This window comes from uncultured Tenacibaculum sp., from assembly GCF_947494125.1.
GTDB lineage: Bacteria > Bacteroidota > Bacteroidia > Flavobacteriales > Flavobacteriaceae > Polaribacter.
Genome location: NZ_CANLTU010000002.1, coordinates 1 through 115,343, shown reverse-complemented (window position 1 = coordinate 115,343; position 115,343 = coordinate 1). Strand labels below are relative to the sequence as shown.

Genomic DNA, 115,343 nt, shown 5'->3' with positions numbered 1-115,343 from the left:
ATGGTCTCAAAGTTTCGGAGATTCAAAACTATCAATAAATTTAAATGGAAACATCAATAGAATGTCCATCAGTCAAATTAAAAATAGAAACTTAGATAAAGAAACCTTTTTTGGAATTAGAGAACAACACTTCCTTTTAGCATCAGCTCCAAAAAATAAATTTAGCTTGGCGATTAATTATCGTAAAAATAAATTTAGCACGAATTTAAACCTTACAAGATATAGTGGCTTACAGTTAATTGATTGGCAAATTCAACAGCCTCTTTCATTTTTTAATAATTCAGAAAGCGAAAGAATTATAGCAGCCACAGACACCTATAACCCAAAATATACTTTAGATATTCATTTTAAATATCAATTATTTAATTTTTTAAATTATCAATTAGGTATAAATAATTTATTCAATACTTATCCTACGATTCAAGGAAATCATGTGGATAGTGGTGGTTTATGGGATGCAACTCAAATGGGTACAAATGGTACTTTTTTCTATACTAAAATCCACTTTCAATTATAAAATAACCTTTTTAATAAAAAATAATTTAAAAAAAGGGTATAAAAAAACAAATACACCTTACTAATAATATAGCACTTGATTTATTTTGACTAGAAAGTCTCAATAAATTAATATGTTTTTTATTAATTAATTATTTATTTATGAAAAAATTCAAACTATTAATTTTTACAATATTATTTACTGGTTTTGCCTGGTCTCAGACAAAAATAACAGGGACAGTAAAAGACACAGACAATGCTCCCCTACCCGGAGCAAACATACTTGAAAAAGGAACTTCCAATGGAACTAGTTCTGATTTTAATGGGAATTTTAGCCTTACAGTTAAAGAGGATGCTATTTTGATAATTAGTTTTTCTGGTTTTGAAACCAAAGAAGTCCCTGTAAACGGAAAAACAATTTTTAATATTACATTAAGTGAAGGTTTAGAATTAGATGAAGTAGTTATAACAGGAAATAGAACAAAACCAAGAACAATTCTAGATTCTCCAGTACCAATAGACAATATTAATGTTAAAGAACTACAACAAAGTGGAAAACCAACTTTAGATAGAATGTTAACATTTAAAGTTCCATCATTTAATTCTCAAAATCAAGCTATTTCTGATGCAACAGCTCATTATGACCCAGCAGATTTACGTGGATTAGGACCAAGTAGAACCTTAGTTTTAGTAAATGGAAAGCGTAAAAATCAAAGTGCGCAAGTATATTTAAATCGTACACCAGGTAAAGGTGAAGTAGGTGTAGATTTAAAAAGTATACCTACGGCAGCTATTGAAAGAGTTGAAGTACTAAGAGATGGGGCTTCAGCAATTTACGGTTCTGATGCAATTGCAGGCGTAATGAACATTATCCTAAAAAAAAATGTAGAATATTCTACTTTTACAACAAAAGCAGGAATTACTTCAGAAAAAGATGGTTTCAATTTTTCTTCTGATTATAACACCGCTTTTGATTTTGGCGAAGGCGGTTTCATAAATCTTACCTTAGGGTATTACAAACAAGAAATAACAAATAGAGCTGGTATAGTATCAGATGTTGGATCTACCCCAAGAGATATTGCTTGGTTAGCGGCTAACCCTAGAGCTGGCATGACTGTAGGACAGCCAGAAATGGAAAAAAAGGATTTATTTATAAATGCTGAACATCCTTTAGGTGAAAAATCTACTTTATATACTTTTCATGGTTTTACAACAAGAGATGGTAAAAGTTTTGCATACTATAGAGCTCCTTATTGGAGAAATGATGTAGCAAATGCTAATTTTTTAACAGGTAACCCTAATGATTTTGTTGGATATCAACCAACTTTTGAAACTGAAATTAACGACTATATTAATGCAGTAGGAGTAAAATTTCCTATAACTGAAGGTTGGAATGCAGATGCTAGTATTACTTATGGAGCAAACGAAGTAGATGTTACTGTAAATAATTCAGTAAACAGACAATATTTAGCTGACCACGGAACTTCTCCTAGAAGTTTTTATACAGGAGGTTATAGATTTACCAATGTTGTAGGTAATTTTGATGTTAATGGTCAAATATCAGAACAAATTAGTTTAGCAGCTGGTATAGAATATAAAGAAGAAGGTTATAGGGCTTTTGAAGGAGACCCTTTATCATATTATTTATCTAGTGATCCTGTCGTTATCGCTTCAGGAATTCCTGGGAATTCAGATTCATTTGCTGGTATAAAACCAGAAGAAGCAGGAAAATGGTCTAGAAATAATTTTGCTGCTTACACACAAGTAGATTATGACATTACTGAAGATTTACTTTTAGGAATTGCAGGTAGATATGAAGATTTTTCTGATGCAGGTAGCAATTTCTCTTGGAAAGCTAATGGACGTTATAAATTAGGTAAGAAAGGAGCTATTAGAGCTTCATATAGTACCGGATTTAGAGCACCAACATTACACCAAACACATATTACATTAAGTCAATACATTATTGTAGCAGGGTCATCTGAACCTTTATTACAAGGAACTTTGGCCAATAATAGCCCTGCAGTACAAGCTTTAGGAATTCCTAAGCTAACACACGAGATTTCAAAAAATTTATCAGCAGGTTTAACGTATAAATTTGATCGAAATTTTTCTGCATCTGTAGACTTTTACCAAATTAAAGTTGACGACAGAGTTTTATTTTCTTCACAAATTGGCGCAGATGGAGATGCTTCAACTACAAACCCTGTAGAACAAATTTTACAAGATAATAACGTAACAGCAGTTCAAGTATTCATTAACGCTGGAGATACTAAGACAACAGGAGCCGATTTTGTTTTAAATTATAGAAATATAAATTTGACTGAAAACGGAAAATTACATGCAAGTTTAGCTGCAAACTTTAATGAAACAACTATTGATGCTGTTAATACCCCTACTATAATTCAACAAGCTGGTTATAACATTTTTGACAGACAAGAAAGAGGTTTGATTACGAATTCAAGACCAAAATCTAAAATTATTTTAGGATTAAATTATGTAACCGATAAGTGGGATGTTTCTTTTAACAATACTCGTTTTGGACAAGTTACAGTTACGGCTCCTGAATCTGGAGGAACAGATCAAGATTTAGCAGCAAAAATAGCAACAGACTTAGGTTTTGGCTATAAGTTGACAAATAAAGTCACATTAAACGCTAACATTAACAATATTTTTGATGTATATCCAGATGTTACTTTAGCATCTACAAATACAGCGCAAGCTGGTTCTAGATTTACATACTCATCAGAAGTACAACAATTAGGTCAATTAGGTACTAATTTTAGTATTGGCTTAAATGTTCAATTTTAGTTCTCATAATTATTTAAATTAAATTTATTTAAAATGCCTTGATAAAATTTATCAAGGCATTTTTATTTATTTTTTTAGAGTATAAAATTATTGGTTTAACCTTTTAATAATATAAAACAAACTTTAAATCATGAAAAAAACTATTCTTTTATTCTGTGCTTTTTTCTCTTTTAGCATCATGTTTGCTCAACAAAAAATTTCTGGTACGGTTAAAGATTCAAATAATGAACCTTTACCCGGAGCTAACATTCTAGAAAAGGGAACTTCAAATGGAGCCTCTTCCGATTTTAATGGAAATTTTAGTTTAACTGTTCAAGAAGGTGCTACTTTAGTTATTAGTTTCGCTGGATTTGAAACAAAAGAAGTTAATGTTACAAACAAAAGTGTTTTTAATATTACTCTTTCAGACGGGTTACAATTAGACGAAGTAGTAATCGTAGGATCAAGAAATGCTAAAAGAACAGCTGTTGATACTCCTGTTCCTGTAGACATTATAGATGTGCAAGATTTAGCAACCAAAAATGGAAAAGTAGAAGTAAATGATATTTTACAATATGCAGCTCCTTCATTTAATGCAACAAAACAATCTGGTTCAGATGGAGCCGACCATGTAGTTCCTGCTTCATTACGTGGACTAGGTCCAGATCAAACATTGGTTTTAATTAATGGGAAAAGACGTCATCAATCATCATTAGTAAACATTTTTGGTACAAGAGGACGTGGAAATTCAGGAACGGATTTAAACGCCATACCTGCAGCAGCAATCAAACGAATCGAAGTATTACGTGATGGTGCTTCTGCTCAATATGGTTCAGACGCTATTGCCGGAGTTATTAATATTGTTTTAAAAAATGATACAGATGGTGTTTCTGGTAGTATTGGATATGGAGCTTATAGCACAAATGTAGGTAGCGGATGGGAAGCTGCAACGGGTGAAACTTTATATAATGTAAATGGTAAAAATAGGCTTGATGGAAAAGACAAAAGCTTTGATGGAGGTACATTTAAATTAGACTTAAACTATGGAGCTAAATTAAATGACAAAGGTGGTTTTGTTAATTTCACTACTGAATTACTATCAAAAGACAGAACATTAAGACCTGGTTTTTCTTGGAGAAAAGGATATGGTAGTGCTGGTATTGATGGATTTAATTTTATGATTAATTCAAGCTTACCAATCAATGATAATACAGAAGTATATGCATTTGGAGGTAGAAACTTTAGAGATACGGATGCTTATGCATTCTCTAGAAGTAGTTTTGCTGATGGAGACAATAGAAGTGTGCCTAGTTTATATCCTAACGGGTTTACACCACAAATAACTTCAAATATTACCGATATTTCTATTTCTACAGGAGTTAAACACAAATTAAATAATGGATGGGAAGTAGATTTTAACAATACCTATGGAGAAAATAAATTTCACTACTATATAAAAAATTCAAACAATGCTTCATTAAAAGATGCATCACCTACAGATTTCAACGCAGGTGGACATAGTCTTTCTCAAAATACTACTGGTATTGATTTCAGTAAATATTTAGAAGATACTATGAGTGGTATAAACCTAGCTTTTGGATTAGAGTACAGAACTGAAAATTTTATTATTTTCTCAGGTGAAGAAGCTTCATACGGGTTGTATGACAGCAATGGTATTTTAATAACAAATCCAGCCACTCAAACCGTAGCCACTGATAGTAATGGAAATGATTTACCTGGTGGTTCTCAAGGTTTTCCTGGATACAGTCCAGACAATGAAGTAGACCGAACAAGAAGTAATGTAGGTGTCTATTTTGATTCGGAATTTAACTTCTCAGAAAAATTTTTAGTGGGAGCTGCATTACGATACGAAGATTATAGTGATTTTGGAAGTACATTCAATTTCAAATTAGCTTCAAGATTAAAAGCTAGTGATAACTTAACTTTCCGTGGTTCAATATCATCAGGTTTTAGAGCCCCATCTTTAGCCCAGTTATATTATAATTTAAAATTTACAAATATTGTAAACGGACAATCATTACCTTCTTTATTATCCGCTAATAATAGTACGGTTACTAGAGCATTTGGTATTCAACAATTAAAAGAAGAAAAAGCTTTTAATACCAGTTTAGGATTTACTTATAAAATTGGTGGTTTTACTGCAACTATTGATGCTTATTCTATTACTGTAGATGATAGAATAATTTTAACTGACAATTTTGATGCCTCAAGTTTAAACTTAGGTGTTGATGCTGCACAGTTCTTTGCAAATGGAGTAGATACTAAGACACAAGGATTAGATATTGTTTTAAATTATAAGAAAAGTTTCAATGATCATAAAATAAATATTGGTTTAGTAGGAAACTTTAACGATACAAAAATTGAAAACATCAATACACCTACAACTTTACAAACAAAATTAGGTTTAAGTGCGGAAGAAGCTGAATTAACATTCTTTAGTCCATTTTCTCAAGCATATTTAAGAGCATCTGCACCAGATCATAAATTTAATTTAAACTTGGGTTATTCATATAAAAAATTTGATACAAACTTAACTTTTACAAAATTTAGTGAAGTCCAAATATATGATTTTCAATGGGTAGATACTCCTCCAAAATCTCAAGCAGATGTAAATGCTTTATTAGATCCAACGAAAGGATCTGTAGATACTTACGAGTCTGCTATCACAACCGATTTAAGTTTTAGTTACGCTTTTACTGAAAAATTAAAATTTACAATTGGAGGTAATAACATTTTCAATATATACCCTACTCCACAATTTGACGGATGGACCGATCAAGGTGGGTTAGCCGACTCTGTTCAAATGGGATCAGACGGAGCTTACTTTTTTGCTCGATTAGGTTTTAAATTATAACACCTCCCTTTTATTAAACTTGTGTTATTATGTATGTAAAAACACCCAAACTATAGTAGTTTGGGTGTTTTAATATATTTAAAAATAAATTATTAAATACTTATTCGTTATGCATAAAACTTTGTTTCGCTAACAACTCTTTTTCAGTTTCAACATTATCATCATCAGGAACACAACAATCTACAGGGCAGACCGCAGCACACTGAGGCTCTTCATGAAAACCTTTACATTCAGTACATTTATCAGCTACGATGTAATAAATCTCATCAGAAATAGGTTCTTGATCCTCATCAGCATTTGCTTTTTTACCATTAGGTAAAACAACATTTCCTTCTAAATCAGTACCATCAGCATATTTCCAATCATCTGCTCCTTCATAAATAGCTGTATTCGGACATTCTGGCTCACATGCACCACAATTTATACATTCATCAGTTATTATAATTGCCATAATTAATCTGTTTCAGTTTTTGTAACTTTGCAAGCGCAAAAATAGTTCCAAATTAATTTAGAAACAAAATAAATGGATACAATCCAAAATAGAATCTCTGCTTTTGTAAAATTAGGAGAATTTTTAGGTCAATTTACCCAAAAAGATATAGTTCAAAATGATGCTATTCAATTTAATGACCTTTTTTTTGATGGCTTTAAACATCAATTAAAAATAGCGGGAGAAAACAACACTTGGTTTACTAAAGAAAGTTTATTGTTTGCTACAGAAAGTTGGTCTAAAGCATTAACTAAAGAAGCTATTCAGCAATGGATTTCTAATGAAAACTTAGGCAATAACAAATCAAAACAAGTAGCCATAATTATGGCTGGGAATATTCCTTTAGTTGGATTTCACGATTTTTTATCAGTTTTAGTATCTGGACACTCAGTTTTAGTAAAGCAATCGTCTAACGACAAGCATTTATTGCCTTTTTTAGCCAAGTATTTAGAATATATAGAACCTGAATTAAAAGGTAAAATAACTTTTACAGAGCAAAAATTAGCTGGTTTTGATGCAGTTATTGCAACTGGAAGTAATAATACAGCTCGTTATTTCGAATACTATTTTAAAGATAAACCAAGTATTATTAGGAAAAACAGAAATTCTGTTGCTGTTTTAACTAACAATGAAACTAAGAATGACATGGAAAATTTAAGCGAAGATGTTTTTCGTTATTTTGGTCTTGGTTGTCGTTCAGTTTCTAAATTATACGTACCTAAAAACTATGATTTTGATGCATTTTTTAAAGGAATGTATAATCGACATGAAATTATTAACAACGCTAAATATGCCAATAATTACGATTATAATAAAGCTGTATATTTAATGAGCGAATTTGACATTTTAGAAAATGGTTTTCTAATGATTAAAGAAGATCAAAGTTACGCCTCTCCTATCGCTTCTATTTTTTATGAATATTATGACAATGCTGATGATTTAAAAATAAAACTTTGGGAAGATAGAGAGCAAATACAATGTATAGTTGCTAACAATTTTATTGATAATGAAATTGCTTTTGGGCAAACACAATACCCTCAATTATGGGATTATGCAGATGGCGTAAATACCCTTGAATTTTTATCTAATATTTAAAGATTAACTCTCTATAAATTTGCACCTTTGTTATAACAAAACACAACCAAATAATGAAAAAACATAACTTTAGCGCTGGCCCTTGTATTTTACCTGATGAAGTCTTAAAAAAAGCTTCTGAAGCTGTTATTAATTTCAATAATGATAATTTATCTTTAATTGAAATATCACATAGAAGCAAGGCTTTTGTAGATGTTATTGAGAAAGCAAGAAGTTTAGCTTTAGAATTGTTAGGGTTAAAAAACAAAGGTTATAAAGCTTTATTTTTACAAGGTGGTGCTAGCAATCAATTTTTAATGACTGCTTATAATTTACTAAACAAAAAAGCAGCATATTTGAATACAGGAACATGGAGTTCAAAAGCAATAAAAGAAGCTAAATTATTTGGTGAACTAATTGAAGTAGCTTCATCAAAAGATCAAAATTTCAACTATATACCTAAAGGTTATAAAGTTCCTACTGATGTAGATTATTTTCATTGTACAAGTAATAATACAATCTACGGAACACAAATGAAAGATTTTCCTGAAACAAATGTTCCTTTTATTTGTGATATGAGTTCTGATATTTTTTCACGTCAGTTAGATTTCTCTAAGTTTGATTTGATTTATGCTGGAGCTCAAAAAAATATGGGGCCAGCTGGAACAACTTTAGTAATCGTAAAAGAAGAAATCTTAGGGAAAGTAGAACGTATAATTCCTTCAATGTTAAACTATCAAGTTTTTATCGATAAAGATAGTATGTTTAACACTCCTCCTGTTTTTGCAGTTTATACCTCTATGCTAACATTAGAATGGCTAAAAGATTTAGGAGGAATAGAGTTTATTGAAAAAGTGAACGAGCAAAAATCAGCGCTTTTATACAGTGAAATTGATAGAAACCCGTTGTTTAATGGTGTCGTAGTCAAAGAAGATCGTAGTCATATGAACGCCACTTTTACTTTAACAAATAATAATTTAAAAGAAAAATTCGATGCTATGTGGAAAGAAACCAATATTAATGGCTTAGATGGTCATAGAAGTATTGGAGGATATAGAGCAAGTATGTACAATGCATTACCTTTATATAGTGTACAGGCTTTAGTAGATGTAATGCAAGAACTAGAAAGAATAGCATAAAAAGTCATTAAGAATAAAATGAAAATATTAGCAAACGACGGAATTTCTATAAATGGAATAGAAATTTTAGAAAGTAAAGGATTTGAAGTAATAACTACAAAAGTTGCTCAAAATCAGTTAGAAAATTATATCAACGAAAATAATATTGATGCTATTGTTGTTAAAAATACAACTCAAGTGCGTCAAGAATTAATAGAAGAATGCCCTAGTATCAAATTAATTGGTTGTGCAAATCTTAATATGGATAATATTGATGCTGATTATGCAAGAGATAATGGAGTCCATGTTGTTAATACACCAACCGCAGTTTCAAATGCTATTGGAGAATTAGTTTTCGCACATCTTTTTGGTATAGCTCGTTTTTTACATCAAGCTAATAGAGACATGCCTTTAGAAGGAGATTCGCGTTTTAATACCTTAAAAAAACATTATGCCAAAGGTACAGAGTTAAGAGGTAAAACAATTGGTATTATAGGTTTTGGAAATATTGGGCAAGAAGTTGCTAAAATAGCTTTAGGTATTGGAATGAAAGTAATAGCTACAGACACAACTGTAGAAAAAGCTATAATTAACATTCCTTTTTTCAATGGACAATCAACAAATATTGAAATAGAAACTAGCTCTTTTGATGAAGTTTTAAAACAATCTGACTTTATTACATTACATCTTTCAAATCAAGAAGATTATATTCTTGAAGAAACGCAATTTAATAAAATGAAAGATGGTGTAGGAATAATAAATACAGCGCAAGGTAATCTTATAAATGAAGTTGCTTTAGTAAATGCAATTGAAAGTGGGAAAGTTAAATACGCAGGATTGGATGTTTTTGAAAATGAACCAACTCCAGCTGTTCAATTATTAATGAATCCTGAAATTTCATTAACACCACATATAGCTGCTTCAACTATTGAAACCGAAGAAAAAGCAGGAACTGAATTAGCAAACCAAATTATTAAATTACTTTCTGAATAATTTATGGCAATTGTAAAACCTTTTAAAGCAGTTAGGGCTACTCGTGATAAAGTAGCTATGGTTTCATCTAAATCATATGAAATTTATACTCCAGAAATGCTAAACGCAAAATTAGCTTTCAATCCTTATTCATTTTTACATGTAATTAACCCTGGATATAAATATCATAAAGAAGATATTAGTGGAGAGCAACGTTTTAAATTGGTACACAACCGTTATTTAGAATTTAAAGAAGATAAAATTTTTACTCAAGATGAAAATCCAGCGTTTTACATCTATCAAAAAACAACTCCAACAAATTCTTTTTGTGGTATAATTGCTGCTACTTCGGTAGAAGATTATCATAATGATGTGATTAAAAAACATGAAGGTACACTTAAAAAGCGGGAATTACTTTTTGAAAATTATTTAAAAAATACAGGCTTCAACTCAGAACCTGTACTTCTTACATACCCAGATGATGATGCTATTAATTCTATTATAAAAAAATACCAAGCAAAAAGAGCTGAATATGAATTTTCAACAACTGATAAAGATTCTCATTTATTATGGATTGTAAATAATGAAGATGATATAAATCAAATCATCAAGGCATTTGATAATGTAGATACACTATATATTGCAGATGGTCATCATCGATCAACTTCATCTTGTTTATTAGCTAAAAACTTGGCTAAAGAAAATCCGAATCACACTGGTAATGAAAAATACAACTCATTTATGAGCTACTTATTACCTGAAAGTCAATTAAGTATTTATGAATTTAATCGATTTATAAAAGATTTAAATGGATTAACGCCTGATGAATTTTTAATTGAACTAGATACTTTTTTTAGAATAGAAAACAGAGGTCAAGAGTTATATAAGCCTAAAGAAAAACATCACTTTAGTATGTATTTAAAAGGTGAGTTTTATGCCCTGTATCTAAGAAAATCTGCCTATGAATTTACAGACGCTTTAAGTAAACTAGATGCTCAAATTCTTTATACTACAGTTCTAAAACCTATTTTAGGAATTGAAGACATTCGAAACGCTTCTAAAATAATGTATTCACAAGATAAATCGGATAGTTTAGAATTAAAAACAAAAGTTGATAGTGGTGATTTTAAAATATCTTTTGGAATGCTACCAACCTCTGTTAATGAATTAAAAAACATTGTAGATTCGGGAAAATTAATGCCTCCAAAAACTACATACATAGAACCAAAACTAAGAAGTGCTTTAACTATTTATGAATTCTGATATGATTACAGGAATTAAAGAAAACCTTCAAGAAATAAAAAAAGAAATTCCAGAAAATGTAACTCTAGTTGCAGTTTCTAAAACAAAACCTATAGCTGATATCCAAGAAGCTTATGATGCTGGTCAACGTGTATTTGGTGAAAATAAGATACAGGAAATGGTTCATAAATACGATAATTTACCTAAAAACATCCAATGGCATATGATTGGACATTTACAACGTAATAAGGTAAAATACATGGCTCATTTTGTTGATTTAATTCACGGCGTAGATAGTTTTAAAACTTTAAAAGAAATAAATAAACAAGCTAAAAAACACGATAGAGTTATTAACTGCTTATTACAAGCTCGCATTGCAAAAGAAGATACTAAATTCGGATTATTATTTTCTGACATTAAAGAAATCTTATTTTCAGAAGAACTTTCAGAATTAAAAAACATAAATATTGTGGGCTTAATGGGAATGGCAACATTTACCGATAATCAATCACAATTAGAAGAAGAATTTTCTTCATTAGCTATATTTTTTAAAAATAATCAGGAAAAATACCCTAAACTAAAAACACTCTCAATGGGAATGAGCGGTGATTACCAATTAGCTATAAAAAATGGAAGTAATATGGTTAGAATTGGTAGTTCTATTTTTGGAGTTAGAAATTATATTGTTTAAATTTACATTAATCAGCTAAAAAAGAAAAAGAATTGTACGCAATTTTAGACATTGAAACAACAGGGGGGAAATTTAATGAAGAGGGCATTACTGAAATTGCTATTCATAAATTTGATGGTCATCAAATTGTAGACCAATTTATAAGCCTAGTAAACCCTGAGAGAGAAATTCAAGAGTTTGTTGTTAAACTAACAGGTATTAACAATAAAATGCTTCGTAACGCTCCTAAATTTTATGAAGTAGCAAAACGAATTATAGAGATTACCAAAGATTGTATTATCATTGCTCATAATGCTAGTTTCGATTACCGAATTTTACGTACTGAGTTTGATCGTTTAGGTTTCGATTATCAACGCAACACGCTATGTACTGTTGCCCTTAGTAAAAATTTAATTTCTGAAGCACCTTCACATAGCTTAGGTAAATTATGTAGGTTTGTTGGTATACCTATGTCTGATAGACACAGAGCTAATGGAGATGCTTTAGCAACTGTACAACTTTTTAAATTGTTATTAGAAAAAGATATCGATAAAAAAATAATTCAACAATCGATAAAGTATACGGACAATAGGCATGAAAAACAACGTTTCATAAAAATATTAGATAAACTTCCTGAAAAGCAAGGCGTTTTTTATGCGCATAGTGAAGAAGGAAAAATTATTTTTATTGGTCGAGGGAAGAATATAAAACAAGAAGCTAACAAACTGTTTTTAAAGAAAACACCTAAAGCACAAAAAGTTCAAAAAAGAGTTGTAGAAATCAGCTATGAAGAAACAGGAAATTTACTATTAACTCGCTTAAAATACCATCTAGAGCTTCTTAGGTTAAAACCTAAATTTAATATTATCCGTAGAAGAAAAGTTAATGATAGAAACTTTAATCATGATAATTTTCTACTAGTTGATAAAGGAAGAACACCTGAAGAACATGGTGTTATTTTAGTAGAAAACAATCAAGTTGTTGGATATGCTTTTACTAATTTAGCTTTTCAAAAGAATCAATTAGCTATTTTAAAATCTATGATAACTCCTATTGAAGATAAAGAACTAGCTAAAACAATAATTAAAAATTATTTAATTAAAAATAAAGTGTCTAAAATAGTAAGATTACAAGTTGAAAATAATTTGTAATGTTGTCTTAAAACAACTTCTTTAATTTGAAAAGCAATACTAAAAACTGGAAAGAAAAACTTCATGAAATAATTTATGAAGCAGATACTCCTGCTGGCAAATTATTTGATGTTGTTTTACTAATTGCTATTATAGCTAGTATTGTATTGGTAATGCTAGAAAGCGTTAATAGTATTAATTCTAAGTATGGAGAGCTTTTAAATATATCTGAATGGTTTATTACTATACTTTTCTCTGTAGAATATATTGTTCGTATTATTTCAATTAACAAACCTCGCAAGTATATTTTTAGTTTTTACGGTATTATTGATTTACTTTCTACCTTACCTAAATATTTAGCTATTTTCTTTACTGGAACACATAGCCTTGTTGCTTTAAGAGCACTTAGATTATTACGTGTTTTTAGGATTTTAAAACTAGCACGTTTTATTGGTGAATCTAATAACTTTATGAAAGCGCTAAGAGCTAGTAAAGCTAAAATAGCAGTTTTTTTATTTTTTGTCTTAATTTTATGTGTCATTTTAGGTACCATAATGTATTTAATTGAGGGAGGAGAAAATGGATTTACAAGTATTCCAAGAAGTGTATATTGGGCTATTGTAACACTTACTACTGTTGGCTATGGAGATATTGCACCTCATACACCTTTTGGTCAATTTATAGCTAGTATAATTATGATTTTAGGTTATGGTATTATTGCAGTACCTACTGGAATTGTTAGCTCAGAAATGGTTAAAGTAAACGATATAAATTTAAATACACAATCTTGCCCTAATTGTTCTTATGAAGGACATGATGACGATGCTATTTATTGTAATCATTGCGGAAGTAAACTACACGACTAAATGAAAAATACCTTAATTACTATTGTTGGTGCAACAGCTATAGGTAAAACTGCCCTAAGCATAAAACTCGCTCAACATTTTGGTTGTGATATAATTTCATGTGATTCTCGTCAATTTTATAAAGAAATGACAATAGGAACTGCTGTTCCTGATTCTGAAGAATTAGCTTCTGCAACACATCATTTTATTCAAAACAGAAGTATTTTTGAAGATTATTCTGTTGGGCAATTTGAAAAAGACACACTTACTAAATTAGATGAATTATTTCTTAAAAACCCAATCCAAATTATGGTTGGAGGAAGTGGTTTATATGTTGACGCTGCTTTAAAAGGTTTAGATTATTTTCCAGATGTAGATCCAACCATAAGAGTTAATCTTACAAAAGAGTTAGAAAAGAACGGAATTGAATACCTTCAAAATCAATTAAAGGAATTAGATATTGAAACATATAACTCTATAGCAATTGACAATCCACATCGTTTAATTCGTGCTCTTGAAATTTGTATTGGCACTGACAACACTTATTCTTCTTTTAAAAACAAACCCAAAACACCACGAAATTTTCAATCGATAAAAATTGGATTGACAGCTAATAGAGAAATTATGTACAACCGTATTAACCAACGAGTTGATATAATGATGCAGAATGGATTATTAGAAGAAGCAGAAAAACTATATCCTCATAAAAAATTAAATGCCTTACAAACTGTTGGATACAGAGAACTCTTTGAATATTTTGATGGAAATTTCACCAAAGAATTAGCTATCGCAGAAATTAAAAAAAATACACGTCGTTTTGCTAAAAGACAAGGCACCTGGTTTAGAAAAGATAAAAATATTGCTTGGTTTGATTTCCAAGATGATATACAGAATATTATACAATTATTAGAGGCTAAAATTTAACTACTTTTAACCAATTCAATTTATTCACTTTTATATATTTGTGAAAAACAATCTAGAATACAATGAAATTTAAAATTATACTTTTTACAATAACATTATTTACAACGCTATCATATGCACAAACTAAAGTAGGTACTGTTAACAGTGACTTCATAATTGGTAAAATGCCACAAATGAAAAATGTTATTCGTAGGGTTGAAAATTATGGTAAAAGATTAGATTCTTCTTTTCAGTTAAAAGCAAAAGATTACCAAGCAAAAATCGAAGCTTTTAAAACCGCCCAAAAAACATTATCAGAAGACGATAAAAAAATTAAAGTTCAAGAAATTACTACTTTGGAGCAAGAAATTGGTAATTTTAGAAAAAATGGTCCTAAACTATTACAACTTCAAAGAGACGACAATATGCGTCCTTTATATAAAAAACTAAGTGAAGTTATAGCTGAAGTTGCTAAAGCTAATGGTTATACTCAAATTTTAACTACAAATAGAAATGAATTTGCTTATCTTGATGAGCGCTTTGATATTACTAAATTAGTTCTAGAAAAATTGGGTATAAAAGAATAAACTCTTTTAATGGATAAAAAATCAAAAGATTTACAATTACAATACAAAGGATTTTTAAAAACACCTTTTCTATGGCATGGAAAAGGTGTTTTTGATTTACTCCAATTCAATGACTCAAATATTAAAGAACTCTCTTTTGATTATTTAATTACTCAAAAACTTCGTTTAGGGAAACTTGTTGAACGATTTGTTTCTTTTAATTTATTACAAAATTCAACTATAAAAATACTTGTAGAAAACTTACAAATCCAAGAAGAAAAAAGAACAGTTGGCGAATTAGATTGTATCTTATTAAAAAATGAGAAACCAATTCATTTAGAAATTATTTATAAGTTCTATTTATATGATTCTTCTGCTGGTAATTCTGAAATTGAACATTGGATTGGTCCTAATAGAAGAGATAGTTTAATTCAAAAATTAACTAAATTAAAAGAAAAACAACTTCCTCTACTCTATTCTGAACAATGTTCTACTTATTTACAAAAATTAGAGCTAGACTCTAAAACAATTGAGCAACAAATATATTTTAAAGCTCAATTATTTGTTCATTTAAATGATTACAAAAATGAATTCTCTATAATAAATAATAAATGTATTATAGGTTTTTATATTTATGCGAATGAATTAGAGCAATTCAACAACTCTAAATTTTACATTCCTAATAAGCATAATTGGTTAGTACAACCTCTTCCAAATTCAAATTGGTTAAACTTTCAAGATTTCATATTAAAACTCCAAATTTATTTAGATGAAAAAAATGCACCTCTTTGTTGGTTAAAGAAGTCCAATGGTGAGCTTTTTAAATTTTTTGTGGTTTGGTGGTAACTTTATTTTTAGTTAATCTTTTTCTTGAAGTTATAAAATAAACCCCCGTCAATAAGACAATAGATGCAAGTATTGATTGACTTGTTAGTTCTTCATCTAACAAACTCCACCCTAATACTAAAGCGATTACAGGGTTTACATAAGCTGACGTTGCTACTTTTTCTGGAGAAACCATTTTTAATAAATAATTAAAGGCAGTAAAAGCTACAATTCCTCCAAATACTATTAAAAACAACATAGACATTTGAGTTTTATATGACCAATTTAGCGGAGAAACCCATACTTCTTTAAAAATTAAACTTGAGATTCCTAACATAGTCGCCGCAAACAACATTTGATACCCAGTACTTACCAAATAGTTTTTTGGTAAATCTGCTTTAGATACAAAAACACTTCCATAACTCCAACTTAAAACACAGGTTAAAATCATAAAAATCCCTAATATACTTCCTTCCGATGCTGAAACTTCTTTCTGACTCACTAATAAATACATTCCTAACATCCCTAATAAAACACCAATGATAGATTTTTTCTGCATTTTATTTCCATCAATTAAACGCAACAAGAATAACACAAATAAGGGTTGAGTTGAAGCTAATAATGCAGCAAAACCACTATCGACATATTTTAAAGCCCATACAAAAACTCCATTTCCATACACTAAAAATAAAAATCCGGCTATAATTGAATTTACTAACTGATTTCTGGAAATTTTTATTGATATCCTCATCAATTTAGCTATTAACATAATTAATAAACCAGCCATTAAAAAACGAATTGCTGCTAAAAACAATGGTGGAATTTCAGTAACTGCTATTTTATTAAATAAATAAGTAGATCCCCATATAATGTAAATAGAAAAAAATGCACCTATTATTAATAATTTTGAATTTTTCATGTTGTTTCTCTTGTATATATAAATGTACAATTATAGTTTCAATTTATTCATTCAAAATATAAGTTCATTTTTATTTAACTAACATTTATTTTTAAATACAAAAACTCGCATGCATCTATTATACATACGAGTTTTCTTAATTAACAATTATTCTTCTTCATTTTTATTATCTTTTATATATGCAATATCTCTTGTATTTTTCTGTACAGATATTGCTGCAAAAAGACTCAAGGTAAAAGACATTCCATAAAACCCTTTTTCACTCAATAATAAATCTGCATTCCAAAGTCCGATAACCAATAAAACAATAGACGTTATTGTTGTAAACCAGCTCATTCCGTAATAAATTTCTGTTACTTGCACTCCTTCTAATTTATCTCTAATTGTTTTTTGTACAGAAATAACTGAGAATAAAGCAAAAAGCAATACTGTAAAATAATATCCTTTTTCATTCAATTCCATAACTGCATTCCAGAGCCCTATACAATATGCAGAAACACCTATTAACAACACAGCCCATGAGGCACCTATAAAAGCCGAAGTAGGTTTTTGATCGAAACTCTTAACTCGTTTATTCTTTTTCTTTTTTAACTCAGTATTATCTTCAAAAGTTTTTGTTTGATTATTCATAATTTTCATTTTTAATTACATGCCAAAAATGCAATATGATATGGTTTCAAAAAAAACAGAATACACAAAAAACCTATGATATTATTATGACAAAAAATCAACAAAACCTTATATTTACTAAATTATAAAGATAAATAACCAACGATATAATGTTAGATTTAGAAATAATAATTTCTTCTTTATCTGTAGATGAACAACAGAAGTTTATACTTTTTTTAGAGAAAAAAAACAAAAGAAAAGATGCTAAAAACATTCATTTATTTAAACTCATATTAAAAGGAGAAACTTCAGTTTCTATTATATGTAACACATTATATAAAAGCCAAAAAAAAGATGCTTATTACGCCCTTAAACAACGTTTAATTGATTCTTTAATTTATTTTATAGCGAACAATAAATTACAAGGAGAAAACTCTATTGATATACAAATAGTAAAGTATATTCTTGCTGCTAGAGATTTTTTAATAAACAAAAACTATAAAACTGCATATAAGATACTTGACAAAGCAGAAAATATAGCTAAAGAATATCAGCTCTATACAATACTTAGTGAAATTTATCACACTAAAATTCAATACGCATATACGCTTCCTAACATTGATATAGATACTATTATAAATGATTTTAAAGAAAATCAAAAAAACCACTTTCTTGAAGAGGAATTAAATATAGTATATGCTAAAATTAGACAAACGCTTAAAGCAATTAATTATGAAGGTGGTAGTTATTTAGATTTTCAAGAAATAACAAATGCTATTTTTAAAAAGCACAACATCAGCATTAACAATGCTATGTCTTTTAAGTCCTTATACCAATTAATAACTATTGTAAGCATTTCCGCTTTTGTTAGCAAAGACTTTATTACTGTTGAAGCATTCCTTATTAATACTTACGAAAACTTAAAAAAGAAGAAAGAAAATGGTAAACAACTTTATTATCATATTAGAATACTATACTTAATTGCTAATATTTTATTTAGAAATAAAAATTTTGAAAAATCTATACATTATCTAAACTTGATGCATGATTATATGCTGCAAGACAAAAAAAAATACTACAATCATTTTAAGTTTAATTACCTATTACTCCTAGCCTTAAGTAAAAACTATACCAATAACCAACTAGAAGCTATAAAAACGCTAGAAAGTATTATTGATAAAAAAAATGTTGATATAAAAACTACGTTAGATATCCGTTTAAGTTTAATTATGTTTTATTTTCAAAATAACCAATTAAAAAAAGCGCAACAGTTATTCTCAAAATTTTATCATTCTGACAATTGGTATATTGAAAAAAACAGCTTGGAATGGGCTATTAAAAAGAATCTTATTGAAATTTTATTACACTTAGAGTTAAATAATATTGATTTATTTGAATCTAGGCTTTTAAGTTTTAAAAGAAAATATTACAGCTACTTAAAAGACATTCAACAACTCCGTGTAATTAATTATCTAAATTTAGTTGAAAATTATTATAAGAATCCTAAAATAGTAACTTCAACAGATTTCTTTAATAAAGTTGAAAGCTCTTTTAATTTTGTAGGAGCTAAACAAGAAGATATTTTTGTAATGAGTTTTTATGCTTGGTTAAAAAGCAAAATGTATCAAAAACCACTATTTGAAATCACGTTAGGTTTAATTAATGAAATTAAAAATAATTAAAGCATATCAGTAATAAATAACTGATATGCTTTCATATTTCTATAACTGTTCTAAAAGTTTTTCTGCAACCAATTCAGATGATGCTGGATTTTGTCCAGTTATTAAATTACCATCTTCTATTACATAAGGATGCCAATCTGTACTTTTTGAATAAACAGCTCCGTTAGCTTTCAACATATCTTCTACCAAAAATGGAACTATTTCTGTTAATTGTACAGCTTCTTCTTCCGTATTAGAAAAACCTGTTACTCTTTTTTCATTAACCAATGGTTTTCCATTTGTTCCTTTTGTGTGCTTAAATATCGCTGGTGCATGACATACAGCTGCTACTGGCTTATTATTCTTATAAAATGATTCTATTAAAGATATAGAATCTTTATCTTCCGCTAAATCCCACAATGGTCCATGACCTCCTGGATAAAAAACTGCATCATAATCATTTTCTTTAATTTCAGATAACTTTATTGTATTGGCTATTATTTGCTGTATTTGTTCATCTTCATTAAACCTAACTGTAGCTGGCGTTTGAAAATCTGGCTCGTTACTTTTAGGATCTATTGGTGGTTGCCCTCCTTTTGGAGATGCTAAAGTTATAGCAACACCTTTATCTTTCAATAAATAATAAGGTGCTGCGAATTCTTCTATCCAAAAACCCGTTTTATATCCTGTATTACCTAGATCTTCGTGACTTGTTAATACAAATAATACTTTTTTCATTTTATCTATTTTTATTTTAAACAAAATTACTTTTATAAAGTGTCTTAAAAATTGATCTATGGTAAGAAACTATTTTTGCATAATTTCTTTCCGTATTCTACTTAAACTTTCGGTTGTAATTCCTAAGAAAGAAGCTATATGATAATTTTTTACGTGTTGCTCTATATTAGGATACGTTTTTATAAAGTTTTGATATCGTTCTTTTGCTGATTGCGATAAATTTGCTAAAATTCTCTTTTGAAAACTTACGAAAGAACGTTCCATTTTCTTTCTAAAAAAACGTTCTACTTTAGGCAATTGATTGTAAGCTTCTTCTATATTTTTTTTAGAGACTCGTAATAAAACCGATTCTTCAATACTCTCAATTGTTAACACCGATTTTGTTTCAGAAAAGTACCCTATATAATCACTAATCCACCAATCATTAACAGCAAACTGCACGGTATGTTCTTTTCCTTTTTCATCAATAAAAAATGCACGTAAACAACCACTTAAAACATAATATTGATATTTTACATCTTCATTATTTCTTAAAACAATAGCTCCTTTTTTTAAAATTACTTTCGTAAAACTATCTTCTATGCTTTTTATTTCTTGACTAGAAATTTCTAACCCTTTAAAAACTACTGACAATTCATTTTCCATTACTTGTAAAATTAAACTAAAAAAATCACCAACAATGGTGATTTTTATTTTTTCTAATAAAGGTATTACAATCCTATAAAAGGGTTTCTAAATAATGGTTTTCAATTAAATAAGTGTCTTTTAAGCTTGATATTCTATCATCAATTTTAGAAACATCATTCTTTTTTGAAGATTTACTTCCTACTAACATTACGTTTTTACGCGTATGCTCGTTACTTATAAATTCAAACACTTTAGTATTGTAATTGTTCTTTTCTAAAATCAAAGCACGTATGGTATCTGTTACCATTTCAAACTGACGTTCTTTAAAAATTCCGTATTTTAAAAGTGGACTTTCTTGCTCTTTTCCTTTTACTTGCTGACGGATTTGTTTATGACAACATGGTGCACAAATAATTAATTCAGATTTTGCTGATAATCCTTTATAAATTGCATCATCCGTTGCTGTATCACAAGCGTGTAATGCTATTAAAATGTCAATTTTATTGTTATCGTATTCTTGAATGGGCTGTGCTACAAACGATAAGTTTTTAAAATCAGATTTTTCTGCGATATCGTTACAATAGTTTACCAATTCTTTTCGTAATTCAATACCTGTAACCGTTGCATTATATTTTTTATTATTTACCAAATAATCATACAAAGCAAATGTTAAATAACCTTTACCAGATCCCATATCAACAATATTAATATGTTTTGGTAATTTTGTTGATTTTAATAAACCTTCAATAATCTCTAAATACTTATTAATCTGACGGTATTTATCAGCCATTTTATGAATGACTTTACCTTCTTTATCTGTAATACCTAAATACTGTAAATAGCTTCCTGCTTCTGCTAAACGTTCTTTTGGTTTATCGTGTGTTTCAGGTAATTTATTTTTAAAACTTGCCGCATTTTCTCGATAAGAAACTTTTTTCTTTTTTGAAATAAAAACCAACAAATCCTTAGATAAAGTAAACAATGTAGCTGCTCTAAAATTATCCATCAACAAGATTTCTAATTCAGAAAAAGCATCTGTTATCGTATAATTTTTAACCTTATCATTTGTTGTATAGTGGTATGTAAACTGAAACATTTCTGCTCCTTTAATATTTACCAAACGAACATATACATTTGGCAATCCATCACTTTTTTTGATAGGTTTACTTAAAGTTAGTTTTACAAAATTAGATTCTAAAACACTTTGGTTTAAGGTATCTCTTAATTCTTGAAATTCATTCATTCTGCAAAAATAGTCAATTAACTCAGTTAAGTATAATATGTTTAGAAATTTGAGTCTACAAACAAAAAAACATAAAAAACTCATTTAAAATATTTTAACTAACTTTCATTTCATTTAAATTTAGTGTCATGAAAAAATTATTGTTAATTATAGTTTTATTAGGCTTTAGTGTTTCTTCTTTTCCTCAAAAAGAAAATTTAAAATTAAAAAAAGCTAAAAATAAGTATCAGAATATATTCTTTAAATCACCCAATAAGTATGATAATAAAGAGCAAGTTTTTGTAGTTTCTAAAATTATTTACTCAACAAGTTTTAAAAAATTTGATTCTAAAAATAAATATCAAATCTCTATTTATGGCAAAGTGAATAATAACAAAGAACAAATTCTTTATAATGCTAAAAATATTGAAGAACTAGTATATTACAAAAAAGTTTTCAAGGGAAAATATAAAAAAATCCTGTTGTTTAATTACGGTTATTATAAAGGGCAAAAAAAATATTACGACACTTCTATTTCCGTAGAGTATTAATAAAAAAAGGCGAGTATTTTTTCATACTCGCCTTTATATTTTTAAGAGTTCCTTGAGCTTAATACTTTTTCTATATCTAATAATGAAATATTTTTTGCTTTCAATAATATTAAATAATGATATAATAAATCTGCAGCTTCGTTTTTAAATAAATTAGCATCGTTATCTTTTGCTTCAATAACTAACTCTACAGCTTCCTCTCCTACTTTTTGTGCTACTTTATTTACCCCTCTTTTATATAACTTGTTTGTATATGATTTTTCATCATTAGTATCTATACGATCGCTAACAATTCGTTCTAATTCATACAAAAAACCTTTTGGAGTTTCATCTGCAAAACAAGAAGTAGTTCCTTTATGGCAAGTTGGTCCTGCTGGCATTGCCTTTATTAGAATAGTATCGTTATCACAATCAATCTGAATATCTTTTACTTCTAAAAAATTACCAGACTCTTCACCTTTTGTCCATAACCTGTTTTTACTTCTACTAAAAAAAGTAACTTTTTTATCCTCTTTTGTTTTCAAAAAAGCTGCTTCATTCATATAGCCTAACATTAACACTTGTAATGTGGTATTATTCTGAATTATTACAGGTACTAAACCGTTTCCTTTTGTAAAATCTATGTTCATCGTACTGGTATGTTTTGTTCTTTTAAGTATTGTTTTAATTTTGGGACAGATATTTCTGCAAAGTGAAAAATACTTGCTGCCAAACCTGCACTTGCCTCTGTTTTTGTAAACACCTCTTTAAAATGCTCCTCCTTACCTGCTCCTCCTGAAGCGATAACAGGAATATTAACTTCTTTACTTACTAAATTTATTATTTCTATTGAAAAACCTTCTTTAGTTCCATCACTATTCATTGATGTTAATAAAATTTCACCTGCTCCAAGTTTTTCAACTTCTTTTGCCCAAGCTACCGTTTCTAAAGTAGTTTCATTTGTTCCTCCTTTTGTAAACACTTTCCATTCATTATTTACATTTTTAGTATCAATGGCAACTACCACAAACTGACTTCCGAAACGATTTTTTAAATCGGTTATTAATTGCGGATTTTTAACTGCCGACGAATTAATACTAACCTTATCTGCCCCTGCTTTAATTAAAGCCAACGCATCATCAACAGAACTTATACCTCCACCAACTGTAAAAGGGATATTTATCTCTTGGGCAATTTTTTCAACCAAGTCAACCAATGTTTTTCTGTTTTCTAATGTTGCAGTAATGTCTAAAAAAACCAACTCATCGGCTCCGTCTTTTACATACTGCTTTGCTAATTCAATAGGGTCTCCGGCGTCTTTGATATCAATAAAATTGACACCTTTTACGGTTCTTCCATTTTTAATATCTAAACAAGGGATTATTCTTTTTTTTAACATGTTTAATAGTTGTCGTCATTGCGAATAAAATAAAGCAATCTTTAATTGTAGAAAGATTACTTCGTTATTCTTCCTCGTAATGACGTATTAGTTTATTATAAAATTTTCTAGTTGTTTTAATGAAATTCTATTTTCATAAATAGCTTTTCCTAAAATAGCGCCTTCGCAACCTATTTCTTTCAACCGAAATAAGTCTTCTATTTTAGAAACACCTCCACTTGCTATTAAGTTTATAGCGCTTTTATTTAAAATTTCTTGGTATAAATCAACTGAAGCACCTTGTAACATTCCATCTTTAGCAACATCAGTACAAATGGTATTTTTTAATCCTATTTTTTCATATTGTTTAATGAAATCAATAACATCTATTTCTGATGTTTCTAACCATCCGTGAGTCGCTATTTTTCGATTAATACAATCTGCTCCTAAAATAATTTTATCTGCTCCATACTTAGCAAACCATCCTGTAAATATCTCTGGATCTTTTACAGCAATACTACCTCCTGTTATTTGACTTGCTCCATTATCAAAAGCGATACGCAAATCATCATCAGATTTTAATCCACCTCCAAAATCAATTTTCAAATTGGTTTTAGCAGCAATCAGTTCTAATATTTTATAGTTTACAATATGCTGCGATTTTGCTCCATCTAAATCTACTAAATGCAAATATTTAATTCCGTTATCTTCAAATTCTTTAGCTACTTCAACAGGGTTTTCATTATATATTTTTTTGGTTGCATAATCACCTTTTGTTAAGCGTACACATTTTCCTTCAATAATATCTATAGCGGGTATAATTCTCATTTTTTCTAGTTTTATAACTCTAAAAAGTTTTTTAATAATTTTTCTCCTACACTTGCCGATTTTTCTGGGTGAAACTGCATTGCATAAAAATTATTTTTTTGCATAATTGAACTAAATGGCTGAATGTAATTGCAACTTGCAATGGTATTTTCACAGATATCAGCATAATAACCATGTATATAATATACATCATCAGAAATGGTTAGCTTTTCTGTTATTTTTGATGCTTTTATTTCCTCAAAATTATTCCACCCCATGTGTGGCACTTTTTTTAACGGAGGAAACTGTTTTGTTTGCGTATTAAAAATCCCTAGACATGTTGTATTTCCTTCTTCTGAAGAAGTACACATAAGCTGTAACCCTAAACAAATTCCTAACACTGGTTGTTTTAAAGATACTAAAAGCTCATCTAGTTTTCGTTCTTTTAAATATGCCATTGCCGAACTAGCTTCACCAACACCAGGAAAAATTACTTTTTCTGCTTGCTGTATTTCAATAGAATTATCTGTAATTATACTCTCATATCCTAAACGAGTAATTGCGTTTTTTACCGATCGTATATTACCTGCATTGTATTTTATAATTGCAATCATCTTATTATAAAGTTCCTTTAGTTGATGGTAAAATCATTTTACTACTATCTCTTTTTACCGCTACTTTTATTGCTTTTGCAAATGCTTTAAAAATAGCTTCTATTTTATGGTGCTCATTTGCGCCTTCTGCTTTTATATTTAGATTACATCTAGCCCCATCAGCAAACGATTTAAAAAAGTGGAAAAACATTTCCGTTGGCATCTTACCAACCATTTCTCTTTTAAAATCAGCTTCCCAAACTAGCCAATTTCTACCTCCGAAATCAATTGCTACTTGTGCCAAGCAATCATCCATTGGCAAACAAAACCCATATCTCTCAATACCTAATTTATTACCTAATGCTTTATTAAAAACCTCCCCTATAGCAATGGCTGTATCTTCAATAGTATGGTGTTCATCAACTTCTAAATCTCCTTTAACCCGAATATCTAAATCCATTTGTCCGTGACGCGCAATTTGATCTAACATGTGATCAAAAAAAGCAATTCCTGTATTAATAGTGCTTTTACCAGTACCATCAAGATTTAATTGAATATCAATTTTAGTTTCATTCGTATTTCTAACAATTCCTGATGTTCTTTCTTCTAATTTTAAAAACTCGTAAATAACATTCCAATCACTACTTTCTAAAGCGATAAATTCATCTAACTCACTTCTTTTTACAGTAATTTCATCTGCTCCTAAAAAAGTTTCGTCATTAATATAAATTCCTTTAGCTCCTAGGTTTTTAGCTAGTTCAACATCTGTTAAACGATCTCCGATTACAAATGAGTTTACCAAATCATATTCCTCTGAAAAAAACTTCGTTAGCAAACCTGTATTTGGTTTTCTTGTTGGTTGATTGTCTTTTGCAAATGTTCTATCAATAATTTCTTCTGAAAAAATAATTCCTTCTTCTTTTAAAGTTTTCATTACAAAATTATGCACTGGCCAGAAAGTAGTTTCAGGATATACTGCGGTACCTAAGCCATCTTGATTTGTTACCAATACCAATTCAAAATCTAACTCTTTTGCTATTTTACTTAACCCTTGAAATACCTTCGGATAAAATTCTAATTTTTCAAATGAATCTGTTTGCTCATCTGCTGGTTCTTTAATTAAAGTTCCGTCTCTATCTATAAATAATACTTTTTTCATGTTTCTTGTTTTAAATCAAATACTTATTAAAATCTCTCTTCTCTTCTAGAGATAATTATTAATTTGATATTGATTTTAATGCTTTAATTAGTTGTCTGTTTTCTTTTTCGCTTCCTACTGTAATTCGTAAACAATTATTTACCAGTGTATTTCTATTACGGGTTATAATTTTTTCAGCTACTAATTGATTATATATTGAATCTGCTTCTGTTACTTCTATTAAAATAAAATTAGCTTCTGATGGATATATTTTTTTTATGAATTCAATATTTTTCAACTCACTTATCAACTTTTCTTTTTCGTTGATAATAATATCTCTATTAGCGCTAAACTCTTCTAAACTATTTAAGGATGTTATTACTGCTTCTTGATTTAAAGTACTTACATTATATGGCGGTTTTACTTTGTTATACAAATCAATTATAGTTGAATTCGCATAAGCAGCTCCGACTCTTACACCTGCTAATCCCCATGCCTTACTAAAGGTTTGGCTCACTATTAAATTAGGATATTTAGCTATCTTTTTTACAAAAGATTCTCTGGAGCTAAAATCAATATATGCTTCATCTATAATTACAATTCCATTATAATTACCTAGAATATATTCGATGCTTTCATCTTCAAAACAATTACCTGTAGGGTTATTAGGAGAGCAAATGAAGATAATTTTCACATCCTCCATATCTAAATATGGTTCTAATTGGTTTAAATTTATTTGAAAATCGTTTACCAAAGGCTGTTTGATTAATTTAACATCATTAATATTTGCCGATACATCATACATACCATAGGTTGGTGAAAAAGTTAAGGCTTTATCTTTTCCTGGTTCACAAAAAATTCTGAATGCTAAATCAATTATCTCATCACTTCCGTTTCCAACAAAAATTTGATTTTTAGCAACACCTTTTATTTCGGTTAGTCGTTCTTTAATTTTTGTTTGCTTAGGATCGGGATACCTATTTAAAATTCCGAAAGGATTTTCATTTGCATCTAAATATACTTCAGCAGTTCCTTTAAACTCATCTCTTGCTGATGAGTATGCTTGCAATTTTTGAATATTTGGACGAACTATTTTATTTAAATCAAACATTATTAATTTCTTTTAATCTTAGTGTAACTGCATTTTTGTGAGCTTCTAAACCTTCTGCCGCTGCCATTAACTCAATTGTTTTTCCAATATTTTGAATACCTATTTTTGATATTTTTTGAAACGTAATACTCTTCGTAAAACTATCTAAGTTTACACCTGAATATGCTTTTGCAAATCCGTTTGTTGGTAATGTGTGATTGGTTCCTGAAGCATAATCTCCTGCACTTTCAGGAGTGTAATTTCCTATAAATACCGAACCGGCGTTTATTATTTTATCAATAAAAAAATCATCATTTTCTGTTGCTATTATTAAATGTTCTGGAGCGTAATCATTTACAAAATTGATAGCTTCATACTCATCTTTAATTAAAATAGCTTTGGTATTCTTTAATGCCTTTTCAATAATTTCTTTTCTTGGCAGGTCTAAGACCTGTTTTTGTATCTCACTAGAAACGTTATCAATTAATTCTTTAGAATCAGATACTAAAACAACTTGACTATCCGCTCCATGTTCTGCTTGACTCAATAAATCTGAAGCTACAAATGTTGGATTTGCTGAATTATCTGCAATTACCAGTAATTCACTTGGTCCCGCTGGCATATCAATTGCAACCCCATATTTGGTTGATAATTGTTTTGCTACAGTTACATATTGATTTCCTGGTCCAAATATTTTAGACACTTTAGGTATTGTTTTTGTTCCAAATGTTAAACTTGCTATTGCTTGTATTCCGCCAACTTTATATATTTTAGTTACTCCACAAATACTTGCTGTGTATAAAATAGCTGGATTTATTTCTCCGTTTTTATCTGGTGGTGAACATAAAACAATTTCTTTACAACCTGCTGTTTTTGCTGGAACTGCCAACATTAAAACAGTAGAAAATAAAGGAGCTGTCCCTCCTGGAATATATAATCCAACTTTTTCTATGCCTCTTTTTTCTTGCCAACACAATACTCCATTTGTTGTTTCTACTGCTACTTTTTCAGTTTTTTGAGCTGCGTGAAATACTTCAATATTATTTTTTGCTTGTTGTATTGCCGCTTTTAGTTCTTCTGAAACTAACTTACCTGCATTTACAACTTCTTTTGAAGTAACTTCTATTGTATTTAAATTAACACTATCAAAAAGTAATGTATATTTATTTACAGCAATATCTCCATCAACTTTAATTTCTTTAAATATTTTAGTAACGGTTTTTTCTATATCTTCTACCGTCTTTGTCGGTCGTTGTAATAGTGATTCCCAATTATTTTTATTTAATTCTATTGCTTTCATCTCTCTTATTTTTAAACAACCATTTTTTCTATCGGGCACACTAAAATACCTTCTGCCCCATTATTTTTTAACTCATCAATAATTTCCCAAAATTCATTTTTATCTAATACTGAGTGTACCGAACTCCATCCTTCTTCTGCCAATGGCAATACAGTAGGACTTCTCATTCCTGGTAAAATATCTAAAATTCTGTCTAGCTTATTATTTGGTGCGTTTAAAAGAATATATTTTGATTTTCTTCCTTTTAAAACTGATTGAATTCTAAACTGCAGTGTGTTTAAAATCTCTTTTTGTACAGTATCTAATTTAGGTGAAACTGCTAAAACTGCTTCCGATTTTAAAATAACTTCAACTTCTTTTAAATTATTTTTAAATAGTGTAGAACCACTAGATACGATGTCACAAATACCATCTGCTAACCCAATATTTGGTGCAATTTCTACAGAACCGTTTATAATATGTAATTGTGTTTTAATATTTTTATCTGCTAAGAAATTTTTAACGGTATTCGGGTATGAAGTTGCAATTCTCTTTCCTTGAAAGTAAGATAACCCGCTATATTCTTCTCCTTTTGGTATTGCTAAAGATACTTTACATTTAGAAAAACCTAACTTTTCTATAAATTGAATATCTTCTCCTTTTTCTATCAAGAGATTCTCTCCAACAATGGCAGCATCTATAACGCCATCTTTTAAATATTGAGGAATATCTCCATTACGTAGATAAAAAACTTCTAACGGAAAATTACTTGCTGAGGCCTTCAATTGGTCTTTACCGTTATCAATTGAAATACCACAGTCTTTTAACATTTGCAGAGAATCTTTATTTAGTCTCCCTGATTTTTGTATGGCTATTTTTAATTTACTCATTTTCTTAAGTTTGATTTGAGTAAATCTTTTGAGAAGATAATTTCCTAATACCTTAGAAAACAAAAAACCCGTTTGATTTACTCAAACGGGTTTTAAAATATATTTTGTTTTTAATCAATACATCTTCAGTTCGCTTGAGTGCAAATATGATGATGATGATGTAATTGATTAAAATTCATGTTCTTATTTTTGTTGATACAAATATTTAAAATAATTTTTCACTTTTCCTAATTAAATTAAAATAAATTATATTTTATTTAATAAATCGTATAAGTTATCATCCTTTTCTAAGCCCATTTTTTTCTTAATCCTATATCTAACAGTTTCTACACTCCTAGGAGAAACATTAACTAATTGAGCTACTTCTTTACTCTTTAAATTTGAAACTATGTATGTACAATGTTTTAAATCGTTTACAGATAAACTAGGGGCTACATTTTTTAATTTAAAGAAAAAATCTGGTCTTGTTTTTTCAAATTGTATTCTAAAATCTTCCCACAATTCTTCTTCTGAAATTAAATTTAACAGCTTTTTATTTATTGTTATAAAATAACTAGATGCATTTAAATTATTCTCTAAATGAACTTCTAAATCTTTACAGATTTTTCTAATCGAATCATTATATGTTGATATTTTTAATACTCTAGAAAACAATGCTTGTTCATTCAGTTTTAATAAGTTTTCGTTTTCTTTTTTATTTTTAAAAAGCTCGCTGTTTTTTTCTTTTAAATCTACAATCAACCCTTCTAACTCACTATTTAGCTTTCTAATTTCCTTATTTTTTTCTTTATTTCTTTTCCAGTAAAAAACTTGCATTAGTACTAGAATTACTAACAAAACTATAGTCAAAATACTCCAAAATAATTGTTTTTTTTGATCTTTAATTATCTCATTATTTTTTTCTTTAAGAGTATTTTCTAACTCCAATTCACGAGTATAAAAATCTTCAATTCTTTTTTCGGATTCTTTATTTGCTTCTCGTAAACTATTACTTACGTTTTTAAAACGTTTTAAAGCTAAGTAATACTCTTTCTTTTCTTCATGAAGTTTTCCGTAAGTTTCATTAATTAAACTTGTAGTAAAATTATAACTATCATCTATAAAACTAATATTTTCTGCAATTTTTAAATTACGAAATGCATCTTCATAATTTTTTAATTTTAAATAGTTATCTCCAATAAAATAATGCATTCTTCTTAACCCTGTAATTTTCTCTTTGTATTTATTTAATAAATTTAAAAATTCAAAAGCATATTTATTTGATTCTTCCCATTCTTTTCTCCTTCTTGAATTAACCGTTAAATTATAATAAGCATCAATTAATTGAGGTATTTCATTTATTTTTTTATAATTAACAACTGCTTTCTCAAATAAAAATTTGGCATTTTTATAATCTTTACTACTCTTTGTAATTGCAACACCCCTAGAATTAAAAATTGTTCCTTGTAAAAGAACATCTTCAGTTTTCACTGCTAATTCATAAGATTTCAAAAAAAACTCTTCTGCTTTATTATACTTTGTTAAGAATAAATTTTTTACTCCTTTTAAATAATATACTTTACTTTTTATTGAATCTTCCTTTACTTCAAGTTTATTTAGCTTTATAAAACCTAAAATACTATCTAATAACTGTCCATCTTCAGTTTTCTGGAACTTGTAATAATCTTTTACTACTTTTTCTTTATAATCTTTTACTCGTAATCCCTCTACTTGACTAGATATAGCTTGGGGAGCTATTAAAAATATTATTAAAAAAAACAAAAGTGATTTGTTACTTTTCATCCTATATTAATGGTTTTTCAGATACTTCATTTATACTACAGGTAGCTATTTTTAGCTTTACATCCCTGTTTTTTGTCTAATTTCAGTACAAAAACACATCAAATCTACTACACTCATTTTAATTCTAGTTTGAATAAATATCTTTGCCTTGAAATTATTAGTTATTTCCCCTTACTATAATTTTATTTTTGTTCAAAGTTACCAAAGTATAATGATGTATTTTTCCCCTTATTAATTTCCTCGTTAATCATTTTGGTAACTTTTTCTTTCTTATACTATATTATCATTTTTCTATATTTTTATTTAATAATTAATCACTTCCACTATTAAGTTTTATTTTAATAAACTACTTTTAAAACAAAGCGCAATAATAAATATTTAAGTGTTTAAACACCCTATAAATTAATCATTTTTATTTTAATTGTATATAATTTATCTAAGATACTTTTAAATCCCATGACTATAAAGCCATATTAAACAATATACTATATTACCTTACATCGTGATTAAAAAGTATCTGTAAATAAAAAGACCACCTTAAATAGGTGGTCTTTTACTATATTATTTTAAAGTTTAGAGCATTAAGCTTTAAATGTAATTTTACGCATACGTAAACTTTCAGGTGTAACTTCTAAATATTCATCACCTTTAATATACTCCATACATTCTTCTAAAGAAAAATCAATTTTTGGAGCAATTTTCATAGCATCATCTGTTCCAGACTTACGCATATTTGTTAACTGCTTTCCTTTAACTAAGTTTACAGCCATATCATCAGCTTTGCTATTTTCTCCAATTACTTGACCAATGTAAATTTCTTGATTAATATCAATGAAGAATTTACCTCTATCTTGTAAACGATCTAAAGCATATGCTGTTGCTTTACCTGCCGCAGCAGAAACAATAGCTCCTTTTACATCTTCAGAAAAATCTCCTTTATAAGGACCATATTCTGAAAAACGGTGATTAATAATCGCTTGACCAGAAGTCGCTGTTAAAATTTTATTACGTAAACCTATTAATCCACGAGATGGAATAGTAAATTCTAGATGTTGTAAATCTCCTTTAGGTTCCATTACCATTAAATCTCCTTTACGTAAAGAAACTAAGTTTACGGCCTTAGAAGCAACATCTTCTGGTACATCTATAGACAATGTTTCCATTGGCTCATGTTTCTTACCATCTATTTCTTTAATAATTACTTGTGGTCTACCTACCTGTAATTCATATCCTTCTCTACGCATTGTTTCAATCAATACAGATAAATGTAATACTCCACGTCCGTAAACATTAAACTTATCTTCAGAATCTGTAGTCTCAACTTTTAACGCTAAATTTTTCTCTAATTCTTTAAATAAACGATCACGTAAGTGACGAGATGTTACATATTTACCTTCTTTTCCAAAGAAAGGCGAGTTATTAATTGTAAACAACATACTCATGGTAGGCTGATCAATCTCAGTTCTAGGTAATGCTTCAGGGTTTTCTAAATCAGCAATCGTATCACCAATTTCGAAACCTTCAATACCTGTAATAGCACAAATGTCTCCACAAGGAACTTTATCTACTTGAACTTTACCCATTCCTTCGAATACGTGCAATTCTTTAATTCTTACTTTTTTAGTTGTACCGTCAGCTTTACATAACATGTAATCTTTACCTGCTTCTAAATCTCCTCTAAAAACACGTCCAATAGCAATTCTTCCTGTAAAAGAAGAAAAGTCTAAAGAAGTAATTTGCATTTGAGGAGTTCCTTCATTGTATTTAGTTTCTGGAATAGAATCTAATACTGCATCTAATAAAGGTACGATGTTATCCGTTTCATTTTTCCAGTCAGTACTCATCCAATTGTTCTTTGCAGAACCATAAATAGTAGTAAAATCTAACTGCTCTTCAGTAGCTTCTAAAGCAAACATTAAATCAAAAACTTTTTCGTGAACGATATCAGGAGTACAGTTTTCTTTATCTACTTTATTAACAACAACTATAGGCGTTAATCCTAATTCTAAGGCTTTTCCTAATACAAAACGAGTTTGTGGCATTGGCCCTTCGAATGCATCAACTAATAATAAAACACCATCAGCCATTTTTAATACACGCTCTACTTCTCCTCCGAAATCGGCGTGACCAGGTGTATCAATTACATTGATTTTAGTGTTCTTATAGTTTACAGATACGTTTTTAGAAAGAATTGTAATTCCTCTTTCACGCTCTAAGTCATTATTATCTAATAATAAATCTGTACGCTCTTTACGATCATCTAAAACTTTAGCTTGATCTATAATTTTATCTACTAAGGTCGTCTTTCCGTGGTCAACGTGCGCTATAATAGCGATGTTTCTAATTGGTTGCATTCTTAATTATTTTGAAGCTGCAAAAGTAGTGTTTTAAAAATGAATACGATAGCGAAGTTGAATTATTTTTCTTCTTCTATAATTTCATCATCCCCCCTAAAAGAACTAGGAAGTATATCTGGTATAAATTTTATAAGCAGTGGTAATAGTAAAGCTCCTCCTGGCAACATAAAAACCGTAAACGCAGGAATAGCTTTACATATGTCTAACATTTGTTCTTTTACCTTACTTTTTTCTTCTTCAGATAAATTTGTTGTAATAGACTTCTTTATCAAAAAGACTAGCTCTTTGCTTTCTTGAAGCTCTTTTGCTAGTCTTTTTTTATTTTTTTGAATAGACTCTTTTATTTCATCAACTGTACTCATTAGAGCTTACGACGTTTTCTTTCGGTTTTCAATAAATTTAATTCTCTCGAAGTTTGTCCTGCTACTGAAGTATTTTCTTCTGCTCTACGAATTAGATATGGCATAACATCTCGTACTGGCCCAAATGGGACATACTTAGCTACATTATATCCTTCTTTAGCTAAATTAAAACTAATATGATCACTCATACCATATAATTGACCAAACCACATACGCTTATCGTTTGATTCTATATTATATTCCTTCGCTAAATCCATTAATAAATAAGAGCTTTCTTCATTGTGAGTTCCTGCAAAAATCGCCATATTTTTATGCTCCATCATAAAACGAACAGCTTCATTATAATTATCATCTGTAGCTTGTTTATCTTTACATATTGGAGATGGATACCCTTTTTCTTCTGCTCTTTCTCGTTCTTTTTCCATGTATGCTCCACGCACTACCTTCATACCTATATGGTATCCTTTTTGGTGTGCTTTCTGGTATAAATCGCGTAAATACTCCATGCGATCGTGTCTATACATTTGTAACGTATTAAACACGATGGCTTTTTCTTTATTATACATTTCCATTAACTCTTCAATCAAATCATCAGCTGCATCTTGCATCCAACTCTCTTCTGCATCTATCAATAACGGAACATCTTTTTCTGCCGCAGCTTTACATACAATATGAAAACGTTCTACAACTCTCTTCCACTCTATTTTCTCTTCTTCTGTATGCTCTTCTCCTTCTGTTAATTTCTGATATAAAGCAAAACGCCCAAAACCTGTTGGTTTAAATACAGCGTATGGTATTGATTTTTTCTCCTCAGCAAAATCAATAGTTTTCAATGTCATTTGTAAAGCATCATCAAATTGTGCTTCATCTTCTTTTCCTTCTACAGAATAATCTAAAATACTGTGCACATTACCGCGATCGTACATTTTTTCTATATTAGGCAAACAGTCATCTTCTGTTACTCCTCCACAAAAATGATCAAAAACTGTTGAACGAATTAAACCTTCAACTGGTAAGTGTGCCTTTAAAGCAAAATTAGTTACCGCAGTTCCTATACGAACCATTGGTTGGTTTTGTATCATTTTAAACAAAAAATATGCTCTCTCTAACTCTGAGTCAGATTTTAATTTAAAAGCAGTTTCGGTGTTGTCAAAAAGTCTCATTATCGAGGTAATATTATTATTTGATTTCTAAGACAAATATAACCGACCTATATGATATATTTTAATTTTTTCTATTTAATTTCGCTCCTAAATTATAGATTTAAATGACTTCTATTCAAGCAGCAACATACCCTATTCATTTTGAAGAAAAAGCATATTCAGAATTAGCTATTTTAATTCGTAAGAATAACTATTCTTCTATTTTTATTTTAGTAGATGACAATACATTAATGCATTGCTATCATCGATTTATGAAATTGTTAGAAACAGATAAAATAATTGAAGTTATTCAAATTGATGCTGGTGAAATACATAAAAATATTGAAACTTGTGTTGGTGTTTGGAACGCAATGACCGAATTAGGTGCTGACCGAAAAAGCTTATTAATTACATTAGGTGGTGGTGTTATTACCGACTTAGGTGGTTTTGTTGCTTCTACCTTTAAACGCGGAATTGACTTTGTTAATATTCCAACTACACTATTAAGTATGGTAGATGCTTCCGTTGGAGGAAAAACTGGTGTTGATTTGGGTGTTTTAAAAAATCAAATTGGACTCTTTGCAAATCCTGAGATGATTGTTTTAGATCCAGAATATTTGCATACTGTTACTCCAAGAGAAATTAGATCTGGTTCTGCAGAAATTATTAAATACGGTATGACACACGATATTCGTTTATTTAATGAAATTAAAGACAATCCTGAATTAAATATTATTGATTTAATTCACCGCTCAATTGAAATAAAAAACGAGGTTGTTTTAGAAGATCCTAAGGAGAAAAATGTTCGTAAAGTTTTAAACTGGGGGCATACGATTGGACACGGTGTTGAATCTTACTTTTTAGAAAGTGACCATAAAGAAAATTTAACCCATGGTGAAGCTATTGCCATAGGTATGGTTTGTGAAGCTTATATTTCTTCTGAAATTTTAGGCTTTCCGAAAGACAAGCTTCAAGAAATTAAAAATGCCATTCATACTATTTATGATAAAATAGAAATTTTAGAAGGTGATTTTTCTTCTATTATGGAATTAATGAAACACGATAAAAAGAACATTGGTGGAGAAATTAATTTTGTCCTTTTAAAAGACTATGAAGATTTTAAAATTGATTGTAAAGTACCATCCAATTTAATTATAGATAGTTTAAAGTATTATAACATATAAAAAAAGGCGAGAAAATTTCTCGCCTTTTTTTATATGTTATACTGTTACTGAACAGCTTTTATATATTTCTTCATACACTGGTAATATATTTTCTAAAGAGAAGAGCTTTATATGTTCTTTTGCATTTTCTTTAAATTGATTTAAGATGTTTTCATCTTTTAAAATTTTAATTGCATTTTTTGCCATATCATCTACATCTCCCAAATTGCTTAAATACCCTGTTTTACCTGGGATATTTACTTCTGGTAATCCTCCTGTGTTAGTAGATATTACGACAGTACTTGCTGCCATAGCTTCTAAAGCTGCTAATCCGAAACTTTCTGTTTCAGATGGCAATAAAAACACATCTGAATAACATAAAATTTTCTCAACTTCATTACTATTTCCTAAAAACAAAACTTTATCTTCTAATCCAAATTCATTTACTAAGTTTTCTGCTTTTAAACGCTCTGGACCATCTCCAACCATTAATAATTTTGATGGTATTTCTTTTTGAACTTGGTTGAATATTCTAATCACATCATCCGTACGCTTTACAGGCCTAAAATTACTTACGTGTGTTAAGATTCTTTCTTCTGGCTTGGCTAAACCTATTCGTTTACATTCGGTCTGATGTGCTTTATCATATTTTTTACCATCAATAAAATTATAAACTACTTTTATATCTTTTTCAATATTAAATAAACGTAAAGTATCTTTTTTTAAACTATTAGAAACTGTTGTTACTTCGTCTGATTTATTAATACTAAATTCTACAGCTGTTTTATATGTTGGGTGACTTCCTACTAAAGTTATATCTGTACCGTGTAACGTTGTTACTACTTTTACATTTATACCTTTATCTTCTAACATCTTTTTAGCCATATATGCTGCATATGCATGTGGAATTGCGTAATGTACATGTAATACTTCTAATTGATGCTTTTCTACAACTTCAACCATTTTACTAGACAATGCTAGTTCATATGGTTGGTATTGAAATAATGGATATTCTTCTAACACTACTTCATGAAAATGCAATCGGTGTGAAAAAAAATCTAATCGAACTGGTTGATTGTATGTTATAAAATGTACTTCATGGCCTTTATCAGCTAATGCCATTCCTAACTCTGTTGCTACTACTCCACTTCCTCCAAAGGTTGGATAACATACAATTCCTATTCTCATGTATTAGGTTTTATTTTTTAGTGTTATTATTGACGTAAATTTACGTTTTTACTTACGTTTTTTTGTGAAGAAAAACATAAAAAAATCCCGCTGAAAAGCGGGATTTAAATTTTATCTATAAAACTATTTTTAATAGTCTCTTAATGTTGCTGGATTTTGTGCTAATGATTCTTCTAATTGCTCATCATTTGGTGCTTTACCATGCCATGCATGAGTATGCATCATAAAATCTATACCATTCCCCATTTCTGTATATAATAATACACAAACTGGTTTTCCTTTTCCTGTACGAGATTTTGCATCTGCCATTCCGTTTAAAATAGCTTCAACATTATTTCCTCCTTTTACTTCTAATACATCCCATCCAAAAGCTTCAAACTTAGCTTTTAGGCTTCCCATAGCTAAAACTTGGTCGGTAGTACCGTCAATTTGCTTTTCGTTTACATCAATCGTTGAAATTAAATTATCAACTTTTTTTCCTGCTGCATACATTGCTGCTTCCCAAATTTGACCTTCTTGTAATTCTCCATCACCATGTAATGTATATACAATTTTATCATCTCCATTAAGCTTCTTCGCTTGAGCTGCTCCAATAGCAACACTCATACCTTGCCCTAAAGAACCTGAAGCAATACGAATACCTGGTAAACCTTCATGCGTTGTTGGATGCCCTTGTAAACGAGTATCTAATTTTCTAAATGTTGCTAACTCAGCAACTGGAAAAAATCCACTACGTGCTAACACACTATAATATACTGGCGATATATGTCCGTTTGATAAAAAGAATAAATCTTCATTTTTTCCGTCCATTTTAAAATCAGTAGAATACTCCATGATTTCTTGGTAAAGACAAGTTAAAAATTCTGCACATCCTAAAGATCCTCCAGGGTGCCCTGAGTTTACTGCATGTACCATACGCACGATATCTCTACGTACTTGTTGTGTAAATTCTTGAAGCTGTTGTGTTGTTGGCATTATTGTTTTGTTTTATCTCGACAAAAGTAACTGTTTAAAAAACAATTGCCAATTACTTTTTTTTAATTCTTTTAAAAAAGGGTTCGATAGTTTTAAAGTTCTTTTTTATGTAATTTTATTTTTTAGAATTTTCTGTTTCAACTCTTTGTTTTTATGCACTTCAAAGAGCCTTCATACCTAACTAGATGAGAAATAATTATAGTCTATCTTAATGAAAACAGTAACCTTACCATTTACAGAGCCAAAATAGAATCTATTTTTTCTTTTATCAACTATTATCTATCAGAACAAAACTTCTTTTCCATGCTCTTTAGTTCAAAAAATCTCTCTATAGGTTTATTAGAATTAAGTCTTCTTTTTTTAACTTAAATTAACATAATTGGGTTTAGCAATTTAGTAGATTGCAAAAAAAAATTAATCAAATGAAACACCTTTTTTTACTACTATTTACATGCTTAACATTACACGTCTTCTCTCAAGATAGTCCCAATTGGTTAAGGCACTCCTCAATATCTCCAGATGGAAAAGAGATTATTTTTACTTACAAAGGCGATTTATATAAAGTTCCTTCAACTGGTGGAAATGCAACTCAATTAACTTTTCATAAAGCTCATGATTATAAAGCTATTTGGAGTAAAGACGGTAAAAAAATTGCTTTTGCTTCAAACCGTTATGGTAATTTCGACATTTATATTATGGACGCTAGAGGTGGTGAAGCGAAAAGATTAACTTTTCATTCTAGTAACGAAATTCCTTTTTCTTTTTCAGCAAATAACCAAGATGTTATTTTCGGAGCACAACGTCAAGATGACGTAAAACATAGACAATACCCTACAAGATCACAACCAGAATTGTATAGTGTACCTGTAACAGCAGGGCGAGTTCATCAATTATTAACAGTACCTGCCGAATATGTTCAAGTATCTAAAAATGGTAACACCATGTTATACCATGATAAAAAGGGTGGTGAAAACGAATGGCGTAAGCATCATAAATCATCAATTACCAGAGATATTTGGAGTTATAATACTAAAAGTAAAGCTCATAAAATGATTACTTCTTTCGCTGGGGAGGATAGACATCCTATCTTCTCTCAAGATGAAAAGAGCATGTATTATTTAAGTGAAAAAAGTGGAACGTTTAATGTTCATAAAATGAATATTAATGGTACTAATCAAGATCAACAACTAACAAATTTCAAACTGCACCCAGTACGTTTTTTAAGTATGGGTAATGGTATCTTAAGTTTTGGATACGATGGTGAATTATACACTATGAAAGAAGGCGGAAAACCTTCAAAAGTAAATGTTATTATAAGAACTCAAAGCAAAGACAATAGAGATAAATTTATATCTATCAATGGAGGAGTTAATGAAATGGCGATATCTCCAAACGGAAAAGAGATTGCTTTTATTTCTAGAGGTGAAGTTTTTGTAACTTCTGTAAATGAATCTTTTACTAAAAGATTAACTAACACACCAGAAAGAGAACGCTTTGTAACTTGGACACCTGATGGGAAATCGGTAGTATACAGTAGTGAAAGAAATGGGAAATGGAGTATTTATAAAACAGAAAAAGTACGTAAAGAAGAGCCTTTCTTTTTTGCTTCTACTTTAGTAAAAGAATCTCCTATTATTGAAAATAAACTAGATAATTACTTACCTGAGTTCTCTCCTGATAGTTCTAAAATAGCTTTTATTGAAGGAAGACGTACCTTAAAGGTAATGGACTTAAAAACTAAAAAACAAGTAACTTTATTAACTCCAAAAGATTTATTCCACATGAGAGATGGTGATAAATATTTTAAATGGAGTCCAGATAGCAAATGGTTGTTAGTTGATTGGAGCAAAACATTAAGTAATAACGAAGTGTTATTGATGGCTGCTGATGGTTCTAAACGTATAAATTTAACTGAAAGTGGTTATAGTGATTACTCTCCGAAATGGGTTAACGGCGGAAAACAAATGCTATGGTTTAGTAATAGAAATGGATTAAAATCGTATGCTACTAGTGGGCAATCTCAGTCCGATGTATATAGCATGTTTTTTACTCAAAAAGCTTGGGACAAATTTAACCTTAGTGATGAAGAGTTTAAATTGATGGAAACTATTGAAGCCTTACAAAAAAAGGAGAAAGACAAGAAAAAAGATGCTGACAAGAAGAATAAAAAAGACAAAAAGAAAAAAGGTAAAGACAAGAAAAAAGTAAAACCACTTACTTTCGATTGGGATAGCATGAAAGATAGAACAAAAAGATTAACTATTCATTCTTCTAGTCTTGGTGACGCTGTACTTTCAAAAAAAGGTGACGTCTTATATTATTTAGCTCGATTTGAAGGAAAAATGAATCTTTGGAGTACAAATTTACGTACTAAAGAAACTAAAATGGTCTTACGATTAAACGCTAATTTCGGTTCTTTACAATGGGATAAAGAAATGAAAAACTTATTTCTTTTAAGTGGTGGAAAAGTTTCTAAAATTGACCCAGCTAAAAAGAGTAAAAAACCTGTAAAAATTAGCGGTGAAATGCTATTAAATACAGATGCTGAAAGAGCAGCAATGTTTAATCATGTATGGATAAGAACCAACGCTATTTTTTACCATCCAGATTTTCATGGTGTTAACTGGAACAAAATGAAAATAGAATACAAAAAATACTTACCTTCTATTGGTAACTCTTTTGAGTTCTCTGAAATGCTTTCTGAAATGTTAGGAGAATTAAATGTTTCTCATGCTGGAGCTGGATATAGTTCAAGTATTAAAAATGCAGATGCAACAGCTTCTCTTGGTGTTTTTATGAATTACAACCACAAAGGAGATGGAATTTTAATAGATGAAGTTATAAAAGATGGTCCATTAGATAAATCATCTTTCAATATTAAAGCTGGAATGCTTATTGAAAAAATTGACGGAGTTACTGTAAATAAAAACGAAGATGTTGCTAAGTATTTGAATAGAAAAGTAGGAAAATTCGTTTTACTTGACATAACCGATCCAAAAACAAAGAAAAAACAAACCATAACTGTAAAACCTATCTCTTTAGGTCAAGAAAAACGTTTATTATATAAAAGATGGGTGAAAATTAACGAAAAAGAGGTTGATAAACTAAGCAATGGAAAATTAGGTTATGTTCACATTCCTGGAATGAGCGATGGCCCATATAGAAGTATTTATAAAGATATTATGGGTAAATTTTCTGAACGAAAAGGAATTATTATCGATACCCGTTTCAATAGTGGAGGTGATTTAGTGGCTGACTTGGCTATGTTCTTTACAGGAGTTCCTTTTATTTCGTATGAAACAGAAGCCAAAGTAGTTGGAGGCGAGCCTACTTCGCGTTGGACTAAACCAACATTATCTATTTTCAATGAAAGCATGTATTCAGATGGACATTGTTATGCTGCTGGATATACAGATCTTAAAATTGGAAAAACTGTTGGTATGCCAGTACCTGGTACTTGTAGTTTTGCTGGATGGGAAGGTTTACCTAACGGAAGCTACTGGGGTGTTGTACCAGTAAGTGCTAAAGATAAATCTGGAAAATGGATGGAAAACAATCAAACAGAACCTACGATTAAAGTGAAAAATATGCCTAGTATTATTGTTAAAGGTCGCGATCAACAATTAGAACGATCTGTCTCTGAAATGCTAAAAGACATCAAGTAGTTTTAAATATACTCAAAATAACAAAAGGTTAAAGTTTATACTTTAACCTTTTGTTTTATAAAATAAATAATAATTGAATTAACATCTTTGTTTTACTTAAAATGAAGCTCGTTGATAGTTATGTATACTTTCAATAATTTTAACGGAGTTGGTTAAGCAAATTATTCAAAAACAAAACCTTCAGCGAAGTTCGCTGATGGCTCTGCACTAGAACGAAACCTTCAGCGAAGCTCGTTGAATGAATTGTATAAAAACAAAACGCTCAGCGAAGCTCGCTGAACGTTTCGTAAACTTTTGAAAGCGCCAGCGAGCTTCGCTGATGGTTTCGTTGTATATTTATTGGATCAGCGAACGCCGCTGATCATTTCAATGGAAATTGTTTAGGTTTTTTGCTTTTTCTTCTTTGCTGCTGGAAAAAGTACATTATTTAAAATTAAACGATAGCCTGGTGAAGTTGGGTGTAAGTCTAATTCTGTTTTAGGGTCTCCTACTCTATGTTGATAATCTTCAGGATCGTGGCCTCCATAAAACGTAAACATTCCTTTTCCTTTTGTTCCGTGAATGTATCGACCTTCTCCGTTGGTTGTATTTTCTCCTAAAACCATAATCGTTGGTTTTATTGTTTTACGATCAAAAGAAGTTGTTTGCCCCATAAACGCTTTTACCAATTGTGTATGATTTTGCGTTAACATGGTTGGAACCTGATCCCATTTTGCAGAGTACTCTTTTAATGTAAAATAATCTACTTCTTTTTTTATTCTACGTTTACGAGTCATATCTATAGAAGAGAACTCATAAGTTGTTGGGTTACGAATTAATTCGAAATCTTTAAAAGCAAAGGTTTTATTGAAATCTATTTTCGATTGATATCTCGGTTCTGAAGCATCTCCGTCGAACATTCCTTCACAAATATCAACTCCATCAGCAGCCAAAGCAATATCAAAACTATCGGTTGCCGAACACATGGCAAACATAAACCCACCTCCTATTACATAATCTCGTATTTTTTTTGCCACTGCCCCCTTTTCTTCAGATACTTTAGCATATCCTAACTTTTTAGCTAAAGCCTCTGCATCTTTCTTTTGCTGTATATACCAAGGTGCAGTTCTAAATGCCCCATAAAAGCGACCATATTGTCCTGTAAAATCTTCATGGTGTAAATGCAACCATTCGTATAACAACAACTTATCATTCAACACTTCTTCATCGTATATTACATCAAATGGAATTTCAGCATACGATAAAACCATCGTTACAGCATCATCCCATGGCATTTTACCCTTTGGTGAATACACTGCTATTTTTGGAGCTTTTTCTAAAGTTACTGCTTCTTGATTTTTTGATGGTGAAGAAATTTCTTCTAAAATTAATTGGGATTTGGCATCTGATATTATTTGGTATGAAACTCCTCTAATTTTACATTCCTTTTCAACAGAGTCATTATTCTCCATTAAAAAAGCGCCTCCGTCATAATTTAATAACCATTTAGCTTTCAATCCATTTTGCAAAGCATAATACACTATTCCGTATGCCTTTAAATGATTTTTTTGATTTTCATGGCTCATTGGCACATAAATAAATGAAGCCCAAATTGAGTTTGAAAATAACAGCAATGTTACTATGTATATATATTTTCTCATTCTATTTTTAAGAATTTATTTTCTTCAATAAGGATTCTCCTAATTTTGTTATTAAATAAATTTCGTATGGGCTTTCATAAATATAAGACATAAGCCCACTTCCTATAATAAGATCACTATTTTTTATTTCTATTAGTCTTAGTCTTACTAAATTATCCAGTAATATTAACTGCACTTCAGGATCAATACCTTTCATTTCTTCAATTATTTTTTTCTTATTAAAGAAACTAAGTGCTCTTTGAGTTGAAATTTCTTTATTTATAGACTCTAGTAAAATTATTTCATCACAAGATAAATGATTTAAAATTTGAATGAATATATTATTACTATCAAATTTATTTTGAGGGTCTAAAGAATTTGATAATAGCCTCCCCCAGCTATCTTTCATAAAATCATTTTCTTCATATGAACTATATTCCAATAAAGTAAATAAATCTTTTACAGGTATCCTTTTAGGTGTTTCAATTCCTTTTTCTTTTAAAAATTCTTTTGCTTTTAAAATAATGTTTACTTTATTTTTAAACCTCCAGAACTCAACTTTATCAGTTAAAACTCCTGTTACTTCTATTAAAGGAGATGCTATTATTTTTTCAACAAAATTTAATGCCTTTTCTGAAGCTTGACCTATTCCAGTTAATTCCTTTTCTTTCATATGTAAAAACTAAAATACACAATTACTATGTAGCAATTGTGCATTTTAAATTATTTTATGAATTGTTTATTATTCTAAAATGGAACATCATCATCACTTGGACCAAAAGCGTCTTCTGGCGACGTAAAATTACTAGATGAAACTTCATCGTTAAAACTAGAGTTCATACTCGATTGAAACTCACTACTAATTCCTTCTTCTAAATCTGAGAATAAAGCTAAATGACCTGTAAATTTTAAACGAATATTATCCATCCCACCATTACGGTGTTTTGCTACAATAAACTCACCTTGGCCTTCACATGGTGAATGATCATCATCATCCCATTCTGTCATTCCGTAGTATTCTGGTCTAAAAATAAACGATACAATATCCGCATCTTGTTCAATTGCACCAGATTCACGTAAATCTGATAGTAATGGACGTTTAGATCCTCCACGAGTTTCCACCGCACGAGATAACTGAGATAAGGCTATTACTGGTATACTTAATTCTTTTGCTAATGCTTTTAAGTTTCGCGAAATAGTTGATATTTCTTGTTCACGATTTCCTCCCGCTCCACCAGCTGTCATTAACTGTAAATAATCAATCACTATTATTTTTACATCGTGTTGCGATACTAAACGTCGTGCTTTTGCACGTAAATCAAAAATCGAAAGCGCAGGAGTATCATCAATAAATATAGGAGCATCAGAAAGTTTTTTAACTTTTACATTTAACTGTTCCCATTCATGTGGTTCTAAATTTCCTTTACGTAATTTTTCCGATGTTAATCCTGTTTCCGAAGAAATCATACGTGTTATTAACTGTACCGATGACATCTCTAGCGAGAAAACGGCTACTCCATGACCAAAATCAATCGCCATATTTTTAGCCATTGAAATTACAAATGCTGTTTTACCCATACCCGGACGTGCAGCAATAATAATTAAATCGGAAGGTTGCCATCCTGATGTTAATGCATCTAATTTGGTAAATCCAGTAGCTAAACCACTCATTCCTTCTTTACCAGATATCTCTTGTATTTTAGTAATTGATTGTTGTACTAGTGAATCGGCTCTTTCTGCTCCTTTTTTAAGATTTCCTTGTGTTACTTCAAATAACTTCCCCTCTGCCTCATCTAATAAATCGAAAACATCTACTGTTTCATTATAAGCACTCTCTATAATTTCAGATGATATTGTAATTAACTTACGTTGTATATATTTTTCTAAAATAATACGTGAGTGAAACTCAATATGTGCAGATGATGCTACTTTTTGTGTTAAACCTATCAAATAAAAATCACCTCCAGCAATATCTAACTTTCCATTTTTCTTTAACTGATTTGATACAGAAAGTAAATCAATTGGTTCTGAATTTTGGAAAAGCGTATAAATTGCTGCATATACTTCTTGATGACGTTTATCATAAAAAGCTTCTGGGTGTAAAATATCAATAACTTCATCAATACCTTTTTTATCAATCATCATAGCACCTAAAACAGCTTCCTCTAACTCTAAAGCTTGTGGTGGTATTTTTCCTTTTTCAAGGCTAACAATTCTAGCTTTGTCAATTTTTGTTCCCCTAACAGAATGCGTTTTTTCCATGACAACAAATGTAATTTTTTATGATGATATTTATAGGAGCAATATTCATTTTTCTTTTTACACAAAATTGCAAACAAAATTGTTATTAACTTGTTGATAACGTTTCAACTTTCTTATTTTTGACGTTATGAGGTATTCAAAAAAACAATTAATTTTAGCCCTAGCACTTCCTTTTCAGGTGTTATTTGTTCAATATTTAAGTCAAAAACCTCAATGGATTGAACACTATTATAGCAATGGAATATATCCTTTTATTTCTAGGTTCTTTCGATTTATTTTTGGTTGGCTTCCTTTTTCTTTTGGTGATATTTTAGGCTTTGTTCTATTATTCCTATTCATTAAAGCTATTTATCGTTTATTTAAAACTAGGTTTAAAAATAGTATCCCTCAATTATTAAAATTCACTTCAATTTTATCAGTTATTTATTTTTGTTTTTACGCTTTCTGGGCATTGAATTATTTTCGTGAACCATTAGCAAAAAATCTTAATCTTCAACAATCGTCTTATACTACCGATGAGTTAGTTTTAACTACTAAAAAAATTGTTAATAAACTAAATATGATTCATTTACAAATAACTAAGAATGATTCTGTACTAATTGAAGTCCCTTATTCTCAAAAAGAGATTTATAATTTAGCTCCTAAAGGTTATCAAAATTTATCTAAAATATATCCACAACTTATTTATAAAACTCCTTCTATAAAAAACTCATTGGTTAGTTTATTTCAATCTTATAACGGAACTTCAGGCTATATTAACCCTATTACTGGTGAAGCTCAATTAAATGATATGATTCCTAAAACTGGCTATGCTTCTACTACTTGTCATGAAATGGCACATCAAATTGGTTGGGCTGCTGAAAATGATGCTAACTTTGTTGGTTTTTTAGCTTCTATTGCCAACGATGATTTATATTTTAAATACTCTGGGTATAGAATGGCTTACAATTATTGTATTAGTCAAATTTATAAACGCGATAAAAAAATAGCTCTTGAAATAAGAAAAACAGTTAACAAAGGAATTTATAAAGATTATAAAAACAGTTACTTACACTGGAAAAAATTTGACAACCCTATTGAACCTTATTTCAAAAAAGGTTATAACTCTTATTTAAAAGCAAACAATCAAACTAAAGGAATTAAATCTTACAGTTACGTAGTAGATTTGTTAATTGCTTATTTTAAACAAATAAACTAAACTCAAGTAATTCCTCATACTTAAAAACTTAAATTTATGTAGATTCTTTAGTTGATAAACGAATTTACAAAGCCCTAAAATTAATTGATAAAATACATTTGAAATAGCTATTTTTGAAGCTTATAAAACTTATAACAATGAACAAACAACATATTATTGATAGATTTGTAAAATATGTAACTATTGATACAGAAAGTGATCCTAATAATCCAGCATTTCCTAGTACTGAAAAACAATGGGACTTAGCTAGAGTTCTTGAAAAAGAGTTAAAAGAAATAGGAATGGATGATGTTGATTTAGATGAAAATTGTTATTTAATGGCTACATTACCTAGTAATTTAGACTACGAAGTTCCTACCATAGGTTTTGTTGCGCATATTGATACTAGCCCTGACTTTACAGGTGCAAACGTAAAACCGCAAATTCATGAAAACTATGACGGAAAAGATATTCTTTTAAATAAAGAGGAAAACATTGTTTTATCTCCTGATTATTTTGAAGACTTATTACAATACAAAGGACAAACCATTATTACTACAGATGGTACCACTTTACTTGGTGCTGATGATAAAGCTGGTGTTACTGAAATAGTATCAGCAATGGAGTATTTAATTCAACATCCAGAGATTAAGCACGGTAAAATTAGAGTATGTTTTCCCCCTGACGAAGAAGTAGGTAAAGGAGCTCATATGTTTGATGTAGAAAAATTTGGTGCAAAATGGGCCTATACTATGGATGGTAGCCAAATTGGTGAATTAGAATATGAGAACTTTAATGCAGCTGGTGCTAAAGTAACTATTGAAGGTAAAATTGTACATCCAGGTTATGCGAAAGGTAAAATGATTAATTCTATGCTTATTGCAAATGAATTCATTAATGCTTTACCTGAAGATGAAGTTCCTGAAAAAACAACTGGTTATGAAGGATTCTTTCACTTGCACCACATGGAAGGTTCGGTTGAAAAAACCACTTTGCAGTACATTGTAAGAGATCATGATATGGATCAATTTAACAATCGTAAAAAAGCAATGTTAGATTTAGCTGAAGTATTAAATGCTAAGAGTGGTCAAAAATTAGTTTCTGTAGAGATGAAAGATCAATATTACAATATGAAAGAAAAGGTTACTCCGGTAATGTATATTGTTGATATTGCTGAAGAAGTTATGAAAGACATGAATATAACTCCTTTAATTAAACCTATTCGTGGAGGAACTGATGGTTCTCAATTATCATACAAAGGTTTACCATGTCCTAATATTTTTGCTGGTGGACATAATTTCCATGGACGTTACGAATACGTTCCTGTAGAAAGTATTATTAAAGCTAGTGAAGTAATTGTTGGTATTGCTCAAAAAGTAGCAACAAAATTTAAATAATATTATTATAGTACTACTCTATAAAATAAAAAACTCTAGTGAAAACTAGAGTTTTTTTTAATGATACATCTACCCCTCAGAGAAATATCATTCAATAGCGAAATAAACCCCCTAAATTTATTTCACTACAAATATGCTTCTTTTTCAATTTATTCTTTAAAGGAAAAAACCTTTTTCTTATTACTAAATACACCTTATATATATAAAGCAAAAGCTCTAGTGAAAACACTAGAGCTTTAATTTAATGATATAATCACCCCTTAAAGATAATATCATTCAATAGCGAAATAAACCCCCTAAGTTTATTTCAAGGCAAATATGTTTCTTTTTCAACTCAATCTTTTAGGAAAATCACCTTTTTAGGACATCTAAACAACCTTTTTTCACAAAAAAATCAGATGTGTTTATTTCTTCTATATAATTTGTTAGAAAAAACTCATTATCTAATTTTGGGTCATTAAATAATATTAAAAATGAATAGAGAAGCCTTATTAAAGTTAACTGATAAATACCAATCACCACTTTATGTTTATGATACTGAGAAAATTATAAGTCAGTATAAGAAAATTACAACTGCTTTTTCAAAAGTTAAAAGTTTAAAAATAAACTATGCTGCTAAAGCATTATCTAATATTAACATTTTAAAAGTTTTTAACTCTTTAAAAAGTGGATTAGATACTGTTTCTATTCAAGAAGTAAAATTAGGTTTATTAGCCGGTTTTGCTCCTGAAAATATTATTTACACTCCCAATGGTGTTTCTTTACAAGAGATTGAAGAGGTTGCTAAATTAGGTATCCAAATTAATATTGATAATTTATCTATCTTAGAACTGTTTGGTCAAAAGCACCCAAAAATACCCGTATGTATTCGTATTAACCCTCATATAATGGCTGGAGGGAATAGCAAAATATCTGTAGGTCATATCGATTCAAAGTTTGGTATTTCCATACATCAAGTGCCTCATATAAAAAGAGTTGTTGAAAACACAGGTATGCATATTAACGGTGTTCACATGCATACCGGATCAGATATTTTAGATATTGATACTTTTTTAAGAGCTTCTGAAATATTATTTAATACTGCTAAAGAATTTAAAAACATAGATTTTATAGATTTTGGTAGTGGATTTAAAGTTCCATATAAAAATGATGACATTTCAACCAATATTGAAGAATTAGGAAAAAAGCTAACGCAACGTTTTAATAATTTTTGTAAAGAATATGGTAAAGATGTTACTTTAATGTTTGAACCTGGAAAATTCCTAGTTAGTGAAGCTGGTTACTTTTTAGCTAAAGTTAATGTTATAAAACAAACTACTTCTACAGTTTTTGCAGGAATAGATAGTGGGTTAAACCATCTTATACGCCCAATGTTTTATAACTCTTATCATCATATTGAAAATATTTCTAACCCAAAAGGTAGAGAGCGTTTTTACAGCATTGTTGGTTATATATGTGAATCGGATACTTTTGGCTCTAATAGAAGAATTAATGAAATCTCTGAAGAAGATATTTTATGCTTTCATAACGCTGGTGCTTACTGTTATTCAATGTCTTCAAATTACAATTCAAGATATAGGCCTGCCGAAGTTATGATTTATAAAGGAAAGGATTATCTTATTAGACAAAGAGAAACTTTCGATGATATTTTAAAGAACCAAGTTGAGATTTCTTTATAAAATAAAAACTCTGACTAAATTAGTCAGAGTTTTTTTAAAATATAATCAACCCCTCAAAGACTATATTTTAAAACGTTGTAATAAAGTCCCCTATCTTTATTAACTGTTACAAATATGCTACTTTATTTTAATAAAATTCATAGGAAAACCCCCCTTTATTTGGTTTTCTGTTAAAAAAAACAAAAAGCCTCCATATTTATGGAGGCTTTTTCGCTATAAAATATAGAGTTTTAAAAAATGTATCGTAATCCTAATTGCATTTGCCAACGAGAATTTAAGCTCGTATCATACACAAATGTTTCTTTTAAATTTGAATTAAAAGAATATGTTGGCTGTTGCGTATAATCTGGCACATAATTCGCTGGATTTGTATTTGCTGGGTTTACATCTGGAAACCTAACTCCTACTGGTTGTACATTTCCTACCTGCTGTACAACCCCCCAATCTGAATTAATTAAATTACCTACATTTAATACATCCAAACTCAATTGTATAGTATTTTGTTTGTCTTTTGAAACATTAAAATTAAAATCTTGTAGTATTTTCAAATCCCATTTCCCTCTCCATGGCGCTAATGCTCCATATCTTTCTACAAACTGCCCTCTCCTAGAATTTAAATACTCATCTTGATTTATATATGCCTCAAAAGCCGTAGCTTCTGCTGCCGAAGCAAAATTCATCTGAGATAATTCTGATGTTGTAGGAATATATAATAAATCATTTAAGGCTGAGCCGTCGTTATTTATATCTCCTCCATAAGTATAATTAAACCTTCCTCCTTTTGCATACTCAAAGAATGTAGATATTGTTGTTGCATATTTGTCTCCTCCATACGTAAACTTCTTAGACGCTATACCTATTACCCTATGCGTATCTCCATATTTAGAAAAAGCTAATACATCGTTATTTGCATTACCCGTTACTGGATTAAAAGCAAAAGCATCTCCTGTAATTTCTGCTTCTATTGAGTTTACATCTTTAGAATTTAAATAACTATAGGCCACATTTGCATACAACCCATTTTCAAAAGATTTTTCAATTTTAAATGAAGCATTAAAAGTTCTTCCTTTATCAGAGTTTGTAAATACATAGGCATTATTTCCTTTGTCTGAATTTGCATAGATTACTCTATTTCCACTAGCATTTCCTTGTAATGTAGCTGTTGGATTACGTAACCCCCAGTTTTGTACATGTGCTCCATTAATATCTTTTGTATACGCTATGTCTCCTGACACAACATAACCACTTTCAAATTTATAATCTGCTCCAATGTTTGTTCTCCATACTTGTGGAAATTTAAAATCTGGATCCACCATTTGGTAGAAAAACACGTTAGGATTCGCTATTTGGTTTCCTAACCACACAAAAGGCAAACGCCCTGTAAATACACCCGTTCCTCCTCTTAATTGTAAAGTTTTGTCTCCTTTTGCATCCCAATTAAAACCTAGTCTAGGTGAAACTAACCATTGATTTGTTGGCATTTTTCTATTATCTAATTTTACGGTCTCTCCCGTATTTGGATTAAAGTAATCTATACTCGGAACAAAACAACATGCATTATCAATTACATCTTGCGCTTTCTTTGCCGTATCAAAAAATAATGGTTTGTCAAATCGTATACCATACGTTAATTTAAGTTTTTCATTAACTTCCCATTCATCCTGTACATAAAATGCTAACTGACCTACGTTAGTTTCTGCTAATGCCCATCCTCCTTGATTTCCAACACCTGCACTATTTAAAGCATTATGAGATGATATTGCTCCATTAAATTGTGCTTGAAAATTAGCAACCAAAGCTGCTTCTGCTGTAGGGTTTCCAACTGTGTTTCTAAATTCTGAGATACTTCCTGTAGGAAAAAATACTCCTTGCGCTCCATACACTCCTAAGTTAAATGAATTATCAAATTGAAATTTTTCAAAAGAGAAACCAACTGTAAAAGTATGATCTCCTTTAAAAAAGTTCATATTATTTGTTAATTGAAATACTTTTTGATCTAATTTATTGTGAACTGAAAAAGGTTCATGTCCTGCAATAATATAGTTTGAACTACCTGTATCATCTAAAATACTAATTGATGGTGCTGGCGATGATAATGCATTCCTAAAATCGTCAAAATGTGTATATCCAATTTGAAGTTTATTTGTAGTCTCTTCATTAAATGTAGAATTTAACTCTACTAAAAATGAATTAATATTATTATTAATTTCATATCCTGCATTCTCAAACTGTAAAGTTGTTGCACTTGGTCCTCTAAAACCTAATGCTGTTGGATGTGCTGGTTTTTCTTTTTGTGCTCTTAAAAAATTATAAACAAAAGCTAAACGATGTTTTTTATTTACATTCCAATCTAATTTAAAAATTCCTTTTGTTGATTTAGAATTGTATGTAAAACCTTTGTAAGCTCCCGTATTATAAAAAACATCTGCTCCATTGGCATCTTTTCCTATGACAACTTTAGAGAGTATATTTTGTACTAATTGTAAATCCGATTCTAAAACTCTAGATTCATTGATTCCACCACTTCCTGTATTTGGTATCCAACCTGCCGAACCTAAATCTGTACGATCATCCTTTTCAAAATTTGCAAAAAAGAATAATTTATTTTTTATCACAGGACCTCCTAAACTTACTCCATATTGAGCTTGATCCAATTTAGGTTTTACTACTGATTGTCCTTTAATCTCTCCTCCGGTTAAATCTTGATTTCTATAGAATCCATAAACTGTACCTTTAAATTCATTGGTACCACTCTTTGTTACTGCATTAACTGAAGCTCCTGTAAAACCTGATAGAGTAACATCATATGGCGCTGTAGAAACAGAAATCTGTTCAATTGCATCTAAAGAAACCGGTTGTGAATCAGTTTGACCGCCTGGTGTTGCTGCATCTAATCCGAATGGGTTATTAAAAATAGATCCATCCAATGAAAAATTATTATACTGGTCGTTTCTTCCTCCAAATGAATTACCACTTGCTGTTGGCTCTAATCGAGTAAAATCTGAAGCAGAACGTGATATAGTTGGTAAGGTTTTTAATTGAACTGAACTCACACTTGTTTGTGCTCCTGTTCTATCGTTATTAAAAATTTTACTTTTAGATGCTGAAATAACGACTTCATCTAATTGCTCACCATCTTCCGATAGTTTACCATTAATGTTAGTTGTTTTTCCTAAAGTTAAAAACACATTATTTATTTCTTGTGATTTAAACCCTACATAACTAAACGTAATTTTATAGGGGCCCCCAACCCTTAAATTTGGTATCGTGTATTTACCATTATCTTGAGCTACTGCTCCAGATAAAGTCCCCGTAGGCACGTGCAATATTACAATGTTTGCTCCGAATAATACTTCCCCTTGATTATCGGTTACTGTCCCCTTTATTTTAGATGTAGTTATCTGAGAAAAAACAGATGCACTTAGTAAAATAAAAGAAAATAAAATTAATTTCTTCATAATAGTACTAGTTTTCATTAAGTTATCTCTCAAATTTACGCAATAAAAAAATCCGCTCAACAGAGCGGATTCATTCTTTATTAACATGTATTCAACAATTAATTACTTTTCAGCAACAACTTCAAATACGATATCAGCTACAACTGCTCTGTGAAAACGTACAGCAGCGTTATATTTTCCTAATCTTTTTACGTTACCTCCAGTTACTTTGATAAATTTCTTATCTATTTCAGTACCTGCTTTAGCTAATGCTCCAGCAACATCAATGTTATTTACTGATCCAAATAATTTATCACCAGAACCTACTTTAGAAGAAATTTTTAACTCATAACCTTTTACAGTATCAGCTAATTTAGTTGCATCTTCAATTAATTTAGCTTCTTTATAAGCACGTTGCTTTAAATTTTCAGCTAATACTTTTTTAGCTGAAGAAGTAGCTAAAACTGCAAATCCTTGAGGAATTAGGCAATTACGACCGTAACCATTCTTAACAGTTACAACATCGTCTTTAAAACCTAAATTTTCTACGTCTTGTTTTAATATCAATTCCATGTTTCTGCTTCTTTATTATTTTAATAAATCGCCAACGTATGGCATTAATGCTAAGTGACGTGCTCTTTTGATAGCCTGAGCCACTTTACGTTGATACTTTAATGATGTTCCTGTTAAACGTCTTGGTAAAATTTTACCTTGCTCGTTTACTAAATACATTAAGAAGTCAGCATCTTTATAATCGATGTATTTAATACCATTCTTTTTAAAACGACAGTATTTAGCTTCTTTTTTTGTTTCAATATCAAGTGGAGTTAAGTAACGTACTTCTCCTTGCTTGTTTCCTTTTGCTTGTTGATCTATTGACGCCATTTCTTACTTTTTTGCAGATTTAACACGTTCTCTTCTCTTTTCAGCCCAAGCTGCAGCATGTTTGTCTAACTTTACAGTTAAATAACGCATAACACTATCGTCTCTTCTGAATTCTAATTCAAAAGCGGCAATAGCATCTCCTGCTACTTTGTAGTCTAATAAATGGTAAAAACCACTTTTTTTCTTTTCGATTGGATATGCTAATTTTTTTAAGCCCCAATCTTCTTTAGAAATCATTTCTGCACCTTTAGAAAGTAAGTAGTCCTCAAACTTCTTTACTGTCTCCTTTATCTGAGTTTCAGATAAAACGGGATTCAAAATGAAAACAGTTTCGTAATGATTCATAATTAAATTGTTTAAAATTTATTTTTAAGTCTGCAAATGTACCTCTTTTTACACTAAAAAAAAAGCAAATACACTCTTTAATTAAAACCCTCATTTTTAGTATTTTTGTTTTTAAATTAATCTTCTTTTTTTATGCAAATCCCTGAACTTCCTAATTTAATTCATTATGCCATTCCATTTTTTATAATAACTATTATTATTGAAGTTATTCTAACTGTTAAGGTAAAGCTTGAAGATTATGAATTTAAAGATGCAATTACGTCCATAACTATGGGCTTAGGAAATGTATTTATTGGTTTATTTACCAAAATTTTAGTTTTAGCTTTTTTTGCATTTTTATATAAGTATCGTGTTTTCACCATACCTTTTACTTGGTGGGCTTGGATTTTACTACTTTTCGCTGAAGATTTTGTTTATTACTGGAATCATAGAATTGCACATGAAAGTCGTTTATTTTGGGCAAGCCACGTAGTACATCATTCGTCTACTAAATATAATTTAAGTACCGCTTTACGCCAAACATGGTCTGGTAGTTTTTATACTTTTATTTTTTGGGCTCCTTTAGCCATATTAGGTTTTCATCCACTAATGATTTTAATGCAAATGAGTATTAGTTTATTATATCAATATTGGATACATACTGAACTGATTAACAAACTACCTAAATGGTTTGAGTCTATTTTTAATACTCCTAGCCATCATAGAGTACATCATGCAACTAATCCTCAATATTTAGATAGAAATCATGCAGGAATATTTATTATTTGGGATAAACTATTAGGTACTTTCGAGCCTGAAATAGAAAAACCTATTTATGGCTTAGTTAGCAATATCAATACCCACAATCCCATTAAAGTTGCTTTTATCGAATGGCACAATATGTTAAGAGACATTTTTACTAGTAAAACTAGTATTCGCAAAAAAGTTTTGTATCTTTTTAAACCTCCTGGATGGAAACATGACGGAACTGGTAAACTTTCTAATCATTTACGTAAAGAATGGGAAGAAAATAAAAAAGGAGAAGTTTAAAACTTCTCCTTTTTTATTAATTAATATCAAATCGAACTCCTAATGAAATATTTCTTGTACTTGTATTTTTAAATAATGAATTCAAATCATACTTAGCATACAACCCACAACCTTTATAAGAGGCATATGCACTCAATCCATAATTTAATACATTGGTATTAAAACTTGCTTTTTGTACTTCTTCCACTTTTACTCCTTCTGCATTTTTATATTCTAAATACTGACGTGTACCTAATTTAAACCCAAAGAAACCACCGATTCCAAAATGAAATGACTCATGCGTTCTATCTGCAATTTTTTCATCTGAGTATTTTTTGTTTTTTGAAAAATCAAATTCTAAATGCATAGGAAAAGTCATTTGTACATGCCTAAGTCTACTTTCAGAAAGATTATTTACATGTGTATTTAATACTGTTTGATTTCCGTTAACTGTATGATACTTATTATTTTTAGCTCTTAAATTATTCCATAGAAAAGAAAGTCCATACTTAAAATAAAGCTTCGACGGGTCTTTAGAAAAACGTGTTTTCCATGTAAAACCTAATTCATAAAAATGTGATTGCCAAAATTTATACTCAGAATTATTCAGAGAACTTAATTCATTATCTGTTAAAACATTATTAACTCCTGTAGCAAAAACTATTTGGGTTGTAGTTCTCTTATCTCTTCTTCTCTTTTTTACTTTTTCTTTCTCTCCCAAAAATTTAAACTTCGCTCCTCCGATACTAAAAGTAAAGTTTTCATCTTTTTCCGAATTACTTGCTATTCTTCCGTTTGTTTTATCCTGTACCAGTTGCTGTAACTTTAATTCTTCTACACTTACCCTCTTTTCAATACGGCTTGCATGCAACTCTGCTGCTTCTTTTTTTAGTTTTGTAGCATCTTCTTGAGTTATTATTTTTTTCTCAAGTTTATCATTTATTGATTTTACTTTTTGTTTTAAACTATCTTTTTCTTGTTTCGTTATTTTTTCTATTTTATTGGCTATTTTACTTACTTCTTCCTCAAAAGATTTCTCTTGAGATTGGGCAACAGTTGTTATAAACAACACTAATAATAGTATTCTTTTCATTTTTTAAATTTTAAATTAAACAGGTAATAATTTGGGTAGTTTAATTATCGATAATTAATAAGCGCTTTATTTATTTCTATCTGCAATTGATACAATTACATCTGAAAGTTTTAGTTTTAATTTACTCATGAAATTTTGCTTAAAATCTGATTCTTCTATATTAAGCTCTACTTCTGCAAGAATAGTTTCTGGGTTTATTTTTAGCTTAGATTTTGTTAGTTCATCTTGTATAACATCTAACACATCGTTCCTATTTATTTCATATTTTGCATAATACTCTTTTACTTCTTCTGATGAATGTGTTACTGCAAATAATAAATAATCACTATTTATTTTTATTCTTGATTTTATCTTTTTCTTAGGTTGACTCTGAATCTCTTCCTTTATTGAAAAATCATTTATTCCCTTTGATTTTTCTCTTTTAACACTTTCTATAACAGCAACCGATTCTTCTATATTACTTGCTATAATATTCTTACTAACTTTTTTATCCACCTCTAAATCAACGCTTTTAATCACATTAGATACATTATTATTTTTCTTGGTTTCTTCAGATAATTTTACAACTGCCTTTTCAACTAATATATCTTGCTTAAGGTCTACTTCTTTTATTTTGAAAGTATCTAAAGCTGTCTCTACTATTATTTCTTCGTTAATTACACTTTCATCACTTCCTGAATCTAGATAAAAGAACCCGATACTTATTAATAAGACTATACATGCTGCATAGCTCAAAAACTCAATTCTTTTTTTCTTTTTTCTCGTTTTCTCTTGATCCAATTGAGCACTTAAACGTTCCCATGCTGAAATAGAAGGTTTTAATGTTCTATTTTTAAGTTTATCATTAATATTTTTATCTATATTATTTATTTGCATCTTTAATTTTATTCAATTTTATATAACTCTCTTGCAAAAACTTACGCGCTTTAAACAATTGAGATTTTGATGTTCCTTCAGATATATTTAGTCTTTTTGATATTTCTGAATGCTTATACCCTTCTATAGCATATAAATTAAAAACTAACTTATACCCTTCCGGTAGTTTATCTATTAGTTTTTGAATATCTTCTACTGAAGTATTTTCTAAACTTTCTGTTGCTACATCGTTAAAAACAAAATCTTCTTCTGTTAATTGAATTGGATTTTTCTTTCTTAAATAAGTAAGACAAGTGTTTACAATAATTCTGCGGATCCAACCTTCAAAGCTTCCTTCGTTTTTAAACTTATTTAAATTCGTAAATACTTTAAAGAAACCTTGTAGCATTAAATCTTCTGCATGATGAATATCTTTTACATATTGCCTACAAACGCCTAACATTTTAGGTGAGTACTGTTCAAATAAAGATTGTTGAGCTTCCCTATCTCCTTTGCTCGCTTTTTTTATTTGTTCAGATTGCTTGTTATGTAACTGAATAATTTTCAACTCAAATTTTCGTTTTTTGCTTACTTACAAATATATAGACTACATGATTTAAAAAAAGGTTGCTTTATGACAAAAAAAGAATCTCCAATTTTAAATAAAATCGGAGATTCATATATCACAATTGAATGATATTCAGGGAGGACCTTATGTACAAAAAAAGTCTTATACCTCTGAACTATACAACAAAGATATACCTTTAAAGTAATAAAACATGTAGGAAAAACACTTGTTATTCATAGTTTTAATGCTTTTTTACTGTTTTTTAATTCCTTCCTAAACAGTTCACTAGTTAATTCGGTTTTATAAAAAGGAATTATTTCTTTTAAAATTTTCTTTCCTTCTTTTGAGTCTAATAATTCGGGAAAAGCTTTTTCAAGTACCTCTAACATAATAGCTGTTGCAGTAGAAGCTCCGGGAGATGCTCCTAATAAACATGTAACACTCCCATCTTTACTACTAATTACTTCTGTACCAAATTGTAGTTTACCTCCTTTATATTCATCTTTTTTTATAATTTGTACTCGCTGTCCTGCAACTTTCAATTCCCAATCTTCATCTTTAGCATCTTTAACAAATTTACGCAGAGCTTCCATTCTATCTTTATGTGACATCATTACTTGCTCTACTAAATACTTTGTTAATGGTAGATTATGCCAAAAAGCTCCTAACATTGGTGAAATATTATCAAGCTGAATAGATTTTAATAAATCTAAATTCGAACCTTCTTTTAAAAATTTAGGACTGAAACCTGCAAACGGTCCAAACATTAATTGTTTCTTTCCATCAATGAAACGAGTATCTAAATGTGGTGTAGACATTGGTGGATCTCCAATTCCTGCTTTGCTATATACTTTTGCATTATGCTGATTTATAATTTCATTATTATTACAAACCAACCATTCTCCACTAACAGGAAAACCTCCATATCCATCTTTCTCTTCAATTTCTATTTTTTGTAATAACAATAAACTTCCTCCTCCAGCTCCAACAAATACATGCTTTGCTTCTAATTCATGAATTTTATTATTCAAAGTATCCTTAACCTTAACCGTCCAATCTAAATCTGTATCGGGATCTACATCTTGTACTTCCATGTTACAATAAACAGGAGTATCAAATTCATTTTCTAAAATTGAAAAAAGTTTTTCAGTCAACACACCATAATTAACCTCTGTCCCTCTATCAATTCTAGAAGCTGCCATAACATCTTCTTCTGTCCTTTCTCTCATAATTAGAGGAAACCACTCTTTCATTTTTTCTATATCTCTTGTAAACTCAATAGAATCGAACATAAAATGTTTTTTAAAAGCTTCAAATCTTTTTTCAAGGTAATCACTATTATCTTTCCCAGTTACCCAACTATGATGTTTTACAGGAGAAACAAATTCATTTGGTTTATCTATTAAATTTTCATTTACTAAATAAGACCAGAATTGTTTAGATATTTCAAATTGCTTACAAATTTGAATAGCTTTATCAATAGAAATGCTTTTATATTCATTTTCTGGGCAATAATTTAACTCACATAATGCAGAATGTCCAGTGCCTGCATTATTCCACCCTGCCGAACTTTCTTTTGCTACTCCATCTAATCGCTCTAATATTAAAATCTTCATTTTAGGATTTAATAGTTTTCCTAATAGAGCTAAATTAGCACTCATAATACCTCCTCCAACACAAATTAAATCGTATTCTTTATCAAAACTCATTGAATATCACTTTTTAAGGTTTAACGTAAAAATAGTAAGTTTTAATCATTCAATAATTCGCTTTAAACATTTCTTATGAAAACTTGCTCAGTATAATTCTTTATACTACTTTTATTTTGAAACATATCTAACAAAAGAGTTTTAAGTGTATGGATTATAATGCAACGATAGAAGAAGAAAACAAAGAAATAGCAAACAGATATAAAAACTTATTAAAAGGAACTTATCAAACCTTATCTGATGAGGATAAAAAACTAATACGTAAAGCTTTTGATATTGCAGTTGAAGCACATTCTGAGCAACGTAGAAAAACAGGAGAGCCTTATATTTTTCATCCTATTGCCGTTGCTAAAATTGTAGCAGACGAAATTGGACTAGGTGCAACTTCTATTGCTGCTGCATTACTTCATGATGTTGTTGAAGATACACACTATACTATTAATGATATGGAGCGTTTGTTTGGTGAAAACATTGCTCGAATAGTAAGTGGACTTACTAAAATATCTAATCTAAAAAAAGAGCAAGATTACTCTATACAGGCTGAGAATTTCAGAAAAATGTTGCTTACATTACATGATGATGTACGAGTTATTTTAATAAAAATTGCAGATCGTTTGCATAATATGCAAACGATGGATGCAATGCCAGCGCATAAACAAGTAAAAATAGCTTCTGAAACTTTATATATCTATGCACCTTTAGCACATCGCTTAGGATTATATAATATTAAAACCGAATTAGAAGATTTAGGTTTAAAATATACCGAACCTGATGTTTATAAGGACATTTTAAATAAAATAAAAGATAGTAAAGAAGAGCAACAAAAATATATAGATACTTTTACCGGTATTCTAAAAGAAGCATTAGATCAAGAAGGTTTTAGGTATGAAATTAAAGGACGTTTTAAATCGATTTTTTCTATTAGAAGAAAAATGCGAAAACAAAATGTAACGTTTGATGAAGTTTATGATAAGTTTGCTATTCGAATTATTTATGAACCTACTTCAGGAGATGAAAAATTTGATGCTTGGAAAATATACTCTATCGTTACAGATTTTTTTAAACCTAACCCTGCTCGTCTAAGAGATTGGATTTCACAACCAAAATCAACGGGATACGAAGCTTTGCATATTACTGTTATAGGACCTGAAGCAAAATGGGTTGAAGTACAAGTTCGTTCTGAAAGAATGGACGAAATTGCTGAAAAAGGATATGCAGCTCACTTTAAATACAAACAAGGTTCTGTCCAAGAAAATGGTCTAGAAGGATGGTTAAATCGTTTAAAAGAAACGCTAGAAAACCAAAGCTTAGATGCTGTAGATTTTGTTGAAGATTTTAAACTGAATCTATATGCAAAAGAAATATATGTCTTTACACCCAAAGGAGATTTAAAATCGCTCCCAAAAGGAGCTTCAGCATTAGATTTTGCTTTTTCTGTACACACAGATGTTGGTTTAAAATGTAGAGGAGCAAAAGTAAACGGAAAATTAGTTCCTTTAAGTTATGAACTTAAAAGTGGTGATCAAGTTGAAGTACTTACTGCTAGTAACAACAAACCCAATGTACGCTGGTTAGATTTTGTATTAACAGCCAGAGCACGTACTAAGATAAAATCTGCTTTAAAAGCAGAAGAAAAGAAAATAGCTGAAGAAGGAAAAGCCATTCTTCTTAGGAAATTACGTCATTTAAAAATTGGTTCTAGTGAAAGAATTATTCACGAACTTGCAGGTTATTTTGGGCTAAAAACTAGTTTCGATTTATTTTTTAGAGTTGGTAATGGGGCTATTGATAATACACAATTGAAAGAATTTGTAGCGCAAAGAAGTGGACTTATTATGGGCTTCATTAAAAATACTTTTCGCCGTAATCCTTCTAAAAATATTTCTGAAAAAGAAGAAGTCACTAATAAATTTGATGCTTTAGTTTTTGGGAAAGAAGAACAAACTTTAGATTATACTTTAGCAAAGTGTTGCTCCCCTATTCCTGGCGATAAAGTTTTTGGTTTTGTTACCATTAATGAAGGTATTAAAATTCATAAAAATGATTGTCCGAATGCTATTTCTTTACAATCAAATTATGCATACAGAATTATGCCTGCAAAATGGATTGATTCTACCAAGCAAGAATTTACAGCTATTTTACATTTATCAGGTATTGATAATAAAGGAATTGTAAATAATATTACACGAATAATCTCTAATAGTATGGATGTATTTATCCACACAATTAATATATCTGGTGATCATGGTGTTTTTGAAGGGAAATTATCATTAAGTGTAAAAAATAAATCCCAATTAAGTAAGCTAATAGATAACATGAAAAAAGTAGATGGTGTACAAAAAGTAGAACGTGTTAATACTTTGTAAATATCATTTTAATATCCTTGTTTTTTTATCAATAAATAACTGTAAATTTGTCCTTTCGTAAATTTTAAACTAAATGAGTAATTCAGCAGAAAATCAAGAAATTGTAAAAAAAGTTTTCACTTCTTTTCTAGAAGATAATAAACATCGCAAAACACCAGAGCGTTATGCGATTTTACAAGAAATATATGAAGCTGAAGAGCATTTTGATATTGAATCTTTATATATCAAAATGAAAAATAAAAACTATCGTGTGAGTAGAGCAACACTATACAATACTATGGATTTATTATTAGACTGTGGATTGGTACGTAAGCATCAATTTGATGGACAATCAATGGCTCGCTATGAAAAAAGTTACTTTGATAAAAACCACGATCATGTTATACTTACTGATACTGGTGAAGTAAAAGAGTTTTGCGATCCAAGAATTCAAATTATCAAAAAAACAATCGAAGAAGTTTTTGATATTGATATTCACAATCATTCACTTTATTTCTACGGAACAAAAAAGAACACAAAATAACAACAACAAACACACTTAACAACACACTAAATGGCAGTAGATTTATTACTCGGACTACAATGGGGAGACGAGGGAAAAGGTAAGATAGTAGACGTTCTTACAAAAAACTACGATATTATTGCTCGTTTTCAAGGAGGACCGAACGCAGGTCACACTTTAATTTTTGATGGAAACAAACATGTTTTACATACAATCCCTTCAGGAATTTTTCATAAAACAGCTTTAAATGTAGTTGGTAATGGAGTCGTAATTGATCCTGTTATCTTTAAAAAAGAATTAGAAAACTTAGATGTTCATAATATTGATTATACCTCTAAATTATTAATTTCTAGAAAAGCTCATTTAATTTTACCAACACATAGGTTATTAGATGCTGCTTCTGAAACTTCAAAAGGAAAAGCAAAAATTGGTTCTACATTAAAAGGAATTGGCCCTACTTATATGGACAAAACTGGTAGAAACGGAATGCGTGTTGGAGATTTAGAATTAGACAACTGGAAAGATAAATATAGAGCATTAACCAAAAAGCATATCAGTATGCTTGATTACTTTAATGTTCAAATAGATTACGACTTAGATGAATTAGAAGCTGAATTCGATTTAGGTATTGAAAAATTAAGAACACTTCAATTTATAGATTCTGAAGAATTTTTAAATACAGCTATAAAAGAAGGGAAAACAATTTTAGCAGAAGGAGCACAAGGTTCTTTATTAGATATTGATTTTGGAACGTACCCTTTTGTAACTTCTTCTAATACAACTGCTGCTGGTGCTTGTACTGGTTTAGGTATAGCTCCAAATAGAATTGGAGATGTATTCGGAATTTTCAAAGCCTATACAACACGTGTTGGTTCTGGTCCTTTTCCAACTGAATTATTTGACGCAGATGGAGCAGAAATGGCTAAAGTAGGCCATGAGTTTGGAGCAACAACAGGTCGTCCTCGTCGTTGTGGTTGGTTAGATTTAGTAGCATTAAAATATGCTGTTGATGTTAATGGTGTTACTCAACTAATGATGATGAAAGGTGATGTTCTTTCTGGATTTGATACTTTAAAAGTATGTACATCATATAATTATAAAGGTGAAGAAATAAGCCATTTACCATATAATATTGAGCCTGAAAATATATCAGTAAATTATACTGAGTTTAAAGGATGGGAAGATGATTTAACTAAAATGACTTCAGCAGATCAGTTACCAAAAAATTTACTAGACTATGTTTCTTTTATTGAAAAAGAAACGGGAGTTCCTGTAAAAATTGTATCTGTAGGACCTGATAGAAAACAAACAATTAATAGATAATAATTAAAAGGAGTTCTTAAAAGAGCTCCTTTTTTATTTATTGCAAAATGATAGAAGAATATTTAAATAATATAACAAAACAGTTTAAATCTTATAAAGAAGTAGCTGACAAAACATTAAATCAGTTAAAAGAAAAAGATTTACATTGGAAATTTAATGATGAAAGTAATAGCATTGCTTCTATTATTATTCATATGTCTGAAAACATGCTTTCTCGATGGACCGATTTTTTCACTTCTGATGGTGAAAAAAAATCGAGAAATAGAGATCAAGAATTTGAATCTCAAAATTTATCTCAACAAGAATTATTAGATAAATGGGAAAATGGTTGGGATTGTCTTTTTACGGCCTTAAGTAGCTTAAATCAAACAAATTTCAATCAGCCAATTTATATAAGAAACAAGCAACATAAATTAATTGAAAGTATTACAAGACAAATAGCACATTACCCTTATCATATAGGGCAAATAGCTTATGTAGGAAAAATGATTTTAAACACCAAATGGCAAACTGCTTCAATAGCCAAAGGAAAATCAGAAGAGTTTATGAAACAAGAATTTGAAAAAAATTCATAAAAAAGGAGCTCTCTTCAGAACTCCTTTTTATTACTTTTTATTTTCACTTAAAATTTCTTGTCCAAACTTATTACACAATAGTAATGTTTCTTTAACATCATCCATCGTGGTTTTCGGGTTTATTAAGCACATTCTCAATACCACTTGTTTATTTAAAATAGTGGTTACTAACAATGCTTCTTTAGATTCCATTACTTTTTTAGAAATCTTCTGATTCAATTCATCTACTTCAGGTTCAGACAAATTTAAACCTATAGGATTGTATCTAAAATTAATAACAGCCAAAGTTGCTGGTGAAATAATTTCCCATTTACGACTCTTACGTAAAAGCTTTTCTACATCATCTGCCAATTGAATATTATAGGTTACGGCTTCTTTAAAAGTATCTAATCCATATGTTTTTATAGACATATAAAACTTTAAAGCTCTAAACCTACGAGTTAATTGAACTCCATAATCGTAAAAATTTATCTCTGATTCGTTCCCTTCAATATCTCGTAAATATTCAGGTTTTTCGCTAAAAGTATTACTTAACCAAGAAGCATCTTTTACAAGTAAACATCCAATCTCATAAGGCTGATAAAACCATTTATGTGGGTCAACAGTTAAAGAATCTGCTCTTTCAATTCCTCGTAAAGCTTTCGCTCCTTTCTTAGATAAAATAGCAGCTCCTCCATAAGCTCCATCAATATGAAACCATAGCTTTTCTTCTTCACAAATATCTGCAATCTCATCTAGAGGATCAACAGTTCCCGTATTCGTAGTTCCTGCAGATGCTATAAAGCAAAAAGGTTGTAATCCTTCTAATCTATCTTTAGCAATCGCATTTTTTAGCTTATTAATGCTAATTCTAAATTCAATATCCGTAGGTAAAACTCGTATCTGTTCTTTTTTAAATCCTAAAACACGAATTGCTTTAATATTAGATGAATGTGCTTGGTCTGACAAATAAATTACAGCTTTCGAAAAATCATCTCCACATTTAATTCTACGTGCAGTAACTAAAGCTGTCAAATTAGCCATAGAACCACCGCTAGTAAAAATACCACCACCCTTTTTCACAGGGAAATTAAACATTTTCAACAACCAATTCATAGTTACAATTTCTAACTCAGCTGCCGCTGGAGATGCTACCCAACCTCCTGAAAAAATATTAAACCCAGTTGCTAAACTATCAGCCATTGTACTAATAAAATTACTAGGTCCAGGAACAAAGGAATACGATTTAGGATGTGAAATAACTGTACTATTAGGTATTACATTTTTCATTACGAAATCTAAAACCTCTTTAGCATCCATTCCTTCTTCTGGTGCTTCCTGTAAAAACAGGTTATCCATTTCTTCACGAGTTGCTGAAGTAACAGGTTTTTTGTCATTTAAAGTGTCCCAATGCTCCGCAATTAGGTCAACTATTTTATATCCATAAGATTTCATTTCTTCTAGAGATAAATCAAAATGGGCGCTCATAAAAATATTTTTTTATTGTTTTTACAAAATTAGCTATTTAAAAAACGGCACTACCTCTTTTTACTTAATAATTTTATTGGTTTATTAAGAAATATAGCACGTTCTTTTCGCTATTTTTGTTCTCTAAATTTTGTTATTTTGAAAAAACTATTTCTTTTAACTTTTTTATTATTCTCTATAGGAAGTTATTCTCAAGCAAAAAGAATTAAAATTCTTTCTACAGAGCAAAGTATTTCCGATGAAGATAAATACCCTGGAGCGACTGTACTAATCGGTAATGTAAAAATGGAACATGAAGGAGCTACTTTAGAATCTAAATTTGCTTTACTATATAAAAAAGAAAACATATTCAAAGCTGTTGGCGATGTAGTTATTGAACAAGGTGATAGTATTATTCAATATAGCGATTTTGCTTTGTACAATGGAAATACTAAAAAAGCAAAATCTTGGGGACACGTAGAGATTAATGATAAAGAAATGAAGTTAAGTACAGATACACTTTATTTTGACAGAAAAGAACAAATCTTATTTTATCCAAACGGAGGAACGATTCGTGATAAAAAAAATACATTAAAAAGTATTAGAGGTACCTATTTCTTAAAAGACAAAAAATTTACAGCAAAATCGAAAGTAACAGTTGTAAACCCAGAAAATAATTTAGAATCTGATCATTTAGATTATTATACTAATTCTAACTTAGCCTATTTATATGGTCCAAGTACAGTTACCAATTTAAAAGATAGCACAAAAATTTATTCAGAAAGAGGGTTTTATGACACAAATACTGACATTTCTTATTTTGTGAAAAATGCGAAACTCTTTTTAAAAGAACGAACAGTTTTAGCTGATAGTTTATATTATGATAAACGTCGAGGTTTTGCTTCTGCAACCAATAGGATAAAAGTTATAGATACACTTCAAAACATGGTTACCAAAGGTAATTATGCTGAATTATATGAAAAAAAGGATTCTCTTTTTATTATTGATAAACCTGTAGCCATAACTGTCGTTGATAAAGATTCTATGTATGTGGCTGGTGATAAAATCTTATTAACAGGTAAACCTGAAAATAGAATTGTTCGCGTTTTTAAAAATGTAAAAATATTTAAATCCGATTTACAAGGGAAGTGTGATTCTATTCATACAAGTCAAACAACTGGATTAACTAGAATGTTTGTGAATCCTATTTTATGGTCAGGGAAAAATCAAATTACTGGCGATAGCATTCAAATACTCACTAATAAAAAAACTGAGAAACTCGACTCCTTAAAAGTACTACAAAATGCTTTTATGGTTCAAAAAGATTCTTTATCAATAGAAGATTTTAATCAAATAAAAGGTAGAAACATATACGGTAAGTTTAAAGACAATGATTTAAGAACAATGCTTGTAAAAGGTAATGCAGAATCTTTATACTACAATAGAAACGAAGACTCCCAAAAACTAGAGACTATTACTAAAGAAATTGCTAGTGATATAGAATTTACCTTAGAAAAAAATGAAATAATTCAAACAAAATATTTTAAAAAATCCGAAGGAAAAACATTTCCTCCTTCTGAATTCCCTTCCGAAGAAAAAAAATTTAAAGGATTTATTTGGCGCGCTGATGAGCAACCCAAAACTGTTGAAGATATTTTTATAAAAAATAAAAAAACTACACTTCCAAAAAACACAAAAAATGACACTGCTGTAAAAAAGGCTAAAGTTAATTTTTTAAAAGAAAGTAGTAAAAGAGTCAAGAAAAAAACAGGATTAAAAAATTTCAAATCGCGAAATTAAATTGAAAAACGATTTTTTAAAATACCAAGGACAAACTACACCACATCCATTAGCTATTGAGATTTCTCATGCGAGTGGAAGTTATATTTATAATAACAATGGTAAAAAAATGTTAGATTTTGTTGCTGGTGTTTCTGCTAATAGTTTAGGGCACAATCATCCAAAAGTTACACAAGCAATTAAAAATCAATTAGATTCTTATACGCATGTAATGGTATACGGAGAGTTTATACAAAAACCTCAACTAGAGTTATGTAAAGCTTTAGTTAATACATTACCTAAAAAGCTATCTTCTGTTTACCTTGTTAACTCTGGAACTGAAGCTACAGAAGGTGCTCTTAAATTAGCAAAAAGATTTACTGGAAGAAGTGAGATTATTGCTGCTAAAAATGCCTATCACGGAAACACGCAAGGTGCTATGAGTGTTTGTGGCGCAGAGCAACAAAACAGTGCTTTTCGCCCTTTAATTCCTGGTATTAAATTCATAAAATTTAACAACGAATTAGATTTAAATAAAATTACTAAAAATACTGCTGGTGTTATTTTAGAAACCATTCAAGGAGGTGCTGGTTTTATTGAACCTAAAAACAATTATTTAACTAAGGTTAAACAACGTTGTGAAGAAGTTGGTGCTTTGTTAATCTTAGACGAAATTCAAACTGGTATTGGACGTACAGGTAAATTTTGGGGATTTGAAAATTACAATGTTACTCCCGATATAATTATTGCAGGAAAAGGTCTTGGTGGAGGAATGCCAATAGGCGCTTTTATTTCTTCTGTTGAAATAATGAATAGCCTAAAAGAAAACCCTAAATTAGGACACATTACTACTTTCGGCGGACATCCTGTTATTGCAAGTGCTGGACTAGCTACTGTAGAAGAAATTACTTCAACGAATCTAATTGAAGAGACGCTGAGAAAAGAAAAATTAATACGAGATAAATTTAAAAATCATCCAGCTATTAAAGAGATTCGAGGGAAAGGTTTAATGTTAGCCTTATTTGTTGACTCTCCTGAAATAGCTTCAAAAATTATTTTAAACTGTTTAGAAAAAGGAGTTATTCTTTTTTGGCTACTTTTTGAAGGTAATGCAATAAGAATCACCCCCCCATTAACTATTTCTGATGAGGAAATTAATGAAGGATGTGATATTATTTTAAATGAGCTTAACAATACTTAAACCAAGAATTCAAATAAATTAGGTTTATCATTTAAATACTCTCCATAAAAATTGCGCTCTTTCATTCGCCTAATTAATGGAGATAAATCTGATTGCTTTTCTAATTCTATTCCAACTACAGCTGGACCGTTTTCTCTACTTGTTTTTTTAGAATATTCAAAATAGGTAATATCATCGCTTTTCCCTAAAACATCTATTACAAATTCTTTTAGTGCTCCTGCCCTTTGTGGAAATTGAATAATAAAATAATGTTTTAACTTATTATATAATAAAGCTCTTTCTTTTATTTCAGCAGTTCTTGTTATATCATTATTACTTCCACTAATAACACAAACTACATTTTTACCTTTAATTTCCTCAGCATAAAAATCTAATGCAGAAATTGTCAAAGCCCCAGCTGGTTCTACAACAATTGCTTCTTTATTATATAAATCTAGAATTGTTTGACACACTTTCCCTTCAGGAACAGTTATCATATCATGTAAATTTTCTTTACAAATATCTAATGTTAAGTTCCCTACTTGTTGTACGGCTGCACCGTCAATAAATTTATCTATTTTATCTAGTCTTACATTTCTATTTTCTGAAATAGATGTTTTCATAGATGGTGCCCCTCCTGGTTCTACTCCTATTATTTTTGTGGTTGGTGATAACAATTTAAATATACTCGACAGTCCAGAAGCCAATCCTCCTCCTCCTACAGGAACAAATACATAATCTATAGGAGTCTCTAACTGCTTAATAATTTCTAACCCAACTGTTGCTTGACCTTCTATAATTTTTTCATCATCAAAAGGGTGGACAAATGTTTTACCTAAAGTATCACATACATGCTTTGCTGATTTATAAGCATCATCAAAAGTATCTCCTGTTAATTCAATATCTACATAATCCCCACCAAACATTTTAACTTGCTCTACTTTTTGTTTTGGTGTTGGAGACGGCATTACTATTGTACCGTGAATTTTTAGTTTTTTGCATGCAAAAGCAACCCCTTGCGCATGATTTCCAGCACTGGCGCAAATAATTCCATTGCGACGTTCTTCTTCAGATATTGAGCTTATTTTATTATAAGCTCCTCTTATCTTATACGATCGTACTTGTTGTAAATCTTCTCGTTTTAAATAAATAGCAGATGCAAACTTTTCTGAATAAATAAAGTTTTTTAATAACGGTGTTTCAGTAGCTACACCTTGTAATGTAGCTACTGCTTCCTCCACTGCTTTTATAGTTGGTCTGTATTTTGTTTCTACCTGCATACTTTTAATGAAAAACTACTGCTTCTTTTTCTTCTTCTTGACTTATTACTTTCATAGCTGTCATTGACGTTCTTAAGGTTTTTCCTATTTTTTCAATTGGATGACTTTGTATTGATTCATTTATTCGAATTAGCTCTAAGTTATCAACTTCATTAGAGTCTGTATATGATTTCCCTATGATTGAAGTATCAACTGTTTTCATAAAATCAACTAATAATGGTTTTGCTGCATGATCAAATAAATAACATCCATACTCAGCTGTATCAGAAATAATACGGTTCATTTCGTATAACTTCTTTCTAGCTACCGTATTTGCTATTAATGGTAATTCATGTAAAGATTCATAATATGCCGACTCTTCTTTTATACCTGAAGCTACCATAGTATCAAACGCTAATTCTACTCCTACTTTAACAAAAGCAACCATTAATATACCATGATCAAAATATTCTTGTTCGCTTACTTCTACTTCAGTTGCCTCAGTTTTTTCAAAAGCAGTTTCACCTGTAGCTGCTCTCCACGATAATAAATTTACATCGTCATTTGCCCAATCTTCCATCATTGTTTTTGAAAAATGACCTGACATAATATCATCCATATGTTTAACAAATAATGGTTTAAGTATTGTTTTCAATTCTTCTGAAAGCTCAAATGCTTTTATTTTTGCTGGGTTAGATAAACGATCCATCATATTCGTAATTCCTCCATGCTTTAATGCTTCAGTAATTGTTTCCCAACCATACTGAATTAGTTTAGAAGCATACGTTGGCTCAATTCCTTCTGCTAACATCTTATCAAAAGATAAAATTGATGCAGTTTGTAAAACACCACATAAAATAGTTTGTTCCCCCATTAAATCTGATTTTACTTCAGCTACAAAAGAAGATTCTAATACACCAGCTTTGTCTCCTCCGGTTGCTACAGCATAGGCTTTTGCTTGTGCCCATCCTTTATTTTCTGGATCATTTTCTGGATGCACTGCAATCAATGTAGGCACTCCAAAACCTCTTTTATATTCTTCTCTTACTTCTGTTCCAGGGCATTTTGGCGCTACCATAATTACAGTTAAGTCTTCGCGGATTTTCATACCTTCTTCAACAATATTAAATCCATGAGAATACGATAAGGTTGCTCCTTTTTTCATCAAAGGCATTACTGTTTTAACAACTCGTGTATGCTGCTTATCTGGTGTTAAATTTAATACCAAATCTGCACTAGGTATTAACTCTTCAAACGTACCAACATTAAAATTGTTTTCTGTAGCATTTCTATAAGAGGCTCTCTTTTCTTCAATAGCTGCCAATCTTAATGCATATGATACATCCAAGCCGGAATCTCTCATGTTTAAACCTTGATTTAAACCTTGAGCTCCACAACCAATAATTACTACTTTTTTTCCTTCCAATGCTTTAACTCCTTCTGAAAACTCTGAAGCTTCCATAAATCTACATTTTGCAAGTTGCTCTAATTTTCCTGCTAATGATAATGTATTAAAATAATTTGTTGCCATAATTCGTTGTTTTTAGCTTTACGCTTTTATATTGTTTTTTGTAACAGATAAAAGTTTTCGTTTAAAATATCTGTTGCGTTTAAGTTTATTTTATTGTTTAATTCTTTAGAATACATAAAGTAATCTTTATGTTCTCTAATAGTATATTTTGATTTTTCTATATAAAAATCAGTATCAATTGCTAAGTAATCATCTTTTGATGTTTTTAAAATCCTATCGTTTAAAAAACGCTGTAACCTTTTAAATACACTTGTCTCTTTTATCGAATGCTTAAAAGAAACACTCCCTATATATTCTCCTTTATTTTGAATTTTATCGAAAAAATTAAATATTCCTTTCGCTTGATTCAGATCTAAAAAAAACAAAACACCTTCTAATAAGATGAGAGATTTCTTATCTTTTTTTATTCCATCAATTTGAACATACAAACCTTCCTCATAATCTTTACTAAAATCCGTTCCTAAAAAATGAATGTCTCTTCTAGGTAATTCACTCGTTTCTATCCAATTGGAAATTTTAGCTTTTTTATAATTAACAATAGCCGGTTTGTCTATTTCTATATGAACTATAGATTCATCTAATAAAAATGGATACATACTAAATCCAGCTCCAAAGTTTATAAGAATGTCTATTTCAGTTAATCGTTCTTTAATTTTCTCTAAAAAAAATCTATTTCGTACACAATGAGTATTAACCTCTTCTTCAGAAACTTCAGTTAAGTAATCATCTACCCACACTTTTGTTTTTCTATTATTCCAAAGTTTTGAATACAAATCATTACTTAATGTTGTATTCATGGCTCTAAACATAGAAGTCATAAAAGCTGTTTCGTGTATTTTAAGATTTTTCTTCAAGTTTTTAATCTAGCATTTTTGATATTCTCATTTCATCTTTAGTTATTGCAATACGCCCTGACCGAACAAATTGCATGATTCCATGTTTATCTAGTGTATGATATAGCTCTTCTATTTCTTCTTTTGCTCCTGATTTTTCAAGAACAAAAAAATCTTTGTTTATATTAATTACTCTCGATTTACTATTATTGATTATCGTTTGAATATCATCATTTGCTATTAACGATTCTGAGCTTAATTTAAATAAGCATGACTCTTGATAAACAGTGTCCTTATCTGTATGATAATAGGCTTTTATAACCTCTACTTGCTTTTCAATTTGTCCTATAATTTTTTTAATTTGCTCTTCGGTTACCTTCACTAACAAGGTAAATCTTGAAACACTTTTTATTTCTGATTTAGAAATATTCATGCTTTCAATATTAATATGCCTTCTTAAAAAGATTCCTGAGATTCTATTTAATAACCCAACGTTATTTTCAGTATAAACCGAAACTGTATATGTTTGCTTATTCTCCATAATTATTCTAATCTTATATCTGAAACCGATGCTCCTGTTGGTATCATTGGAAATACATTATTTTCTTTTTCTACACATACCTCTAAAAAGTATGCTTCTTTAGATTGCATCATTTCTTGAACTGATTTTGCTAAGTCTTCTCTTTTTGTAACTCTTTTTGCTGCTATATCATAACCTTTTGCAATAGCTACAAAATCAGGGTTTGTCATTTCTGTTGACGCATATCGCTTATCAAAAAACAATTGTTGCCATTGACGTACCATTCCTAAATATTCGTTATTAAGTACTACTATTTTTACGGCTGCTTTTGTTTGTAAAATTGTTCCTAATTCTTGAATAGTCATCTGATAGCCTCCATCACCCGCAATCATAACTACTTCTCTATCTGGAACTCCCATCTTTGCTCCAATAGCTGCAGGTAAAGCAAATCCCATCGTTCCTAAACCTCCTGAAGTAACATTACTTTTTGTTTGATTAAACTTTGCATAACGACACGCAAACATCTGATGTTGTCCAACATCAGAAACAATTACTGCGTCTCCACCTGAAGCATTGTTTATTTCCTTTAAAACCTCTCCCATCGTTAAGCCTTCTTTAGTTGGAAATAAATCTTCTCTTTTTACTTTATCAAACTCTACAGCTTCTAGTTTATGAAAATTCGATAACCATTCATCATGAGAATTTTTATTAACGAATGGTAATATTTCAGCTAAACTCTCTTTAACATCTCCTAAAACTGCAACATCTGCTTTTACATTTTTATCAATCTCAGCAGGATCTATTTCAAAATGAATAACTTTTGCTTGTTTCGCATAGGTATTTAAACTCCCAGTAACACGATCATCAAAACGCATTCCAACGGCTATTAATAAATCACATTCATTGGTTAATTTATTTGGTGCATAATTTCCATGCATACCTACCATACCTACATTTAATTCATGCTCAGTAGGTAATGCTGATAAACCTAAAATTGTCCACGCCGATGGAATCCTTGCTTTTTCAATAAAAGCTTTAAACTCTTGCTCTGCTTCTCCAAGAATAACTCCTTGCCCAAAAACAATCATTGGTTTTTTAGCACTATTGATTAATGTAGCTGCTGCTTTTACTTCTTCTAAATTAACTTCTGGTTTTGCCTTATAACTACGTACAGAAGTACATTTTTCATATTCAAAGTCGAATGTTTCAAACTGTGCATCTTTTGTTATATCAATTAAAACAGGTCCTGGTCGTCCAGATTTTGCTATGTAAAATGCTTTTGCAAAAATCTCTGGTATTTCTGAAGCCTTCGTTATTTGATAATTCCATTTTGTGACAGGTGTAGAAATTCCAACAATATCAGTTTCTTGAAAAGCATCTGAACCTAATAAATGAGATGCTACTTGTCCTGTAATACATACCATTGGTGTAGAATCTATTTGCGCATCTGCAATACCAGTAATCAAATTGGTTGCACCTGGTCCAGAAGTAGCAATGGCTACTCCTACTTTACCTGTTACTCTAGCAAAACCTTGTGCCGCATGCGTAGCTCCTTGTTCATGACGCGTAAGTACATGATTTATTTTATCTTGAAATTTATACAGCTCATCATATACTGGCATAATTGCTCCTCCAGGATATCCATAAATTAAATCTGCATCTTCTTCTAATAAACATCTTACGACGGCTTCTGCTCCTGAAATATGCAGTTTTTGTTTTGTCTCTATTACAAATGCTGTTTGTGTTTTTGTGGTCATAATTTCAGGTATTAAAATTCATCGGTTACACATCCGTTAGATGCTGATGAAACTGTTTTGGCATATTTATATAAAACACCTCTGTTAACTTTTAATGGGGGTGCTTCCCATTCATTTTTTCTTTTTGTTAATTCTTGATCTGATATTTCTAATACAATTGAATTTGTTTCTGCATTAATTGTAATAATATCACCATCCTTTATCAAAGCAATTGTTCCTCCATCTTGAGCTTCTGGAGTAATATGCCCCACAACAAAACCGTGGGTTCCTCCAGAAAATCGGCCATCTGTAATTAAAGCGACCTCTTTTCCTAAACCAGCTCCCATAATAGCAGCGGTTGGTTTTAACATTTCTGGCATTCCAGGCCCTCCTTTAGGTCCTTCATAACGAATTACAACTACATCTCCTTTACTTACCTTACCGTCACGTATTCCATCATTTGCAGCATATTCTCCTTCAAAAACCTTTGCTTTTCCTGAGAAATACAAACCTTCTTTTCCAGTTATTTTTGCTACCGAACCTTCCTCAGCTAAATTTCCATATAGCATTCGTAAATGCCCCGTTGCTTTTATCGGTGTCTCTAATGGCTTTATAACATCTTGGTTTTCTGTCAAATCAGGAACCTCTGCTAAGTTTTCTTCTAATGTTTTTCCTGTTACCGTTAAGCAATCTCCATGTAACAACCCTTTTTGTAATAAATACTTAAGTACAGCTGGAATACCTCCAACACGATGTACATCTTCCATTAAATATTTACCACTTGGTTTTAAGTCTGCTAAAAATGGTGTTTCATCTGAAATACGTTGAAAATCTTCTAAGGTAAATTTCACATTTGCTGCCTTTGCTATTGCTAAAAAATGCAATACCGCATTTGTTGAACCTCCCATTACGGTTACCAATCGAATCGCATTTTCCATTGCTTTTTTAGTAACAATGTCTGACGGTTTAATATCTTTTTCTAATAATACACGTAGTGCTTCTCCTGCTTTTACACATTCTTCTTCTTTATTTTTACTAATTGCTGGATTTGAAGAATTATAAGGCAAGCTCATTCCTAAAGCTTCTATTGCGGATGCCATTGTATTTGCTGTATACATTCCTCCACAAGCGCCAGCTCCTGGGCATGCTTTTTCTATTACACTTTGATATTCTTTATTATCAATTTTCCCTGCTACTTTTTCTCCCCAAGCTTCAAATGCCGATACAACATCTAACTTTTTTCCTTCATGACATCCCGATGCTATCGTTCCTCCATATACTAAAATGGACGGACGATTTAAGCGAAGCATCGCCATTAAAGCTCCTGGCATATTCTTATCACATCCTACAACAGTTACCAATCCATCATACGACATGGCTTGCACTACAGTTTCCATAGAATCTGCAATAACATCTCTAGACGGTAACGAAAATCGCATTCCTGGAGTTCCCATTGAAATCCCATCAGAAACCCCTATCGTATTAAAAATTAGTCCAACTAAATCGGTGTTTTGTGTTCCTTCTTTCACCAACTTAGCCAGATCATTCAAATGCATATTACACGGATTTCCTTCATACCCTGTACTTGCAATTCCAATAAGTGGTTTTTGTAAATCTGAATTAGACAAACCAATTGCATGTAGCATTGCCTGTGCTGCTGGCTGTGTATCGTCTTGTGTTACTTGTTTACTGAATTTATTCAATTCCATCTTAACTTGCTTTTCTTTTTTGACGTAAGCCTAATACTTCGTCTTTATATAATTTCATTAATTGATATCCATGTGATTTTTCCCATGCAAGTGGAAATCCGTATGCATCTAAAGATTGTAGTCCAACTACTTCAGCAGCTGTTCCTGTAAAAAAACAAGCATCTGCATTTTTTAATTCCTCTAACGTAAAATGCTTTTCTTCAATAGAAATTCCTTCTTCTTTGCATAATTCAATTACAGTAGATCGTGTAATTCCTGCCATAATATGACCTCTTGGTGGTGTGTATAACTTTCCATCCTTTTGCATAAAAATATTAGCTCCTGAACATTCTGCTACATTTCCATTCATATCTAACAACAATGCTTCATCATATCCTTCTTTTTTAGCTTCATTTGTAGATAGAATAGAATTTATATAATGTCCAGTGACCTTTGCCTCTACAAAACATGCCTTAGGGTTGGGTCTTTGAAACGAAGATGTTTTAACACGTAATAACTTATCTCCCATGTATTTTCCCCATTCCCAACATTGAATAATTAAATTCGTTTCATTAGAAGTTAACAAACTCATATTTGCTCCTGTAGTTATTAACGGACGTATATAAGCATCTTTTAAAGCATTACGTTCTAACAACTCGTACGTTATTTTGGTAAGTTCTTCTTCTGTATACTTAAATTGAATATCCATTACTTCTGCTCCATACTTTAAGCGTTTATAATGTTCTTCTGATTTAAAAATTCTTGTTCCACTTGGTGTATTATAAGCTCTTATGCCTTCAAAAACACCGTTTCCATAGTGTAAACTTTGGCTATAAGGGTTCTCTTTTGCTTCTTTTGCTTTGATAAATTTCCCATTATAAAAAATGATACTATCTTCTTTGTAATACATTGTTTTTAGTTGTTTTGCTGTTCGAAATTATTTTATTGTCTTTTTATTAATTCTTGTTTTTCTCTATTTTAATGACACCCACCTAATAGACTTAAAGTTTACTTCATTGATTTACAGGTCATTACGGTGTTTTAATTCTAATATTCAATACAAAAAAAAGCCTGCATCTAAATTGACACAGGCTTTATTGTATAGCAATAATTATCTGTATCAACTCGGTGGTGAGCTAATAATGACAATAATTAAGACTACTACGATATTTAAAATTTGACTCATATTCTTGTTAACTAAAAAAGGCTTCCTAAATTTAGGAAGCCTTTTTTTATAATTTATAATTATTTAAATGCATTCCTCTATCCCTGTGAAATAATCACAATGACAATAATAGAAATGATATTTAAAATTTGTTTTTTCATCTGATGTCACAAATATTTAGAATAATATTTTAAATATCCTAATTTATTTCCAAAAAAAGTAAAATATATTTTATATGTTTGCCACATGAATTCTTTAAAAAATAAAATACGTAGTACTGTTCCCAGTACATTTGTTCGCTTACGCCGTCGCAGCTAAAAGCAAACAAAGCATTCTTTATATACGTAATTTTTATTTTTTTATTTCTTGTACAATTTCAATTTCATATCAATTTTACCTGTAGTTATTCCTTCGAATAGCCCAGTTGTTGTACGCCCTATTTTCCGCCGTCGCCCGTCAGGGTGTTAATCAATTATTGAACCTAGGTGTGTCCGGTTCTTCTTTCAAAAACAATCCATTTTACAAACATTTTAATTTAAAATCAAAAACAATGAAAATTGTTATTGCTGATAAATCACATACAGTATATGCTGATATCATTTGTCAAACAATTGATGAAGCTGCTCAAGTTAGAGGTACAGGTATTGCTAAGCGTAAACCTGAATATATTATTACAAAACTAGAAAACAGCAACGCTGTAATAGCTTTAGACGGAGATAAATTTGCTGGTTTTTGTTATATCGAAGCATGGAGTCATGGCAAATTTGTTGCGAATTCTGGACTAATTGTACATCCTGATTATAGAGGAATTGGACTTGCTAAAAAAATTAAAGCAATAGTTTTTAAACACTCTAGAACCAAGTTCCCAAATGCTAAAGTATTTTCAATTACTACAGGATTAGCTGTTATGAAACTAAATAGCGATTTAGGATACAAGCCCGTTACTTTTTCTGAATTAACAAACGATCAATCCTTTTGGAAAGGTTGTCAAACCTGCAAAAACTACGATGTGCTACAAAGAACAAAACAACAAATGTGCTTATGTACTGGTATGTTATACGATCCATCAACAACAAATAATAAGATAAAAATTAAAGAGAAGGTTTTTCAACGATTAAAGAGAATCAAGGAAAGCATCTATTTAAAAAAAGATAAAAAATGAAAAAATTAGTCATTGCATATAGTGGAGGTTTAGATACTTCCTATTGCGCCGTTAGCTTATCTAAAGCTGGATATGAAGTACATGCAGTTAGTGTAAATACAGGAGGCTTCACTCAAAAAGAAATTACAAACATTGAAGCTAATGCCTATAAAATGGGCGTTTCAACCTATAAAAATATCAATGCTGTTACTACATTTTATCAAAAGGTAGTAAAATACCTCATCTTTGGAAACGTATTGAAAAACAATACCTACCCTTTATCAGTAAGTGCTGAAAGAATAATTCAAGCAATTGAAATTGCTAATTATGCCAAAAGCATTGGAGCTAAATATATTGCTCATGGAAGTACTGGTGCAGGAAATGATCAGGTACGTTTTGATATGATCTTTCAAACTATTACTCCAGATATTCAAATTATAACTCCAATAAGAGAACAACAATTATCGAGACAAAAAGAAATTAAATACTTAAAAGACAATGGGATTGAGCTCTCTTGGGAAAAAGCTAAATATTCTATAAACAAAGGGCTTTGGGGAACTAGTGTTGGCGGTGAAGAGACCTTAACTTCCCATAAAGCGTTGCCAGAAAAAGCCTATCCTTCTCAATTAGAAAGAACAGGAGAAGAACAGGTAAAACTAACTTTTAAAAATGGCGAATTCGTTGCATTCAATACTGTATATGATACTCCAGAAAAAAATATTCAAAAACTAAATAAACTTGCTAGTTCTTATGCTATTGGAAGAGACATTCATGTTGGAGATACCATTGTTGGAATTAAAGGACGTGTTGGTTTTGAAGCTGCTGCTGCATTAATAATAATAAAGGCACATCATTTATTAGAAAAACACACACTTACCAAATGGCAATTGCAGCATAAAGAATACCTAACTAGTTTTTACGGAATGCATTTACACGAAGGTCAGTATTTAGATCCAGTGATGAGAAATATTGAGGCCTTCTTAACCAGTAGTCAAAAGAAAGTAACTGGTGACGTATTCCTAACCTTAAAACCGTATCACTTTCAATTAGATGGTATTAACTCTAAATACGATTTAATGAATGCTAAGTTTGGAAGTTATGGAGAGGAAAATAACAGTTGGACTTCAGATGAGGCCAAAGGGTTTATTAAAATCTTAGGAAATCAAAACAAAATATATCAACAAGTAAATTCTTAATAAATGATACAAGTAGGAATTATAGGTGGCGCAGGTTATACCGCAGGAGAATTGATTAGATTATTGATGCTGCATTCAAAAGCAAGTTTAAATTTTGTGTATAGCACTTCTAATGCAGGAAATAAAATCAGTGACATTCATCAAGATTTAGAAGGTTCTTTAGCAATGTCTTTTACAGATATCGTCAACACACAGGTAGATGTGTTGTTTTTATGCTTAGGTCATGGAAACTCAAAGAAGTTCTTAGAGAATAATTCATTTTCAAATACCACCAAAATCATTGATTTAGGAAATGATTTTAGATTAAACAAAGACAGCGTTTTTCAAAAAAGAGATTTTGTATACGGTTTACCAGAACTACAAAAAGAAAACATTCAAAAAGCGAATCATATTGCGAATCCAGGGTGTTTTGCTACTGCTATTCAACTTGCTTTATTACCATTAGCAAAATCAGGTTTATTAAATAATGATGTACATATAAATGCAGTAACGGGAGCTACTGGAGCAGGGACTTCCCTATCTCCTACTACCCATTTTACATGGAGAGACAATAACTTTTCCTATTACAAACCTTTTACCCACCAACACTTAGGGGAAATTAAAGAGTCTATAAAAACGCTAGACAATAATTTTAATACTGAATTAGTCTTTATGCCAAACAGGGGTGATTTTTCTAGAGGAATTTTTGCCACCGCTTATACGCATTTTGAAGGAAGCTTGGCAGCAGCAAAAGCCATGTATCAGGAATATTATAAGGATGCAAAATTTACAATAGTCTCCGAGAAAGAAATACACTTAAAACAAGTGGTTAACACCAATAAATGCTTGCTTCATTTACATAAGCATGAAAATAAACTACTGGTAACAAGCATTATTGACAACCTATTAAAAGGTGCTTCGGGACAAGCGATTCAAAATATGAACTTACTATTTGGTTTTGAAGAAACTGAAGGATTACAACTAAAAGCAATTTTTTTTTAACAACAACATACAACTAATAATAAACAAATGAAAATAGCAATTATAGGTACAGGTAATCTAGGTAAATCCATAGCCAAAGGGCTTATTACCACTAATGCAATTAGCACCTTGTATTTAACTAAACGAAACTTAGCATCCATAAAAGAGTTTGAAGCTTATAAAAACGTCTTCTTAACTAATGATAATAAAGAAGCTATCAAGAATTCTGATATTATTCTATTTGCAGTACAACCAGCACATTTTGCTCAAATATTAACTGAAATAAAACCATTATTAAAAGAACAACACACCATTATTTCTACTATTACAGGCTTTTCAATTGCTAAAATTGAAGAAGTTATAGGTACGGAAAATTTCATTATTAGAGCCATGCCAAACACAGCCATTGCCGTTGGAAAATCAATGACTTGCTTATGTGGTAATATCCAAGGATTAGAAAGAATAAAAGTGGCCGAAGCTATTTTTAACAGATTGGGAACTTCTATTATCATTCCTGAATCGCAAATGCAAGCAGCAACCGTAGTTTGTGCAAGTGGTATTGCTTTTTGGATGCGAATGATTAGAGCCACTACACAAGCCGCAATTCAATTAGGATTTGACGCTACTGAAGCACAAGAGCTCGCTATGCATACCTGCGAAGGAGCTGCCAGTTTATTAATTACCAATGGTAATCATCCAGAACAAGAAATAGATAGAGTTACCACCCCAAAAGGATGCACTATTGAAGGACTAAATGAAATGGAACATCAAGGATTGAGTTCTTCATTAATTCAAGGAATGGTTACTTCTTACAAAAAAATAAATACAATAAAATCGGAACAGTTATGAGTTTATTTAATGTATATCCTTTGTTTGACATTACACCTGTAAAGGCAGCAGATGTTTTTGTATACGATAAAAACGGCACTGAATATTTAGATTTATACGGAGGGCATGCCGTTATTTCCATCGGACACTCCCACCCTACTTATGTTCAAAACATACGCAAACAATTAAGTGATTTAGGATTTTATAGTAATTCCATTCAAAATCCTTTGCAAGAAGCTTTGGCTAAAGAATTAACCCAACAATCTAATTGTAATAATTACCAATTATTTTTATGCAATTCGGGGGCCGAAGCCAATGAAAATGCATTAAAACTAGCTTCTTTTCATACCAATAAAAAGAAAATACTTTCTTTTTCAAATTCATTTCATGGAAGAACCTCAGCTGCCGTTGCCGCAACAGACAATACCAAAATTGTAGCACCTATCAATGCACAACAAGAAGTTGAATTTTGTGATTTGGGTGATTTAACAACTGTAGAAAAAGCCTTACAAAAAGGCGATGTATGTGCTGTTATAATTGAATGTATTCAAGGCGTTGGTGGCTTGGATGAAAGTACAACTTCTTTTTACCAAGATTTAGCTGAGTTATGTAAAAAGTATCAAGCAATATTAATTGCAGACGAAGTACAATCGGGGTTTGGAAGAACTGGTGATTTCTTCGCCTTTCAAAAGCATGGGGTTCAACCAGACATTATCTCAATGGCCAAAGGCATGGGTAATGGCTTCCCTATTGGTGGTATTTTAATTCACCCAAGTATTAAAGCTTCTTATGGTTTATTAGGAACAACCTTTGGCGGAAATCATTTAGCCTGTGCAGCTTCTTTAAGTGTCTTAGAGGTTTTACAACAAGAAAAACTATTAGCCAATGCTACTCGTATTTCAGAATACTTTAAAAAGAAAGCAGCAGCTATTCCTCAAATTAAAAATATAAAAGGAAGAGGTTTAATGTTAGGACTAGAATTCGACTTTCCTATAGCCACATTAAGGAAAGACCTCATTTATAAGCAACACTTATTTACAGGGAGTGCCAAGAACCCGAATCTATTAAGAATTCTTCCGCCATTAACACTGAAAGAACAACATGTTGACTTCTTTTTTAAAGGATTAAAAACCGAGTTAAACAAACAACAATGAAAAAATACACCAACATAAAGGATCTTGAAAACATTACTGAAATTATTAAAGAAGCCATACAGCTAAAGAAAAACCCATATCTATATGAAGAGCTTGGAAAACATAAAACACTGGTAATGTTATTTTTCAATGCAAGTTTAAGAACCCGATTAAGTACCGAAAAAGCCGCAAAGAACTTAGGTATGGATGTAATGGTCTTAAACGTAAACGATTCTTGGAAACTTGAGTTTGATAACGGAACTATGATGAATTTCAATACTGCCGAACATATAAAAGAAGCCGCTCAAGTAGTTTCTCAATATGCAGATATTATTGCCGTTAGGGCTTTTCCTTCGTTAAAAGACAAGCCAAAAGATATCGCAGACGCGGTACTAAATAGTTTTGTTAAATATGCTTCTGTTCCTGTAATTAATATGGAAAGTGCAGTAGCACATCCTTTGCAAGCCTTGACAGATGCAATTACCATTGAAGAGTTAAAAACAAAGAAGAAGCCAAAAATAGTATTGTCTTGGGCGCCACATCCAAAGGCATTGCCACATGCTGTTGCCAATTCTTTTGTAAACATGATGTCTGAAATAGATGCCAATTTTTCCATCACACATCCCAAAGGATATGAATTAGATGCTCAACTAACAAAAAACATTCCCATTGAATACAATCAGAAGAAGGCTTTACAAAATGCCGACTTTGTTTATGTAAAAAACTGGAGTAGCTATTCGGACTATGGAAAAATACTCTCGAAAGATCCCAGTTGGATGTTAACCAAAGAAAAAGTAGGCACCGCAAAGTTTATGCACTGCCTGCCTGTACGAAGAAATGTTGTGGTGGAAGATGCTGTGCTAGATAGTAATGCATCCGTAGTTATTCAACAAGCAAATAACAGAACCTTTGCTGCTCAGGTAGTATTGAAGAAGATTATTGAAAACCTATCCTCATGAAAACACTTAAAATAATAAAAATAGGAGGCAATATTATTGACGATGCTAAAGCCTTGGACGACTTTCTCTATCACTTTTCTAAAATAGAAAGTCCCAAAATACTGGTACATGGTGGTGGTAAGTTAGCCACCAAACTCGCTGAACAAATGAATATGAAGGTTCAAATGACCGATGGTAGAAGAATTACCGATACTAAAACCTTGGATCTTATTACCATGGTGTATGCTGGTAAAATTAATAAGAGTATCGTGGCTACATTGCAAAAAAACACCTGTAACGCTATTGGTTTTACAGGAGCAGACGGCAATACCATTCTTTCTGTAAAAAGGCCTGTTAAAGAAATAGACTACGGTTTTGTGGGCGATGTAATTAAAGTAAATACAACGGTTCTTGAAACACTATTAACTCAAAATATTGCACCTGTTTTTTGTGCCATTACGCATAACAATGATGGACAATTGCTAAATACCAATGCCGATACCATAGCTGCTGAGCTTGCCATTGGTTTTGCGCAACAATATAAAACAGAATTGTATTACTGTTTTGAGAAAAGCGGCGTATTAATTAATGTAGAAAACGACAATTCAGTGATAGAGCATCTTAGCAAAGAAACCTACCAAGAGCTATTAGCACAACAAAGTATAGCTAATGGGATGTTGCCTAAACTGAATAATTGCTTTCACGCCATAGACCATCAAGTACATAAAGTATGCCTTGGAAAGCCAAGCATGTTATACAAACAAAATTCTAAACATACCACCATACAAGCCTCATGAAAACACTCGATAAATTAACTATTGAAGCGATAGAACTCTTAAAAAACCTCATCGAAACGCCATCTTTTTCTTCTGAAGAAGAAGAAACTGCAGCCTTGCTTGAAAATTGGTTTGTTCGTTATAACATACCTTTTCAAAGATCGGTACATAATGTATGGGCGGTTAACAAACATTTCAATGAACACAAACCTACTTTGTTGTTAAACTCACATCACGATACGGTAAAACCAAACAATGGCTACACTAAAAATCCTTTTAAAGCACTTGTAGAAGAGGGTAAACTATATGGCTTAGGAAGCAATGACGCTGGTGGGTGTTTGGTATCTTTATTAGCCACCTTTACTCATTTTTATGCACAAGAAAACTTAGCATACAACTTGGTATTTGTAGGTTCGGCAGAGGAAGAAAGTAGCGGTGCAAATGGTTTAAACAGCATGCTGCCTATTATTCCTAATATAGATGTAGCGATTGTTGGCGAACCAACTTTGATGGAATTAGCAATTGCCGAAAAAGGCTTGGTTGTTTTTGATGCAGTAGTAAAAGGAACACCAAGTCACGCTGCACATCCCAATACCAACAATGCTATTTACAATACAATTGATGTCTTAAAATGGTTTGAATCCTACAAGTTTAAAAAAACTTCTGAAAGCTTGGGTGCTGTAAAAATGACGGTTACACAAATTAACGCTGGGAAACAACACAATGCGGTACCTGCTGAGGTAGCCTTAGTAATAGATGTTCGTGTAAACGACCAATATACCAATCAAGAAATTGTTTCAATTCTTCAACAAGAAGCACCTTGTAATAGTATACTACCGCGTAGCATTCACTTAAACTCCTCATCCATTCCAATACATCACAACTTGGTAAAAGCAGGAATAGCTTTAGGAAGAAAAACCTATGGTTCTCCTACCCTATCGGATCAATCGGTATTGTCTTGTCCATCCTTAAAGCTAGGTCCAGGCGATAGTAAACGATCTCATACTGCTGATGAGTTTATCTACCTCCATGAAATTGAAGAAGGCATTCAACTATATGTTCAACTATTAAATAAAGTACTACACCATGAAACTCTGGGATAAAGGAATTAACATAGATAAAAAAATAGAACAATTTACCGTTGGAAACGATAGAGAAATAGACCTGCACATTGCTAAATATGATGTATTAGCCTCTATTGCCCATGCCAAAATGTTACATACTATTAACATTTTAACAGCACAAGAGCTTCAACAATTACTCACAGGCTTAGATGCTTTGCTTGTACAAATTGAGAATAATACTTTTGTTATTGAAGATCATTTTGAAGATGTACATTCTAAAATAGAATACGAGCTCACCCAACAATATGGCGATGTAGGTAAGAAAATACACACTGCCCGTTCTAGAAACGATCAGGTATTGGTGGCTTTACACTTATACTATAAAGATTCTTTGTTGGAAATTACCAGCTTAACCAAAAGCTTCTTTAACACGCTTATCCAATTGGCTAATACGCATAAAGAGGCATTATTACCTGGCTATACCCATTTACAAGTAGCCATGCCTTCTTCTTTTGGCTTGTGGTTTTCTGCCTATGCAGAGCTCTTAATTGACGATTTATATCTTGTGAATGCAGCTTTAAAAGTAGTAGATCAAAACCCTTTGGGTTCGGCAGCAGGCTATGGCAGCTCTTTTCCTATTGATAGAGATTTCACCACTAAAGAACTACACTTTGCAACTTTAAAGTACAATGTAGTAGCTGCCCAAATGAGCAGAGGAAAAAGCGAGCGTACCCTTTCCATGGCATTGGGGAGTTTGGCAAATACGCTAGCGCGTTTTGCTATGGACATTTGTTTGTATATGAGTCAGAATTTTGACTTTATATCCTTTCCTGATGCGCTTACCACTGGGAGTAGTATTATGCCGCATAAAAAGAATCCCGATGTTTTTGAACTTATTCGTGGTAAGTGTAATAAAATACAGGCCTTGCAAACCGAAATGCTTTTAATTACCAACAATTTACCAAGTGGCTATCATAGAGATTATCAGCTATTAAAAGAAAACATGCTACAGGCGCTTGAAAGCATGAAAGAGATTCTAGTTGTTTTCAATTATGCCATTCAACAGGTTATCGTGAAGGATATTGATTTAAATGCCAATAAATACCAATACTTATTTACGGTAGACAATATGAATACCTTAGTAGAAAACGGCATGCCCTTTCGAGAAGCTTATCAAAAAATTGGCAATGAAGTAACTTCTGGAACCTATATTCCCGATAGATCTAAAAAGCATAGTCATATAGGTAGTATGGGTAATTTATGCTTGGAACGTATTCAACAAAAAATGGAAAATAGTTAACTTGCAATTTAAAATATCGTCTTAAGAGCAGATAATTGAAGTTATCCGCTCTTAAGACGATAAACAATAAGGTTTTTTATTCTATTTTTTGTCGGTTTTCATCGTACAAACCAATTAAAACACTATTTCCTTGTTGATTTACTTTTAGACCTCCGTACTTTGCTTTTTCATATTTTTCGGCATCTCCTTCTTGAAAGAAATACGATTCTGCTCCAATACTTACCCTTCCCCACTTCATTAAATTATAACGTATTAAAAACTCTCCATCTTTAATTGGGTTCTTTTGGTTTTGCATGCGAACTTTTTTCGCTATTCCCTCTTCATTTAACTTTACCACACAATAGCCTCTTTTAGCAATACTATCAGTTTCTACAGTATTTGAAATAGCATAGCGCAATCGCATATAATCTCCTTGCATTAACGAACGAGGATCTACTGGGGCTAGTTCAAGCAACACCAATTGTCCATCTGCCAATAGCTTTTCTTTTTTAAAAATTGAACTATTAAATAGTATTAGCACTACTACTAAATTTACCAATATGAGTATCCATTTATATTTTTTCATTGTTTCCTAGCATTTTTGTGGTGAATAAATAGCATGCTAAAAACAGCACACCCGATACCAATAAGAGTATAGATTTGGTAAGCAAAGTAAAACTTAGATCGTAATAATACTGCGATACAAAATAGACCAATGCTAGTATTCCAATAACAAATCCTGTTTTATAATTAACCAAAAAGCAAAGTAAAACAAGTAGCATAGCTCCAGATATTGCGGGTGAAAACAATGTTGATAGTAGTATTAAAAAACTAAACACATAGAGTATGCCTTTGGTTTTTACAGCTGTTATTCCGTTAATTTTACCAATAATACTTACCACATACATTCCTATACTAATAAATATAATAGAAGAAATCCATATATAATTTTGAGAAAGTGGTAGCCCTCCTTTTTTACCTACAATACTCACGCCTATTATAAAAGAGATTAGCACACCAATTCTAATAGGATAGTACAATTGGGCTAGCTTCTTTGTTGCTGAAATTATTTTTGCTTCGTTTAAAAATACATAGGTTAAAATAAAACTTGTTATAGCAATATATACATGAATTAAATCGTACACTTCCGTATTTAATAGCAGAAATAAAAAGCTTCCATTGAGGATTAGTATGGATACAAACGACACTATATAATTTTGTGTAATTACCAAAGCACTCAAGGCAATAAGACCTATGATAATGGCTATACTATTTTCTCCAACATGTATTTCTGATAAACTAAAAGCTAACAAAACAAAGCCGGTAATGTATATTGAAATACTAAAAGTATCTAGAATAAGCTTTTGAGATATTTTATTAATTACTATAGCCGAAGCGATAGATAAACTTCCTACAACTGTCATTACTATTTCAGAACTATAAAGTCCTGAAATTACCAAAAAAGCTAAAAATGCCAACATGGCTAATACCCCTCCTAAGATTGACAATATTTTAATGGCTAAACTCGCTTTGTTTTCATCTGCCGCTTTATAGGCGTCTAAAATAGCCGCTTCATTGTACTCAAATTCGGCGCCTTCTGCGAAGCGAATACGATCTAAAAGTGCCTGTTTATTTGTTATTTTTTCCATTTCTTCTGCAATCTTATTAAAGTTTTTATAACCATACTTACACTAGCTATTACAAACAAGCCGATAAAGAAAATCATGCCTTCATCCTCTGTTATTTTTATAAGCAGTGCACAACTAATAACAATGCAACTAAATGCAATTACTGACAGGTTAAACACCTCCTTATGTTTTAATCCGTACCTAATTCCTATGGCATACAAAGCACTTGTTAACAACAACAATACCCAAAAAGCTTCTTGACTCCTACCAAAAATCCCTGTGGTAATACCTACAGTACTAAAAAACACCACTGCCAAGGCTAACAAATTTGTAAACCAACTAGGTACTTTTATTTTTGGATTTATGTTCTTTAAATACAAGAACCCTATTAAAAACGCGGCGTTGATACAGAATAGTAAAGCAAGTACAAAAACCTCAGACCAGTCTTGTGCTACCTGCTCTGCATACAATACCGTTGTTGTGTTTATGAGTGTTATAAACACCAACCATAAGGGAGCAAAGTTTGAAATGAGTACCCAAATAGCAATAGCCATGGTCCAACCCAAGAAAAAATCGTAGGCATTGGCACCCGTTTGGTATATCTGACCAAATACCGCAAACAGCACCCCTACCAATATGGAGGCACCCGTAAGAAGTATGTTTTTTATGTCTAGTGATATTTTAGCTATCACCAATACTAGGGTGGCACTTATAATACCCACTTCTAGGAATCCCAGTTTAAAAAACTTATGCAAACTTGCCCAGTTATAGGCAAAGAAGAAAATAATTCCTGCTGTGGTAAAGCCCACCCCTAAGCTAACAAAAAACAATCTCAAAAACTTTTGCCAAGCTGCTTTGTCGTGGTAAATATGCGTAGTAAGTATCTTTTGAATACTTTTTTCAGACCAGTTACTATGTTTGGCAATTATCTGAATGTCTTCTCTTTCAATATCTTTCATTCAATTTTATTTAATACTTGTTAACTATACTACTTAATGGTTAACGGTTATTAAAAATACTGATTTTTTAACTAAGCGTTACTCTTAACTTTTATTTAGTTTTCTCTTTCAATACTTGAACTGCTGCAATTCTAGCAATTTCTGTATAACTACTGGTTTCCGTTACAATTTTAGTGAGTTCGGATTCTGTTTTATTTTGAAACTGTTGTTTAAAGCTATTTACTTTCTTTTCTAATTCTTTTTGATTGGTTTTATTAGTTTCATTACCTAATTGCTGTTTAGGAAATAGCTTTTCCAAAATGAGCTCATCTGTTGTAATGAATAGCAACAAAAGAATTAAATACAGTAGGTTAACTTGAAACACTCCAAAACCAACTGTTATCGTTAGATAAAAGAAATTAATAAGTCCTATGAAGCCTAAGAGAATAGTACTTCCGAACAAGTATCTGTACAGATACTTGTTTCTAAAAAACAAAATACTCGATAAGAGTAAAAGTATAAAACCAAAATAGTGAGCCTTATTTAAAACAGTATTTGTTATTAATACATTTCCTATAGATATTAAAACAAGAACTATAGAAATTCCTATAGGTATAAACTCTTTTGTTTGTAATTTATTCATCAAATATGTGATAATGTTGTTATTAGTAAACTATAAAATAAATGCTAACAACAATCCCAATAAAAATAAGCCTTTGAAAAGTCTTTAGCTATTAAAGCCTGTTTATTTATAAAAATATGACCTACTCCACTGTCTCCAAACATTATGTGTTTATCTACATCTATTTGTAAAATTTGAATATCGTCATGTTGGTCTGCACCACAGTCTCTTGGATCCGATTGTGTAAATTCTGCATAGCCTCCTATTTTATGTCCCGTAGCATCGAAATATGCCCCAAAGGCTTCTTCTTGTTCTCCTGTTAAACTTTCAGTAAAATCCCAATAATTAGCATTGTTAAAAAGATAATCAAATTGTGAATCTTCCGAACCTCCTTTGTCTACACCTTTTTCAAAAGACAGCTGATGCAATTTAAAAACAGGCATTTCTTCGTAATCCTTAACTGTTAGAAAGGTAAAATCATTTAATGGTTCTTTCTCTAATTCTTCTTTTGAATGGTATACAATTACACTATCCTCTTCATACCAATCTGTTGCCGACAAAAAGAGTTGAAGAATTCCTTCTGTTGGAAAAAAGGCTAATGGAGGTATTTGTGCAAAATTGAGTTGTGCTACTAATACCATCGGTTTTCCATTTTTATCTTTTGGGTAGTCTCTTTCTTTTGGGAAAAATGGAATCCCTAAAAACTTACTGTCTTTTAAGTCTAAGTTATCTTCTAGAAGCTTTTCTTTTCTTGGTTTTGCAAGTATCTTAATAAATTCTCTTTCGTATTCTTTTAAGTCCGTTTCAAATTTCTTCAAAAAGTTAGGAATCATATAGCTATTTTTTTATTCATCTAAGCTAACAAATATATTGACTTCTCTCTTAATATATTATTCAGCAAACAGAACTCGTTGTATTGTAACCTAAATATTCCTTCAACAAACTTATAATATCTCCTTAAGAGCAGATATTATTAATTATCTGCTTTACAACAGATATTGTTGCATATCTGCTTTATTAAAGATATATTTGAAAAAACAACAGATGGTAGCAGTACTCACAGGAGACATCATTAATTCTAGAAAAGGAGACGTTGAGGCTTGGATACACCTATTAAAGGAAACGCTTAACACCTATGGAAAAGAGCCCAAAGATTGGGAGATTTTTAGAGGTGATAGTTTTCAGTTAGCACTAGACCCCCAAAAAGCATTACTTGCTGCCATTCATATTAAAGCAACCATAAAACAAACCAAAACATACGATGTTAGAATCGCCATAGGTATAGGAGAAGAAAGCTATAGTTCCCCTAAAATAACAGAGGCCAACGGTAGTGCCTATGTAAACTCTGGCGAGTGTTTTGAAAGCTTAAAAAAACATGCTTTAGCTATAAAATCCACTAATACTACCCTAGACAATACCTTAAATACCATGTTTAAACTATCGCTTTTAGTTACCGACAATTGGAGTAGCGTGGTTTCAAAAGTTATAAAAGCCGCCTTAGAAAACCCAGAAAAGAATCAAAAAGATTTGGCCAGCCTTCTTAACAGGTCGCAAAGCAATATAAGCGAAGCCCTAAAAAGAGGAGGCTACGACGAAATTATAAGCATGAATGAATTTTACCTAAAAAACATTACTTAACAATGATAGCCCTCGTATTAAAATTAGTAATTGCCCACGTTCTAGGAGATTTTGTTTTGCAACCTACCCATTGGGTAAAAGCAAAACAAGAAAAAACCTATGCCTCTAAATATTTTTACCTACACGGTTTGGTACACCTACTAGCCTTGCTGGTGGTTTTAGAATTTAACAGTACATACTGGCTGTCTATTTTAATTATTGTTCTTAGTCATTTAGGCATAGATTTACTAAAGCTTAAACTAGAAAGAAAAGTTAACGAGCCTTTTTTATTTGCCGCAGATCAGCTATTGCATTTAGCAGTTATAGCTCTTGTAGTATATGCAAATACCCCTTATACCATCGCTTTTTCAATACTATATACTCCTAATTTTCTTCTACTTATACTTGCTATTCTTACAATTTCTTTTGTATCGGCTATACTTATGAAAATTATAATGAGTAGATGGGTTTTAGAAGAAGACAAGTCGGAAGATTCCTTGGAAAGTGCCGGAAAATATATTGGTATCTTAGAACGTTTGTTTGTGTTTGGTTTTATCTTATTAAACCAATGGAGTGCCATAGGTTTGCTAATCGCAGCCAAATCTGTTTTCAGGTTTGGCGACCTTTCCAGGGCTAAAGATCGGAAACTAACAGAATACATACTTATTGGTACTTTACTTAGTTTTGGGCTCGCCATTTCCATAGGTTTATTGTATCAATACATCAGTAAACACTTATAAAATGAAATTTTACCACTAACAAGAACTAAAATTAATACAGACCTTAAGCATTGAAAAAGAAGAAAATGAAAAAAAGAAAATGGAAAAAATACATCTTTGAGTTTCTCTCAATATTTATTGCTGTCCTTTCAGCCTTTATGTTAAGTAATTGGAATGAAAATAAAAACAGTTCGTTAACTGAACAAAAGATTTTAACTGAAATAAAAAATGGAATCGCTTTAGATCTAAAAGACTTCGAAGCAAATTACATTCATCATAAGTTTAGCTTAAATATAAATAAGCAGTTAAGAAACGTATTAACCAATAAAAAACAGGCTAAGGATTCAATTAATCGCTACTATTTAAACCTATTTTCAGAATACCCTCCAGTTATTAATTATTCAGGTTATGAATCATTTAAAGAGTCTGGTTTAAAAATAATTAAAAATGATGCTTTGCGATTTCAAATAATTACTCTTTACGATTATTATTATGGCATTATTGAAAAAATACACACTGTAGACGAAACTAGTTTCTTTAAAAACTATTACCAACCTATAAATAAATTACTACACCCTTTTATGGAGTTTGACGCTGCTGGGAAAATAAATAAAATTAAGAACATCAATAGCTTGAGTACAACTCAGAAAAAGGAGATTTTAAGTTATCTCGCTATCATAGATAGAACTAGGAAATTTAAAATAATGCGCTATGAACAAATTATTAAGGAAATGAAAATGGTTGAAAAGAATATAGAAAAAGAATTAAAACAATAGCAAGGAACAACAGGTATCCCTAATAAAAAAATGAGGCTCCTCAATTAAAAGCAACCTCATTTTAGAGTCGTTATTTCAGCTAGGTTTTAAAAATAAAACGTCTTATTGCCCTCCAGGTATGGTAAACAGTACCGTATCTACAGCAGGATTTCCTGCACCAATTACATAACAAGCAAGTCCTTTTCCTTCACCAGTTCCTAGCATTAAGGTATAGGGTTCCGTTGAGGTTTTGTTAAAGCGTAGCAAGTACATGGTAGGGTCGTACGTATATTCAGTAATCACGGTAGCTCCATGTCCATCAGCAAAATTAAAACTGATATCAAATACAGGACCATCGGTATTCGTACTTTTTGCAATGCTCAAAATTTCATGCCCTTGTACGTTTTTGTATGATCCTGCCAAAATTTCTAGTGGTGCTGGACTAAGATAATTCATCCCCTTTACCGTTTTGTTATCAATAGTTCCTACTAATGATGCTACTGCTCGTACATCCTTGTTTTTTGCTAATGTTATATTGCAAACATTAGGAATCGTTATTGTATGCTGAATATTATCTATGGTAAATCCTGAAGTATAGGTTGTAACATTCACTCCATCTGTAGAAATAGCTATAGAAGAAATTTCAAACAGACTGTTTTGATTTGCTTTACTAATAATTTGTATAAAAGCTCCTTGTGCTAGTGTTTCACTTCCCGTTCCTTCTAACGAATAATACCCTGTATACCATCTTAATGGAGAAAGTAATGTTATTGGTTTGGTAGTTTCTGTTGCTAAACTCATAATAAGTAAGTATTGTTTTCCTACTCTATTTAATACAGGCTTTTCGGATTCCACCCTTATAATTACAACTCATCGTAGCCATACTATTGTGCTGCTTGTTTTGTAGTACATTACAAATTTGAAGAATTAAGCAACTGGTTTTTATAAAATAACTATAAGTGCCTGATATTTTGGTATAAGACGGCTAATTATGAGCATGCAATAAAAAAGAAACCAACTAAACCTAAGAATTAACAACCTATAATAGGCTCACTTCTATAAAATACGGTAAAACCTTACTTTAAATAGGGCTTTCCGTAAAGCTATTCGTTTTTTAAATAGTAGGTTTGGAAGCGTTTGTTTGAAACAAAGAATATGAATATTTCCAAACACTTTATATCTCGAAATACGATATACTAGATCCTAAATTTAGTACATTAGCTTCTTTAAATTCTGAAACAACATGAACAGAATAAAACAAATACTTGAAGAGAAAGGTATTAAGCAAACTTGGCTGGCTGAAAAGCTAGGTAAAAGCTACAATATGGTGAATGGTTATGTGCAAAATAGACAGCAACCACGGCTTGAAGTGCTAAATGAAATCGCCACAATTTTAGACGTGGACGTTAGAGAATTAATTGTATCGAACAAAGACAATAAACATGAATAAACAACAATTAGCAGCTAAAATTTGGGAATCAGCAAATCAAATGCGATCTAAGATTGAGGCGAATGAATATAAAGATTACATACTAGGTTTTATCTTCTACAAATACCTTTCTGACAAACAATTGAATTTTGCTAGAAAGGAAGATTTTGCTGAAGAAGATATAAAAGCACTTTCAGAAGAAGATCAAGAAACAGTAAATCACTTCAAAAAGAACATAGGTTATTTTATAGCTTATGATGACTTGTTTAGTACATGGATTGAAAAGAAACAAGACTTTGATGTTGCTAACGTTAGAGATGCTCTCTCTGCATTTAGCAGATTAATAAGTCCAGCACATAAAAAATTGTTTGAAGGAATTTTTGATACGCTACAAACAGGGTTGAGTAAACTTGGAGATAGTGCAGCCAAACAAACTAAAGCTATTAGCGACCTTTTGCATCTGATTAAGAATATTCCAATGGATGGCAAACAAGACTATGATGTACTTGGGTTCATTTATGAATATTTGATTGAAAAATTTGCTGCAAATGCAGGTAAAAAGGCAGGTGAATTTTATACCCCACATGAAGTTTCATATTTAATGTCTGAAATTGTTGCTGACCATTTAAAAGACAGAAAAGAAATTCAAATTTATGACTCCTGTAGTGGTTCAGGTTCATTGCTAATCAATATAGGTAACAGTGTAGCAAAACACATGGATGATAAAAACAACATCAAATATTTTGCTCAAGAATTAAAGAAAAACACCTATAACCTTACTAGAATGAATCTGGTAATGCGTGATATTTTACCAAACAACATTGCTACACGTAATGGTGATACATTAGAAGATGATTGGCCATACTTTGATGAAAACGATCCAGTTCACACTTACAATACTTTGTATGTGGACGCAGTAGTTTCTAACCCTCCTTACTCTCAAAAATGGGATCCAGCGAATAAAGATTCAGACCCACGTTATTCAAGATTTGGTCTTGCACCTAAATCAAAAGCTGATTATGCTTTCTTACTGCATGACTTATTTCACATAAAGCCTGACGGTCTAATGACTATCGTTTTACCTCATGGTGTTTTGTTCCGTGGTGGTGAAGAAAGAGTAATACGTGAAAAGCTGATTGAAGCCAATCATATTGACGCCATTATTGGTTTACCACCAAGTATATTTTTTGGAACAGGGATACCAACGGTGATCCTTGTATTAAAGCAGAAACGTGAAAACACAGACATTTTAGTAATAGATGCTTCTAAAGGATTTAAAAAAGATGCCAAAAACAACAAACTAAGAGCTTCAGATATAAAAAGAATCGTTGATACCGTTCGTGACCGCCAAACTACAGTGAAGTTTTCAAAAGTTGTTGAAAGAGAAGAAATACGTAAAAATGAATACAACCTAAACATACCAAGATATGTTGATTCTTCTGACAGCTCCGAAACATGGGATATTTATGCTTCAATGTTTGGGGGGATCCCAGTAAAAGAAATAGATGAACTTGATGATTATTGGAATACATTTTCTGATTTAAAAGAATCATTATTCTCAGCAAATTCAGAAGTTAATTTCGATTTAAAAGTTGACAATATTAGAGACGAAATTAATATTCAAAATAGTGTTCAAGAGTTTATAAACAACTTTAATATTTCATTTAGTTCATTGTCTAATTATCTAAAAGAGGAGCTCTTGAGCAACATGAATGCCGTTAACGTATCAAAACAAAAGACGGTATTAAGTGATGATATTTTCACTAGACTTGTAAACATTCCACTTATTGACAAATACAAGGCTTATCAAGCTTTGGCTGATGAATGGGATGTGATTAAAGTGGACTTAGAAATAATACAAACAGAAAGTTTTGAGTCTACAAAATTGGTTGACCCAAACATGGTTATCAAAAAGAAAAATGGTAAAGAACAAGAAGTACAAGATGGTTGGATTGGGCGAATCATGCCTTTTAGCTTAGTTCAAGAAACTTATTTACAAAATGAATTAAATGCCCTACAAAAAAAAGAAAATCGTTTAGGTGAAATAAAGGCTGAATTTGAAGAAATACTCGATTTACTATCTGAAGAAGAAAAAGAAGAAGAAACAGTAAATGAGGCTAAGGATTCGTTTGTGAATGCCGCAGTGATTAGGGAGGCAAAAATCTTAAAGAAAGAACTCAAAGAAAACGGTGTTTTTGAAAATGACAGCTATGAGTCTAAAATCTTAGAAGTCGACAAACTAATAGCTGAAGATAAGAAACTAAAAAAGGAGTTTAAATCAGAATCTGCGGAACTACATTTAAAAACAAAAGAGACAATTGAAAACCTTACTAATGAACAAGTCTATGCATTACTAGAATTAAAGTGGGTGTCCCCTATTATTCATGCTATGGATGACCTCCCAAAATCTATTGTCAATGAACTAACCGCAAAAATTGAAGTGCTTTCAGAAAAATATAAAACAACATATTCTGACGTAGCTATTGAAATTAGTAAAGCGGAAAGCACTATGTCATCTCTCATTGATGAACTTGATGGTAATGAGTTTGATATGAAAGGTTTGCATGAATTGAAATCATTATTAAATAGAGAGGATTAAATGAAAAAAAACAATATAAATCCTGAAGTTCGCTTTGCGAGAAATAATGATGATTGGGTAACTGGAAGAGTAAAAGATTTACTTTTAGAAAGAAACACTCAATCTGCAAAAAGTGCTGATTACCCTTTAATGGCATTTGTTGCAGGTAAAGGAGTAGCTTCTAAGGGCGAAAGATATAACCGTGAATTCCTTGTAAATGACCAAGACAATAAAAAGTATAAACAGACTGAATCTGGTGATTTTATTTACAGCTCAAATAATTTAGAGACTGGCTCAATAGGCTTGAACAATTACGGAAAAGCATCAATTTCACCCGTTTACAGTATTTTCCAACCAACGGAAAAAGCCGATTCAAATTTTATTGACAAACTATTTTCTAAAAACAGTTTTATCAAACAAATGATTCGATGGCGGCAAGGAGTCGTTTATGGTCAATGGAGAATTCATGAATCTGATTTTCTAAATATTAGCATAAAGTATCCTTCAAAAACTGAACAAAATCAATTAGGTAAATATTTTAAACAGCTTGATCAACAGCTAAAATTTCATGAGCAGAAGCACTATAAAATAATAAATTTAAAAAATGCAATGCTGTCAAAAATGTTTCCTAGAGAGGATATTAAATCACCTGAATTGCGTTTTAAACAATTTAAAGAACCATGGAAATTAATTAAACTAAATAAGCTTGCTGATTTTAATCCGAAATCCGATCTGCCAAATCAATTTAAATATGTAGACCTAGAATCAGTTTCAGGTACAAAAATGATTGGTTTCAAGAAGGTAGAAAAAGCAAATGCTCCATCACGGGCTCAAAGATTAGCTCGACAAGGAGATTTATTTTACCAAACAGTTAGACCTTATCAGAAAAACAATCATGTCTATGACAGATGTGACAATGATTTTGTGTTTTCTACAGGTTATGCTCAATTACGACCTAATATAGATAGCAACTTTTTATTAAGCTTGGTACAAAACGACTGTTTTGTCAAGTCAGTTATGATAAGATGCACTGGAACAAGTTATCCAGCTATCAACTCAAATGACTTATCCGAAATAGAAGTTCTTATTCCTAAAGACCCGCTTGAACAAGAGAAGATCGGCTTATACTTTAAAAATCTTGATTATCTGATAAACCTTCATCTTTTAGAGATAAAAAAAATACAAGACATAAGAAAAGCTTGTACAGATAAAATGCTAACCTAATTCTATTCAAAAAACACTTTAAGAGAAATGACATTTACAAAAGAATCAGAATTCGAGGAAGCATTAATACAAGCCTTATTAAAAAAAGGTTGGGAAAAGGAAGTAATAAAAAATTCAACTGAGAAGGATTTACTTGACAATTGGTCAAAAATACTTTTTGACAACAACAGAGATATAGATCGTTTAAATGATTTCCCTCTAACAGATGGAGAAATGCAACAAATTCTGGAGCAAATTAATACTTTAAGAACTCCATTGAAATTGAATGGATTTATCAATGGTAAAACGGTTTCTATCAAACGGGATAACCCAGATGATAAACTTCATTTTGGTAAAGAAATTAGTTTAAAAATATATGACCGTCATGAGATTGCAGCTGGTCAAAGCCGTTATCAAATTGTTCAACAACCACAGTTTAAAAGCAAGTCTAAAATCTTAAATGATAGACGTGGTGATTTAATGCTTTTGATTAATGGAATGCCATTAATTCATGTAGAACTGAAAAGAAGTGGTGTATCAGTTAGTCAGGCTTATCATCAAATTGAAAAATATTCAAGAGAAGGAATTTTTTCAGGTTTATTTTCATTAGTTCAGCTATTTGTAGCAATGGAACCTGAAGAAACAAAATACTTCGCTAACCCTGGGCCAGATGGAAAATTCAACAAAGATTTTTATTTTAATTGGGCAGATTTTAATAATGAACCAAAGAACAATTGGAACGACATAGCATCTTCTTTATTATCTATACCAATGGCTCACCAGTTAATTGGTTTCTATACTGTGCCAGATGCTAATGATGGTGTTCTAAAAGTGATGCGTAGCTATCAATACTTTGCTGCTAATGCTATTTCTGACAAGGTTGCTAAAACGGATTGGAAAAGTAAACATCTATTAGGTGGTTTTATATGGCACACAACAGGCTCAGGTAAAACAATGACCAGTTTTAAATCTGCACAGCTTATAGCCAACTCACAAGATGCTGACAAGGTTATCTTCTTAATGGATAGAATTGAACTTAGTACGCAATCCTTAAAAGAATATCGTGGTTTTTCAGATGAAAGCGAAGATGTACAAGCAACTGAGAACACAGGTGTTTTGGTTACCAAACTGAAAAGTAGTGACCCTGCAAACACATTGATAGTTACATCAATCCAAAAAATGAGTAATATCAAAGACGAAGATGCTGGTCTTAATGCTCGTGACATTCAGATTATGAATGATAAAAGGATAGTGTTTATTATTGATGAAGCTCACCGTTCCACTTTTGGTGATATGCTTGTTGATATAAAAGATACTTTCGCTTCAGCTATATTTTTTGGATTTACAGGTACTCCCATACAAGAAGAAAATCAAAAGAAACTGAACACAACTTCAACGGTGTTCGGAGACGAATTACATCGATACAGTATTGCAGATGGTATTCGTGACGGTAATGTTCTTGGTTTTGATCCTTACAAGGTTTTAACATACAAAGACAGGGATTTAAGAAAAGCCGTTGCTCTAGAAAAAGCAAAAGCCGTTGACGAAAGAGAAGCGCTATCTGATCCAGACAAAAAGGAAGTCTTTAATAGATTTATGAAAGACGTTAAGATGGCTGGCTACCTTAATGATGCAGGAAATTATGTAAGAGGTATTGAAGATTATTTACCGACCTCACAATATGATAGAGATGAACACCATCAAAAAGTAGTAGAAGACATTCTAGAAAATTGGCTTGTCTTAAGTCAAAACAATAAGTTTCATGCAATTTTTGCTACAAGCAGTATAGCTGATGCAATACTCTATTATCGATTAATCAAGAAAAAAAAACCTGATTTAAAAATCACTACTCTTTTTGACCCTACTATTGATAATAATGGGAATACGGAATACAAAGAAGATGGTTTGGTTGAAATCATGTCTGATTATAACGCTCAATATCAGCAAGATTTTAGACTAGCAAATCATGCAAAATTCAAAAAGGATATTGCATCAAGGCTTGCCCATAAAGAGCCATATGTAAGAATAGAAAACAATCCTGAAGAACAGATTGATTTATTAATTGTAGTAGATCAAATGCTTACAGGTTTCGATTCCAAATGGATTAATACTCTTTATATGGATAAGAAAATGCAATATGAAAATATCATTCAAGCATTTTCTCGTACCAACCGTCTTTTTGGACCAGATAAACCTTTTGGAACAATTAGATATTATCGTTTACCACATTCGATGGAACGTAATGTTGATAATGCCATCAAATTGTATTCTGGTGATAAACCAGTTGGTCTTTTTGTAGAACATTTAGATTCTAACCTCAAATCAATAAATCAAATTTTTGACGAGATATCTGAGCTCTTCACTTCTGCTGGAATAGATAACTTTGCAAAGCTGCCTGCCGACTTAGCTGTAAGAGGTCGTTTTGCCTCCTTATTTAAAGACTTAAATAGTTATTTAGAAGCTGCTAAAATTCAAGGATTTAATTGGAGTAAACTTGAATATGAATTTGGTAAAGGAAAAAGTAAAACAGTTATCAACTTACATTTTGACGAGAACACTTACTTGATTTTAGCACTTAGATACAAAGAGCTTTTCTCATCAGGTGGTGGCGGAGGAACTTCTGATGTACCATTCGAAATTGAAGGATATTTAACTGAGATTGATACTGGTGTTATTGATGCCGATTATATGAATTCTCGCTTTGAAAAATACCTCAAAACATTGAAAAATGGAGATGTTGATAAGGCTGAACTTCAGAAAACTTTAGATGAATTGCATAAGTCCTTTGCTTCTCTTTCACAAGAGGAACAAAAGTTTGCAAGTATCTTTTTACGAGATGTTCAACGTGGTAGTGCGAGTATAGAAAGTGGAAAGACTTTCAGAGATTACATCACGGAATATCAATTCAATGCTAAAAATGACCAAATTCATAAGATTTCAAATATTCTAGGATTGGAAGAAGCCAAACTTAGAGGAATGATGGATTCTGGAGTTACAGAGAAAAACATCAATGAATACGGTAGATTTAATGAATTAAAAGACACCGTAGATAAAACTAAAGCAAAAGAATACTTTGAAAAGTTAGAGGGTAAAAAGATCCCTGCTTTTAAAGTGAATATTAAAATTCAAAACTTACTTCAGAAGTTTATACTTGAGGGTGGGTTTGAAATATAAAATAGAATTCAAAAAACAAAACCTTTGAAAAAGAAACTATTCATAATCACCCTAAGCATTGGTCTCATAGGCCTTTTCTTATACTATCTTGCTTGGTTATTCTCCCCAGGGAGTTATGCAAAAGCTGAAAGATATGTAGTACCTGTTTCAGAAGAAGTATTGATAACTATTATAAACGAAGTAAAAGCAGAGCATCCGGAAATAGCTCCGCAACCAGTTCGGTATTCAGATGGGAAACATACACATTGGCATTCCACCTATTTTCAATACCAAGACAACCGACAACATATACATACTTGGACTAGGAAAAAAAATAAAACCCATACTACTTTTGCTTTTGTAGGCTATAAAGGTGAGAATAGCATGGAAGGCTGGATTGCTGCCAATGCATATTTTTGGTGGTGGAAGAACGCTAAAGCTAAAAGAAGGTTTGAGACTAGAATCCTTCACAAAATTAAAGAGAAAATAAAAGTACGAGGACTTTAAATAGTTTAAATCTTAATACTCCAAAGAGTTTTTCTCCTTCTTTAATCGTCAAAAAAATGTTAAAAAAGCGTACAACCTCAGGCATTTATACAAAAAATTGCTATCTTAGTTGTGCTATAGAAATTGTATGTTTTGGCACATAGGCCAATTCCCTTTCCAAAACAAATCCCTTTAACACATTCAATTTTAAATAACCTTACATGCTATTGTGCTATTTAGTAGCCATTATGAAAATGTAATTATTAATTTAAAAATTGGAAATTATGAAGTATTATTTAACAGAAAACAAGTTAACAGACGAAAGTAACTATGTAGCCCGTGTATTGGTAGAACGTACCATAGATCAGGAAACCTTAATTACTAACATGTTGCGCAAGCGTAACCTAGTAAGTAAAACAGATATTGTTGCGGTATTGAATTCTTTATACGAAGAAGTTATCCAATCCATTATTGATGGCTATAATATTACCTTACCCATTGCTAATATTGGTTATTCTATTACTGGTGTTTTTGACACTAAGAGAGAGTTTTTTATAGTAGACAAACACAAATTGCATATAAACCTTAATGGCGGGAAATTGATAAAAGATCTTGCTGGAAACATCGTGTTAAAAAGAGTAAAAAAACCAACTGCAAGTACAGAAATTACCGATGTAATGGATATTAGTTCAGAGACTTTGAATACAGACCTTACCTCCGAGGGCATTTTTGAACTAAACGGGAGTCGCTTAAAAATAGCAGGGGAGCATGCCGATATTGGCTTGTACTTTGTAGCCGAAGATGCTACTGAAACCAAAGTAGCACATTTAGCCGTAAACAGTCATAATAAAATTATAGCCCAAGCGCCTACCCTTGCACCAGGTAATTATCTTATTCGAATAAAATCGCAAGCCACAGCAAATAATGGTGTATATTTAAAAGAACTACGGATAACTGATACTCTTTTTTCATTAACCGTAGCCTAATACAAAGTTACTCTACCTCAATAGTTAAAAAAGCTATTGAATTTCTTTTAAAAGAAGCTATTTAAAAAAACATGTATAAATCTTAACAAAATTCACCCGTACGAGTGAGTACTAGTCACTCGTACGGGTGAATAATACTCACGAGTAGCTGTGACTAACTGTCACACGTACGAGTGATTATAACAAACAAGAGAATCAATGTTTTGATAACAGACTTTATAGACAATTCTAAAGAAAAAAAGCCTTAACTTAAAGCATTCTACTTAAAAAAATAAGGTAAAACCTTACTCTAAGTATGGTTTTTTAGGAATCCCCTTTTGTTTAAAATAGTAGGTTTGCTTCTCCTCTTAGCCAAACATTAAAATAGAATATGTCTAAAACAACACCAATTATGAAAACAACAATCATTAAACAGCTCTCCTTACTATTCTTACTCCTATTCTTCATTGGATGCGCTACCATTCCTCCAGAATTCTTAGTCGCCATGCAAAAAGAAAAAGAAGGCATTCAATTATTAAAAAAACGCCACCAACAAACGGTACTAGAGTTAACAGAAAACTGGTATAATGAGCGTCGTAATCGCTTGTTATATATAAAACAACTAGAAATTAACAAGATCACCTTAAGTGTAAACAATCCGAATGGTAAGGGAAACATTACCGTACTTAAAAAAGACGCCTTGGCTATAATTGAAAAACAGTTTAGCGAAGGTTTAAACATGGCTGCCAAAATAAAACAACAGTTGCTACAGGGCTATGCCGATACCGAAAACTGGCGTAAATTGGTAAAACTAAACGCTATTAATCTTGAAATGACACAGTCCTTAACCGATTTGAATGCTTCGCAAAGAGCTTTTTATTTAGAATTGGTGGGGCAGAATGTCCCCTTCCCTAGCGATTTTATAAACCAGCAAACTCAAGAGCTACTTACTAAATAAAAAACAACATCATGACACCTAAAGAAAAATATGTCAAAGCATTCAATGATTTATTAGAAGCTCAAAAAGAAGTACAAGCTGCGGAGAGCAATCCTTTTAATTTAGGCATGCCCACCCATCTTGGACTATCCGACGAAACCTTTATTACCAATGAACAGCTAACAGAATTAAGCACTATAATTGGAGAAGCAGCAAACGACAATCAGAAATTTGCTAAAATATGGAACCTTGGTACCGATATTATCTTAAAGGCAAAATCGATCTTTTTATAAGAGATTAATTAACTTAAAATGTGCTACTACTTATAATGAACCATTAGATACTTTTCTGAAATTTAGGAAAGTATCTTTTCATTTCTTCTTATATAGTATTTTAGTTATAATACTAAAAGTCTTATTATCTTTCGTTAAACTTAAAAATTGACTAAAGCTCATAAAGAAATGACTAAAAAAGAAATAGCAAAAACCTATATTTCCCATCTTGAAAATGGAAAGATTAAGCAAGTAATAGCATTGTTTACTCAAAATGGAATTGTTGAATCTCCTTTATATGGAATTAAAAAAGCAAGTGATTTTTATTTAGAATTGAGTAACGATACCACAAATTCTGAACTATCACTTTTAGGCATCTTTGAAGAGCAGGAATCAAATACGATTGCTCTTTATTTTACGTATAAATGGACTTTAAAAAACAATCAGATTGTAAAATTTGATGTGGTAGATATTATAGAGTTTGATAATGATAATAAGATAAGTAAACTAAAAATTATCTACGATACGGTTATAGCAAGAAAGTTAGTGGAACAATTATAAAAATTAGGGCTAGCTTTATAAGCTCTTTGGAAATTAAATATTTCTTTAATAGAAAGTCGATTATAAAATCATTAAACACTTAAGTTATATAAAGATAGAAGATACTCCTGTAGTATCTTCTATCTTTTTGGTATCTTAGCCTTTGCTAAGAAAAAGAACTAAAAAAATGCAAACTAAACCTATTTTAAGTAGTTTACTAAAGCTATTATTGATTCTCTCTTTTATTCTTACTTCTTGTAAAAAAGAGACGAATAAGAAAAGTATACCTAAGTTTAATCTAATAACAGATATTACTAATTTTAAGAAAAAGATGTCCGAATTGGACACTATTAAAATTTGGTTTAACCATTCCGTTTGTACTTATAGAGGAGTTGAACGAGTTAAAATTACAAAGGAATCAGATTCCATAAAAATAAGAACAGAATATAAAGAACAGACATTTGAAAAGGCCCCTAAATGGAAACTTGTTTTTGAGAAGAAAATTCCTAGTACTGATACAATATGGAAATTTGAGGAGTTTTTAATACGAAATAACAAAAGACAGCGTCTCAAAAAACTTGGAACTCTTCAAATTTCTCACAATAAAGTTAAAGTGCATTATACAGCCAATGGTTTAGCCGATTTAAATAGATTTATGGCTGACTATTATGAAACAATGAAGATATTACATCCTGAAAACAAGAATGGAATTTACGGAATTGAAACCATCGAAACCGAAGAAATAGAATAAAACCTTTTATAAAATTAACTTAAAAAATGAATTATTTAATTAGCATTGGAAAGAAAAGAACCATACTAATCTCAATTAGTATTTTATTGGTCTCAATTCATACCATCTATTTTTACCACACTACTAAACCAGAAATAGAAACTAAAAAACTTATCCAGCAAATAATACGTTTCTTACTTACTGCTGGGCTTTTACTACTGGTTTATAAAGGAAAAAATTGGGCTAAAGTTGTGTTGATTGTTTTACTTTCTTTAGCGCTTTTATCTGCATTAATTGGTATAGTTAGCATTAATGCTCCTTTTATAAATAAAGTCCCTTTACTGGTAATGACTTTTGTCTATTCCATGGCCATTCATCATTTTGGTTTTGCTAGTAGTTATAAAGCCTTTTTTAATTTCCAGAATAGTTCAACAGGTTCAATTCCTACAGCTGAACAAATAACAGTGTCCGAAAAACCACTAAATAACAAGGCAGAAATGTCTACTGTATCTTTTGAACAACTAATGGAATCGGAAAAGTTTTGGAACATTATAGAAACTAGTAAATCTAAAAGTTCTGGAAACTATGAGCTGCAACAAACTGAACTTAAAAATGAATTACAAAAACTAACTGCAAATGAGGTGTTAGAATTTGACAATAAGTTTAGAACCTTACGTGGTGAAATTTACAATTGGGATTTTTGGGCTGCTGCTTATCTTATAAACGGAGGTTGCTCTGATGATTGTTTTTCTGATTTTAGAGCTTGGTTAATTGGACAAGGAAAAACAGTTTTTAAAAATGCTGTTCGAAATATTGAAACACTTTCTGAACTTGAGGAAACAAATGATGGAGACTGGGAAGGCTTAAGTTATATTGCTCCTGACGTTTATCAAGAAAAAATAGGAAATGATATGCCCAATGGTATTCGTGAAAACTTTGAGATAACAGGTGAAGAATGGGAAGAAGAAACCGATGACTTAAAAAATAGGTTTCCTAAACTATGGGCTAAATTTGGAATAGAATACTAGTTTATTTCATTTAGAAATATACTTATAATTTATACTATTAAAACAATGGATAAACGAATTCTAATATCCTTAGCTACTGTCATATTTCTTAGCTGTAACAAACAAAAAAAGGAGACTATAAAAACTAATACAAAAGATAGTTTTCTAACAAAAAAAGAAGATCATAATTTAAAAACAAAAAGTATTATAAGGTACTTCCCAAAAGAAAAAGAAGTTGTTGAATTTGACACAGTCATTGCAGCAAAAAACCTGAGAATTACAATTCAAAGTAAATTTCTTGACTCTTATGTAACTAACGAATTTGATAGTGAGGGTATAAAATATATTGACAAGTACAGAAACAACGAAAAGCACTTAATTATTAAACAGTCAAATAAAATTATAATTGACACAGTATTTAGAAAGAATAACTTTGAAAAGCTCGCAGGAAAAGACTTTCTTAAAATTGCTCAATTTCACGACTATTCATTCAATGAAATTAAAAATGACACCATTGAATTATTTGGACTAATTAGTAAACCAGAAACTGATTGGTCGTTCGTCTTTAATCATTATTTTGATTTAAGTACTAAAAAGTTAAGAATTGAAGAATATAACGATGACGAAATATAAAAACATACAAAATTAACCAATTGTACTATGAATAAAATTAACTTTAAAAAATGGGCTTTCCGTTTTACCATATGGCTATTAATCCTAAATACTGCTATTGCTTACCTTATAATAAATCATACTGATTTTCCTGGTGTTGAAAATAACACAGGCATACGTATACTCTTCTTTAGTATTCTATCTACTATTTTATTGATACTATGTATTACTTTTATTATTATCAGTACTATAAGAAAAGAGCAAAAGAATTATCAATACTGGATTTCTGTTATCGGAATTCTTATTTTCGGGGTGTTTCCTTTCATTGCTAGCTTTTTTTAATCAAGTTTTTATTGTTGATACTTTTGCTAAAAAGAGGCACATAAAAACATTAATAGAAAAAAATGAATACTAATAATAATATCTCAAAAATTAAAAACAATATTCAAGACAAAAACTCTGAAGCTTGGAAAAAGTTATGTGAGTATGTTGACCTTGTTGCTAAAAAAGGGAAAAAGGAATTTTCTCCAAGGGAATATTTAGGGGATGAACTATTTGCTCAAATTTACACACTACCAAAATCTATAAGTAAATTAAAAAAGGTTAAAAGAGTTTGGCTTTATGGAAGTAAACTTAAAAGAATTCCACCAGAAATAGGGCAAATGAAATCTCTTGAATACTTTGACCCCTATACCTCATATGATTTAAAATGGTTTCCATATGAATTAACAAACTGTAAAAAACTAAAAGATAGTCGTATTAGCACAAGAGCATTATTTGGAAATTTTAAAAATAGAAAAGCATTTCCAAAACTTGATCATAACCCAGTTAGATACGATAATGAGAATTTGAAATGTAGTGTTTGCGAAAAGCAAATATCATATGATACAACCAATCAACTATGGATAACTCTAAGAATTGGAACAGATACTGTACCTCTACTTGCTAATTTATGCTCAAAAGAATGTGAGAATTCTTTACCTCACCCCCCAAAAGATTATGTTCAATATCCTCACAAAGGTGGAGCAGATTTAGTCCAACAACCAGATGAAATTGAATTATTAGATCTCAAAATTGCTGAGGAAGAAAAAGCGGATAAAAGTACAAATCAATCTATAAAAAAAACTCTGGAAGGAAATTCAAAACCTTCTCTCTTAAAACTGGTCAGAAAAATATGGGAGCAATAAAAAGGAAAGTAGTGCTTAAAATAATAGCTATAGTTAATCCATCCCTTGTCACATATTCTTAGGACTCTATACAAAACCTTTTAGAAATTAAAAATTACTGTGTAAAAGGTTCCAACTCTCTAATTTTTCAGATTACCTATTTTTATAGTAAACAACTATACATCTCATTAATCGCTTCAATAATAGTTTTACCATATCCTCTTACGATACTATATTCAGAATTATATTTTAATCCATTATAAATCTTATTTCAAAAATACTTAATCGTTTTAAAATTACACTACTCGATAATTTAATAATTGCTTTTATTATAGTATTTATAGGTACTCATCAGACTAGAGCTTATAATAAGTTTATTGTTTTAGGAAACTTAAACTAGCTCTTATTTTTTATACATCGTAAAAAAATTATTATAAGGGTGTAACAATGCAAAGATTGATGCATCTAAGTTGAAAACATAATAATAAAATGATAAAAAATACTTTAGTTTTGATGTTGTTATTAGTAATCAACATCAGTTTTGGTCAAGAGAAAGCAATTAAAATAGAAGTAGTTGGAACAGGAGCTCCTGTGTTATTCCTTCCCGGATTTATAACCCCTGGTGCTATTTGGAAAGAAACTATAAAAAACCTTACTACAAAAAACGAAAGTCATCTTTTTACCTATGCTGGTTTTAATGGAGTTGCCCCTATTGAAATGCCTTGGTATAAAAATGTAAAAGAAGCTATTTTTAAATACATCGAAAAAAAAGATTTAAAAGGGATTCGAATAATAGGCCACAGTATGGGAGGTAATTTAGCTATAGATATTGCTGCCAAATTTCCTAAAAGAGTAAACAAAATAATTATTGTAGATGCCTTGGCTTGCATGCGAGAAGTAATGATGCCGGGAGTTGCCGCTAGTAACTTGAAATATGAAAGCCCGTACAATAAAAACGTATTAAATATGAGTGCTGATCAATTTAAAGGAATGGCAACTAATATGGCAGGCTTTATGACCATGAACGAAGAGAAGAAAGCATTGCTTACCAAATGGATTTTAAACGCAGACCGTAAAACATATGTATATGGCTATACCGATTTATTAAAGTTAGATTTAAAAGATAAATTAAATACCATTACAGCAAAAACACTCATTTTAGGAGCTTCTTTTCCGAATGCCACCAATGCAAAAGCTAACTTTACAAAACAATATGCTAACCTTGCAAACAAAACAATAGAAATGGCTTCTAATAGCAAGCACTTTATTATGTTTGACCAACCAACATGGTTTTATACAAAAGTAAATACTTTCTTAGAAAATGAATAAGAATCTTTTCGAATCATTACACAAACAATATTATACAATGGTAAACCAAATGTGTCTTGGTTTTGTGAAAGGAGATTATGATGTTGCTAGTGATTTATCGCAAGAAGTATTCATTATTATATGGAAAAAACTAGACACGTTTAAAGAGACTTCAACTCATAAAACTTGGATTTATAGAATTACTGTAAACAAATGTTTAGAGTTTATTAGAAAGGAAAAAAATAAAAAAACAGTTCCTATTTCAACCTTTGCCCATGAGTTAAAAGAAGCACATGCAGAGAAAAAAACAGATGAGCATAATGAATTGTATACGGCCATTGGACAATTAAAAGAATTGGACAGATTAATTATTATGATGGTGTTAAATGGGCAAGAGTACGAAGATATCTCTGAAGTTATAGGAATAAACCCTATAAACACAAGAGTAAAGATTCACAGAATTAAAAAACGACTTAAAAAAATACTAAGCAATGGATAATGAATTTAAAGATTTGCAACGCAAGTGGGAAAAACAAAAGAGCGAACTAGAAGGGAACTCTTCTAACTTTAAGCAGCTAGTATCTAAAATTGAAAACAATAGAAAAAAAGGATTGTCTTTTCATTATGGAAATATCATTATTTTATCAATTACCTTGATTGGACTTTTCTTATTTTTCTACTTTGTAGCTCCTGTTAAAGAATTGTTGAGTAGAATTGGTGTTGGTTTTATGATGATTGGTATTTTATTAAGAACCTTAATTGAAATTAGCAGTAGTATAAAAGCTAAAAAGATTAATAAATTAGACAGCACTTTAAAAACAACGGAATTAACCATTAGTTTTTACAAGTTTAGAAAAAGAATTCATGGGCCTATTACCCTAATTATTTTTGTTTTCTATTTAGCTGGTTTTTATATGATAAGCCCAGAATTTAGCAACTACTTTAGTCTTTGGCAAATGATTTTAATGGATGTTTCTTGCTTTGTAATCATTACTTTTATTTACATTCAAATAAGAAAAGGGATACAAAACGAAATGACTCTTTTATTAGAAACTATACAATTAAAAAAAGAAATTATTAAAGAATAACTTATAATAGTGCTACTAGAACATATTCGTATTCGTTAATTTGGAGGTTTCTGAAGAATACATGCAGGTTATTTATGCTACAAATGTACACTAGTCTAAAACACAATTCACTAGCTATAGAACTATAACAAATAAGAAACCAACCATACAATATATAGACCTTCAACTATATTTAAACAGCATCTAATAAGAAAATAAAAAAGGGAGCATACAATTAGTATACTCCCTTTTTAAAATAATTTATTTACCTAAATACTCCTTAGAAAAACCTAAGAAATTTAGATTTCTCTTTTCCAAAACTAAAGGTTAGCAATAGCTCATGACTTCCCGAATTAAAATCTCCTAAATTGGTAAAGGTATGATCGTACGCATATCCCATTCTCAACTGCTCTGTAACATTTAAGCCAAAGATTGCCGAAAACGAATCGTCGTATCGATAAGACAACCCAAACTCAATATTATCATACAATAATACATTTGCTGAATACTCAATAGAAACTGGTGCGCCTGTAGCCACTTTTGCTAAAAACGATGGTTTAAACTTTACATCTTCACTCATTTGAAAAACATAGCCTCCTGTAAAAAAATAATGGGTTTCTTCTAAGGCTTTAGAAACAATACCGCTACCTCTTTCAAAATGAATTGTTTTTAACAAGTTTGGAGCAGATAGGCCTAAATAGTACCTATCTGTATAATAATAAAATCCAACTCCAAAATTAGGATTTGTTTCATTTAAATTATTCTGAAATGCGATATCTCCCGAATTTACTGTATTTAAAAACGATAAGGGAGCCGATAAAAATGTAACTCCTGCTTTTAAACCAAAGGCTAATTTAGCCCTTTCATTTACTTGCAATGTGTAAGAAAAATCTGCAAATACATTTTGCTCAGACAAAGGACCTATTTTATCTGAAATAACAGACAATCCCATTCCTACATTTTTACCTAAAGGAGCCTGTGCATTAAATGTAAATGTTCTTGGAGCATCTTTTATTCCAACCCATTGCGATCTTCCTAAAACACTTAAAACTAAACCATCTTTAGAGCCCGCATAAGCTGGATTTACAATATTCATATTATACATATATTGTGTATAATGTGGATCCTGTTGACCTTTAACAGAAAAGGTACTAAATATTACTAGTATTATTAATATAACTTTTTTCATTTCTTTTCTATTATCTATTAATATAAACCCAACCTGTATATTTTTTACCACTACCATCGTTTAATTCAATAACATAGTAGTAAGTACCTACTGGAACTGGTTCGCTATTTTTAAATGTTAAACTAACATTTGAATACCCATTCCACCATTGTGGATTTGAACTACCATTATTATGATACTTATAAACTTTTCTACCATATCTATTATACACTCCTAAGCTGAAGTTTCTATGATTTGATAAGAAAGGAATTACAAATAAATCATTTACGCCATCGTCATTTGGTGAAAATCCTTCAGGTATACTTGTACAATCAGTTAAATCAATATGATCAGGAATACCATCCGTATCACAATCCTTCATAAATTCATCTACAGTTAGTATTGTATCATTATCATCATCAACATCTAAATAGTTAGGAGTACCATCACCATCGGTATCATCGTTCGTTGGATCACCATCATTGTTTATATCTTCATCTTTTGTTAATACACCGTCATTATCATCGTCTGAATCTTGGAAGTCTGGGGTACCATCTCCGTCTGAATCTCCTGTTCCTTCTGTTGTATCAGAAATCCCATCACCGTCAGAATCAAGATCTAAATAATCTGGGGTACCATCGCCATCAGTATCTCCAGAACCTTCTGTAGCATCTGGAATCCCATCGCCATCTGAATCAAGATCTAAACTATCTGGGGTACCATCACCATCACTATCTCCGTTTCCTTCTGTAGCATCTGGAATCCCATCACCATCATCATCTGGATCGGTTACATCTGGATCGCCATCACCATCCGTATCCGTTTGTACAGTTACTGTAATGGTTTCACTTACACAAACTTGTGGTGTTACTGCGGTATTACATACTTGTAATTCGATAGTTACAGTTCCTCCTTCTTCTCCTGCTACTGGTGTGTAGGTTACCTCTCCCGTTAATGGGTTGATACTTACAGTTCCTGCTGCTGTTCCGCCTGTTTGGGTAATGCTTGTATTTGGCCCTGGCTCAAAATCGTCATTCGTTAATACGTTTACTGTAGCATTTTTACCCTCTACAACCGTTAATACATCATCTTCTCCTTCTGGAACCAATGGATTGGTATCTGTTCCATCTGGATTTCCATCGTTATCATCATCTGGATCGGTTACATCTGGGTCACCATCGCCATCCGTATCCGTTTGTACTGTTACTGTAATGCTTTCTGTTACACAAACCTGTGGTGTTACTACTGTATTACATACTTGTAATTCGATAGTTACAGTTCCCCCTTCTTCGCCAGCTGCTGGTGTGTAGGTTACCTCTCCCGTTAATGGATTAATACTTACAGTTCCTGTTGCTGTTCCCCCTGTTTGGGTAATGCTTGTATTTGCGCCTGGCTCAAAATCGTCGTTTGCTAATACATTTACGGATGCTGTTTGTCCTTCTCCAACAACTAACACATCATCTGCTCCCATAGGAACTAATGGATTGCTATCTGTTCCGTCTGGATTTCCATCATTATCATCATCTGGATCGGTTACATCTGGGTCACCATCGCCATCCGTATCCGTTTGTACTGTTACTGTAATGGTTTCTGTTACACAAACCTGTGGTGTTACTGCGGTATTACATACTTGTAATTCGATAGTTACAGTTCCCCCTTCTTCGCCAGCTGCTGGTGTATAGGTTACCTCTCCTGTTAATGGATTGATACTTACAGTTCCTGTTGCTGTTCCGCCTGTTTGGGTAATACTTGTATTTGCGCCTGGTTCAAAATCGTCATTCGTTAATACGTTTACTGTAGCATTTTTACCCTCTACAACCGTTAATACATCATCTGCTCCTGTTGGAACCAATGGATTGGTATCTGTTCCATCTGGATTTCCATCATTATCATCATCTGGATCGGTTACATCTGGGTCACCATCGCCATCTGTATCCGTTTGTACTGTTACTGTAATGGTTTCTGTTACGCAAACCTGTGGTGTTACCGCGGTATTACATACTTGTAATTCGATAGTTACAGTTCCGCCTTCTTCTCCTGCTGCTGGTGTGTAGGTTACCTCTCCTGTTAATGGATTGATACTTACAGTTCCTGTTGCTGTTCCGCCTGTTTGGGTAATACTTGTATTTACGCCTGGTTCAAAATCGTCGTTTGCTAATACATTTACGGATGCTGTTTGTCCTTCGATAACTGTTAATATATCATCTGCTCCTGTTGGAACTAATGGATTGCTATCTGTTCCGTCTGGGTTTCCATCGTTATCATCGTCTGGATCGGTTACATCTGGGTCACCATCGCCATCCGTATCCGTTTGTACTGTTACTGTAATAGTCTCTGTTACACAAACCTGTGGTGTTACTGCGGTATTACATACTTGTAATTCGATAGTTACAGTTCCTCCTTCTTCGCCAGCTGCTGGTGTATAGGTTACCTCTCCCGTTAATGGATTGATACTTACAGTTCCTGTTGCTGTTCCGCCTGTTTGGATAATACTTGTATTTGCGCCTGGTTCAAAATCGTCGTTTGCTAATACATTTACGGATGCTGTTTGTCCTTCGACAACTGTTAATATATCATCTGCTCCTGTTGGAACCAATGGATTGCTATCTGTTCCGTCTGGGTTTCCATCATTATCATCATCTGGATCGGTTACATCTGGATCGCCATCGCCATCCGTATCTATTAAAACTGTTAATGTACCTGATACGTAAGTAAATGAATAATTAGTAGCTACCCCTCCTGAAACGGTTATTGGATACATTCCTATTGGAGATCCTATAACTGCTATAGTACTCGCAGTAGGTGCTGTATCTAAATCTACAACACTATCTCCTGTTATAAAACCTGAATAAGTAATCGTAAGTGTTGGGTTAGCAACTCCTTCTGCTCGAGATTTATCGTCCGCGGTTACCGTTAAGGCTGCTTTGTTAACCGTTAAAGTTCCTGCCACAAAGGTTACCGTGTAGTTTGCATCTGCTGCGGCACTTGCTGTGATTGGATAGGCTCCCGCATTACTTCCCGTTACTGCTGTAGTACTTAAACTTACTGCGGTATCTAAATCGGTTGCATCATCACCATTAA

At 31.0% G+C, this 115,343-nt stretch carries 103 protein-coding genes (1 of these 103 running past the window's edge); 56 read left to right on the top strand and 47 right to left on the bottom strand.

Going from position 1 to position 115,343, the window contains the following annotated elements; translation table 11 throughout:
• From Q0881_RS03965 to Q0881_RS03955, 3 genes are all read left to right on the top strand, one after another.
• Positions 1-517: the final stretch of a TonB-dependent receptor gene (locus tag Q0881_RS03965; protein ID WP_299157169.1), read on the top strand. The gene continues 2,414 nt to the left of window position 1, outside the view; the window shows 517 of its 2,931 coding nt (coding positions 2,415-2,931); its start codon lies off the left edge, out of view; it ends in the stop codon at positions 515-517.
• 140 nt (positions 518-657) lie between these two features.
• Positions 658-3,306: a TonB-dependent receptor gene (locus Q0881_RS03960; protein WP_299157168.1), complete on the top strand. Its 2,649-nt coding sequence runs from the start codon at positions 658-660 to the stop codon at positions 3,304-3,306.
• Between the two features lie 130 nt (positions 3,307-3,436).
• Positions 3,437-6,160 carry a TonB-dependent receptor gene (locus Q0881_RS03955; RefSeq protein ID WP_299157167.1) on the top strand — a complete coding sequence of 908 codons (2,724 nt, stop codon included), beginning with the start codon at positions 3,437-3,439 and terminating at the stop codon, positions 6,158-6,160.
• A 100-nt stretch (positions 6,161-6,260) separates the two neighbouring features.
• On the opposite strand, the gene Q0881_RS03950 is transcribed toward Q0881_RS03955, so the two are convergent.
• Positions 6,261-6,611, bottom strand: coding sequence for a 4Fe-4S dicluster domain-containing protein (locus Q0881_RS03950; RefSeq protein WP_299157166.1), 351 nt, complete (start codon positions 6,609-6,611; stop codon positions 6,261-6,263).
• Positions 6,612-6,683: 72 nt separating this feature from the next.
• Here Q0881_RS03950 and Q0881_RS03945 point away from each other — a divergent pair, with 72 nt between their 5' ends.
• The 10 genes from Q0881_RS03945 to Q0881_RS03900 all read left to right on the top strand — a co-directional run bounded on the left by Q0881_RS03945 (position 6,684) and on the right by Q0881_RS03900 (position 16,016).
• On the top strand, positions 6,684-7,745 hold the full coding sequence (locus Q0881_RS03945) for an acyl-CoA reductase (protein WP_299157165.1): 1,062 nt from the start codon (positions 6,684-6,686) through the stop codon (positions 7,743-7,745).
• 53 nt (positions 7,746-7,798) lie between these two features.
• Entirely contained in the window at positions 7,799-8,863 is a 1,065-nt protein-coding gene (serC, locus tag Q0881_RS03940) for a 3-phosphoserine/phosphohydroxythreonine transaminase (protein WP_299157164.1), read from the top strand.
• A gap of 18 nt (positions 8,864-8,881) precedes the next feature.
• On the top strand, positions 8,882-9,835 hold the full coding sequence (locus Q0881_RS03935; RefSeq protein ID WP_299157163.1) for an NAD(P)-dependent oxidoreductase: 954 nt from the start codon (positions 8,882-8,884) through the stop codon (positions 9,833-9,835).
• A gap of 3 nt (positions 9,836-9,838) precedes the next feature.
• On the top strand, positions 9,839-11,077 hold the full coding sequence (locus Q0881_RS03930) for a DUF1015 domain-containing protein (protein WP_299157162.1): 1,239 nt from the start codon (positions 9,839-9,841) through the stop codon (positions 11,075-11,077).
• Positions 11,067-11,747: a YggS family pyridoxal phosphate-dependent enzyme gene (locus Q0881_RS03925; protein ID WP_299157161.1), complete on the top strand. Its 681-nt coding sequence runs from the start codon at positions 11,067-11,069 to the stop codon at positions 11,745-11,747. Before Q0881_RS03930 ends, Q0881_RS03925 begins: the two co-directional genes overlap by 11 nt.
• A 32-nt stretch (positions 11,748-11,779) precedes the next feature.
• Positions 11,780-12,877 (top strand): exonuclease domain-containing protein, encoded by a 1,098-nt coding sequence (locus tag Q0881_RS03920; protein ID WP_299157160.1) that lies wholly within the window; start codon positions 11,780-11,782, stop codon positions 12,875-12,877.
• Between the two features lie 26 nt (positions 12,878-12,903).
• A complete protein-coding gene (locus Q0881_RS03915; RefSeq protein ID WP_299157159.1) occupies positions 12,904-13,722 on the top strand; it encodes an ion transporter in 819 nt (272 codons plus the stop codon).
• On the top strand, positions 13,723-14,625 hold the full coding sequence (gene miaA / locus Q0881_RS03910) for a tRNA (adenosine(37)-N6)-dimethylallyltransferase MiaA (protein WP_299157158.1): 903 nt from the start codon (positions 13,723-13,725) through the stop codon (positions 14,623-14,625).
• 62 nt (positions 14,626-14,687) lie between these two features.
• Positions 14,688-15,191, top strand: coding sequence for an OmpH family outer membrane protein (locus Q0881_RS03905; protein WP_299157157.1), 504 nt, complete (start codon positions 14,688-14,690; stop codon positions 15,189-15,191).
• A 9-nt stretch (positions 15,192-15,200) separates the two neighbouring features.
• Positions 15,201-16,016, top strand: a complete 816-nt coding sequence (locus tag Q0881_RS03900; protein ID WP_299157156.1) for a DUF1853 family protein — start codon at positions 15,201-15,203, stop codon at positions 16,014-16,016.
• On the opposite strand, the gene Q0881_RS03895 is transcribed toward Q0881_RS03900, so the two are convergent.
• On the bottom strand, positions 15,991-16,914 hold the full coding sequence (locus Q0881_RS03895) for an EamA family transporter (protein ID WP_299157155.1): 924 nt from the start codon (positions 16,912-16,914) through the stop codon (positions 15,991-15,993). The two genes, Q0881_RS03900 and Q0881_RS03895, sit on opposite strands and share 26 nt — an antisense overlap.
• A 147-nt stretch (positions 16,915-17,061) precedes the next feature.
• Complete coding sequence (yiaA, locus tag Q0881_RS03890; RefSeq protein WP_299157154.1) at positions 17,062-17,544, bottom strand: inner membrane protein YiaA; 483 nt, start codon at positions 17,542-17,544, stop codon at positions 17,062-17,064.
• 149 nt (positions 17,545-17,693) lie between these two features.
• Here yiaA and Q0881_RS03885 point away from each other — a divergent pair, with 149 nt between their 5' ends.
• Positions 17,694-19,205 (top strand): hypothetical protein, encoded by a 1,512-nt coding sequence (locus tag Q0881_RS03885; RefSeq protein ID WP_299157153.1) that lies wholly within the window; start codon positions 17,694-17,696, stop codon positions 19,203-19,205.
• Positions 19,206-19,244: 39 nt separating this feature from the next.
• Here Q0881_RS03885 and Q0881_RS03880 read toward each other — a convergent pair whose 3' ends face one another.
• From Q0881_RS03880 to Q0881_RS03870, 3 genes are all read right to left on the bottom strand, one after another.
• Positions 19,245-19,922, bottom strand: coding sequence for a type 1 glutamine amidotransferase domain-containing protein (locus Q0881_RS03880; RefSeq protein ID WP_299157152.1), 678 nt, complete (start codon positions 19,920-19,922; stop codon positions 19,245-19,247).
• Between the two features lie 69 nt (positions 19,923-19,991).
• On the bottom strand, positions 19,992-20,567 hold the full coding sequence (locus Q0881_RS03875; protein WP_299157151.1) for a Crp/Fnr family transcriptional regulator: 576 nt from the start codon (positions 20,565-20,567) through the stop codon (positions 19,992-19,994).
• Between the two features lie 73 nt (positions 20,568-20,640).
• Complete coding sequence (locus Q0881_RS03870; RefSeq protein WP_299157150.1) at positions 20,641-21,792, bottom strand: SAM-dependent methyltransferase; 1,152 nt, start codon at positions 21,790-21,792, stop codon at positions 20,641-20,643.
• 128 nt (positions 21,793-21,920) lie between these two features.
• Between Q0881_RS03870 and Q0881_RS03865 the strand changes: the two genes are divergently transcribed.
• Positions 21,921-22,322: a hypothetical protein gene (locus tag Q0881_RS03865; RefSeq protein ID WP_299157149.1), complete on the top strand. Its 402-nt coding sequence runs from the start codon at positions 21,921-21,923 to the stop codon at positions 22,320-22,322.
• Between the two features lie 41 nt (positions 22,323-22,363).
• Here the strand turns inward: Q0881_RS03865 and hisIE are convergent, their stop codons facing one another.
• From hisIE to Q0881_RS03805, 12 genes are all read right to left on the bottom strand, one after another.
• A complete protein-coding gene (hisIE, locus tag Q0881_RS03860; protein ID WP_299157148.1) occupies positions 22,364-22,951 on the bottom strand; it encodes a bifunctional phosphoribosyl-AMP cyclohydrolase/phosphoribosyl-ATP diphosphatase HisIE in 588 nt (195 codons plus the stop codon).
• Positions 22,948-23,700: an imidazole glycerol phosphate synthase subunit HisF gene (gene hisF / locus Q0881_RS03855; RefSeq protein WP_299157147.1), complete on the bottom strand. Its 753-nt coding sequence runs from the start codon at positions 23,698-23,700 to the stop codon at positions 22,948-22,950. The genes hisIE and hisF overlap by 4 nt, the downstream gene beginning before the upstream one ends.
• 87 nt (positions 23,701-23,787) lie before the next feature.
• Positions 23,788-24,507 (bottom strand): 1-(5-phosphoribosyl)-5-[(5-phosphoribosylamino)methylideneamino]imidazole-4-carboxamide isomerase, encoded by a 720-nt coding sequence (hisA, locus tag Q0881_RS03850; RefSeq protein WP_299157146.1) that lies wholly within the window; start codon positions 24,505-24,507, stop codon positions 23,788-23,790.
• A gap of 11 nt (positions 24,508-24,518) precedes the next feature.
• Positions 24,519-25,100 carry an imidazole glycerol phosphate synthase subunit HisH gene (gene hisH / locus Q0881_RS03845; protein ID WP_299157145.1) on the bottom strand — a complete coding sequence of 194 codons (582 nt, stop codon included), beginning with the start codon at positions 25,098-25,100 and terminating at the stop codon, positions 24,519-24,521.
• A gap of 4 nt (positions 25,101-25,104) precedes the next feature.
• Positions 25,105-26,238, bottom strand: a complete 1,134-nt coding sequence (gene hisB, locus Q0881_RS03840; protein ID WP_299157144.1) for a bifunctional histidinol-phosphatase/imidazoleglycerol-phosphate dehydratase HisB — start codon at positions 26,236-26,238, stop codon at positions 25,105-25,107.
• A 58-nt stretch (positions 26,239-26,296) separates the two neighbouring features.
• Complete coding sequence (gene hisC / locus Q0881_RS03835) at positions 26,297-27,328, bottom strand: histidinol-phosphate transaminase (RefSeq protein ID WP_299157143.1); 1,032 nt, start codon at positions 27,326-27,328, stop codon at positions 26,297-26,299.
• The gene (hisD, locus tag Q0881_RS03830; RefSeq protein ID WP_299157142.1) at positions 27,321-28,607 is read right to left on the bottom strand and encodes a histidinol dehydrogenase; all 1,287 of its coding nucleotides are present in this window, start codon (positions 28,605-28,607) and stop codon (positions 27,321-27,323) included. Before hisD ends, hisC begins: the two co-directional genes overlap by 8 nt.
• Before the next feature lie 11 nt (positions 28,608-28,618).
• Complete coding sequence (gene hisG / locus Q0881_RS03825; protein WP_299157141.1) at positions 28,619-29,476, bottom strand: ATP phosphoribosyltransferase; 858 nt, start codon at positions 29,474-29,476, stop codon at positions 28,619-28,621.
• 246 nt (positions 29,477-29,722) lie between these two features.
• On the bottom strand, positions 29,723-31,258 hold the full coding sequence (locus Q0881_RS03820; RefSeq protein ID WP_299157140.1) for a hypothetical protein: 1,536 nt from the start codon (positions 31,256-31,258) through the stop codon (positions 29,723-29,725).
• A gap of 581 nt (positions 31,259-31,839) precedes the next feature.
• A complete protein-coding gene (gene typA / locus Q0881_RS03815; protein WP_299157139.1) occupies positions 31,840-33,612 on the bottom strand; it encodes a translational GTPase TypA in 1,773 nt (590 codons plus the stop codon).
• 62 nt (positions 33,613-33,674) lie between these two features.
• Positions 33,675-33,977 (bottom strand): LETM1 domain-containing protein, encoded by a 303-nt coding sequence (locus tag Q0881_RS03810; protein ID WP_299157138.1) that lies wholly within the window; start codon positions 33,975-33,977, stop codon positions 33,675-33,677.
• Entirely contained in the window at positions 33,977-35,143 is a 1,167-nt protein-coding gene (locus Q0881_RS03805; RefSeq protein ID WP_299158120.1) for a proline dehydrogenase family protein, read from the bottom strand. The genes Q0881_RS03810 and Q0881_RS03805 overlap by 1 nt, the downstream gene beginning before the upstream one ends.
• A 101-nt stretch (positions 35,144-35,244) precedes the next feature.
• Here Q0881_RS03805 and aroB point away from each other — a divergent pair, with 101 nt between their 5' ends.
• Complete coding sequence (gene aroB, locus Q0881_RS03800) at positions 35,245-36,303, top strand: 3-dehydroquinate synthase (protein ID WP_299157137.1); 1,059 nt, start codon at positions 35,245-35,247, stop codon at positions 36,301-36,303.
• 36 nt (positions 36,304-36,339) lie between these two features.
• Here aroB and bshA read toward each other — a convergent pair whose 3' ends face one another.
• Together bshA and Q0881_RS03790 are read right to left on the bottom strand one after the other, a co-directional pair.
• Entirely contained in the window at positions 36,340-37,470 is a 1,131-nt protein-coding gene (gene bshA, locus Q0881_RS03795) for an N-acetyl-alpha-D-glucosaminyl L-malate synthase BshA (RefSeq protein ID WP_299157136.1), read from the bottom strand.
• A gap of 129 nt (positions 37,471-37,599) precedes the next feature.
• Positions 37,600-38,445 (bottom strand): transketolase, encoded by an 846-nt coding sequence (locus Q0881_RS03790; protein WP_299157135.1) that lies wholly within the window; start codon positions 38,443-38,445, stop codon positions 37,600-37,602.
• A gap of 422 nt (positions 38,446-38,867) precedes the next feature.
• On the opposite strand from Q0881_RS03790, the gene Q0881_RS03785 reads away from it, so the two are divergent.
• On the top strand, positions 38,868-42,110 hold the full coding sequence (locus tag Q0881_RS03785; protein ID WP_299157134.1) for a S41 family peptidase: 3,243 nt from the start codon (positions 38,868-38,870) through the stop codon (positions 42,108-42,110).
• A gap of 380 nt (positions 42,111-42,490) precedes the next feature.
• Here the strand turns inward: Q0881_RS03785 and Q0881_RS03780 are convergent, their stop codons facing one another.
• The 3 genes from Q0881_RS03780 to dnaB all read right to left on the bottom strand — a co-directional run bounded on the left by Q0881_RS03780 (position 42,491) and on the right by dnaB (position 45,991).
• Positions 42,491-43,750: an asparagine synthetase B gene (locus tag Q0881_RS03780; RefSeq protein ID WP_299157133.1), complete on the bottom strand. Its 1,260-nt coding sequence runs from the start codon at positions 43,748-43,750 to the stop codon at positions 42,491-42,493.
• Positions 43,751-43,757: 7 nt separating this feature from the next.
• Entirely contained in the window at positions 43,758-44,402 is a 645-nt protein-coding gene (locus Q0881_RS03775) for an Abi-alpha family protein (protein WP_299157132.1), read from the bottom strand.
• A 74-nt stretch (positions 44,403-44,476) separates the two neighbouring features.
• Positions 44,477-45,991 carry a replicative DNA helicase gene (dnaB, locus tag Q0881_RS03770; protein WP_299157131.1) on the bottom strand — a complete coding sequence of 505 codons (1,515 nt, stop codon included), beginning with the start codon at positions 45,989-45,991 and terminating at the stop codon, positions 44,477-44,479.
• 127 nt (positions 45,992-46,118) lie between these two features.
• On the opposite strand from dnaB, the gene Q0881_RS03765 reads away from it, so the two are divergent.
• The 3 genes from Q0881_RS03765 to lysA all read left to right on the top strand — a co-directional run bounded on the left by Q0881_RS03765 (position 46,119) and on the right by lysA (position 50,244).
• A complete protein-coding gene (locus Q0881_RS03765) occupies positions 46,119-47,189 on the top strand; it encodes a DUF3810 domain-containing protein (RefSeq protein WP_299157130.1) in 1,071 nt (356 codons plus the stop codon).
• Positions 47,190-47,326: 137 nt separating this feature from the next.
• Complete coding sequence (pepT, locus tag Q0881_RS03760) at positions 47,327-48,565, top strand: peptidase T (RefSeq protein WP_299157129.1); 1,239 nt, start codon at positions 47,327-47,329, stop codon at positions 48,563-48,565.
• 473 nt (positions 48,566-49,038) lie between these two features.
• Positions 49,039-50,244, top strand: a complete 1,206-nt coding sequence (gene lysA, locus Q0881_RS03755) for a diaminopimelate decarboxylase (RefSeq protein WP_299157128.1) — start codon at positions 49,039-49,041, stop codon at positions 50,242-50,244.
• Positions 50,245-50,474: 230 nt separating this feature from the next.
• Here the strand turns inward: lysA and Q0881_RS03750 are convergent, their stop codons facing one another.
• The 4 genes from Q0881_RS03750 to rpsF form a co-directional block, all read right to left on the bottom strand.
• On the bottom strand, positions 50,475-53,702 hold the full coding sequence (locus Q0881_RS03750; RefSeq protein WP_299157127.1) for a carboxypeptidase regulatory-like domain-containing protein: 3,228 nt from the start codon (positions 53,700-53,702) through the stop codon (positions 50,475-50,477).
• Between the two features lie 102 nt (positions 53,703-53,804).
• Positions 53,805-54,254, bottom strand: a complete 450-nt coding sequence (gene rplI, locus Q0881_RS03745) for a 50S ribosomal protein L9 (protein ID WP_299157126.1) — start codon at positions 54,252-54,254, stop codon at positions 53,805-53,807.
• 15 nt (positions 54,255-54,269) lie between these two features.
• Complete coding sequence (rpsR, locus tag Q0881_RS03740) at positions 54,270-54,566, bottom strand: 30S ribosomal protein S18 (protein ID WP_068705048.1); 297 nt, start codon at positions 54,564-54,566, stop codon at positions 54,270-54,272.
• Positions 54,567-54,569: 3 nt separating this feature from the next.
• Complete coding sequence (gene rpsF / locus Q0881_RS03735; RefSeq protein WP_299157125.1) at positions 54,570-54,911, bottom strand: 30S ribosomal protein S6; 342 nt, start codon at positions 54,909-54,911, stop codon at positions 54,570-54,572.
• 132 nt (positions 54,912-55,043) lie between these two features.
• Here rpsF and Q0881_RS03730 point away from each other — a divergent pair, with 132 nt between their 5' ends.
• Positions 55,044-55,940, top strand: coding sequence for a sterol desaturase family protein (locus tag Q0881_RS03730; protein WP_299157124.1), 897 nt, complete (start codon positions 55,044-55,046; stop codon positions 55,938-55,940).
• A gap of 16 nt (positions 55,941-55,956) precedes the next feature.
• Here the strand turns inward: Q0881_RS03730 and Q0881_RS03725 are convergent, their stop codons facing one another.
• From Q0881_RS03725 to mqo, 4 genes are all read right to left on the bottom strand, one after another.
• Positions 55,957-57,012: a hypothetical protein gene (locus tag Q0881_RS03725; protein ID WP_299157123.1), complete on the bottom strand. Its 1,056-nt coding sequence runs from the start codon at positions 57,010-57,012 to the stop codon at positions 55,957-55,959.
• A gap of 66 nt (positions 57,013-57,078) precedes the next feature.
• Positions 57,079-57,888: a hypothetical protein gene (locus tag Q0881_RS03720; RefSeq protein WP_299157122.1), complete on the bottom strand. Its 810-nt coding sequence runs from the start codon at positions 57,886-57,888 to the stop codon at positions 57,079-57,081.
• On the bottom strand, positions 57,875-58,435 hold the full coding sequence (locus Q0881_RS03715; protein ID WP_299157121.1) for a sigma-70 family RNA polymerase sigma factor: 561 nt from the start codon (positions 58,433-58,435) through the stop codon (positions 57,875-57,877). Before Q0881_RS03715 ends, Q0881_RS03720 begins: the two co-directional genes overlap by 14 nt.
• Before the next feature lie 233 nt (positions 58,436-58,668).
• On the bottom strand, positions 58,669-60,144 hold the full coding sequence (mqo, locus tag Q0881_RS03710; protein WP_299157120.1) for a malate dehydrogenase (quinone): 1,476 nt from the start codon (positions 60,142-60,144) through the stop codon (positions 58,669-58,671).
• A gap of 149 nt (positions 60,145-60,293) precedes the next feature.
• On the opposite strand from mqo, the gene Q0881_RS03705 reads away from it, so the two are divergent.
• The 4 genes from Q0881_RS03705 (at position 60,294) to Q0881_RS03690 (ending at position 64,910) form a co-directional block, all read left to right on the top strand.
• Positions 60,294-62,510, top strand: a complete 2,217-nt coding sequence (locus Q0881_RS03705; protein WP_299157119.1) for a RelA/SpoT family protein — start codon at positions 60,294-60,296, stop codon at positions 62,508-62,510.
• 73 nt (positions 62,511-62,583) lie between these two features.
• Positions 62,584-63,033, top strand: a complete 450-nt coding sequence (locus tag Q0881_RS03700; protein WP_299157118.1) for a transcriptional repressor — start codon at positions 62,584-62,586, stop codon at positions 63,031-63,033.
• A gap of 30 nt (positions 63,034-63,063) precedes the next feature.
• On the top strand, positions 63,064-64,335 hold the full coding sequence (locus Q0881_RS03695; RefSeq protein ID WP_299157117.1) for an adenylosuccinate synthase: 1,272 nt from the start codon (positions 63,064-63,066) through the stop codon (positions 64,333-64,335).
• Positions 64,336-64,382: 47 nt separating this feature from the next.
• Positions 64,383-64,910 carry a DUF1572 family protein gene (locus tag Q0881_RS03690; RefSeq protein ID WP_299157116.1) on the top strand — a complete coding sequence of 176 codons (528 nt, stop codon included), beginning with the start codon at positions 64,383-64,385 and terminating at the stop codon, positions 64,908-64,910.
• A 30-nt stretch (positions 64,911-64,940) separates the two neighbouring features.
• Here the strand turns inward: Q0881_RS03690 and Q0881_RS03685 are convergent, their stop codons facing one another.
• Positions 64,941-66,377, bottom strand: coding sequence for an aspartate aminotransferase family protein (locus Q0881_RS03685; protein ID WP_299157115.1), 1,437 nt, complete (start codon positions 66,375-66,377; stop codon positions 64,941-64,943).
• A 138-nt stretch (positions 66,378-66,515) separates the two neighbouring features.
• Between Q0881_RS03685 and Q0881_RS03680 the strand changes: the two genes are divergently transcribed.
• Together Q0881_RS03680 and Q0881_RS03675 are read left to right on the top strand one after the other, a co-directional pair.
• Entirely contained in the window at positions 66,516-68,156 is a 1,641-nt protein-coding gene (locus Q0881_RS03680) for an OstA-like protein (protein ID WP_299157114.1), read from the top strand.
• A 1-nt stretch (position 68,157) separates the two neighbouring features.
• Positions 68,158-69,336 carry an aspartate aminotransferase family protein gene (locus Q0881_RS03675; protein WP_299157113.1) on the top strand — a complete coding sequence of 393 codons (1,179 nt, stop codon included), beginning with the start codon at positions 68,158-68,160 and terminating at the stop codon, positions 69,334-69,336.
• On the opposite strand, the gene ilvA is transcribed toward Q0881_RS03675, so the two are convergent.
• The 7 genes from ilvA to Q0881_RS03640 are packed head-to-tail and all read right to left on the bottom strand — an operon-like array spanning position 69,333 to position 77,792.
• Entirely contained in the window at positions 69,333-70,595 is a 1,263-nt protein-coding gene (gene ilvA / locus Q0881_RS03670; protein WP_299157112.1) for a threonine ammonia-lyase IlvA, read from the bottom strand. The genes Q0881_RS03675 and ilvA overlap by 4 nt on opposite strands.
• 4 nt (positions 70,596-70,599) lie before the next feature.
• The gene (gene ilvC / locus Q0881_RS03665) at positions 70,600-72,105 is read right to left on the bottom strand and encodes a ketol-acid reductoisomerase (RefSeq protein ID WP_299157111.1); all 1,506 of its coding nucleotides are present in this window, start codon (positions 72,103-72,105) and stop codon (positions 70,600-70,602) included.
• Between the two features lie 26 nt (positions 72,106-72,131).
• A complete protein-coding gene (locus Q0881_RS03660; protein WP_299157110.1) occupies positions 72,132-72,959 on the bottom strand; it encodes a class I SAM-dependent methyltransferase in 828 nt (275 codons plus the stop codon).
• Positions 72,960-72,963: 4 nt separating this feature from the next.
• The gene (ilvN, locus tag Q0881_RS03655) at positions 72,964-73,479 is read right to left on the bottom strand and encodes an acetolactate synthase small subunit (protein ID WP_299157109.1); all 516 of its coding nucleotides are present in this window, start codon (positions 73,477-73,479) and stop codon (positions 72,964-72,966) included.
• 2 nt (positions 73,480-73,481) lie between these two features.
• Positions 73,482-75,215, bottom strand: a complete 1,734-nt coding sequence (gene ilvB / locus Q0881_RS03650) for a biosynthetic-type acetolactate synthase large subunit (RefSeq protein WP_299157108.1) — start codon at positions 75,213-75,215, stop codon at positions 73,482-73,484.
• An 11-nt stretch (positions 75,216-75,226) separates the two neighbouring features.
• Positions 75,227-76,903, bottom strand: coding sequence for a dihydroxy-acid dehydratase (ilvD, locus tag Q0881_RS03645; protein WP_299157106.1), 1,677 nt, complete (start codon positions 76,901-76,903; stop codon positions 75,227-75,229).
• Between the two features lies 1 nt (position 76,904).
• Positions 76,905-77,792 (bottom strand): branched-chain amino acid transaminase, encoded by an 888-nt coding sequence (locus Q0881_RS03640; protein WP_299157104.1) that lies wholly within the window; start codon positions 77,790-77,792, stop codon positions 76,905-76,907.
• Between the two features lie 805 nt (positions 77,793-78,597).
• Here Q0881_RS03640 and Q0881_RS03635 point away from each other — a divergent pair.
• The 9 genes from Q0881_RS03635 to argH are packed head-to-tail and all read left to right on the top strand — an operon-like array spanning position 78,598 to position 87,383.
• A complete protein-coding gene (locus Q0881_RS03635; RefSeq protein WP_299157102.1) occupies positions 78,598-79,209 on the top strand; it encodes a GNAT family N-acetyltransferase in 612 nt (203 codons plus the stop codon).
• Positions 79,206-80,384, top strand: a complete 1,179-nt coding sequence (locus tag Q0881_RS03630) for an argininosuccinate synthase domain-containing protein (RefSeq protein WP_299157099.1) — start codon at positions 79,206-79,208, stop codon at positions 80,382-80,384. Before Q0881_RS03635 ends, Q0881_RS03630 begins: the two co-directional genes overlap by 4 nt.
• A gap of 3 nt (positions 80,385-80,387) precedes the next feature.
• A complete protein-coding gene (gene argC, locus Q0881_RS03625; protein ID WP_299157097.1) occupies positions 80,388-81,365 on the top strand; it encodes an N-acetyl-gamma-glutamyl-phosphate reductase in 978 nt (325 codons plus the stop codon).
• Positions 81,366-81,392: 27 nt separating this feature from the next.
• Positions 81,393-82,193 (top strand): pyrroline-5-carboxylate reductase, encoded by an 801-nt coding sequence (gene proC / locus Q0881_RS03620; RefSeq protein ID WP_299157095.1) that lies wholly within the window; start codon positions 81,393-81,395, stop codon positions 82,191-82,193.
• Positions 82,190-83,326 (top strand): aminotransferase class III-fold pyridoxal phosphate-dependent enzyme, encoded by a 1,137-nt coding sequence (locus tag Q0881_RS03615; protein ID WP_299157093.1) that lies wholly within the window; start codon positions 82,190-82,192, stop codon positions 83,324-83,326. Before proC ends, Q0881_RS03615 begins: the two co-directional genes overlap by 4 nt.
• Positions 83,323-84,264, top strand: coding sequence for an acetylornithine carbamoyltransferase (locus Q0881_RS03610; RefSeq protein ID WP_299157091.1), 942 nt, complete (start codon positions 83,323-83,325; stop codon positions 84,262-84,264). Before Q0881_RS03615 ends, Q0881_RS03610 begins: the two co-directional genes overlap by 4 nt.
• Entirely contained in the window at positions 84,261-85,040 is a 780-nt protein-coding gene (gene argB, locus Q0881_RS03605; protein WP_299157089.1) for an acetylglutamate kinase, read from the top strand. The genes Q0881_RS03610 and argB overlap by 4 nt, the downstream gene beginning before the upstream one ends.
• Positions 85,037-86,122, top strand: a complete 1,086-nt coding sequence (locus Q0881_RS03600; RefSeq protein WP_299157086.1) for a M20 family metallo-hydrolase — start codon at positions 85,037-85,039, stop codon at positions 86,120-86,122. Before argB ends, Q0881_RS03600 begins: the two co-directional genes overlap by 4 nt.
• Positions 86,106-87,383, top strand: coding sequence for an argininosuccinate lyase (gene argH / locus Q0881_RS03595; RefSeq protein WP_299157084.1), 1,278 nt, complete (start codon positions 86,106-86,108; stop codon positions 87,381-87,383). The genes Q0881_RS03600 and argH overlap by 17 nt, the downstream gene beginning before the upstream one ends.
• 76 nt (positions 87,384-87,459) lie before the next feature.
• Here argH and Q0881_RS03590 read toward each other — a convergent pair whose 3' ends face one another.
• The 5 genes from Q0881_RS03590 to Q0881_RS03570 form a co-directional block, all read right to left on the bottom strand.
• A complete protein-coding gene (locus Q0881_RS03590) occupies positions 87,460-87,948 on the bottom strand; it encodes a GDYXXLXY domain-containing protein (RefSeq protein ID WP_299157082.1) in 489 nt (162 codons plus the stop codon).
• On the bottom strand, positions 87,935-89,011 hold the full coding sequence (locus Q0881_RS03585; protein WP_299157080.1) for a DUF4401 domain-containing protein: 1,077 nt from the start codon (positions 89,009-89,011) through the stop codon (positions 87,935-87,937). Before Q0881_RS03585 ends, Q0881_RS03590 begins: the two co-directional genes overlap by 14 nt.
• Positions 88,999-89,949, bottom strand: coding sequence for a DUF2157 domain-containing protein (locus Q0881_RS03580; protein WP_299157079.1), 951 nt, complete (start codon positions 89,947-89,949; stop codon positions 88,999-89,001). The genes Q0881_RS03585 and Q0881_RS03580 overlap by 13 nt, the downstream gene beginning before the upstream one ends.
• Positions 89,950-90,040: 91 nt before the next feature.
• Positions 90,041-90,571 carry a hypothetical protein gene (locus Q0881_RS03575; protein ID WP_299157077.1) on the bottom strand — a complete coding sequence of 177 codons (531 nt, stop codon included), beginning with the start codon at positions 90,569-90,571 and terminating at the stop codon, positions 90,041-90,043.
• Positions 90,572-90,615: 44 nt separating this feature from the next.
• Positions 90,616-91,383, bottom strand: coding sequence for a DUF1963 domain-containing protein (locus Q0881_RS03570; protein ID WP_299157075.1), 768 nt, complete (start codon positions 91,381-91,383; stop codon positions 90,616-90,618).
• 211 nt (positions 91,384-91,594) lie between these two features.
• Between Q0881_RS03570 and Q0881_RS03565 the strand changes: the two genes are divergently transcribed.
• The 3 genes from Q0881_RS03565 to Q0881_RS03555 all read left to right on the top strand — a co-directional run bounded on the left by Q0881_RS03565 (position 91,595) and on the right by Q0881_RS03555 (position 93,662).
• Positions 91,595-92,188: a SatD family protein gene (locus tag Q0881_RS03565; RefSeq protein ID WP_299157073.1), complete on the top strand. Its 594-nt coding sequence runs from the start codon at positions 91,595-91,597 to the stop codon at positions 92,186-92,188.
• Positions 92,189-92,190: 2 nt separating this feature from the next.
• Complete coding sequence (locus tag Q0881_RS03560; protein ID WP_299157071.1) at positions 92,191-92,907, top strand: DUF3307 domain-containing protein; 717 nt, start codon at positions 92,191-92,193, stop codon at positions 92,905-92,907.
• Between the two features lie 65 nt (positions 92,908-92,972).
• Positions 92,973-93,662 (top strand): hypothetical protein, encoded by a 690-nt coding sequence (locus Q0881_RS03555; RefSeq protein WP_299157069.1) that lies wholly within the window; start codon positions 92,973-92,975, stop codon positions 93,660-93,662.
• Between the two features lie 102 nt (positions 93,663-93,764).
• On the opposite strand, the gene Q0881_RS03550 is transcribed toward Q0881_RS03555, so the two are convergent.
• Complete coding sequence (locus Q0881_RS03550) at positions 93,765-94,442, bottom strand: hypothetical protein (protein ID WP_299157067.1); 678 nt, start codon at positions 94,440-94,442, stop codon at positions 93,765-93,767.
• 442 nt (positions 94,443-94,884) lie between these two features.
• Between Q0881_RS03550 and Q0881_RS03545 the strand changes: the two genes are divergently transcribed.
• From Q0881_RS03545 to Q0881_RS03465, 17 genes are all read left to right on the top strand, one after another.
• Positions 94,885-95,091, top strand: a complete 207-nt coding sequence (locus tag Q0881_RS03545; protein WP_299157065.1) for a helix-turn-helix transcriptional regulator — start codon at positions 94,885-94,887, stop codon at positions 95,089-95,091.
• The gene (locus Q0881_RS03540; protein ID WP_299157063.1) at positions 95,060-97,669 is read left to right on the top strand and encodes a type I restriction-modification system subunit M; all 2,610 of its coding nucleotides are present in this window, start codon (positions 95,060-95,062) and stop codon (positions 97,667-97,669) included. The genes Q0881_RS03545 and Q0881_RS03540 overlap by 32 nt, the downstream gene beginning before the upstream one ends.
• Entirely contained in the window at positions 97,670-98,872 is a 1,203-nt protein-coding gene (locus tag Q0881_RS03535; RefSeq protein ID WP_299157061.1) for a restriction endonuclease subunit S, read from the top strand.
• Between the two features lie 27 nt (positions 98,873-98,899).
• Positions 98,900-102,025, top strand: coding sequence for an HsdR family type I site-specific deoxyribonuclease (locus Q0881_RS03530; RefSeq protein WP_299157059.1), 3,126 nt, complete (start codon positions 98,900-98,902; stop codon positions 102,023-102,025).
• Between the two features lie 24 nt (positions 102,026-102,049).
• A complete protein-coding gene (locus Q0881_RS03525; RefSeq protein WP_299157057.1) occupies positions 102,050-102,511 on the top strand; it encodes a hypothetical protein in 462 nt (153 codons plus the stop codon).
• A 263-nt stretch (positions 102,512-102,774) separates the two neighbouring features.
• Positions 102,775-103,476: a DNA-binding domain-containing protein gene (locus Q0881_RS03520; protein WP_299157055.1), complete on the top strand. Its 702-nt coding sequence runs from the start codon at positions 102,775-102,777 to the stop codon at positions 103,474-103,476.
• Positions 103,477-103,867: 391 nt separating this feature from the next.
• Positions 103,868-104,413: a hypothetical protein gene (locus Q0881_RS03515; RefSeq protein ID WP_299157052.1), complete on the top strand. Its 546-nt coding sequence runs from the start codon at positions 103,868-103,870 to the stop codon at positions 104,411-104,413.
• An 11-nt stretch (positions 104,414-104,424) separates the two neighbouring features.
• Positions 104,425-104,685, top strand: coding sequence for a hypothetical protein (locus tag Q0881_RS03510; protein ID WP_299157050.1), 261 nt, complete (start codon positions 104,425-104,427; stop codon positions 104,683-104,685).
• A 147-nt stretch (positions 104,686-104,832) separates the two neighbouring features.
• A complete protein-coding gene (locus tag Q0881_RS03505; protein ID WP_299157048.1) occupies positions 104,833-105,225 on the top strand; it encodes a nuclear transport factor 2 family protein in 393 nt (130 codons plus the stop codon).
• A gap of 166 nt (positions 105,226-105,391) precedes the next feature.
• Positions 105,392-105,955, top strand: a complete 564-nt coding sequence (locus Q0881_RS03500; RefSeq protein WP_299157046.1) for a hypothetical protein — start codon at positions 105,392-105,394, stop codon at positions 105,953-105,955.
• A 26-nt stretch (positions 105,956-105,981) separates the two neighbouring features.
• Positions 105,982-106,962, top strand: coding sequence for a DUF4240 domain-containing protein (locus Q0881_RS03495; RefSeq protein ID WP_299157044.1), 981 nt, complete (start codon positions 105,982-105,984; stop codon positions 106,960-106,962).
• Between the two features lie 45 nt (positions 106,963-107,007).
• Positions 107,008-107,574: a DUF4738 domain-containing protein gene (locus Q0881_RS03490; RefSeq protein WP_299157042.1), complete on the top strand. Its 567-nt coding sequence runs from the start codon at positions 107,008-107,010 to the stop codon at positions 107,572-107,574.
• A gap of 27 nt (positions 107,575-107,601) precedes the next feature.
• Complete coding sequence (locus Q0881_RS03485) at positions 107,602-107,895, top strand: hypothetical protein (protein ID WP_299157040.1); 294 nt, start codon at positions 107,602-107,604, stop codon at positions 107,893-107,895.
• Positions 107,896-107,957: 62 nt separating this feature from the next.
• On the top strand, positions 107,958-108,740 hold the full coding sequence (locus tag Q0881_RS03480; RefSeq protein ID WP_299157038.1) for a hypothetical protein: 783 nt from the start codon (positions 107,958-107,960) through the stop codon (positions 108,738-108,740).
• 468 nt (positions 108,741-109,208) lie between these two features.
• Complete coding sequence (locus Q0881_RS03475) at positions 109,209-110,048, top strand: alpha/beta hydrolase (protein ID WP_299157036.1); 840 nt, start codon at positions 109,209-109,211, stop codon at positions 110,046-110,048.
• Positions 110,041-110,526, top strand: a complete 486-nt coding sequence (locus Q0881_RS03470; RefSeq protein ID WP_299157034.1) for an RNA polymerase sigma factor — start codon at positions 110,041-110,043, stop codon at positions 110,524-110,526. Before Q0881_RS03475 ends, Q0881_RS03470 begins: the two co-directional genes overlap by 8 nt.
• Complete coding sequence (locus tag Q0881_RS03465) at positions 110,519-111,115, top strand: hypothetical protein (RefSeq protein WP_299157032.1); 597 nt, start codon at positions 110,519-110,521, stop codon at positions 111,113-111,115. The genes Q0881_RS03470 and Q0881_RS03465 overlap by 8 nt, the downstream gene beginning before the upstream one ends.
• Before the next feature lie 259 nt (positions 111,116-111,374).
• Here the strand turns inward: Q0881_RS03465 and Q0881_RS03460 are convergent, their stop codons facing one another.
• Positions 111,375-112,283, bottom strand: a complete 909-nt coding sequence (locus tag Q0881_RS03460) for a type IX secretion system membrane protein PorP/SprF (protein WP_299157030.1) — start codon at positions 112,281-112,283, stop codon at positions 111,375-111,377.
• Positions 112,284-112,293: 10 nt separating this feature from the next.
• The coding region (locus Q0881_RS03455) for an MBG domain-containing protein (RefSeq protein ID WP_299157029.1) at positions 112,294-115,343 on the bottom strand (3,050 nt) is incomplete at its 5' end.

Excerpts from the sequence above, each read along its gene's own strand:
- Q0881_RS03960 (WP_299157168.1), top strand. The coding sequence starts at position 658 with ATGAAAAAATTCAAACTATTAATTTTTACAATATTATTTACTGGTTTT.
- Q0881_RS03955 (WP_299157167.1), top strand. The coding sequence starts at position 3,437 with ATGAAAAAAACTATTCTTTTATTCTGTGCTTTTTTCTCTTTTAGCATC.
- Q0881_RS03950 (WP_299157166.1), bottom strand. The coding sequence starts at position 6,611 with ATGGCAATTATAATAACTGATGAATGTATAAATTGTGGTGCATGTGAG.
- Q0881_RS03945 (WP_299157165.1), top strand. The coding sequence starts at position 6,684 with ATGGATACAATCCAAAATAGAATCTCTGCTTTTGTAAAATTAGGAGAA.
- serC (WP_299157164.1), top strand. The coding sequence starts at position 7,799 with ATGAAAAAACATAACTTTAGCGCTGGCCCTTGTATTTTACCTGATGAA.
- Q0881_RS03935 (WP_299157163.1), top strand. The coding sequence starts at position 8,882 with ATGAAAATATTAGCAAACGACGGAATTTCTATAAATGGAATAGAAATT.
- Q0881_RS03930 (WP_299157162.1), top strand. The coding sequence starts at position 9,839 with ATGGCAATTGTAAAACCTTTTAAAGCAGTTAGGGCTACTCGTGATAAA.
- Q0881_RS03925 (WP_299157161.1), top strand. The coding sequence starts at position 11,067 with ATGAATTCTGATATGATTACAGGAATTAAAGAAAACCTTCAAGAAATA.
- miaA (WP_299157158.1), top strand. The coding sequence starts at position 13,723 with ATGAAAAATACCTTAATTACTATTGTTGGTGCAACAGCTATAGGTAAA.
- Q0881_RS03905 (WP_299157157.1), top strand. The coding sequence starts at position 14,688 with ATGAAATTTAAAATTATACTTTTTACAATAACATTATTTACAACGCTA.
- Q0881_RS03900 (WP_299157156.1), top strand. The coding sequence starts at position 15,201 with ATGGATAAAAAATCAAAAGATTTACAATTACAATACAAAGGATTTTTA.
- Q0881_RS03895 (WP_299157155.1), bottom strand. The coding sequence starts at position 16,914 with ATGAAAAATTCAAAATTATTAATAATAGGTGCATTTTTTTCTATTTAC.
- yiaA (WP_299157154.1), bottom strand. The coding sequence starts at position 17,544 with ATGAATAATCAAACAAAAACTTTTGAAGATAATACTGAGTTAAAAAAG.
- Q0881_RS03885 (WP_299157153.1), top strand. The coding sequence starts at position 17,694 with ATGTTAGATTTAGAAATAATAATTTCTTCTTTATCTGTAGATGAACAA.
- Q0881_RS03880 (WP_299157152.1), bottom strand. The coding sequence starts at position 19,922 with ATGAAAAAAGTATTATTTGTATTAACAAGTCACGAAGATCTAGGTAAT.
- Q0881_RS03875 (WP_299157151.1), bottom strand. The coding sequence starts at position 20,567 with ATGGAAAATGAATTGTCAGTAGTTTTTAAAGGGTTAGAAATTTCTAGT.
- Q0881_RS03870 (WP_299157150.1), bottom strand. The coding sequence starts at position 21,792 with ATGAATGAATTTCAAGAATTAAGAGATACCTTAAACCAAAGTGTTTTA.
- Q0881_RS03865 (WP_299157149.1), top strand. The coding sequence starts at position 21,921 with ATGAAAAAATTATTGTTAATTATAGTTTTATTAGGCTTTAGTGTTTCT.
- hisIE (WP_299157148.1), bottom strand. The coding sequence starts at position 22,951 with ATGAACATAGATTTTACAAAAGGAAACGGTTTAGTACCTGTAATAATT.
- hisF (WP_299157147.1), bottom strand. The coding sequence starts at position 23,700 with ATGTTAAAAAAAAGAATAATCCCTTGTTTAGATATTAAAAATGGAAGA.
- hisA (WP_299157146.1), bottom strand. The coding sequence starts at position 24,507 with ATGAGAATTATACCCGCTATAGATATTATTGAAGGAAAATGTGTACGC.
- hisH (WP_299157145.1), bottom strand. The coding sequence starts at position 25,100 with ATGATTGCAATTATAAAATACAATGCAGGTAATATACGATCGGTAAAA.
- hisB (WP_299157144.1), bottom strand. The coding sequence starts at position 26,238 with ATGAAAAAAGTATTATTTATAGATAGAGACGGAACTTTAATTAAAGAA.
- hisC (WP_299157143.1), bottom strand. The coding sequence starts at position 27,328 with ATGTTTGATTTAAATAAAATAGTTCGTCCAAATATTCAAAAATTGCAA.
- hisD (WP_299157142.1), bottom strand. The coding sequence starts at position 28,607 with ATGAAAGCAATAGAATTAAATAAAAATAATTGGGAATCACTATTACAA.
- hisG (WP_299157141.1), bottom strand. The coding sequence starts at position 29,476 with ATGAGTAAATTAAAAATAGCCATACAAAAATCAGGGAGACTAAATAAA.
- Q0881_RS03820 (WP_299157140.1), bottom strand. The coding sequence starts at position 31,258 with ATGAAAAGTAACAAATCACTTTTGTTTTTTTTAATAATATTTTTAATA.
- typA (WP_299157139.1), bottom strand. The coding sequence starts at position 33,612 with ATGCAACCAATTAGAAACATCGCTATTATAGCGCACGTTGACCACGGA.
- Q0881_RS03810 (WP_299157138.1), bottom strand. The coding sequence starts at position 33,977 with ATGAGTACAGTTGATGAAATAAAAGAGTCTATTCAAAAAAATAAAAAA.
- aroB (WP_299157137.1), top strand. The coding sequence starts at position 35,245 with ATGACTTCTATTCAAGCAGCAACATACCCTATTCATTTTGAAGAAAAA.
- bshA (WP_299157136.1), bottom strand. The coding sequence starts at position 37,470 with ATGAGAATAGGAATTGTATGTTATCCAACCTTTGGAGGAAGTGGAGTA.
- Q0881_RS03790 (WP_299157135.1), bottom strand. The coding sequence starts at position 38,445 with ATGCCAACAACACAACAGCTTCAAGAATTTACACAACAAGTACGTAGA.
- Q0881_RS03785 (WP_299157134.1), top strand. The coding sequence starts at position 38,868 with ATGAAACACCTTTTTTTACTACTATTTACATGCTTAACATTACACGTC.
- Q0881_RS03780 (WP_299157133.1), bottom strand. The coding sequence starts at position 43,750 with ATGAGAAAATATATATACATAGTAACATTGCTGTTATTTTCAAACTCA.
- Q0881_RS03775 (WP_299157132.1), bottom strand. The coding sequence starts at position 44,402 with ATGAAAGAAAAGGAATTAACTGGAATAGGTCAAGCTTCAGAAAAGGCA.
- dnaB (WP_299157131.1), bottom strand. The coding sequence starts at position 45,991 with ATGGAAAAAACGCATTCTGTTAGGGGAACAAAAATTGACAAAGCTAGA.
- Q0881_RS03765 (WP_299157130.1), top strand. The coding sequence starts at position 46,119 with ATGAGGTATTCAAAAAAACAATTAATTTTAGCCCTAGCACTTCCTTTT.
- pepT (WP_299157129.1), top strand. The coding sequence starts at position 47,327 with ATGAACAAACAACATATTATTGATAGATTTGTAAAATATGTAACTATT.
- lysA (WP_299157128.1), top strand. The coding sequence starts at position 49,039 with ATGAATAGAGAAGCCTTATTAAAGTTAACTGATAAATACCAATCACCA.
- Q0881_RS03750 (WP_299157127.1), bottom strand. The coding sequence starts at position 53,702 with ATGAAGAAATTAATTTTATTTTCTTTTATTTTACTAAGTGCATCTGTT.
- rplI (WP_299157126.1), bottom strand. The coding sequence starts at position 54,254 with ATGGAATTGATATTAAAACAAGACGTAGAAAATTTAGGTTTTAAAGAC.
- rpsR (WP_068705048.1), bottom strand. The coding sequence starts at position 54,566 with ATGGCGTCAATAGATCAACAAGCAAAAGGAAACAAGCAAGGAGAAGTA.
- rpsF (WP_299157125.1), bottom strand. The coding sequence starts at position 54,911 with ATGAATCATTACGAAACTGTTTTCATTTTGAATCCCGTTTTATCTGAA.
- Q0881_RS03730 (WP_299157124.1), top strand. The coding sequence starts at position 55,044 with ATGCAAATCCCTGAACTTCCTAATTTAATTCATTATGCCATTCCATTT.
- Q0881_RS03725 (WP_299157123.1), bottom strand. The coding sequence starts at position 57,012 with ATGAAAAGAATACTATTATTAGTGTTGTTTATAACAACTGTTGCCCAA.
- Q0881_RS03720 (WP_299157122.1), bottom strand. The coding sequence starts at position 57,888 with ATGCAAATAAATAATATAGATAAAAATATTAATGATAAACTTAAAAAT.
- mqo (WP_299157120.1), bottom strand. The coding sequence starts at position 60,144 with ATGAGTTTTGATAAAGAATACGATTTAATTTGTGTTGGAGGAGGTATT.
- Q0881_RS03705 (WP_299157119.1), top strand. The coding sequence starts at position 60,294 with ATGGATTATAATGCAACGATAGAAGAAGAAAACAAAGAAATAGCAAAC.
- Q0881_RS03700 (WP_299157118.1), top strand. The coding sequence starts at position 62,584 with ATGAGTAATTCAGCAGAAAATCAAGAAATTGTAAAAAAAGTTTTCACT.
- Q0881_RS03695 (WP_299157117.1), top strand. The coding sequence starts at position 63,064 with ATGGCAGTAGATTTATTACTCGGACTACAATGGGGAGACGAGGGAAAA.
- Q0881_RS03690 (WP_299157116.1), top strand. The coding sequence starts at position 64,383 with ATGATAGAAGAATATTTAAATAATATAACAAAACAGTTTAAATCTTAT.
- Q0881_RS03685 (WP_299157115.1), bottom strand. The coding sequence starts at position 66,377 with ATGAGCGCCCATTTTGATTTATCTCTAGAAGAAATGAAATCTTATGGA.
- ilvA (WP_299157112.1), bottom strand. The coding sequence starts at position 70,595 with ATGCAGGTAGAAACAAAATACAGACCAACTATAAAAGCAGTGGAGGAA.
- ilvC (WP_299157111.1), bottom strand. The coding sequence starts at position 72,105 with ATGGCAACAAATTATTTTAATACATTATCATTAGCAGGAAAATTAGAG.
- ilvN (WP_299157109.1), bottom strand. The coding sequence starts at position 73,479 with ATGGAGAATAAGCAAACATATACAGTTTCGGTTTATACTGAAAATAAC.
- ilvB (WP_299157108.1), bottom strand. The coding sequence starts at position 75,215 with ATGACCACAAAAACACAAACAGCATTTGTAATAGAGACAAAACAAAAA.
- ilvD (WP_299157106.1), bottom strand. The coding sequence starts at position 76,903 with ATGGAATTGAATAAATTCAGTAAACAAGTAACACAAGACGATACACAG.
- Q0881_RS03640 (WP_299157104.1), bottom strand. The coding sequence starts at position 77,792 with ATGTATTACAAAGAAGATAGTATCATTTTTTATAATGGGAAATTTATC.
- Q0881_RS03635 (WP_299157102.1), top strand. The coding sequence starts at position 78,598 with ATGAAAATTGTTATTGCTGATAAATCACATACAGTATATGCTGATATC.
- Q0881_RS03630 (WP_299157099.1), top strand. The coding sequence starts at position 79,206 with ATGAAAAAATTAGTCATTGCATATAGTGGAGGTTTAGATACTTCCTAT.
- argC (WP_299157097.1), top strand. The coding sequence starts at position 80,388 with ATGATACAAGTAGGAATTATAGGTGGCGCAGGTTATACCGCAGGAGAA.
- proC (WP_299157095.1), top strand. The coding sequence starts at position 81,393 with ATGAAAATAGCAATTATAGGTACAGGTAATCTAGGTAAATCCATAGCC.
- Q0881_RS03615 (WP_299157093.1), top strand. The coding sequence starts at position 82,190 with ATGAGTTTATTTAATGTATATCCTTTGTTTGACATTACACCTGTAAAG.
- Q0881_RS03610 (WP_299157091.1), top strand. The coding sequence starts at position 83,323 with ATGAAAAAATACACCAACATAAAGGATCTTGAAAACATTACTGAAATT.
- argB (WP_299157089.1), top strand. The coding sequence starts at position 84,261 with ATGAAAACACTTAAAATAATAAAAATAGGAGGCAATATTATTGACGAT.
- Q0881_RS03600 (WP_299157086.1), top strand. The coding sequence starts at position 85,037 with ATGAAAACACTCGATAAATTAACTATTGAAGCGATAGAACTCTTAAAA.
- argH (WP_299157084.1), top strand. The coding sequence starts at position 86,106 with ATGAAACTCTGGGATAAAGGAATTAACATAGATAAAAAAATAGAACAA.
- Q0881_RS03590 (WP_299157082.1), bottom strand. The coding sequence starts at position 87,948 with ATGAAAAAATATAAATGGATACTCATATTGGTAAATTTAGTAGTAGTG.
- Q0881_RS03585 (WP_299157080.1), bottom strand. The coding sequence starts at position 89,011 with ATGGAAAAAATAACAAATAAACAGGCACTTTTAGATCGTATTCGCTTC.
- Q0881_RS03580 (WP_299157079.1), bottom strand. The coding sequence starts at position 89,949 with ATGAAAGATATTGAAAGAGAAGACATTCAGATAATTGCCAAACATAGT.
- Q0881_RS03575 (WP_299157077.1), bottom strand. The coding sequence starts at position 90,571 with ATGAATAAATTACAAACAAAAGAGTTTATACCTATAGGAATTTCTATA.
- Q0881_RS03570 (WP_299157075.1), bottom strand. The coding sequence starts at position 91,383 with ATGATTCCTAACTTTTTGAAGAAATTTGAAACGGACTTAAAAGAATAC.
- Q0881_RS03565 (WP_299157073.1), top strand. The coding sequence starts at position 91,595 with ATGGTAGCAGTACTCACAGGAGACATCATTAATTCTAGAAAAGGAGAC.
- Q0881_RS03560 (WP_299157071.1), top strand. The coding sequence starts at position 92,191 with ATGATAGCCCTCGTATTAAAATTAGTAATTGCCCACGTTCTAGGAGAT.
- Q0881_RS03555 (WP_299157069.1), top strand. The coding sequence starts at position 92,973 with ATGAAAAAAAGAAAATGGAAAAAATACATCTTTGAGTTTCTCTCAATA.
- Q0881_RS03550 (WP_299157067.1), bottom strand. The coding sequence starts at position 94,442 with ATGAGTTTAGCAACAGAAACTACCAAACCAATAACATTACTTTCTCCA.
- Q0881_RS03545 (WP_299157065.1), top strand. The coding sequence starts at position 94,885 with ATGAACAGAATAAAACAAATACTTGAAGAGAAAGGTATTAAGCAAACT.
- Q0881_RS03535 (WP_299157061.1), top strand. The coding sequence starts at position 97,670 with ATGAAAAAAAACAATATAAATCCTGAAGTTCGCTTTGCGAGAAATAAT.
- Q0881_RS03530 (WP_299157059.1), top strand. The coding sequence starts at position 98,900 with ATGACATTTACAAAAGAATCAGAATTCGAGGAAGCATTAATACAAGCC.
- Q0881_RS03520 (WP_299157055.1), top strand. The coding sequence starts at position 102,775 with ATGAAGTATTATTTAACAGAAAACAAGTTAACAGACGAAAGTAACTAT.
- Q0881_RS03515 (WP_299157052.1), top strand. The coding sequence starts at position 103,868 with ATGAAAACAACAATCATTAAACAGCTCTCCTTACTATTCTTACTCCTA.
- Q0881_RS03510 (WP_299157050.1), top strand. The coding sequence starts at position 104,425 with ATGACACCTAAAGAAAAATATGTCAAAGCATTCAATGATTTATTAGAA.
- Q0881_RS03500 (WP_299157046.1), top strand. The coding sequence starts at position 105,392 with ATGCAAACTAAACCTATTTTAAGTAGTTTACTAAAGCTATTATTGATT.
- Q0881_RS03495 (WP_299157044.1), top strand. The coding sequence starts at position 105,982 with ATGAATTATTTAATTAGCATTGGAAAGAAAAGAACCATACTAATCTCA.
- Q0881_RS03490 (WP_299157042.1), top strand. The coding sequence starts at position 107,008 with ATGGATAAACGAATTCTAATATCCTTAGCTACTGTCATATTTCTTAGC.
- Q0881_RS03485 (WP_299157040.1), top strand. The coding sequence starts at position 107,602 with ATGAATAAAATTAACTTTAAAAAATGGGCTTTCCGTTTTACCATATGG.
- Q0881_RS03480 (WP_299157038.1), top strand. The coding sequence starts at position 107,958 with ATGAATACTAATAATAATATCTCAAAAATTAAAAACAATATTCAAGAC.
- Q0881_RS03475 (WP_299157036.1), top strand. The coding sequence starts at position 109,209 with ATGATAAAAAATACTTTAGTTTTGATGTTGTTATTAGTAATCAACATC.
- Q0881_RS03470 (WP_299157034.1), top strand. The coding sequence starts at position 110,041 with ATGAATAAGAATCTTTTCGAATCATTACACAAACAATATTATACAATG.
- Q0881_RS03465 (WP_299157032.1), top strand. The coding sequence starts at position 110,519 with ATGGATAATGAATTTAAAGATTTGCAACGCAAGTGGGAAAAACAAAAG.
- Q0881_RS03460 (WP_299157030.1), bottom strand. The coding sequence starts at position 112,283 with ATGAAAAAAGTTATATTAATAATACTAGTAATATTTAGTACCTTTTCT.